Source organism: Pseudomonas sp. CH235 (genome assembly GCF_004368175.1).
In the GTDB taxonomy this organism is placed as follows: Bacteria; Pseudomonadota; Gammaproteobacteria; order Pseudomonadales; family Pseudomonadaceae; genus Aquipseudomonas; species Aquipseudomonas paraglycinae.
The window spans coordinates 173,015-288,357 of record NZ_RRZJ01000001.1; the positions used below are offsets into that span (position 1 = coordinate 173,015).

General features: G+C 59.9%; 76 protein-coding genes, 1 tRNA gene and 1 pseudogene (1 of these 78 cut by a window edge). 59 read left to right on the plus strand and 19 right to left on the minus strand.

The genetic code is table 11. The features are described 5' to 3' along the window. Positions 1-378, plus strand: the 3' portion of a protein-coding gene (locus EIY71_RS00735) for an MFS transporter (protein ID WP_134019899.1). The gene continues 873 nt to the left of window position 1, outside the view; 378 of the gene's 1,251 nt are visible here — the last part of the coding sequence; its start codon lies beyond the left edge, outside the window; the stop codon is at positions 376-378. 58 nt (positions 379-436) lie between these two features. On the opposite strand, the gene EIY71_RS00740 is transcribed toward EIY71_RS00735, so the two are convergent. Beyond that, entirely contained in the window at positions 437-1,351 is a 915-nt protein-coding gene (locus tag EIY71_RS00740) for a LysR family transcriptional regulator (protein ID WP_074690647.1), read from the minus strand. Between the two features lie 270 nt (positions 1,352-1,621). On the opposite strand from EIY71_RS00740, the gene EIY71_RS00745 reads away from it, so the two are divergent. From EIY71_RS00745 to pgm, 4 genes are all read left to right on the plus strand, one after another. Then, positions 1,622-2,644, plus strand: coding sequence for a zinc-dependent alcohol dehydrogenase family protein (locus EIY71_RS00745; RefSeq protein ID WP_102686200.1), 1,023 nt, complete (start codon positions 1,622-1,624; stop codon positions 2,642-2,644). Between the two features lie 547 nt (positions 2,645-3,191). Next, positions 3,192-4,640, plus strand: coding sequence for a hypothetical protein (locus tag EIY71_RS00750; RefSeq protein WP_134019902.1), 1,449 nt, complete (start codon positions 3,192-3,194; stop codon positions 4,638-4,640). A 49-nt stretch (positions 4,641-4,689) separates the two neighbouring features. Then, positions 4,690-6,120, plus strand: coding sequence for a PLP-dependent aminotransferase family protein (locus EIY71_RS00755; protein ID WP_134019905.1), 1,431 nt, complete (start codon positions 4,690-4,692; stop codon positions 6,118-6,120). Between the two features lie 76 nt (positions 6,121-6,196). Continuing rightward, positions 6,197-7,843: a phosphoglucomutase (alpha-D-glucose-1,6-bisphosphate-dependent) gene (pgm, locus tag EIY71_RS00760; protein WP_134019908.1), complete on the plus strand. Its 1,647-nt coding sequence runs from the start codon at positions 6,197-6,199 to the stop codon at positions 7,841-7,843. 61 nt (positions 7,844-7,904) lie between these two features. On the opposite strand, the gene EIY71_RS00765 is transcribed toward pgm, so the two are convergent. After that, positions 7,905-8,600 carry a pirin family protein gene (locus EIY71_RS00765; RefSeq protein WP_085683700.1) on the minus strand — a complete coding sequence of 232 codons (696 nt, stop codon included), beginning with the start codon at positions 8,598-8,600 and terminating at the stop codon, positions 7,905-7,907. 278 nt (positions 8,601-8,878) lie between these two features. On the opposite strand from EIY71_RS00765, the gene EIY71_RS00770 reads away from it, so the two are divergent. After that, entirely contained in the window at positions 8,879-11,353 is a 2,475-nt protein-coding gene (locus EIY71_RS00770) for a UvrD-helicase domain-containing protein (protein WP_134019911.1), read from the plus strand. Between the two features lie 57 nt (positions 11,354-11,410). Here EIY71_RS00770 and EIY71_RS00775 read toward each other — a convergent pair whose 3' ends face one another. Beyond that, a complete protein-coding gene (locus EIY71_RS00775) occupies positions 11,411-11,683 on the minus strand; it encodes a DUF1652 domain-containing protein (protein WP_134019914.1) in 273 nt (90 codons plus the stop codon). Between the two features lie 263 nt (positions 11,684-11,946). Between EIY71_RS00775 and EIY71_RS00780 the strand changes: the two genes are divergently transcribed. From EIY71_RS00780 to EIY71_RS00845, 14 genes are all read left to right on the plus strand, one after another. Further along, positions 11,947-12,762: a helix-turn-helix domain-containing protein gene (locus tag EIY71_RS00780; RefSeq protein ID WP_134019917.1), complete on the plus strand. Its 816-nt coding sequence runs from the start codon at positions 11,947-11,949 to the stop codon at positions 12,760-12,762. 51 nt (positions 12,763-12,813) lie between these two features. Then, positions 12,814-14,220: an FAD-binding oxidoreductase gene (locus tag EIY71_RS00785; protein WP_134019920.1), complete on the plus strand. Its 1,407-nt coding sequence runs from the start codon at positions 12,814-12,816 to the stop codon at positions 14,218-14,220. 29 nt (positions 14,221-14,249) lie between these two features. Then, a complete protein-coding gene (locus EIY71_RS00790) occupies positions 14,250-14,594 on the plus strand; it encodes a cupin domain-containing protein (protein ID WP_134019923.1) in 345 nt (114 codons plus the stop codon). A gap of 56 nt (positions 14,595-14,650) precedes the next feature. Next, positions 14,651-15,736: a polyamine ABC transporter substrate-binding protein gene (locus tag EIY71_RS00795; protein ID WP_007954580.1), complete on the plus strand. Its 1,086-nt coding sequence runs from the start codon at positions 14,651-14,653 to the stop codon at positions 15,734-15,736. A gap of 387 nt (positions 15,737-16,123) precedes the next feature. Next, positions 16,124-17,590 carry a serralysin family metalloprotease gene (locus EIY71_RS00800; protein ID WP_102716848.1) on the plus strand — a complete coding sequence of 489 codons (1,467 nt, stop codon included), beginning with the start codon at positions 16,124-16,126 and terminating at the stop codon, positions 17,588-17,590. A gap of 93 nt (positions 17,591-17,683) precedes the next feature. Beyond that, positions 17,684-18,106: an AprI/Inh family metalloprotease inhibitor gene (locus EIY71_RS00805; protein WP_166673413.1), complete on the plus strand. Its 423-nt coding sequence runs from the start codon at positions 17,684-17,686 to the stop codon at positions 18,104-18,106. Between the two features lie 158 nt (positions 18,107-18,264). Continuing rightward, complete coding sequence (locus EIY71_RS00810) at positions 18,265-20,052, plus strand: type I secretion system permease/ATPase (protein ID WP_134019929.1); 1,788 nt, start codon at positions 18,265-18,267, stop codon at positions 20,050-20,052. Then, positions 20,049-21,398, plus strand: coding sequence for an HlyD family type I secretion periplasmic adaptor subunit (locus tag EIY71_RS00815; RefSeq protein WP_134019932.1), 1,350 nt, complete (start codon positions 20,049-20,051; stop codon positions 21,396-21,398). Before EIY71_RS00810 ends, EIY71_RS00815 begins: the two co-directional genes overlap by 4 nt. 2 nt (positions 21,399-21,400) lie before the next feature. Next, on the plus strand, positions 21,401-22,762 hold the full coding sequence (locus tag EIY71_RS00820; protein WP_134019935.1) for a TolC family outer membrane protein: 1,362 nt from the start codon (positions 21,401-21,403) through the stop codon (positions 22,760-22,762). Positions 22,763-22,859: 97 nt separating this feature from the next. Continuing rightward, positions 22,860-25,811, plus strand: a complete 2,952-nt coding sequence (locus EIY71_RS00825; protein ID WP_134019938.1) for an autotransporter serine protease — start codon at positions 22,860-22,862, stop codon at positions 25,809-25,811. 164 nt (positions 25,812-25,975) lie between these two features. Further along, positions 25,976-29,062 carry an autotransporter serine protease gene (locus EIY71_RS00830; protein WP_134019941.1) on the plus strand — a complete coding sequence of 1,029 codons (3,087 nt, stop codon included), beginning with the start codon at positions 25,976-25,978 and terminating at the stop codon, positions 29,060-29,062. A gap of 57 nt (positions 29,063-29,119) precedes the next feature. After that, positions 29,120-30,808, plus strand: a complete 1,689-nt coding sequence (locus EIY71_RS00835; RefSeq protein ID WP_134019944.1) for a polyurethanase — start codon at positions 29,120-29,122, stop codon at positions 30,806-30,808. 100 nt (positions 30,809-30,908) lie between these two features. Continuing rightward, on the plus strand, positions 30,909-32,762 hold the full coding sequence (locus EIY71_RS00840; RefSeq protein WP_134019947.1) for a polyurethanase: 1,854 nt from the start codon (positions 30,909-30,911) through the stop codon (positions 32,760-32,762). Between the two features lie 231 nt (positions 32,763-32,993). Continuing rightward, positions 32,994-33,368 carry a hypothetical protein gene (locus EIY71_RS00845; RefSeq protein ID WP_085745715.1) on the plus strand — a complete coding sequence of 125 codons (375 nt, stop codon included), beginning with the start codon at positions 32,994-32,996 and terminating at the stop codon, positions 33,366-33,368. Between the two features lie 59 nt (positions 33,369-33,427). On the opposite strand, the gene EIY71_RS00850 is transcribed toward EIY71_RS00845, so the two are convergent. Further along, positions 33,428-33,652, minus strand: coding sequence for a YgdI/YgdR family lipoprotein (locus EIY71_RS00850; protein ID WP_007951417.1), 225 nt, complete (start codon positions 33,650-33,652; stop codon positions 33,428-33,430). A gap of 196 nt (positions 33,653-33,848) precedes the next feature. Between EIY71_RS00850 and EIY71_RS00855 the strand changes: the two genes are divergently transcribed. The 5 genes from EIY71_RS00855 to EIY71_RS00875 all read left to right on the plus strand — a co-directional run bounded on the left by EIY71_RS00855 (position 33,849) and on the right by EIY71_RS00875 (position 41,504). Then, entirely contained in the window at positions 33,849-35,501 is a 1,653-nt protein-coding gene (locus tag EIY71_RS00855; RefSeq protein WP_085745714.1) for a VRR-NUC domain-containing protein, read from the plus strand. Then, positions 35,498-37,783 (plus strand): ATP-dependent DNA helicase, encoded by a 2,286-nt coding sequence (locus EIY71_RS00860; protein ID WP_102686182.1) that lies wholly within the window; start codon positions 35,498-35,500, stop codon positions 37,781-37,783. The genes EIY71_RS00855 and EIY71_RS00860 overlap by 4 nt, the downstream gene beginning before the upstream one ends. 176 nt (positions 37,784-37,959) lie before the next feature. After that, on the plus strand, positions 37,960-38,874 hold the full coding sequence (locus EIY71_RS00865; protein ID WP_102716840.1) for a zeta toxin family protein: 915 nt from the start codon (positions 37,960-37,962) through the stop codon (positions 38,872-38,874). A 100-nt stretch (positions 38,875-38,974) separates the two neighbouring features. Beyond that, positions 38,975-40,894: a PAS domain-containing sensor histidine kinase gene (locus tag EIY71_RS00870; protein ID WP_134019950.1), complete on the plus strand. Its 1,920-nt coding sequence runs from the start codon at positions 38,975-38,977 to the stop codon at positions 40,892-40,894. 73 nt (positions 40,895-40,967) lie between these two features. Further along, a complete protein-coding gene (locus tag EIY71_RS00875) occupies positions 40,968-41,504 on the plus strand; it encodes a hypothetical protein (protein ID WP_102686181.1) in 537 nt (178 codons plus the stop codon). A gap of 13 nt (positions 41,505-41,517) precedes the next feature. Here the strand turns inward: EIY71_RS00875 and EIY71_RS00880 are convergent, their stop codons facing one another. The 4 genes from EIY71_RS00880 to EIY71_RS00895 all read right to left on the minus strand — a co-directional run bounded on the left by EIY71_RS00880 (position 41,518) and on the right by EIY71_RS00895 (position 45,731). Then, positions 41,518-42,879, minus strand: coding sequence for a sodium:proton antiporter (locus EIY71_RS00880; protein ID WP_102686180.1), 1,362 nt, complete (start codon positions 42,877-42,879; stop codon positions 41,518-41,520). A gap of 48 nt (positions 42,880-42,927) precedes the next feature. Beyond that, a complete protein-coding gene (locus EIY71_RS00885; RefSeq protein WP_085610274.1) occupies positions 42,928-43,539 on the minus strand; it encodes a Yip1 family protein in 612 nt (203 codons plus the stop codon). A gap of 90 nt (positions 43,540-43,629) precedes the next feature. Beyond that, on the minus strand, positions 43,630-44,487 hold the full coding sequence (locus tag EIY71_RS00890; RefSeq protein WP_134019953.1) for a glucose 1-dehydrogenase: 858 nt from the start codon (positions 44,485-44,487) through the stop codon (positions 43,630-43,632). Between the two features lie 95 nt (positions 44,488-44,582). Next, positions 44,583-45,731, minus strand: a complete 1,149-nt coding sequence (locus EIY71_RS00895; RefSeq protein ID WP_134019955.1) for a MalY/PatB family protein — start codon at positions 45,729-45,731, stop codon at positions 44,583-44,585. Positions 45,732-45,949: 218 nt separating this feature from the next. On the opposite strand from EIY71_RS00895, the gene fdnG reads away from it, so the two are divergent. Genes fdnG through fdhE form a run of 4 tightly spaced genes read left to right on the plus strand, consistent with a single transcriptional unit; the run spans position 45,950 to position 51,545 of the window. Beyond that, a complete protein-coding gene (gene fdnG, locus EIY71_RS00905) occupies positions 45,950-49,015 on the plus strand; it encodes a formate dehydrogenase-N subunit alpha (RefSeq protein ID WP_166673411.1) in 3,066 nt (1,021 codons plus the stop codon). 14 nt (positions 49,016-49,029) lie between these two features. Further along, entirely contained in the window at positions 49,030-49,965 is a 936-nt protein-coding gene (fdxH, locus tag EIY71_RS00910; protein ID WP_134019962.1) for a formate dehydrogenase subunit beta, read from the plus strand. Beyond that, entirely contained in the window at positions 49,962-50,615 is a 654-nt protein-coding gene (locus EIY71_RS00915; RefSeq protein ID WP_064381623.1) for a formate dehydrogenase subunit gamma, read from the plus strand. The genes fdxH and EIY71_RS00915 overlap by 4 nt, the downstream gene beginning before the upstream one ends. Before the next feature lie 3 nt (positions 50,616-50,618). Continuing rightward, positions 50,619-51,545, plus strand: a complete 927-nt coding sequence (gene fdhE / locus EIY71_RS00920) for a formate dehydrogenase accessory protein FdhE (RefSeq protein ID WP_134019965.1) — start codon at positions 50,619-50,621, stop codon at positions 51,543-51,545. Positions 51,546-51,548: 3 nt separating this feature from the next. On the opposite strand, the gene EIY71_RS00925 is transcribed toward fdhE, so the two are convergent. Further along, a complete protein-coding gene (locus EIY71_RS00925) occupies positions 51,549-52,880 on the minus strand; it encodes an ATP-binding protein (protein WP_134019968.1) in 1,332 nt (443 codons plus the stop codon). Further along, positions 52,877-53,602 carry a response regulator gene (locus EIY71_RS00930; protein WP_102686172.1) on the minus strand — a complete coding sequence of 242 codons (726 nt, stop codon included), beginning with the start codon at positions 53,600-53,602 and terminating at the stop codon, positions 52,877-52,879. Before EIY71_RS00930 ends, EIY71_RS00925 begins: the two co-directional genes overlap by 4 nt. 149 nt (positions 53,603-53,751) lie before the next feature. On the opposite strand from EIY71_RS00930, the gene EIY71_RS00935 reads away from it, so the two are divergent. From EIY71_RS00935 to EIY71_RS00955, 5 genes are all read left to right on the plus strand, one after another. Continuing rightward, positions 53,752-54,063, plus strand: a complete 312-nt coding sequence (locus EIY71_RS00935; protein ID WP_129973772.1) for a hypothetical protein — start codon at positions 53,752-53,754, stop codon at positions 54,061-54,063. Positions 54,064-54,080: 17 nt separating this feature from the next. Beyond that, the gene (locus EIY71_RS00940) at positions 54,081-54,761 is read left to right on the plus strand and encodes a DUF3313 domain-containing protein (RefSeq protein WP_134019971.1); all 681 of its coding nucleotides are present in this window, start codon (positions 54,081-54,083) and stop codon (positions 54,759-54,761) included. Between the two features lie 51 nt (positions 54,762-54,812). After that, complete coding sequence (gene selA / locus EIY71_RS00945) at positions 54,813-56,219, plus strand: L-seryl-tRNA(Sec) selenium transferase (protein WP_134019974.1); 1,407 nt, start codon at positions 54,813-54,815, stop codon at positions 56,217-56,219. Further along, on the plus strand, positions 56,216-58,126 hold the full coding sequence (gene selB, locus EIY71_RS00950; protein ID WP_134020311.1) for a selenocysteine-specific translation elongation factor: 1,911 nt from the start codon (positions 56,216-56,218) through the stop codon (positions 58,124-58,126). Before selA ends, selB begins: the two co-directional genes overlap by 4 nt. Before the next feature lie 6 nt (positions 58,127-58,132). Further along, positions 58,133-58,228, plus strand: a tRNA-Sec gene (locus EIY71_RS00955). A 7-nt stretch (positions 58,229-58,235) separates the two neighbouring features. Here the strand turns inward: EIY71_RS00955 and EIY71_RS00960 are convergent. Both EIY71_RS00960 and EIY71_RS00965 read right to left on the minus strand, forming a co-directional pair. Further along, positions 58,236-59,519 carry an OprD family porin gene (locus EIY71_RS00960; protein ID WP_256661065.1) on the minus strand — a complete coding sequence of 428 codons (1,284 nt, stop codon included), beginning with the start codon at positions 59,517-59,519 and terminating at the stop codon, positions 58,236-58,238. Between the two features lie 99 nt (positions 59,520-59,618). Further along, a complete protein-coding gene (locus EIY71_RS00965; RefSeq protein ID WP_134019980.1) occupies positions 59,619-62,240 on the minus strand; it encodes an EAL domain-containing protein in 2,622 nt (873 codons plus the stop codon). A 177-nt stretch (positions 62,241-62,417) separates the two neighbouring features. Between EIY71_RS00965 and EIY71_RS00970 the strand changes: the two genes are divergently transcribed. After that, on the plus strand, positions 62,418-64,613 hold the full coding sequence (locus EIY71_RS00970; protein WP_134019983.1) for an OsmC domain/YcaO domain-containing protein: 2,196 nt from the start codon (positions 62,418-62,420) through the stop codon (positions 64,611-64,613). Positions 64,614-64,680: 67 nt separating this feature from the next. Here the strand turns inward: EIY71_RS00970 and EIY71_RS00975 are convergent, their stop codons facing one another. The 3 genes from EIY71_RS00975 to EIY71_RS00985 all read right to left on the minus strand — a co-directional run bounded on the left by EIY71_RS00975 (position 64,681) and on the right by EIY71_RS00985 (position 69,874). Then, positions 64,681-65,979 (minus strand): carbohydrate porin, encoded by a 1,299-nt coding sequence (locus EIY71_RS00975; RefSeq protein WP_134019986.1) that lies wholly within the window; start codon positions 65,977-65,979, stop codon positions 64,681-64,683. An 84-nt stretch (positions 65,980-66,063) separates the two neighbouring features. After that, positions 66,064-68,469, minus strand: a complete 2,406-nt coding sequence (locus EIY71_RS00980; RefSeq protein WP_134019989.1) for a glucose/quinate/shikimate family membrane-bound PQQ-dependent dehydrogenase — start codon at positions 68,467-68,469, stop codon at positions 66,064-66,066. Positions 68,470-68,740: 271 nt separating this feature from the next. Beyond that, entirely contained in the window at positions 68,741-69,874 is a 1,134-nt protein-coding gene (locus EIY71_RS00985; protein WP_085745690.1) for an aminotransferase class V-fold PLP-dependent enzyme, read from the minus strand. A 149-nt stretch (positions 69,875-70,023) separates the two neighbouring features. Here EIY71_RS00985 and EIY71_RS00990 point away from each other — a divergent pair, with 149 nt between their 5' ends. Continuing rightward, a complete protein-coding gene (locus EIY71_RS00990) occupies positions 70,024-70,635 on the plus strand; it encodes a dTMP kinase (RefSeq protein WP_134019992.1) in 612 nt (203 codons plus the stop codon). Between the two features lie 199 nt (positions 70,636-70,834). On the opposite strand, the gene EIY71_RS00995 is transcribed toward EIY71_RS00990, so the two are convergent. Next, positions 70,835-71,350 (minus strand): cupin domain-containing protein, encoded by a 516-nt coding sequence (locus EIY71_RS00995; RefSeq protein ID WP_134019995.1) that lies wholly within the window; start codon positions 71,348-71,350, stop codon positions 70,835-70,837. A gap of 446 nt (positions 71,351-71,796) precedes the next feature. On the opposite strand from EIY71_RS00995, the gene EIY71_RS01000 reads away from it, so the two are divergent. From EIY71_RS01000 to EIY71_RS01045, 10 genes are all read left to right on the plus strand, one after another. After that, entirely contained in the window at positions 71,797-72,777 is a 981-nt protein-coding gene (locus EIY71_RS01000; RefSeq protein WP_134019998.1) for a MoxR family ATPase, read from the plus strand. Continuing rightward, a complete protein-coding gene (locus tag EIY71_RS01005) occupies positions 72,774-73,700 on the plus strand; it encodes a DUF58 domain-containing protein (protein ID WP_134020001.1) in 927 nt (308 codons plus the stop codon). The genes EIY71_RS01000 and EIY71_RS01005 overlap by 4 nt, the downstream gene beginning before the upstream one ends. A 5-nt stretch (positions 73,701-73,705) precedes the next feature. After that, complete coding sequence (locus tag EIY71_RS01010) at positions 73,706-74,212, plus strand: DUF4381 domain-containing protein (RefSeq protein WP_134020004.1); 507 nt, start codon at positions 73,706-73,708, stop codon at positions 74,210-74,212. Beyond that, positions 74,199-75,191, plus strand: a complete 993-nt coding sequence (locus EIY71_RS01015) for a VWA domain-containing protein (RefSeq protein ID WP_134020007.1) — start codon at positions 74,199-74,201, stop codon at positions 75,189-75,191. The genes EIY71_RS01010 and EIY71_RS01015 overlap by 14 nt, the downstream gene beginning before the upstream one ends. A 1-nt stretch (position 75,192) precedes the next feature. Beyond that, a complete protein-coding gene (locus EIY71_RS01020) occupies positions 75,193-76,773 on the plus strand; it encodes a VWA domain-containing protein (protein WP_134020010.1) in 1,581 nt (526 codons plus the stop codon). Next, the gene (locus tag EIY71_RS01025) at positions 76,770-78,086 is read left to right on the plus strand and encodes a BatD family protein (protein WP_085745682.1); all 1,317 of its coding nucleotides are present in this window, start codon (positions 76,770-76,772) and stop codon (positions 78,084-78,086) included. The genes EIY71_RS01020 and EIY71_RS01025 overlap by 4 nt, the downstream gene beginning before the upstream one ends. Further along, positions 78,083-79,099: an HAD family phosphatase gene (locus EIY71_RS01030; RefSeq protein WP_085745681.1), complete on the plus strand. Its 1,017-nt coding sequence runs from the start codon at positions 78,083-78,085 to the stop codon at positions 79,097-79,099. The genes EIY71_RS01025 and EIY71_RS01030 overlap by 4 nt, the downstream gene beginning before the upstream one ends. 79 nt (positions 79,100-79,178) lie before the next feature. Then, complete coding sequence (locus EIY71_RS01035) at positions 79,179-81,683, plus strand: fused MFS/spermidine synthase (RefSeq protein WP_134020013.1); 2,505 nt, start codon at positions 79,179-79,181, stop codon at positions 81,681-81,683. A 99-nt stretch (positions 81,684-81,782) separates the two neighbouring features. Then, a complete protein-coding gene (locus EIY71_RS01040; RefSeq protein WP_134020014.1) occupies positions 81,783-84,140 on the plus strand; it encodes a tetratricopeptide repeat protein in 2,358 nt (785 codons plus the stop codon). A gap of 98 nt (positions 84,141-84,238) precedes the next feature. Beyond that, complete coding sequence (locus tag EIY71_RS01045) at positions 84,239-84,868, plus strand: hypothetical protein (protein ID WP_134020018.1); 630 nt, start codon at positions 84,239-84,241, stop codon at positions 84,866-84,868. A gap of 32 nt (positions 84,869-84,900) precedes the next feature. Here the strand turns inward: EIY71_RS01045 and EIY71_RS01050 are convergent, their stop codons facing one another. After that, a complete protein-coding gene (locus EIY71_RS01050) occupies positions 84,901-85,572 on the minus strand; it encodes a DUF3313 domain-containing protein (protein WP_085745677.1) in 672 nt (223 codons plus the stop codon). Between the two features lie 249 nt (positions 85,573-85,821). Between EIY71_RS01050 and EIY71_RS01055 the strand changes: the two genes are divergently transcribed. The 10 genes from EIY71_RS01055 to EIY71_RS01100 all read left to right on the plus strand — a co-directional run bounded on the left by EIY71_RS01055 (position 85,822) and on the right by EIY71_RS01100 (position 107,864). Beyond that, complete coding sequence (locus EIY71_RS01055) at positions 85,822-86,418, plus strand: paraquat-inducible protein A (protein ID WP_085745676.1); 597 nt, start codon at positions 85,822-85,824, stop codon at positions 86,416-86,418. Beyond that, positions 86,415-87,065 carry a paraquat-inducible protein A gene (locus tag EIY71_RS01060; RefSeq protein WP_134020021.1) on the plus strand — a complete coding sequence of 217 codons (651 nt, stop codon included), beginning with the start codon at positions 86,415-86,417 and terminating at the stop codon, positions 87,063-87,065. The genes EIY71_RS01055 and EIY71_RS01060 overlap by 4 nt, the downstream gene beginning before the upstream one ends. After that, positions 87,046-88,701 carry an intermembrane transport protein PqiB gene (locus EIY71_RS01065; RefSeq protein WP_134020024.1) on the plus strand — a complete coding sequence of 552 codons (1,656 nt, stop codon included), beginning with the start codon at positions 87,046-87,048 and terminating at the stop codon, positions 88,699-88,701. The genes EIY71_RS01060 and EIY71_RS01065 overlap by 20 nt, the downstream gene beginning before the upstream one ends. 50 nt (positions 88,702-88,751) lie before the next feature. Further along, positions 88,752-89,273 (plus strand): membrane integrity-associated transporter subunit PqiC, encoded by a 522-nt coding sequence (locus tag EIY71_RS01070; RefSeq protein ID WP_240871787.1) that lies wholly within the window; start codon positions 88,752-88,754, stop codon positions 89,271-89,273. Between the two features lie 117 nt (positions 89,274-89,390). Then, positions 89,391-90,617, plus strand: coding sequence for an OmpP1/FadL family transporter (locus EIY71_RS01075; RefSeq protein WP_240871907.1), 1,227 nt, complete (start codon positions 89,391-89,393; stop codon positions 90,615-90,617). 157 nt (positions 90,618-90,774) lie between these two features. Continuing rightward, positions 90,775-102,081: a VCBS domain-containing protein gene (locus EIY71_RS01080; RefSeq protein ID WP_134020027.1), complete on the plus strand. Its 11,307-nt coding sequence runs from the start codon at positions 90,775-90,777 to the stop codon at positions 102,079-102,081. 51 nt (positions 102,082-102,132) lie between these two features. Beyond that, positions 102,133-103,671, plus strand: a complete 1,539-nt coding sequence (locus tag EIY71_RS01085; RefSeq protein WP_085745671.1) for a TolC family protein — start codon at positions 102,133-102,135, stop codon at positions 103,669-103,671. Next, positions 103,652-104,425 (plus strand): efflux RND transporter periplasmic adaptor subunit, encoded by a 774-nt coding sequence (locus EIY71_RS01090; RefSeq protein ID WP_085745670.1) that lies wholly within the window; start codon positions 103,652-103,654, stop codon positions 104,423-104,425. The genes EIY71_RS01085 and EIY71_RS01090 overlap by 20 nt, the downstream gene beginning before the upstream one ends. Then, a complete protein-coding gene (locus EIY71_RS01095) occupies positions 104,422-105,768 on the plus strand; it encodes an efflux RND transporter periplasmic adaptor subunit (RefSeq protein WP_178083774.1) in 1,347 nt (448 codons plus the stop codon). The genes EIY71_RS01090 and EIY71_RS01095 overlap by 4 nt, the downstream gene beginning before the upstream one ends. Further along, positions 105,768-107,864, plus strand: coding sequence for an HlyD family efflux transporter periplasmic adaptor subunit (locus tag EIY71_RS01100; protein WP_134020030.1), 2,097 nt, complete (start codon positions 105,768-105,770; stop codon positions 107,862-107,864). The genes EIY71_RS01095 and EIY71_RS01100 overlap by 1 nt, the downstream gene beginning before the upstream one ends. Before the next feature lie 9 nt (positions 107,865-107,873). Here EIY71_RS01100 and aspT read toward each other — a convergent pair whose 3' ends face one another. After that, positions 107,874-109,565: an aspartate-alanine antiporter gene (aspT, locus tag EIY71_RS01105; protein WP_085745668.1), complete on the minus strand. Its 1,692-nt coding sequence runs from the start codon at positions 109,563-109,565 to the stop codon at positions 107,874-107,876. A 21-nt stretch (positions 109,566-109,586) separates the two neighbouring features. Then, positions 109,587-111,197 (minus strand): mechanosensitive ion channel family protein, encoded by a 1,611-nt coding sequence (locus EIY71_RS01110; RefSeq protein ID WP_085745667.1) that lies wholly within the window; start codon positions 111,195-111,197, stop codon positions 109,587-109,589. Positions 111,198-111,437: 240 nt separating this feature from the next. Here EIY71_RS01110 and EIY71_RS01115 point away from each other — a divergent pair, with 240 nt between their 5' ends. The 3 genes and pseudogenes from EIY71_RS01115 (at position 111,438) to EIY71_RS01125 (ending at position 115,057) form a co-directional block, all read left to right on the plus strand. Next, the gene (locus EIY71_RS01115) at positions 111,438-112,229 is read left to right on the plus strand and encodes a transporter (protein WP_256578347.1); all 792 of its coding nucleotides are present in this window, start codon (positions 111,438-111,440) and stop codon (positions 112,227-112,229) included. 204 nt (positions 112,230-112,433) lie between these two features. Beyond that, a complete protein-coding gene (locus EIY71_RS01120) occupies positions 112,434-114,008 on the plus strand; it encodes an arylsulfatase (RefSeq protein WP_085745665.1) in 1,575 nt (524 codons plus the stop codon). A 339-nt stretch (positions 114,009-114,347) separates the two neighbouring features. Then, positions 114,348-115,057 (plus strand): annotated as a pseudogene (locus EIY71_RS01125) (transporter). Positions 115,058-115,343 lie beyond the last annotated feature (286 nt).

Sequence of the window (115,343 nt, forward strand, 5' to 3'; positions counted from 1 at the left end):
CTGGTGTTGATGCCCGCGCTGGTCGGCGTCGCAGCACTGGCGTTGGTGCTGTTGCCAGCGTCGGTGCCGGGGCAGGCGGTACTGCTGGCGATCTGGGGCCTGGCCTTTGGTGGTGTGCCGGTGGCGTGGTCGAACTGGGTCGCCAATGCGGTACCTGATCAGGCGGAAAGCGCCGGAGGCATGGTGGTGGCCTCTGTGCAGTCCGCCATAGCAACGGGCGCGGCCGCTGGCGGTGCGATGTTCAACCTCGGAGGAAGTGCAGCCGTGTTCGTAGCGGCTGCCGTGCTGATGCTGCTCGCCGCGTTACTGATTGCGCTGCGGGTCCGCGTCCCTTCTGTAGATGGCGTTCGCCAGGCCAAGCCTGCGTTGCACCTTTGATGCGGTTTGCCAAAACGCTTCAAGTCCGTCCGTAATCAGGAGATATTCCAATAGAAGCCTAGAGACTGTCAGGATCCCCAAAAAACATCTGAATCCGCGACCGCAACCACCGCTCACCCGGATCGTTGTCCTGCGACCCACGCCACGCCATGTGCAGCTCGAAAGTGCGTGTCGGCAACGGTGGATCTTCCGCGCGAAGACCACCAGCCGCCGTCAGCGCTTCCGCCGTGTAATCAGGCACGGTCGCGACGATGTCGGTGCCCGCCAGCAGCGTACCCAGTCCGTTGAACTGCGGCACCGCCAGTACCACATGCCGTTTACGTTCGAGTTTTTCCAGCTCTTCATCGACGAAACCACTGAGGTCGCCGGCGAACGACACCAGCGCATGCGGTCGGGCGCAGTAATCGTCGAGACTCAACGGTCCCGGCACAGTATCGGCGCGCAGCAATTTGGGTGCGCTGCGGCGCAGGACCTTGCGTTTGGCGTTGGCCGGCAGGTCGGTGGTGTAGCTGACGCCGATGGAGATTTCGCCGGAGGCGAGCAGGCCGGGCATCAGGATGTAGTTGACGCGGCGTACTACCAGCACGATCCCGGGTGCCTCGGCGCGCAGGCGCTTGAGCAACATTGGCAGCAACGCGAATTCGACGTCGTCCGACAGGCCGATGCGAAATACTGAAGTGCTGGTGGCGGGGTCGAATTCCGCTGCGCGGCTGACGGCTGTCGAAATCGAGTCCAGGGCCGGGGAGAGCAGGGCGAAGATTTCCACCGCGCGGGCGGAAGGCTCCATGCTGCGCCCGGTGCGCACAAACAAAGGATCGTCGAACAGGCCACGCAGGCGCGAAAGCGCCGCGCTGATCGCCGGCTGGCCGAGAAACAGCTTTTCCGCCGCACGGGTCACGCTGCGCTCATGCATCAGCGTTTCGAACACGATCAACAGGTTGAGGTCGACACGACGCAGGTCATTACGATTCATCTGGAGTCCTGGCAGAGTCATCAAGCTTGACGAGAGCGACCATATGAGAACAATGGCCGGCATGAATCTTACGGGGAAAGGCTGGTAGTCTGCACCGGGTAATTCAGCTTTACTGAGAAGGCGGCAGCAGTTTTTTCATGGATTTTTTCAATGCTGACCATGCTGCGGAATCAATGACAGGCATGTCGACTATTAATAGCCACTGATAGTCTTGGCTGGAAAGCCCAGATAGAGTTCATGGCATTAGAGGTTACTTTGACGAGGTTTGCGATGTCCCGCACGATCCGTTTTCACAAGTTTGGTCCAGCCGAGGTGCTCAAATGCGAAGAGCATGCGGCTGCTCAGCCAGGTCCTGGCGAAGTGCAGGTGCGTGTCGAGGCAATCGGCATCAGCTGGTATGACACGCTCTGGCGCCAGAATCTGGCGTCGTCCCAGGCGCGTCTGCCTTCCGGCCTCGGTCATGAAATGGCCGGCGTGGTCACGGCGATCGGCGACGGCGTCGAAGATCTCGCCGTGGGCGACAAGGTGGCCAGCTTCCCGGCCGAGAGCCCCAACGATTACCCGGTCTACGGCGAACTGATCGTTCTGCCGCGCACCGCGCTGACCCGTTATCCGGACGTGCTCAGCCCGATTGAAGCCAGCGTGCATTACACGCCGCTGTTGATCGCCTATTTCGGTTACGTTGATCTGGCACGGGTCAAACCCGGGCAGTTCGCCCTGGTGACCGACGCCAGCCACTGTGCCGGTCCGTCCTTCGTCCAGTTGGGCAAGGCGCTGGGTGTGCGGGTGATTGCTGCCACCAAAACGGCGGAGGAACGTGAGTATCTGCTGTCGCTCGGTGCCGAGAAAGTGATCGTCACTGAAGAAGAAGACTTGTTGATGCGGATCAACAAGATCACCGACAACCGCGGCGTCGACGTGGTGTTCGACGGTCTCGGCGGGCCACAGATGTCGCTGCTCGGCGATGTACTGGCACCCCGTGGCAGCCTGGTGCTGTACGGCCTGCAGGGCGGCAACCAGACGCCATTCCCGGCCTGCGCGGCGTTCCAGAAGAACATTCAGTTCTTCGTGCATTGCATCGGCAACTTCACCGGCAAACCGGAGCTCGGCATCATTCAGGATCACGTTGCCTTGCAGCGTGCCTTGCGTGATATCAACCAGCTCACTGCCGACCGTGTGCTGGTGCCGCTCAAGACTCGTGTGTTTCCGTTCAACGAGTTTGTCGAAGCTCACCGCTACATGGACGAATGCCCATGCCGCGAGCGGGTTGCCCTGCAAATCGAAACTGCCTGACCCTTCCAATCAGAGTCCGTGGCCGCACGGACTCTTGTGCGTTTAATCCTTCAGATATCGAGAAGCCCCTGGGCCATACACCTGGGGACGTTCAGCAACTGAACTGGTTTTTGCTCTCGATCTGTATCTTCTAATTGCCCTCCAGACCCTGATAATTGAATGACTACTTTCATCTCAAGGAATGAGCTATGTCTGTGCATTCTATTTGTTCTGTGCAGTATCAATCTGCTGTTTATCATTGCATCTCAAACTTTTGTTTAAAGTTTGTAGGCGCGTCATGTAATCCCTTCTTTTTTTCTTGTGCTCATCATGTGCAGGGGCTTGTAAGAAGTTTCCTAGGAAAGCTCGACCTTGCAAGGGGCCCAGCAACGACGGGGCTTTCGGTCACGCCCTTCGTGATTCTAAAATGCCGCGCGCTCAACTGTTTCAAATAACTACAAAAGCTTAAGTGTTAGCATTTCAGCGTCTATTAATTAATGAAGAATGATTGTGCGTCCGCCATTTGCGTCCGTGCGATATAAAACCTTTGATACCGGGTGAAGTACTGATGAGCACGATCCATGATCAGGCAATGAATTATGTCTACCAGCAAGTATTGCAACGACTGCTGAGTTTCTTTTCCCGTGCCGAGCGCACGGCATTGCAGCTGTTGATCCAGCGGCTGGCGGTCGCTGCCGGTGGTATGGATCGCATCGGTGAATTCAAGGTGATGACGATTCAGTCCGGCACACGAGATTGCAGCTACAGCCTGGCCCTGTTGCGTGCTGCCCAGCTGAGCATTGCCGGGCGTGCACCGGCCACGTTCCAGTTACGGGTCGCAACCTTGCGGAGCAATGGCTTACCGGCTTCGGCATTGCACAATCTGCATCGCAGTTTCAGCGCCCTGTTTCTGCATGACGATCCGAGGGTCGAACTGTTGATGGTCGATCATCGCGAGATTCTGCCTTTCAACCATCTGACACCTGTCTGCGATGAAGGTCGTGAAGCCGGCAGAATCGACCTGTTGATGGTCGGGCATCGTCGTGGATGGAATGAGGAGCTGACGTTGTGGGATAACGAGTACTTGACCACCGCCGAGTTCTACGGTCAGGTCGCCCGATGGAACAACGGTGTCGATGCATTGATCAGTAGCGACAGCGCACACCGTCAGGAGCAGTTTCTCGATGGGCTGGACCGCGCAGTGCGCAAGGTCGGCATGGGCGATCTGTCGCGAAAGGGCGGCGGGTTCGATGAACTGTTCAGTCTGCTCGACAATATCGGCGGCGATTGTTATCGCGAACTCTACTCGCAAGACGATCGGGTGCCGTGGCGTCCGCTCGGCGAGTTCGAAGCCTGTCGTCGCACCAGCTATATCGGGATCGACGATATGGTCGTCGGCAAAATGGAGGAGCGCTGGCCCTTGCTCAGCGATTTTCTCGGGTTTCAGGCTGACGAGATGATGTTTGAAGCCCGCCCCGGCGAGTGCGCTGATCCCTTGATCGGCGGCTATTTGAAGGGACTGCAAGCCAGTTACATCGAAGGGAGTACCTACGAGGCCGGCGTATCGGACTATCTGCAGCAATGCCTGGCCACGATGCGCCGCAGGAACACGCCCGAGCAGATTTGCGAACGCTTCGTTGCCACGTTCGACAAAGATCTCGCCGAGCATCGGTCGCTGGCAGCGTCGTCCCTGCAAAAGAATTTCAGTATCAATGAGTCGCAACTGGTTTGTCTGTTGTTCGCTCCCTTCAACAATTCCGGTGCCGGTCTCGAGCGATTCCTGCGCACTTGTCACCCCGGCATGCTGGTCGCCATGCCGGACCTGCACCGCGCCATGCAGGGTTTGCACGCGCCGGAGCAGGTCTTGCAATGGATGACTGATGTCAGCGGTTTGCCCCTGCGACTGATCTGCCGGTTATATGCAATGGGGGCTGTCCGGATGGGCGAACACGTCGCACAAGCTCAGGAGTTGCCCGAGCACGAGGTCACTCTGGGCGACCGCTCGGCGGAAGGTTGAATGGGATTTTGTCGCCCGATCACACGGACACCTCTGCGGACGTACGCTCATGAGTGAGCCGAGAGAATCTGATTTTGCCTACCAGGCGGTCTATCGCTACCTGACGCAACTGATCAGCGAGCCGGGCAACCAAGGGGCGATTCGACTGCCATCGTTAAGGCAGTTGGCCGAGCGGTTGAACGTTTCGATATCGACTATTCAATATGCTTACGCGCTACTGGAGAAAGAAGGCCGGGTCTATTCCGTCGCCAAATCCGGATACTTCGCGCAGCCTGCATCGTCGGTCATGCCGCCCGGACGCGGCGGTGATTTGCTGGAAACGGTGTACGTCAATGCCAGATGCACTGGCATGCAGGTATTGAGCGCCGACGAGCCGGCGTCGATCCAGCCCCTCGATCGTCCGTTGCTGATGCTTGAACGAGAGCTGTTGCGCCAGTATCCCCGGCACCTGCAAACGCCGGCCCAGCCTTGCGGAGAACTGGAATTGCGCACGTTGCTGGCGGCCCGCTACACGTCATCGGCCGCTCATTGCTGGCACGCTGAAGACGTCTACATCGGTGCCGATCTGCGAGGAGTGCTGGAAATCCTGATCGCCGTCCTTGAGCTGCGCCACGCAACCGTGGTGATCGAATCGCCGTGTGACTGGATGATCCTGCGCCTTTTCCAGTCCGCCGAGGTTCAGGTGATCGAGTTGCCGCTACAGCCGGACGGGGCATTCGATCCGCAGAAACTCCAGAGACTGCTTGAAAGCGAGCGGGTGCGATTGATCCTGCTGTCCTCCAGATTGAACATGCCCCACGGTAGTCGTATCCCGCCGGCCAGCCGTGAAGCCATTGCGCATTTGCTGCTGAGTCATGGCACCTGGTTGCTGGAAAATGATTGCCACGGCGACTTGCTGGACGACGCCGAAGGGGAGCCGCTGCGCGAGTTGGTGGATCCCGACCGCTTGTTGGTGTTTTCCATGTTCGAAAAAATCATCGGGGTCGAAGCACCTTACGGTTTTGTCCTGTCGCGGCAATGGCGTGCGGACCTGCAGCGTCACTTCCTGCTGCGTTCGTTCCGCCTGTCACCGATCCGCCAGAAAGCCATTGCCCGGCTCTATGCGAGCGGGCGGGTCGACCAGCATCTGCCAGTGCTCAAGCACTTGCTCAGAGAGCGCCGAACGCAATGGATCGATTTGATACGTGAGCGTCTGGGCGACTTTCTGCAAATCGTGGAACCTGATGGCGGCGCAACAATCTGGCTGCATTCTGCGCGCCCGGTCGTGATGGATGCCGTGTTTCAACGGTTGCTCAAGCAGCACGTGCTGATTGCTCCGGGGGAGTTGTTCAGCCTCAGAGGGTTGCACGCGCAGCACATGCGTTTGAGCGCGATTGGTGGCACGGAACACGAGTTGTTAAGACTTGTCGGACTGCTTGGGGATGCGTTGCGACTGGCTCCGCGGACAGATGCGCGCAAACACTCGGCTTGTACGCAATAGACCCCATCGCACTCCGGACAAACTGCCAGTAAACTCCGGTGTAATTTCCTGAACCACTCTATTTCAGAGGTTTTGCATGACACTCAGTCCTTTTGCGGGCAAACCGGCACCGGCAGAACTGTTGGTCGACATCCCGCGACTGGTTACGGCGTATTACACCGGTCAACCCGACGCCTCGGTTTCCACCCAGCGCGTGGCGTTCGGCACCTCCGGGCACCGGGGCAGTTCCTTTGATTTGAGTTTCAACGAGTGGCACGTTCTGGCCATCAGCCAGGCGATCTGCCTGTATCGCGAAGCCCAAGGCATCACCGGGCCGCTGTTCGTCGGTATCGACACCCATGCGTTGTCGACCCCGGCCGGGGCCAGCGCCCTGGAAGTGCTGGCGGCCAACGGCGTGACCGTAATGATCGCCGAAGGCGATGAATACACGCCCACCCCGGCAGTCTCCCACGCCATTCTTTGCTACAACCGTGGTCGCACCACGGGCCTTGCCGACGGCATCGTCATTACGCCGTCGCACAACCCGCCTCAAAGCGGCGGCTACAAATACAACCCAACCAACGGCGGCCCGGCCGACACCCATATCACCAAGTGGATCGAAGCCAAGGCCAACGAACTGCTGGCCAACAAACTGGCCGGCGTCAAACGCATCAGCTTCGAGCAAGCGCTCAAGGCCGAAACCACCCACCGTCACGACTACGTCAACACCTACGTCGCCGACCTGATCAACGTCATCGACTTCGATGCCATTCGCGGAGCCAAACTGCGCCTGGGCGTCGATCCGTTGGGCGGAGCAGGGGTGCGCTACTGGTCGGCGATTGCCGAGCACTATCGTCTGGACCTGGTTGTGGTGAACAAGGAAGTCGATTCGACATTCCGCTTCATGACCGTCGACTGGGACGGGCAGATCCGCATGGACCCATCGTCCAGCCATGCCATGCAAGGCCTGATCGGTCTGAAGGAACGCTTTGACGTGGCCTTCGCCTGCGATCCGGATCACGACCGCCACGGTATCGTCACACCGTCCGGCGGCCTGCTGGCACCGAATAACTACCTGGCGGTGTCGATCGACTACCTGTTCCAGAACCGTCCGCAATGGCGCGCCGATGCTGCCGTGGGTAAAACCGTGGTCAGCAGCGGTCTGATCGATCGCGTGGCCAAGCGTCTGGGCCGTCGCCTGTACGAAGTACCGGTTGGCTTCAAATGGTTTGCCGATGGTCTGTTCGACGGCTCGCTGGGTTTTGGCGGCGAAGAAAGCGCCGGCGCCTCGTTCCTGCGCAAGGACGGCGGTGTCTGGAGCACTGACAAGGACGGTCTGATTCCAGCCCTGTTGGCCGCTGAAATGACTGCCCGTACCGGACGCGACCCAAGCCAGGCCTACCGTGCGCTGACCGATGAACTGGGCGAGCCGTTCTCGGTGCGTGTCGACGCCAAGGCCAATCCGGAACAGAAAGCGCTGCTGAGCAAACTGTCGCCGGAGCAGGTCACCTCGACCGAGCTGGCGGGCGAGAAGATCCAGAGCATTCTGAGCAAGGCTCCAGGCAACGATCAGGCCATTGGCGGCCTGAAAGTGATGACTGAAAACGGCTGGTTCGCTGCGCGCCCGTCGGGCACTGAAGACATCTACAAGATCTACGCTGAAAGCTTCATCGGCGACGGCCACCTCAAGCAACTGGTGGCTGAAGCACAAACCCTGGTAGACGGTGCAATCAGCACCCAATAAATCCAGACAACGGAAAAGGGCGACCCTGAGGTCGCCCTTTTTTGTGCCCGCGATTCGCCGATCAGGCCAGATCCACCAGCACGATCTCGCTGTCTTCCAGCGCCGTGACGGTCAACACCTGTTCATCAGCCACCGCCACACCGTCTCGAGCTTGTGCGCGCAAGCCGTTGACTTCAATGACGCCCGTGGCCGGAACCAGATAGGCACGACGCCCGGCATCGAGACGGTATTCAGCCGTTTCCCCGGCCTTGATATTGGCCGCCACCAAGCGCGCGTCGGCGCGGATGCGCAGGCTCTGATCGTCACCGTCCTTGCCGCTGGCGAGGGTCACGAAACCTTCGCGGTCGCCTTTCGGGAACGGTTTGGCGCCCCAGGACGGCGGTGCGCCGGTTTCGGTCGGCAGAATCCAGATCTGGAAGATCTTGGTGTCCGTGGCTTCCAGGTTGTATTCGCTGTGGGCGATTCCGGTGCCGGCGCTCATGACCTGCACGTCGCCAGCCTCGGTGCGGCCCTTGTTGCCCAGGTTGTCCTGGTGGCTGATCGCACCTTCACGCACGTACGTGATGATTTCCATGTCGCGGTGCGGGTGAGTAGGGAAGCCCGTGCCGGCGGCAATGATGTCGTCGTTCCACACGCGCAGGTTGCCCCAGCTCATACGTTGCGGATCGTAGTACTCGGCGAACGAAAAATGGTGATGGGCATCCAACCAGCCGTGATGGGCGCCGCCCAGCGAGCTGAAGGGTCTGAGTTCAAGCATGATCGTCTCCTCAAAAGGTTCGTCATGGGGCGCGATGCCTGAGCCACGAAGCGAGACCGGTGATTGATGGCAGCCATCATCTATCAGTCAACCATCGAGAAAAAGCGTAAAAACTGCGGCATTCCAATCGAATCGGTTGATATGAAAAAGGCTCGAAACCGTCTCATCCCACCTTCAATTCATCGCCTAAACCAATGACCTGTAAGCATTTCGCTAGAACAAAAAAGCAAATGCAGACACCATAGCCCTCAACAGCCTCACATCCGGAGTCCGTCAGCGTGGCGCAACACACCCCCGATCTTCCTCCCGAACTTCGTCCCTTGGCCGAGATGCCCTGGTTCAAACGCCTGGCGGCGCGTTTTCTTGGCCACGGTCTGACGCAACTGCGCGCCCAGCACCGGGCTTCGTGGTTGCACGGCCAGGCCGACGGCTTTCGCAGCGGGCATACCGCCGGCGTGGATTACGGGTACAAGGAAGGCAAGGCTGACGGGCTGGAGGAGGGTCGCCAGGTCTTGTTGATCCGCGACAGTCGCAATACCGAGCATCGCCCGCCGGGTATCGACAATCACTTGTTCGACGACTGGCGTCTGCCGCTCAGCGCAGAACTGAAGAAGCGCATGAAAGCCGATGTCGCGCGCCTGCTGCCAGCCCACGCCCAGCCAAGCGTGGCGCAATGGAAAATGATTTTCAGCGATACCCCGTCAACCTCGGTGATTGCCGGCGCCGGAGCCGGCAAGTCCACCACGCTGGTGCTGCGGATCGTGCTGCTGACTCACTACCTGGGCTTCGAGCTCGATTCGATGACCGTGGTGACCTTCACCCGCGAGTCGCGCAAGGACTTCATCAACAAACTGATCGAACTGTTCGCATTGTGGGGCCGGGCACTCAGTCAGAAAGACGCGCGGGATCTGGTGCGTACGTTTCACTCGCGCATTTTGCCGATGGTTCGCAGTCTGCCGGGGTTCGAGCGCTTGCAGGCATTCGAAAACCTCAGCCAGCGCGCGCCGGGTGCGGATGAAGACGTCGACAGCAATCCGTTCGATCTGCGCATCAACGACGCACAGCGCCAGCAGCTCAACGCCTGCTACCACCGGCTCTACAAGGAAGACCCGCGCTTTGCGCAACTGATCCAGCCATTGTCCCGGCACGCCTTGCAGCTCAAGGAGCTGGAACGCGATCACCCGGACGTGCAAAAGCGCGTGGCAGTGACAGAGCTGGCGGCCCGGCGCGATGAAGAGCTGTGCGACATGATCGAGGACATGTGGCTCCGCGCCGGCGCCTGGCCGATCAAGGGTATCGAACCAAGCCGCGAGACTTTCGAAATCAACGGTGCTTCGTTCCATTGCCACGGCTACATTCCAAGCCTGGACGCCTGGGTCGTTCTGGGTTTCGACCCTCGGGAAAACCCGCAGGTCTGCCGTCCGAATGCCAAGCTGACGGTACGCGCGGAGTGGGCAGTCAAACGCACCCTGTTTCAAGCTTTCTGTCGTAAACCATTGATCTGGCTTGATAGTTACGAGTCATCAAAGCGTTTATTGGCCACGCTGGCAGGCGATGTCAGCGCCGGCCCCGGCTTCGATTACAAGGTCAAGGGCGAGCTCGCTTCCGCGCCGTTGCTCGACTGTTTTGTCGCCGCCGCAGGCTTCATCGAGAACCTGGGCCTGGATGTGCCGGACGCCGTTGGCCGTATGAGTTTCGCCAAGGACGATCCGGACCGGTTTTTCTTCGAAGCCTTGAGCCTGTTCTGGCGAGCGCTGGAAGATCACCTTCTGGATCAGAAACCGCCGGTCATGACCTACAACCGCATGTTCGCGCTGTTCAGCGAGCATTCGCCGGAGAACTTCAAACTGCTCAGCGATGAGTTACTGCGGCCGATGTCGCACCTGATGATCGATGAGTTTCAGGACGTTTCACCGCAAATCGTCTCGTGGATTCGCGCCAGCCTCTCGGAAATCCGCAGTCGCGGGCCGGCCATGCACGTCGGACGAGGTGCACAGCGATCCTCGCTGCTTTGCGTAGGCGATGACTGGCAATCGATCTACGGCTGGCGCGGCAGTTCGCCGAGTTACTTCATGGAATTCAACAAGGAATTCCCGTCGCCGAGTACGACGAGGGTGATGCTTAGCGAAAACTATCGCAGCCATCAGCACATTATCGACGCGGCGGAGCACATCGTTCGTGCGGCACCGGCGATTCCCGGCAAGAAGGCCAAGGCCAGCGGCGAAGAGAAGCTGTTGCATCCGGTCAACGTGCTGGAGCGCGACGATCAGGCACTCGGCCAGCGCCTTGCAGAACACTATCGAAAGGGCGATTCAATCCTGATGCTCTATCGAAAAAGCAGCGATAAGTTGTTGATAGACCAGCATATTCAGTCTGTAGTTAATGTGGATTCGAGCTTGCCATACGAGTCCCGACGCCTGAAACAACTGACCTATCACAGCGCCAAAGGTCTCCAGGCCGACGCGGTCTTCCTGCTGGGCGATTGCCAGCACCTGACCAGTTCGCCGTACAAGAATCAGGTGTATCGCATGGCCGGACTGGGCAAGGCTGGTGACAGCGAGCCGTACGACAGCGCGCAAAAAGACGAAATCCTGCGCCTGGCCTACGTCGGCATTACTCGTGCGGTCAGCCATTGCTACTGGTACGTCGAGCCGCAAGACACGCAGGCAGTCAACATGCCTCGGGCTTCGGACCGGGTCGCCAAAGGCAAACCGTTCTTCGTCGATCATCGTCCGGAAAAGAAAACGGCCTGAAACCAACGTCCATGAAAAAGCCCGCACAAAGCGGGCTTTTTATTTTAAATCAGCTAGTTATGCGTAACTCTTGAGAGATTCCGGAGGAATGAAAGCCTCCAGTTCGTCCTCGACGGCCTCGATTATTCGCTCCACATCCGCTGCATTCATGATCGTGGCACAGGGAATGCCGGCGATCGCGATCAGGGTTTCGCCGCTGGCCCGATCGAACAGGCGCGCGACCAGACTGCCCGGCGCATCCATGGTCGCCTCGAAACCCATGGGATGAAAATGCCAGCGCATCAGCTGGCAGGCATTGGGAAACGTGACTTTGCTTGACCCTTTGTTCATGTGTTGCCCGCCTTCTTCATCGAGCGCTTCCGTTTGCTCATGTTAGGTGGGAAGAGCCTTCATTGGCTCAACCGGTGACTGCCTTTAAAAGTAGCATCTGAATGTGAAATTCCTGTGAGAATTTTCAGTTCATTTAGCGATTGCGAGGATTCTTTTGATGTAAGTCACGATCCACCCAATCGTCGCCAAAGTGCCATTACGGTCGGGTTGTTGATGCAACGCCAGAAGTTGGGCAAGCTCGGTTCTTTTTCCAAGAGTCCCTTATGCACGCCGATGATGACGGCCCGGAACAGACCGGGGCCACGGCCGAAACGGTCATGCGCTATCACCTGTGCTGGAAACACCGGGACCTGGATGGCGTGATGGCGCTGTACCACCCGGACATCCAGTACAACGATTTTTTCCAGAATCGCGTGCTCGGCCTCGAAGAACTGCGCGAGTACGTGCGGGTCAGCATGCCGCGCGAATCCGACGAAGCGCTGGAGCATTGCGACCGCATCCGCATCGACGGCAACACCGCCTTCATTCAATACGAAGTGACGCTGCGCGGCGGCAACGGGCTGGTGTCGTTTCGCTCCAGCGAAGCGATCACGGTCAAGGAGGGGCAGATCTGGCGGGTCAACGAATATGCTTCGCTGGTGCGCGAACAGGCCGATAGCCCGACGACAAGCAGCCAGCGTCCGGCGGTGAGTCGACTGGGCCTGTCGCCGCGTCAGTTGAGCTTCATGGCCGATGACCTGCAGCAGTATTTCCAGCGTCAGCAACCGTATCTCGACCCCGAGCTCGACCTGCAGCGGGTGGCGAAGGAGTGCGGGTACAGCCGCAATCAGATTTCCTATTTGCTGAATCAGGTGTTGGGGCAAAGCTTCTACCGCTACGTCAATCAGGCGCGTCTGCAACATCTATTGCAGTCGCTGGACAACGCCACGCCGCCGTTGCGCATCGATGAACTGGCCTTCGCTGCCGGTTTCAATTCGCTGTCGGCTTTCTATAGCTGCTTTCGCCAGCACACCGGCCAGTCGCCCAAGGCCTACGCGAAGCAAATTTCTTTGCGGACACGCGCGCAAGACAATCCCTGAGTTCTGCCTCTAGGATCGACGCCATCGAAACCTGGATTGGCGGAGTCTTGCATGCCGGCGTGGCGCACTATCAGTTTGTGGATGGATCAACTCGACGAGCCGCTGACCGCGCGCCCGTCGCTTGCGCAGGATCTGGACGTCGACGTGGCGATCATCGGTGCCGGTTACACCGGGCTTTGGACGGCGTACTACCTGAAACAACAGGCGCCAAACCTGAACATCGTCATCATCGAAGCGCAAACCGCCGGGTTTGGCGCGTCCGGTCGCAATGGCGGCTGGTTGATGGGCAATCTGCTGGGTGAGGATCGCCTGCTGGCGGGCCTCTCGTCACAACAACGCCGCGCTTCGTTCGATCTGTTGCACAGCATCCCTGATGAAGTAGAAGTCGTCCTCGAACGCGAAGGCATCGATTGCGATTACCGCAAGGGCGGGGTGCTGTACTGCGCCGCGCGTTATCCCGAGCAGGAAACCAGTCTTCGCGACTACCTGAAAAAGCTCCACGCTCAGGGCCTGACCGACGACGATTACCGCTGGCTCAGCCCCGAACAATTGGCGCAGCAGATCCGCATCGCCAAACCTTACGGCGGCATCTTCGCGCCACATGTGGCGACCATTCACCCGGCGAAACTGGTGCGCGGCCTGGCGCGAACCGTTGAAAGCATGGGGGTGAAGATCTACGAAAACAGCCCGGTAACCCATTGGCAGGCCGGCAGCCTGCGTACTGACAAGGCCAGCGTGCGCAGTCGCTGGATCGTCCCGGCCATCGAAGGTTATTCCGTCACGCTGCCACCGCTGGGCCGTTATCAATTACCGGTGCAGAGCCTGATCGTCGCCACCGAGCCGTTGTCCGCCGCGACCTGGGATGCAATCGGCCTCAGCCGGGGGCAGGCGTTCAGCGAATTCAGTCGTCAGGTCACTTACGGCCAGCGTAGTGCCGATAACCGGCTGATTTTCGGCGCCCGTGGCGGTTATCAGTTCGCCGGCAAGTTGCGCCACAACTTCGACCTGACCCGTGATGAAGTCGACCTGCGTCGCTATCTGTTCGGCGAGCTGTTCCCGCAACTGAAAAACGTCCAGATCACCCACGCCTGGGGCGGCAACCTCGGCATGTCCCGGCATTTCAAGCCGCACATGCTCTGTGATCGGGCCAACGGCATCGCGCTGTCCGGCGGCTATGGCGGGGAGGGTGTCGGCGCTTCCAATCTGGGTGGGCGCACGCTTGCGGATCTGATTCTCGAGCGCGACACCGAGCTGACGCATCAGCCGTGGGTGCTGCCCGACGGCGGGATCCACGCGCTGCGGGCATGGGAGCCGGAACCGTGCCGCTGGCTCGGCTACAACGCGATCATCAAAAGCTTCGTCCACGAAGACCAGACCCTGGCCAACCCGGCGACTGCGCCCTGGCGGCGCAAGCTTGCCAGCCAGGTGGCCGGGTTCATGGAAGGTTTCATGCACTAATCGTTGTTTACTAGCAGACAGGTAACGCCATGAGCATCACCCAATTCAAGAACACCGCCACGTTGCAGCTGGAAGAATCCAACCCGGTGGCCGTGCCGCTCGGCACGCCGGTGGCGATTGCCTCGACCACCAGCGTCGAGCGCGACGACGGCGTCGAGACCGGCGTCTGGGAATGCACCCCCGGTCGCTGGCGCCGTCAGATCACCGCTCAGGAGTTCTGCCATTTCATTTCCGGTCGCTGCACGTTCACCCCGGACGACGGCGGCGAACCCCTGCACATACAAGGTGGCGACGCACTGATGTTGCCGGCCAACACGCTCGGGATCTGGGACATCGAAGAAACCGTGCGCAAGACCTATGTCCTGATTTTCTGACGTTTTGATCCTTTTGATTGCCTGCCAACAACAATAGCCAATACAGGAATCGATCCATGATCCGAAAGACCCTCGCACTCGCACCCTTGATGCTCGCCGTCTCCCTCGCTCAGGCGGCGGATACGGTCAAGGTTTACAACTGGTCCGACTACATAGCACCGGACACCGCCAAGAACTTCGAAAAGGCCAGCGGCATTGGCGTCACCTATGACGTCTACGACAGCAACGAAACTCTCGACGGCAAGTTGATGACCGGTAAATCCGGTTACGACGTGGTGTTTCCGTCCAACCACTTCATGGCGCGGCAAATCGAAGGCGGGGCGCTGAAGAAGCTCGACAAGAGCCAGTTGCCGAACTGGAAGAACCTCAACCCGGTATTGCTCAAGGCCTTGCAGACCAACGATCCGGGTAACGAACACGGCTTTCCATACCTGTGGGGCAGCACCGGCATCGGCTATAACATCGCCAAGGTCAAAGCCGTGCTGGGTGACAACGCGCCGGTCGATTCCTGGGATCTGATCTTCAAACCCGAATACATGGAAAAACTGCAGAAATGCGGCGTGGCGATCCTCGACAACGGCCCGGAACTGCTGCCGGCGGCGCTCAACTACCTGGGTCTGCCGCATCACAGCAAGAATCCCGAGGACTACAAGAAAGCTGAAGCGCTGCTGATGAAAGTGCGGCCTTATGTCAGCTATTTCCATTCCTCGAAGTACACCAGCGATCTGGCCAATGGCGATATTTGCGTGGCGGTCGGTTTCTCCGGCGACATCCTGCAGGCGGAAAACCGCGCCAAGGAAGCGAAGAACGGCATCGAAATCGGCTACGAGATTCCCAAGGAAGGCGCCGCCATCTGGTTCGACATGGTCGCCATGCCCGCCGACGCACCGGACGAGAAGGCCGGCTACGCGTTCATGAACTACCTGCTGCAGCCCGACGTAATGGCCGGCATCAGCAACTACGTGCACTACGCCAATGGCAACGAACAGGCCGACAGCCTGATCGACCCGGCGATCAAGAACGACACCAAGGTTTATCCGAGCCCGGAGATGATGGGCAAGCTGTTCGCACTGGAAGCGATGCCGCTGAATATCGACCGGATTCGCACGCGGGTGTGGAACAAGATTCGTACTGGCAGCTGAAGAAAACAGGCGAGGGCGGTACAGCCCTCGCCTGAGTATGTTCTGTTGGATCAACTTGATATCAAACCACTGGCATTGCACTGATAAAGTGCAGCAAAGTGAGACGTTGCTAACAAAAAACAACTTACCGATATTTAATATTTAAATAAGAAATCGTCAGACAATTAGGCAAACTCACCACACTTACAAACTTCTTTCGGCAGCACGCGCTTTGTTTACGGGAGTTTCCCGTAACAATTCAATTTGATCTCAAAAAAACGCTAGACGTTAGATTTCAAATTGTGTCAGGTTTCTTACGCCTTCATTGGGCGAGTGATAGGACAATCTCGCCAGAGGTTGTCGCTATCGGACAAAAACTGTTCCATTGCTAAACAAGGAAGTGTGTTTATGTCGAAAGTAAAAGCTAACGCTATTGATACCGCCGAACAGGCTTTCCAGCTGGGCGCGGCGCCGGAACCACTGGCGGCAACCAGCACGGCGTATAACCAGATCAATAGCTTCAGCCATCAGTACGATCGTGGCGGCAACCTCACGGTCAATGGCAAACCCTCTTTTTCCGTCGACCAGGCCGCAACCCAGTTGCTGCGCGACGGCGCTGCCTACCAGGACAAGGATGGCAGCGGCAAGATCGAACTCACCTACACGTTCCTGACTTCGGCATCGTCCAGCACGATGAACAAGCACGGGATCACCGGGTTCAGTCAGTTCAGTGCTCAACAGAAAGCCCAGGCCGTGCTCGCCATGCAATCCTGGGCCGATGTGGCCAACGTCACCTTCACCGAGAAAGCCTCGGGCGGTGATGGCCACATGACCTTCGGTAACTACAGCGGTGGCCAGGATGGCGCTGCAGCGTTCGCTTATCTGCCAGGCACTGGCGCCGGTTACGACGGCACGTCGTGGTACCTGATCAACAGTGGCTACACGCAAAACAAAAATCCGGATCTGAACAACTACGGTCGTCAGACCCTGACCCACGAAATCGGCCACACCCTTGGCCTGGCGCACCCGGGCGACTACAACGCCGGCAACGGCAACCCGACCTACAATGACGCGACCTACGGGCAAGACACCCGCGGCTACAGCGTCATGAGCTACTGGAGCGAAAGCAACACCAGCCAGAACTTCAGCAAGGGCGGCGTGGAAGCTTATTCCTCCGGCCCGCTGATGGATGACATCGCAGCGATCCAGAAGCTCTACGGCGCCAACCTGACCACCCGTACCGGTGACACCACCTACGGCTTCAACTCCAACGCCGGTCGCGATTTCCTCAGCGCCTCGTCGTCGGCCGACAAGCTGGTGTTCTCGGTGTGGGATGCGGGCGGCAAGGACACCTTCGACTTCTCGGGTTTCACCCAGAACCAGAAGATCAACCTCAATGAAGCCTCGTTCTCCGACGTTGGCGGCCTGGTGGGCAACGTGTCCATCGCCAAGGGCGTCACCATCGAGAACGCGATCGGCGGTTCGGGCAACGACCTGCTGATCGGCAACAGCGCGGCCAACGAGCTCAAGGGTGGTGCCGGCAACGACATCATCTGGGGCGCCGGCGGTGCGGACAAGCTGTGGGGCGGCGCAGGTTCGGACACCTTTGTGTTCGCGGCCAGCTCTGACTCCAAACCGGGTGCGATCGATCAGATCCTCGATTTCGTCAGCGGTCTCGACAAAATCGACCTGACCGGTATCACCAAGGGCGCAGGCCTGCACTTCGTCAGCGCCTTCACCGGCGCGGCGGGTGATGCGGTTCTGACGTCCTCGGGCGGCAACAGCCTGTTGTCGGTGGACTTCTCCGGGCACGGCGTGGCTGATTTCCAGGTCAGCACCGTTGGCCAGGCGGCCACCAGCGACATCGTGGCGTGATGTAACAAGGGAAAGCGGCGCTTGATGCGCCGCTTTCTTCGCTTGCTTCGTCTCGCGACGTGCGCAAGGCTACACGCCGGAGTGAAATTTCCTATGATTCGAAACCCTTTTTCCCGCATGGCAGTCACCTGTTTCATGCCGATGCTGATGATGATTTCTGGAGAAACAACCATGGCAAGCAGCCTCAGACTCGAAGATCCATCGGTATTCGCCGGGCACTGGCGGGCGACGCTGACCGCCGCCCATGACGCTCCCGAAGCGCAGGCACTGCAAGACAAACCTTCCAACACCTGCCAGATCGACCTTGAGCCGAACCAGACACTGGGCCACGGCGCCGACTGTCTGAGCGCCTGGCTACAGGTAAACGCCATCGGCTGGTTTCCCGATCCGGACGGTCTTTCGATCACCGGCAAGGAGGGCTCCAGAATTCTTTTTTTCGGCCGACAACATGACGGACTTTATTCCAGTACTTTGAAGTCGGGTCTGATCGTGACGCTCAAGCGTGTCGAGCAATAACGCAGCGAATATAAAGAAGTACCCGACTGTTATAAGACTTCGAAAAAGTTGTTGTGAAAATGTAAGCGGGTACTTGCAAGTCATCTCTCGCAGGTAAGCGAAATAACAATTGAGCGCTCGTCACTTTTGGGCGGGTTCAATCATTTCAGGAAGAATCAATGAAGATGGCGAAGGCCCCAGCCACTGCTCCCTTATTCAAGGCCTTGGGTGACTATAAAAGCATTCTGATCAGCGTCGGATGTTTTACCGCATTGATAAACGTGCTGATGCTGGTGCCCTCCATATATATGCTCCAGGTCTATGACCGGGTGCTGTCTTCGCAGAACGAAACCACCCTGGCGATGCTGTCGCTGATGGTCGTCGGTTTCTTCGCCTTCATCGGTCTGCTGGAAGTGGTGCGCAGCTTTATCGTGATCCGCATCGGCAGCCAGCTCGAGCGCCGTTTCAATCTGCGGGTCTATCAGGCGGCGTTCGAACGCAATCTGTTCAAGGGCGAGGGCAATGCCGGGCAGTCTCTCGGCGACCTGACCCACATTCGCCAGTTCGTCACCGGGCCTGCGCTGTTCGCATTCTTTGATGCGCCGTGGTTCCCGGTCTACCTGTTCGTGATTTACCTGTTCAACGTCTGGCTCGGCGTGCTGGCCACGGCGGGTGCACTGCTACTGATCGCGCTGGCGTGCCTGAACGAATACATGACCAAAAAGCCGCTGGGCGAAGCTGCCGGCTACTCGCAGAAATCCAGCCAGTTGGCCACCAGCCACCTGCACAACGCCGAAACCATTCAAGCCATGGGCATGCTCGGTGCCTTGCGCAAGCGTTGGTTCCAGGTGCATTCGCGCTTTCTTGGCCTGCAGAATCAGGCCAGCGACACTGGCGCAGTCATCAGCTCGCTGAGCAAAACCTTGCGTCTGTGCCTGCAATCGCTGGTGCTGGGCCTTGGCGCACTGTTGGTGATCAAGGGTGATATGACCGCCGGGATGATGATCGCCGGCTCGATCCTGATGGGTCGGGTACTGAGCCCGATCGACCAGTTGATCGCCGTGTGGAAGCAGTGGAGCGGGGCGAAACTGGCTTACCGTCGCCTCGATGCGTTGCTGCAGGCCTTCCCGCCGAGCGATGACGCCATGGCGCTGCCGGCGCCGAAAGGCCAGATCACCTTCGAACAAGTCAGCGCCGGTCCTCCGGGCCAGCGTGCCGCGACCCTGCACATGGTCAACTTCAACCTGGCGGCCGGTGAAGTGCTCGGCGTGCTCGGTGCTTCCGGCTCCGGCAAGTCGACCCTGGCGCGGGTGCTGGTCGGCGTATGGCCGGCGCTTGGCGGCACGGTACGTCTGGACGGCGCCGACATTCACCGCTGGAACCGCGATCAGCTCGGCCCTTACATCGGCTATCTGCCGCAGGACATTGAACTGTTCAGCGGCAGCATCGCCGAGAACATCGCCCGCTTCAGTGAAGCCGATCCGCAAAAGGTTGTGGCCGCCGCGCAACAGGCCGGCGTGCACGAACTGATCCTGCGTATGCCGCAAGGCTACGACACCCAACTGGGCGAGGATGGCAGCGGTCTGTCCGGCGGCCAGAAACAGCGCGTAGCCCTGGCCCGTGCGCTGTACGGCAACCCGAGCCTGGTGGTGCTGGACGAGCCGAATTCCAACCTCGACACCGTCGGCGAAGCCGCGTTGTCCAGCGCGATCGTGCAGCTCAAGGCCCAAGGCACCACCGTAGTGCTGGTGACGCACCGTTCTTCGGTGCTGGCCCAGGCCGACAAGCTGCTGGTGCTCAACGACGGTCGCCTGCAAGCCTTCGGCCCGAGCCACGATGTGCTCAAGGCGCTGTCTGGCAATCAGCCCGGCAACCAGCCACAACAAAATGAAAAACCTGCGCAAGCACCGGCCGGGCTCAGCATGAGCCGACAGTATCAGCCGACGACAAGGAATTCGGGTGTATGAGCAGCGCGAGCATGAACACGCAAAACGAAGCGACGATGGAACACGCGTACATCACCGAACGCCCGGAGCGCGATGCAAAATTCTTCGCCCGCATGGGCTGGATTCTGGCGCTGGTCGGTGCTGGCAGTTTCTTCACCTGGGCGGCATTGGCGCCGCTGGATCAAGGCATTCCGGTGCAAGGCACCGTGGTGGTGTCGGGCAAGCGCAAGGCCGTACAGTCGATGAGCAGCGGTGTGGTCAGCCGGATTCTGGTGCGCGAGGGCGAAATTGTTAAGCAGGGCCAGCCGCTGTTCCGCCTCGACCAGACCCAGGTCGCCGCCGACGTGCAGTCGTTGCAGGCGCAATACCGCATGGCCTGGGCCAGTCTGGCGCGCTGGCAGGCCGAGCGTGACAACCTCAAGCAAGTGACGTTTCCGGCCGAGCTGAGCGATAACGCCGATCCGCGCCTGGCACTGGTGCTGGAAGGCCAGCGGCAATTGTTCAGCAGCCGCCGCGAAGCGTTCTCCCGCGAGCAAGCCGCCCTGCGCGCCAGCATCGAAGGCGCCACCGCGCAACTGGCCGGCATGCGCCGCGCCCGTACTGACCTCAACGCGCAGGCTGACTCGCTGCAACAACAGTTGAGCAACCTGCAACCGCTGGCTGACAACGGCTACATCCCGCGCAACCGCTTGATGGAATACCAGCGCCAGTTGTCGCAGGTCCAGCAACAACTGGCCGAAAACACCGGCGAAAGTGGCCGGGTCGAGCAGGGCATTCTTGAGTCCCGCCTGAAGCTGCAACAGCACGGTGAGGAATACCAGAAGGAAGTCCGCACCCAACTGGCCGACGCGCAACTGAAAAGCGTCACGCTGTCGGAGCAACTGACTTCCGCCGGTTTCGACCTGCAACACAGCGAAATCCTCGCCACCGCCGACGGCGTGGCAGTCAACCTCAGCGTACACACCGAAGGCGCCGTGGTGCGTCAGGGCGAAACCCTGCTGGAAATCGTCCCGCAAGGCACGCGCCTGGAGGTCGAAGGTCACCTGCCGATCAACCTGATCGACAAGGTCGGCACGCACCTGCCGGTCGACATCCTGTTCACCGCGTTCAATCAGAGCAAGACGCCACGGGTCCCCGGCGAAGTCAGCCTGATTTCCGCTGACCAGATGGTCGACGAGAAAACCGGTGTGCCGTACTACGTGTTGCGCAGCAGCGTCAGCGATCAGGCCATGGAAAAACTCAACGGTCTGGTAATCAAGCCCGGCATGCCGGCGGAAATGTTCGTGCGCACTGGCGAACGTTCACTCCTCAACTACCTGTTCAAGCCGCTGCTCGACCGCGCCGGTTCCGCGTTGACCGAAGAATAAGGATGTTCGGCTGTATGAATAAGCTTTCCATGCTGGCGGCAGCGTTCGCGCTGCTCGCGGGCAACAGTGCAATGGCGGCCATGGGGCCGTTCGAGATCTACGAACAGGCGTTGCGCAATGACCCGGTGTTCCTCGGCGCGATCAAGGAACGCGACGCAGGCCTTGAAAACCGCGCCATCGGCCGCGCCGGCCTGTTGCCGAAACTGGGTTACAACTACAACAAGGGCCGCAACTCGTCGAAAGCTACGTCCCTCGACGAACGCGCGCGCAATCGCACCGATGACCGCAACTACAGCAGCTACGGCTCGAGCCTGACCCTGCAACAACCGTTGCTCGACTACGAAGCCTACGCGGCGTATCGCAAAGGCGTGGCCCAATCGCTGTTTGCCGACGAGAACTTTCGCGGCAAGAGCCAGGAACTGCTGGTTCGCGTACTGGATAACTACACCAAGGCCTTGTTTGCCCAGGATCAGATCGACATCGCGCATGCCAAGAAGAAGGCGTACGAGCAGCAGTTCCAGCAGAACGAGCACATGTTCAAGCAGGGCGAGGGCACTCGCACCGACATCCTCGAAGCCGAGTCGCGTTACGAACTGGCGACCGCCGAGGAAATCGAGGCCCGCGACGAGCAGGACGCCGCGCTACGGGAGCTGGGCGCATTGGTAGGCATGCCGGCGATGGACATCAGTGATCTGGCACCGCTGGATCAGAACTTCCAGACATTCGCCTTGATGCCGGCCAATTACGACACCTGGCACGAGCTGGCGGTCAGCAACAACCCGAACCTCGCGTCCCAGCGTCAGGCGGTGGAAGTGGCGCGGTACGAAGTCGAGCGCAATCGCGCCGGGCACCTGCCGAAAGTCAGCGCTTACGCCACGATGCGCCAAAACGAATCAGAAAGCGGCAACACCTACAACCAGCGTTACGAAACCAACACCATCGGTTTCGAAGTCAGCGTGCCGTTGTATGCCGGCGGCGGCGTGTCGGCCTCGACCCGCCAGGCCAGCCGCACCATGGAACAGGCCGAATACGAACTGGACGGCAAGACCCGTGAGACGCTGATCGAATTGCGTCGCCAGTTCAGTGCGTGCCTGTCCGGGGTCAACAAGCTGCGCGCCTATCAAAAGGCCCTGGCCTCGGCCGAAGCGCTGGTGGTGTCGACCAAGCAAAGCATTCTCGGTGGCGAGCGGACTAACCTCGACGCACTGAACGCCGAACAACAACTATTTACCACCCGCCGTGATTTGGCCCAGGCACGCTATGACTACCTCATGGCCTGGACCAAATTGCATTACTACGCGGGCACCTTGAGCGAACAGGATCTGGCACGGGTGGATGAGGCGTTTGGGGTGGCCCGACGTTGATGTGCATGGCTTCAGACCGGCCCTCACCCTTGGGGTGAGGGGAAGGGGCGATACCGCAGAATCAACCTGCATAAAACAATAAAAGTGAGTGGTGAACATGGACGTACGCATCAAGCCGATTTCGGTCGGCACCCTGCTGCTTGTGATTTCTGCAACCCAGGCTCAGGCCCAGTACCTCGAAGCCGGCAAACCCGGCGATCCCGCCAGTTGGCGCAGCGCCGAATTCCTGCGTGACTGGGGCCTGGGCCGAATGCAGGCCGATCAGGCCTACGCCGCCGGCATCACCGGCAAGGGCGTGAAGATCGGCGCGCTGGACTCCGGTTTCGACGCCGCCCATCCCGAGTTCGCCAGCGAGCGTTATCACCCGGTACTGGCCAGCGGCAGCTACATCGACGGCACGCTGTTCAATGTCAACGGCACCCTCAACCCGAACAACGACTCTCACGGCACCCACGTGGTCGGCACCATGGGCGCATCCCGTGACGGCACTGGCATGCATGGCGTCGCGTACAACGCGCAGATCTACGTCGGCAACACCAACAAGAACGACAGTTTTCTGTTCGGCCCCAACCCCGATCCGCGCTACTTCAAAGCGGTGTACGACGCCCTGGCCAATGCCGGTGTGCGGGCGATCAACAACAGTTGGGGCAGCCAGCCGCCGGACGTCAGTTACCGAACCCTCGCGGACTTGCACGCCGCTTACGCACAGCACTGGAACAAAGGCACCTGGCTCGACGCAGCGGCGGACGTCTCGCGTCGTGGCGTGATCAACGTGTTCAGCGCCGGCAACAGTGGCTACCCGAATGCCAGCGTGCGCTCGGCGCTGCCGTACTTTCAGCCGGATCTGGAAGGCCACTGGCTGGCAGTCTCCGGGCTCGATCAAAGCAATCAGCAGAAGTACAACCAGTGCGGCATCGCCAAATACTGGTGCATCACCACGCCGGGGGCGAAGATCGACAGCACCATTCCCGACGGCGGTTATGCGATCAAGTCCGGCACCTCGATGGCCGCGCCGCACGCCACCGGCGCGCTGGCGCTGGTGATGGAGCGCTATCCGTACATGAATAATCAGCAGGCGCTCGAAGTGCTGCTGACCACCGCCACCCAACTCGACGGTTCGGTGACCGACGCACCGACCGAGCGAGTCGGTTGGGGCGTGGCCAACCTGTACCGGGCGATGCGCGGGCCGGGGCAATTGCTTGGTGCTTTCGACGCGAATCTGGCGGCTGGGCAAAGCGATGTCTGGAGCAATGACATCAGCGACAAAGCGCTGATCCAGCGCCAGAACGAAGACCTCGCCGAACACAGCGCCTGGCAGCAAACCCTGCAAAGCAAAGGCTGGCAGAACGGCGTGCCGGCCGGCGCCAGCCAACAGGATCAGACCGATTACGCCGTGGGCATGGCTCGCGATGCAGCAGCTTCCGCTCGGGTTTATCAAGGCAGCCTGATCAAGTCCGGCGACGGCCGATTGATTCTGACCGGTGAAAACACTTATCGCGGGCCGACCACGGTCAATGGCGGTCTGCTGACGGTGAACGGTTCGCTGACTTCGGCCGTGACCGTCAACGACGGCGGCACCCTCGGCGGCTCCGGGCGGATCGGCGCGTTGACCGCCAACAGCGGCGGCCGGGTAGCACCGGGCAATTCGATCGGTACGTTGAACGTCGCCGGTGACGTGACCTTCGCGCCAGGCTCTACCTACGCGGTGGAACTGTCTCCCACCAGCAGCGACCGCATCGTCGCCGGCGGCACTGCATCCATCAACGGCGCTACTGTAAGCCTGTCGCTGGAAAACAGCCCGACGCTGCTCAGCACCACCGAGGCCAGAAGCCTGCTCGGTCGGCAGTACGAGATTCTGCAAGCTGCGGGTGGCATTCAGGGTCGGTTCGGTGCGGTGCTGCCGGATTATCTGTTCATCGGTGGTAGCCTGGCCTACAGCGACAACGGCATCGGCTTGAATGTCGAGCGCAACGCAACATCGTTCGCCAGCGTCGGCCAGACACCGAATCAACGTGCTGTGGCTGCCGCCGTGGAAGGCATGGGCGCGGGCAGTTCGGTTTACGAAAGCCTGTTGTTGTCGGCCACCGCCGGTGACGCGCAACAAGCCTTTCAACAGTTGAGTGGCGAAATCTATCCGGCCCTCGGGTCGGTGCTGATCAACGACAGCCGGCAACTGCGCGACGCCATTGGCGAACGCCTACATGACTCGAATGCCGCGCAAAACAACGGCTGGATCAAGGCCCTCGGCGCCTGGGGCACAACCGATTCGCGGCACGACACCGCTGGATACAGCACGTCGATTGGCGGCCTGCTGGCCGGTGTCGACGGAGCGCTGGACGAGCAGACCCGCATCGGTCTGGTCACCGGTTACAGCGACAGCTCGCTGAGCATGGGCTCGGGCACGCATTCCTCAGCCAAAGTCGACAGCTATCACCTCGGCGCCTACGCCGGTCACGACATCGGCGCCTGGCGCCTGAGCACCGGCGCGGCCTACAGCTGGCATCGCGCCGATGTGAAACGCGACTTGCAGTACGGCAACGTCAGCGCCAGGCAAAAAGCCAAGGTCGATGCCGCCACCACTCAGGTATTCGGCGAAGCGGCTTATCGACTGGACCTGCAACCGCTGGCCCTGGAGCCGTTCGCCAATCTGGCCTACGTACACCTCGACACTGATGGTTTCACCGAGAAGGGCGACGCCGCCGCGCTGAAAAGCGGTGACGACCAGCGCGACGCGGTGTTGAGCACCCTCGGCGTGCGGGCGATCAAGACCTTCGACCTGCCGTCCGCGCAGAAGCTGCAAGTGAGCGGACACCTGGGCTGGCAGCACAGCCTGACCGACATCGACTCCGAACAGCATTTGCGTTTTGCCAGCGGCAGCGCGCCGTACACGGTCGAAAGCTCGCCACTGGTGCGCGACGCCGCACTGGTCGGCGTGCAGGCCAGCCTGGCACTGACCCGCGACGTGCGGGTGAACCTCGATTACACCGGACAACTGGCCAGCCGCGAGAAGCAGCATGGCGTGGGCCTGAGCCTGAACTGGCAGTTCTAGACACACGGATGATCGTTCCCACGCTCTGCGTGGGAATGCCTCTAGGGACGCTCCGCGTCCAGTGACGCGGAGCGTCACGGGCTGCGTTCCCACGCGGGAGCGTGGGAACGATCACGGGGCTGAACACACGGATTTTTCGCAACATCACTAAGGAAGGTCGCTGGATGAAAAACAACAACACCCCCGCGCAATCGGGTGGATGCTTTCGCCTGAAAACTCTCAACGTCGCCTTGCTCTGCGCGCTGGCCACCTGGGGTAGCGCACACGCGGCGCCCTACGTGGAAAGCGGCCGGGCAGGGGATCCGGGCAGTTGGCGCAGTGCCGAGTTCAAGGCCGACTGGGGCCTGGGCGCCATCGGCGCGGATTACGCCTACGCCGCCGGTTACACCGGTAAAGGCGTGAAACTGGGAATTTTCGACCAACCGGTCTACGCCGCGCACCCGGAGTTTTCCGGCAGCAACAAGGTCATCACCCTGGTGACCTCGGGGATCCGCGAATACACCGACCCGTACATCCCGGTCAAAGCGGGGGACGCGTTCCGCTATGACGGTTCGCCCTCGGTCGGTTCCGACGGCAAACTCGGCGCCCACGGCACCCACGTTGGCGGTATCGCTGCCGGCAGCCGTGACGGCGGGCCGATGCACGGCGTGGCGTTCGGCGCGCAGATCATCAGCGCCGACAACGGCGACCCGGGCCCGGAAGACGGCATCGTGCGCGGCAACGACGGCGCGGTGTACAAGGCCGGCTGGGATGCGCTGATCGCCAGCGGCGCGCGGATCATCAACAACAGCTGGGGCATCGGCATCACCGACCGTTTCGACCTCGGCGGCCGTGACCCGGCGTACCCGCACTTCACCGTCAACGACGCGCAACTGCAGTTCAACGAGATCCGCACACTGCTGGGCACCAAACCCGGCGGCGCCTACGACGGTGCAATCGCCGCCGCACGCAGCGGGATCGTGACGATCTTCGCGGCGGGCAACGACTACAACCTGAACAACCCGGACGCCATCGCCGGCCTCGGTTACTTCGTGCCGGACATCGCGCCGAACTGGATCACCGTCGCCGCATTGCAAAGGAACCCGGATCAGGCCAGCGCCAATCCGTACATCATGAGTACGTTCTCTTCGCGCTGCGGCTACACCGCCAGTTTCTGCGTCTCGGCACCGGGCACGCAGATCTACAGCTCGATCATCGAAGGCACCAACGCCGACAACCTGACCACCGGCTATAAGAACTACAACGGCACCTCGATGGCCGCGCCCCACGTGGCCGGCTCCATGGCGGTGCTGATGGAGCGCTTCCCGTACATGTCCGGCGATCAGGTCGCCAGCGTGTTGCGCACCACGGCCACCGACCTCGGCGCACCGGGCATCGACGCCCTGTATGGCTGGGGCATGATCAACCTGCGCAAGGGCATCGACGGCCCGGCGATGTTCGTCACCGAGCAGGACATCCCCGAAGAATTCCGCATCCAGGGCGCCTACGGTTCCGGCCAGTTCGTGGCCGATCTGCCAGGCATCGGCGCGATTATCGATGCGGGCAAACCCACCGAACGCGTATGCAACGACATCACCTGCGGGCTCGACACCTGGCGCAACAACATCTCCGGCCATGGTGGTCTGACCAAACAAGGCATCGGCACTCTGGTGCTGACCGGCAACAACACCTACAGCGGCCCGACCCTGGTCAATCAGGGCCGGCTGGCAATCAATGGCTCGCTGCAATCGGCGGTGACGGTCAATGACGGCGGCATCCTCGGTGGTAACGGCCGGATCGCCGCGCTGACCGCCAACAGCGGCGGCACCGTGGCGCCGGGCAATTCCATCGGCACCTTCAACGTGGCGGGTGACGTGACCTTCGCACCGGGTTCGACCTATGCGGTGGAAGTGTCGCCGACCAGCAGCGACCGGATCGTCGCCGGTGGCACCGCCATAATTGAGGGCGCCACCGTCAGTCTGTCCCTGGAAAACAGCCCGACGCTGTTGACCACCGAAGACGTGAAATCGCTGCTCGGCAGTCAGTTCAACATCCTGCAGGCAGCAGGCGGGATTCAGGGGCGCTTTGGTCAGGTGCTGCCTAACTATGCGTTCCTCGGCGGCACCCTCGATTACTCATCAGGTGGCGTGCAACTGGAGGTTGGACGTAACGGCGCCTCGTTCGCCAGTGTCGGCCTGACCCCGAACCAGCGCGCAGTCGGTGCTGCCGCCGAACGCCTCGGCGCCGGCAATGCGTTGTTCGAAACCCTGTTGCTGTCGCCATCGGCGGCCGCTGCGCAGGATGCCTTCCAGCAGCTGTCCGGCGAGATTCACCCGGCCATCGGCACGCTGCTGATCAACGACAGTCGCTACCTGCGCGATGCCGTGGGCGAGCGTTTGCGTGAGCGCGATCTGTTCGATGCCGGCGCGCCGACCGATGACCGCAGCAACGCCTGGCTCAAAGTGCTGGGCGCCTGGGGCAAGAGCGATGGCGGGTCGAAATACGCCGATTCCACCAGTTCCATCGGCGGCCTGCTGGCCGGTGTCGACGGTTTGATCGCTGAAGATACTCGTCTCGGTTTCGTTACTGGTTATAGCGACAGCTCGTTGAGCATGGGCGAGGGTACGCATTCGTCCGCCTCGGTCGATAGCTATCACCTGGGCGCGTACCTGGGGCATCAGATTGATGCACTGCGTCTGACCGCCGGTGCGGCTTACAGCTGGCATCGCATCGACGTCAAACGCGACCTGCAGTTCGGTGGCGTCAGCGGCAAACAGAAAACCAAGCGCGATGCGACCACCGCGCAATTGTTCACCGAAGCGGCCTACGACCTGGGTCTGCAACCGATGAATCTGGAGCCGTTCGCCAATCTGGCCTACGTGCACCTCAACAGCGACAGCTTCACCGAGAAGGGTGATGCCGCCGCACTGAAGGGTGGTGAAGACAACCGCGATGTGGTGTTGTCGACCCTCGGTGTGCGGGCCAAGCGCACGTTTGCCCTGTCGGAGAAACACCAGCTGGAACTGGGCGCAAGCCTGGGCTGGCAGCACAATCTGAGCAGCGTGGATTCCGACAGTCACTTGGCCTTCGTCAATGGCAACAGTGCGTTCACCGTGCAAAGTGTGTCGATGGATCAAGATGCAGCGGTAGTCAGCGTGCGCGCCGGGCTGGCGCTCAATCGCGATGTCCGGGTCAACCTGGACTATAACGGGCTGATCGGCTCCAACGAAAAGGACCACGGTGTGGGCCTGACGCTGGACTGGCAGTTCTAAGGGGTAGCGGCAGTTCTTTCGAGAACTGCCGTTTTTGAAAGGAAGAGAGAGCACAACATGGGATTGTTCGATTACAAAAACGCCGACGGCAAAGCGCTGTACAGCGACGCCATCGCCCTGACGCTGTATGCCTACACGCCGACCGGGCAGGCCTTGCCCGGCACTGGCTGGAAGCCGATCGGCGCCACGGCGCTGGGCTATCAGGGCAAAGTCGGGGCGCAGGGGACGTTCTTCGGTGAGAAGGATGGTTTCACCAGCGCCGAAGCCGAAGTGCTCGGCAAGTACGACGCCGCGGGCAAGCTGATCGGCATCGGCGTGGCCTTCCGGGGCACCGGCGGGCTGGGTTACAGCGACACCTTCGGCGACATGAAAAACAACCTGCTGGCTGCCATTGGCCCGTCGGACTACGCCACTCAGTACGCGAAAAACGCCTTCGACAACCAGCTCAAATCGGTGGCCGCGTTCGCTGTCGCCCACGGCATTGCGGCCAAGGACGTACTTGTCAGCGGCCACAGCCTCGGCGGTCTCGGGGTCAACAGCGTGGCGGAGTTGAGCGCGAGCAATTGGGGCGGATTCTTCAAGGACGCCAACTACATTTCGTTCGCCTCGCCGACCCAGAGCAGCACCGGCACCAACGTGCTGAACATCGGTTACGAGAACGACCCGGTGTTCCGCGTGCTCGACGGCACCACGTTCAGTACCGCGTCGATGGGCAAGCACGACAAGCCGCACGATTCGACCACCGACAACATCGTCAACTTCAACGACAACTACGCGTCCACCGCGCAGAACCTGGTGCCGTTCAGCATCGCCAATCCGCTGAACTGGTCGGCCCACAGCTCGCTGGGGTATGCCGACGGCCTGAATCGGGTGATCGCGTCGAAGTTCTACGGCCTGACTCACAAGGACTCGACGATCATCGTCTCCAACCTTGAGCAAGCGTCGCGGGGCAAGACCTGGGTCGAGGATCTGGGCCGCAGCGGCGAGCCGCACACCGGCAGCACCTTCATCATCGGCACCGACAGCGGTGACTGGCTCAAGGGCGGGGCGGGCAACGACTTCCTCGAAGGTCTGGGCGGCGATGACCGTTTCCGTGACGACGGCGGTTTCAACATCCTGCTCGGTGGCCAGGGCCACAACACTTTCGAGCTGCAAAAGCCGTTGCAGAACTTCAGCTTCGCCAACGACGGCGACGGCACCCTGTACGTGCGTGACGCCTACGGCGGCATCAGCATGACCCGTGACATCGGCGCGCTGGTAAGCAAAGAGTCGGGTTCGTGGTGGGGCAGCAAGGAAATCACCTGGACCGTCACCGCCAAAGGCCTGGCCAACGGTGCCGAACTGACCCAGTACAACCATTCGCTCAGCGGCGGCGCCATGGGCGACACCCTCAAAGCCGCCGCCGACGGCGACTGGCTGTTCGGCCTGGGCGGCAACGATCACCTGCAAAGCGACAAGGCCCACGTGACCTTCGTCGGCGGAGCCGGCAACGACGTGATGAGCGCGGTGGGTGGCAACAACACCTTCCTGTTCAGCGGCGCCTTCGGCTTCGACGCGATCAATGGCTACCAGGGCAGCGACAAACTGGTGTTCATGGGCGTCGAAGGCGCGGGGCAGGGCTACGACTACAAGCAACACGCGTCGCAGTCCGGAAGCGATACCGTGCTGAAGATTGGCGACTTTGCCGTGACGCTGGTCGGGGTCGGTGTGGCTAACCTGTCGGATTCGAGTTTCGTCTTCGCCTGACAAACGAACGTTGTACTGAAATGCTCCGGGGCGCCTCGGGAGGGGCGTTCTGGTTGTGAGCTATCTCTGAACAATTCCAACAAAAAGAGAGGCAACAGCAATGGGTGTGTATGACTACAAGAACTTCGGTACGGCGGAATCCAAGGCGCTGTTCAGCGACGCCATGGCTATTACGCTGTATTCCTACCACAACCTCGATAACGGCTTTGCCGTCGGTTATCAGCACAACGGCTTCGGCCTCGGCTTGCCGGCCACGCTGGTGACCGCGCTGATCGGCGGCACGGATTCCCAAGGCGTGATCCCCGGCATTCCGTGGAACCCCGATTCGGAAAAAGCCGCACTCGACGCGGTGAAAAAAGCCGGCTGGACCCCGATCACCGCCTCGCAACTGGGTTACGAAGGCAAGACCGATGCGCGCGGCACCTTCTTCGGCGAAAAAGCCGGCTACACCAGCGCTCAGGTGGAAATCCTCGGCAAATACGACGCTCAGGGCCATCTGACGGAAATCGGCATCGCCTTTCGCGGCACCAGCGGCCCACGGGAAATCCTCATCGGCGATTCCATCGGTGACGTGATCAACGACTTGCTCGCTGCATTCGGGCCCAAGGATTACGCCAAGAACTATGTCGGCGAAGCCTTCGGCAACCTGATGAACGATGTGGTGGCGTTCGCCAAGGCCAACGGCCTGACCGGCAAGGACGTGCTGGTCAGCGGCCACAGCCTCGGCGGGCTGGCGGTCAACAGCATGGCGGACCTGAGCACCAGCAAATGGGGCGGGTTCTTCCAGGACTCCAACTACATCGCCTACGCCTCGCCGACCCAGAGCAGCAACGACAAGGTGCTCAACGTCGGCTACGAAAACGATCCGGTGTTCCGCGCGCTCGACGGCTCGACCTTCACCGGCGCCTCGCTCGGCGTGCACGACGCGCCCAAGGAGTCGGCGACCGACAACATCGTCAGCTTCAACGACCACTACGCTTCGGCGGCGTGGAACGTGCTGCCGTTCTCGATCGTCAACATTCCGACCTGGATCTCGCACCTGCCGACCGCTTATGGCGATGGCATGAACCGGGTGATCGAATCGAAGTTCTACGACCTGACCAGCAAGGACTCGACGATCATCGTCGCCAACCTGTCGGATCCGGCGCGGGCCAACACCTGGGTGCAGGACCTGAACCGCAACGCCGAAACCCACAAGGGCAGCACCTTCATCATCGGCAGCGACGCCAACGACCTGATCCAGGGCGGCAGCGGCAACGATTATCTGGAAGGCCGCGCCGGCAACGACACGTTCCGCGACGGCGGGGGCTACAACATCCTGCTCGGCGGCTCGGGCAACAACACCCTGGAGTTGCAGAAGTCGGTCAATACCTTCGACTTCGCCAACGACGGCGCCGGCAACCTGTACATCCGCGATGCCAACGGCGGGATCAGCATCACCCGCGACATCGGCAGCATCGTCACCAAGGAGCCGGGTTTCCTCTGGGGCCTGTTCAAGGACGACGTCACCCACAGCGTCACGGCGACCGGTCTGAAGGTCGGCAACAACGTCACCCAGTACGAATCAAGCGTGAAGGGCACCGGCGCCGCCGACACCCTCAAGGCCAAGGCCAGCGGTGACTGGCTGTTCGGCCTGGACGGCAACGACCATCTGATCGGCGGGACGGGCAACGACGTGTTCGTCGGCGGCGCCGGCAATGATCTGATGGAGTCGGGCGGCGGGGCGGATACCTTCCTGTTCAGCGGCGCGTTCGGCCAGGACCGCGTGGTGGGTTACACCGCCAACGACAAACTGGTGTTCCTCGGCGTGCAGGGCGTGTTGCCGGGCGACGACTTCCGCGCCCATGCCACGGCGGTGGGGCAGGATACGGTGCTGAAGTTCGGCGCGGATTCGGTAACGCTGGTCGGGGTTGCGTTGAACAGCCTGAGTGGCGACGGGATCGTGATCGCCTGATATCTGGGGCGCCTGCAACGGCGCCATCGCGAGCGGGCTCACTCCCACATTGACCGAGTACGGGCCTTTGTGGGAGCGAGCCTGCTCGCGATTGAACGATAACGCGGTATTGAAAGTGACTCACGAGCCATTCCCTGACTCCAATCCCTGCACCAACAGGAAATGCGGCCTAAAGCCATGACGGCAACGTTCGTCATGTAAGGGTCGCCAACGAGTACAGGAGATTCACACGTGAAAGGTTTCAAGAGGTTTATCGGTATCGCGGGACTGGCGCTGCTGTCGGCCAATGCCTGGGCCGATCTGCCTCACAGCTCGATTCTGAGCCGCTATGGCGTCACCACCGATCAACTGCCAAAACCTGCCGACAGTGATGACGTCAAACCCGTCGAAGAGAAAAGCCGCTTTCATATCCAGCCCGAACAACCGTTCGTGACCGTTCGCATCGGCGAAGACCATGAGCCGGAAATGACCGGCAACCTGAGCATCGACCGCATGGCGCAGCAGGAACGTCAGCGCTGCCAGCGCTTGCAGGAAGAAATGGTCCGGCGCGGCGAGCGCGCGTTGAACTGCGACGGTTCCCTCCCGGGCATGGCATTACCCCGCTGATCAATGCAAAAAAGGCTGCGCTCCACCAGGAACGCAGCCTTTTTTTGATGGGGGAACCGTCAGTCTTCCTTGCGCACCGTGGCCACTTCGTCGGCACGCACGCGGATCTTGGCGCCGGAAATATCCTTGAACTCGTAGAAACCGTCCTCGTTTTTGGTATCGGGCATGTCCTCGGTCAGGTACTGGGTGCCGTTCTGCAGGGTGACCACCGTCGGGGTCGAGCAACCGGCCAGCGTCAGCAGGGCCGCAACAGCCAACGGGATCCCGAGAGTCTTGATTTTCATAAGCAGCATTCCTGTTCATTTCGACCATTGTCGGCCTCTAACGCGGTTGGTGCCATTACGCCGGAGAAAGTTCGATGGCCACCTGAAAAAATTCCGCAATGAAGGTGCCACTGATCTTTTTCCGTTTGCGCCCGCCGGGGCAGGCTGGTATCTGTACGCATAACCAGTACTCGCTTGCCATGGCCCCGAAATCACCGTGACTGCCAATCCCCTCGAAGATCCGTTCTATTACCTCAACAACTTCCGCCAGGTGCTTGATTGGCTTGAGCTTCGTTACGCCGATGTCATGAGCGAAGCGGAGCACGGCTTCATCCGCGACTTCAAGGCACTGCCGCGCGGATCCCAGGGGTTGCTGGTGCGGATGGTGATGCGCAAGGGCGTGCATTTTCGCGCCGGCAAGCTGAATTATCCGGAAATCGGCGACATCGCCGAGGCGGCGCAACCACTGCTGGAGCAGGGCTGGCTCGATGAACAGGCGCCGCTGTCGATGGCGGATCTGTTCGAGGTGCTGCTCAAGGCCGAGATCCTGCAAGCCTTTGGCCCGGCCATCGATCAGCCCCGGGGCAAGAAAGTCGACTGGCTGCCGCTGCTGCACGAACAATTCCCCGAGCCCCGCATTTTCCGGCAATGGTGCCCAACGCTGGCGGATCGGCTGTTCAGCCTGACGCTGATGGACCTGTGCGACCGTTTTCGCCTGATGTTCTTCGGCAACCTCTATCAGGACTGGTCGGAGTTCGTGCTCGCCGACCTCGGCATCTTCACCTACGAAAAAGTTGAGTTCAGCGCCGATTCCCGGGGTTTGCGCAGCCGTGCCGACGTCGATGCCTGCCTGTTTCTGCACGACTGCCAGCTGTATTTCGAAGCCGGCGAGCCGCTGGAGCCGATCGTCGAACAGGTCGCGGCGCTGCATTTCGACAACCCGTGGCTGCAACGCCGGCGCGGCAAGCTGTTGTTCCAGATCGGCCAATACTGCGAGCGCCTCGGCGAATTCGCCCTGGCCCTGAAGATCTATCGCGACTGCGCCTATCCCGGCGCACGATTGCGGATGATCCGCGTGCTGGAGCGCAGCGCCGAGTATGCGTTGGCTCTGGAACTGGCGGTCATTGCCGAGCAGGCGCCGGAAACCGCCACCGAACAGCAGGGCTTGCAACGGATATTGCCGCGCCTGCGGCGCAAGCTCGGCGGACCGCCGATCAAACGCACGGCACCCGGCCTGGTGGAGCGGCTGGATCTGCACCTGCCGCGTCTCGATCCGGCGTTGTCGGTGGAGTATCACGTTCAGGCGCACCTGCATGAAGAAACGGGCCCGGTGCATTACGTGGAAAACAGCCTGATCAATTCATTGTTCGGCCTGCTGTGCTGGCCGGCGATCTTCGCGCCGCTGCCGGGCGCGTTCTTTCACCCGTTCCAGCGCGGGCCGGTGGATCTGCTCAACGAGGACTTCCAGTTCCGTCGCGCCGAGCTGTTTCAGGCCTGTCTGGCCGAACTCGACGATGGCCGCTATGCCGACACCATCCGCGCGCGGTTCGCCGCCAAATGGGGCGTGCAGTCGCCGTTCGTGTTCTGGGGTGCGCTCAATGAAGATTTGTTGGAACAGGCGCTGGCCTGTCTGCCGGCCGAACACCTCAAGCACTGGTTCAGCCGTCTGCTGCTGGACATCAAGGCCAATCGTGCCGGCATGCCCGACCTGATCCAGTTCTGGCCGCAGCACAAGACCTACCGGATGATCGAAGTCAAAGGCCCGGGCGATCGCTTGCAGGACAACCAATTGCGCTGGCTGGAGTTCTGCAACACGCACCGGATGCCGGTCGCCGTGTGTTACGTGCAATGGGCGGAGCAGGGCGCTTGAGCTACAGCATCGCGGTGCGGGCGTTATGCGAATTCACCGCGAAAACCGGTGACCTCGACCTGCGCTTCACCCCGTCACCGACCGCGCTGGAGGGGATTGCCGGGCATCGCACCGTGGCGTCCCGGCGCAACGACGCCTACCAGAGCGAAGTGGCGCTGGAGGGCGCATTCGGGCCATTGAAGGTCAAGGGCCGGGCGGACGGCTACGACCCGACGCAGAACTGCCTGGAAGAAGTCAAAACCTACCGCGGCGATTTGAGCAAGCAACCGGCCAATCACCGTTCGCTGCATTGGGCCCAGGCGAAAATCTACGGCTGGTTGATGTGCTGTCGATTGCAACTTGAGCAGATCAATCTGGCGCTGGTGTACTTCGACATCGTCACGGAAAAGGAAACCTGTCTGGTCGAAGCGTTCAGCGCCGATGCGCTGCGGCAGTTCTTCGAACAACAATGCGGTCTGTTCCTGGCGTGGGCCGAACAGGAAATGGCCCACCGCGACGCGCGCAACCGGGCGGCGCAGCAGCTGGGTTTCCCCCATGCCGCGTTTCGCCCCGGCCAGCGTCACCTCGCCGAATCGGTGTTCAAGGCCGTCAGCACCGGCCGCTGCCTGATGGCCCAGGCCCCGACCGGGATCGGCAAGACCCTCGGCACCCTGTTTCCGATGCTCAAGGCGTTGGCGCCGCAGCAACTGGACAAGGTGTACTTCCTCACCGCCAAGACACCCGGCCGCAAACTGGCGCTGGACGCGGCGCAAGTGCTGTTCGATCACAGCGAAACCTTGCCGCTGCGGGTGTTGGAAATGGTCGCCCGGGACAAGGCCTGCGAACACCCGGACAAGGCTTGCCACGGCGAATCCTGCCCGTTGGCCCAGGGCTTTTACGACCGCTTGCCCGCTGCCCGCGAAGCCGCCAGCCAACTACGTCTGCTGGATCAGGCCGCGCTGCGAGACGTCGCGGCGCAGCACGCGGTGTGCCCGTATTATCTGAGCCAGGAAATGGCCCGCTGGGCCGACGTGGTGGTGGCGGACTACAACTATTACTTCGATTTCAGCGCGCTGCTGTTCGGTCTGGCCCAGTTCAATCAATGGAACGTTGCGGTGCTGGTGGACGAGTCGCATAACCTGGTCGAGCGCGGGCGGCAGATGTACAGCTCCACTCTCGATCAGGCGACGCTGGGCAGCGTGCGCAAAACCGCCCCCGAGGCCTTGAAAAAATCGTTGCAGCGGGTCAACCGCGAATGGAACGCCCTGCACAATGACCAGTTGGCGCCGTATCAGGCCTACGACAGGGCGCCGGAAAAACTGTTGCAGGCGCTCTCATCCTGCACGGCGAGCATCGGCGACTACCTCAACGATCACCCGCAAGGGCTCGACAGCGCCTTGCAGAATTTCTATTTCGAAATGCTGCAATTCGGCCGGGTAGCAGAATTGTTCGACGCGCATTACCTGTTCGACATCAGCAAGCGCGACCTCGAGCGCAAACGCCCGCTATCGCAACTGTGTCTGCGCAACGTGGTGCCGGCGGCGTTCATCGGCCCGCGCCTGACGGCGGCGCGCAGCAGCGTGCTGTTTTCCGCAACCCTCAGCCCGCGCCACTATTACGCGGATTTGCTTGGCACCCCTGTCGACACGGTCTGGATCGATGTCGAGTCACCGTTCAGCGCCGAACAATTGCAGGTGCAGATCGTCAGCCGGATTTCCACGCGTTTCACGCACCGGCAAGCGTCGCTGGAACCGATTGTCGAGCTGATCGCCCGCCAGTTCAGCGAACGCCCGGGCAACTATCTGGCGTTCTTCAGCAGTTTCGATTACCTGCAACAGGTCGCGCAGCTGCTGGCCGAGCGGCACCCGCACATCACCCGCTGGCAGCAATCCCGGGGCATGACCGAAGGCGCGCGGCAGGACTTTCTCGATCAATTCACCGCCCACAGCCAGGGCGTCGGTTTTGCCGTGCTCGGCGGCGCGTTCGGTGAAGGCATCGATCTGCCCGGCGCACGGCTGATCGGTGCATTCATCGCCACCCTCGGGCTGGCCCAGCTCAACCCGGTCAATGAACAGATGAAGCGGCGCATGGCCGCGATCTTCGGCGCCGGTTACGACTACACCTACCTGTTCCCCGGCGTGCAGAAAGTGGTGCAGGCCGCCGGACGGGTGATCCGCACCCAGCAGGATCGCGGCGTGGTGATGCTGATCGATGACCGCTTTGCCGAAAGCCGGATCCGCCAATTGCTGCCGCGCTGGTGGTCGCTGGAGGGGAGTGAATGCGCAGGAAACCTGTCGGGTTGACGTACGTTTCCGGGAATTTGAACAGGGTGATTTCCATCGTTAACTGTAGGATTAATTCCCATACAAAACAGTGACATACGTTGTAAATATCTTGTCTTTGATGAAGTCCGAAAACCGGTCTTTAGTCAAAGGACCGGCCACCGGTATCCCTCAAGACGAGATAAGGAAATCACTGCATGTCTGTCGCCGCTGCCTACCACTACACCTACACGCCAGAGCAGGTCACTGCCGCTTTCGACACCCTCAGCCCAACGCTGTTTTCCGCAGTAACAGCCGAGACCACACCCCGGATGCTGGTCACTGCCGGCGTGCAAAGTTCGGGCAAAACCTACCTGCTGGAAAAAAGCCTGCTGCCTTCCGGTCGCTATCAAAACCATGTTCGCCTCTACCTTCCCCAGTATCGGGAGAGGCATCCGCAATATGAGGAAATGATCAAAATCGGCGTATTGCATGCCTACGAACACACAGAGACGTTCGTCCGCGATCTGTGCCAGAAGATTTTCGAAAGAGCCTTCAGGGAAAAACTCAACATCATTCTGGAGTGTGCATTCGACACCATCGAATTTGCCGCCTTGCCTGAGTACGCCGCCAATGCCGGCTATCAGCTGGAAGTGCACGTGGTCGCCTGCAACTACCCCTTTGCCTTTATTTCCGGGGTTCGACGCGGGCTCAAAAGCCTCGAAAAGGGCGAGCTTGAGCGTTTCGTGAAACCGTCGGCGCTGAAATCCAGCCTGGGTAATGCTCATGCGGTGCTGTACACACTGGAGGCGGTGGCCAGAAAAATCAGCGGCTCGCAGATTTTCCTGTACGAGCGCGGGCTGGGTGCCTTGCAGGATCGGATCCTGCGCGCGCACAGCACATACACCCTGGACACCCAGCACAAGCTTTCCATTACCTCGACATCCACGCCTTACAGTTACGAGGCCTATGAGCGCATTTTCAGCAAATCGGTCAATGGCGAAAACGAGCGTAATGAAATGGTCAGGGAGTGCCACCTGGCCTTGTCCAAGGCAACGCAATACGCGACGCAGGTACCGGATTTCCTCTTCAATGCGCTTTACGCAAGGATCATCAGATATGTCCAGCGATGAGCTGCTGCCCCTTGCCTGGCCCGGTATGCTTTTGCGGCTTTCCAAACCGCCGGTTTGACGCATACTCCAGTCATTGAAAACCTGCTTTGAGCCAAGCCTGATGAGCGAGAACAAGAAGTCCGCTGCAATCGAAGACATGCGCTTTCGTTTGCTGATCGATGCGGTCGTCGATTATGCGATCTACATGATCGACCCCGAGGGGATCATTACCAGCTGGAACTCCGGCGCAAAGCGCTTCAAGGGATATGAAGAGGCGGAGATCCTCGGCGAACACTTTTCCCGGTTCTACACCGATGAAGACCGTGCTAACGGTTTGCCGCAGCGGGCGCTGGACACGGCGATCCGCGAGGGCCGGTTCGAGGGTGAAGGCTGGCGGGTACGCAAGGACGGCACGCACTTCTGGTGCCACGTGGTGATCGATCCGATTTTCAGCCCGGGCGGGCAACTGCTCGGGTTTGCCAAGATCACCCGCGACCTGACCGACCGCAAAATGGCCGAAGAAACCCTCAAGCAGAGCGAACAGCAGTTTCGCCTGCTGGTGCAGGGCGTCACCGACTATGCGATCTACATGCTCAGCCCCGAAGGCCGGGTGACCAACTGGAATCCCGGCGCGCAGCGGATCAAGGGTTACAAGCCGGATGAGGTCATCGGCAAGCATTTCTCGATGTTCTACACCCCGGAAGACCGTGACGCCGGTGAACCCCAGCGCGCCCTGGAAACTGCGGTGCGCGAGGGCCGTTTCGAGAACAAGAGCTGGCGCCTGCGCAAGGACGGCACGCGGTTTCTGGCCCATGTGGTGGTCGATGCGATTCGCGGCGACACCGGCACTTTGCTCGGTTTTGCCAAGATTACCCGCGACGTCACCGAGGCTACCCAGGCGCAACAGGCCCTGGAAAAAACCCGTGAAGCGCTGTTCCAGGCGCAGAAAGTGCAGGCTATCGGCCAACTCAGCGGCGGTATCGCCCACGACTTCAACAATCTGCTGACGGTGATCCTCGGCAACCTGGAAATCGTGCGCAAACGCCTGGGCGATGACCCGAAAGTCAGCCGTCTGCTGGAGAACGCCACCCAGGGCGCCTTGCGCGGCGTGTCGCTGACCCAGCGCATGCTGGCTTTTGCCCGGCGTCAGGAGCTCAAGACCGAACCGATCGAAATCCCGAAACTGGTGCAGGGCATCACCGGGCTGTTGCGCAGTTCACTGGGGCCGGGGATCCGCATCGAAACGCAGTTTCCCGAAGACCTGCAAGCGGTGCTGGCCGACAGCAACCAACTCGAACTGGCGGTGCTCAATCTGGCGACCAATGCCCGTGATGCCATGCCCGAAGGAGGCAACGTCACGATCAGTGCCGAGCCCGAAGTGGTGCTCGAACAGAACGACACAAGCCTGGCAGCTGGGCGCTACGTGTGCCTGAGGGTCACCGATACCGGTGAAGGCATGGACGCCGCCACCCTGGCGTCGGCGAGCGATCCGTTTTTCACCACCAAGGGCTTGGGCAAGGGCACCGGTCTGGGATTGTCGATGGTCCAGGGTTTCATCGAACAACTGGGTGGCCGCTTCATTCTGAAAAGTACAAAGGGGCAGGGCACCACCGCTGAACTGTGGTTGCCGGTAGCCATCGACGGTGTTGTCGCCAAACCGCTTGGCCCGATGGTGTCCACCGATACAGTGCCGCGCCTCAGCGTGCTGGTGGTGGACGACGACAGTCTGGTGCGCACCAGCACGGTCCTGCTGCTGGAAGACCTCGGCCATCGGGTGATCAGCGCAACTTCCGGTGCCCAGGCGCTGGAGCTGTTCGATCAGGGCGAGGTCATCGATCTGATGATCACCGACATGGCCATGCCACAGATGAGCGGCGCGCAACTGGCTCATGCGGTGCGCCTGCTCAAACCGGACCTGCCGATCATCCTCGCCACCGGTTATGCCGAGCGCCTCGAAGGTTTTGCAGCGGGCTTGCCGCGACTGTCGAAACCGTTCAATCAGCTGAATCTGGTGGAGATCATTGCCCAGTCGATAAAGTGAACCGGAGGCACAATCGGGCTGAACTTGTCCGAGACGTGGCGCCTCCAAACGCTTTGTTTCGGAGCGTTCCATCGTGCCACGCATATTGACCCAACCGACCGCCGAAGAGACCCTCAACGAACATAACGCCAAAATGTTCGGTTCACCCAAGGAACGGCTGGATTTCTACCGACGGGAAATCCAGTACGAAACCAGCATCCTGGCCAACCGCACCGATGCCTACCTGGCCGCGCAATCGTTTCTGGTGATTGCCTTCGCGTCCTGCATGGCCAACCTCAACCCCGAGTGGGGCAAGTTGTTCACCCTGGTGGTGCCACCGTTCCTGGCCTTGCTCGGCCTGCTCAGTTCGCTCAATGCCTGGCCGGGGATTCGTGCCGCCTACGACATCATCGATCATTGGCATTTCAAGCAGAGTGAATTGCTGCGCAGCGAACCCCTGATGGGTCTGGCTTATGACGAATCGCCGCTGTTCAGCGAAATGGAGTCGAGCCACAAGGGGTATCGCAAGTCACTGCTGTTTTCCATTCGTACGCCGTGGATCTTTGCCACATTCTGGATGTTGCTCGGCACTTATGCCTTCTACATTCAGGTGACCAACCCGGGAGGCTGAAACACCACCGCGTTCAACGGCCATCTCGTTTAGGATTGACCGGTTTTTTACGCCGCTCGTAGCGGGCAAGAATCGGCTGGGTGCTGATGCCGTGCAGCAGAATGCTCAGCGCCACCACCGACAGGGTCAGGTCGGTACACAGCGTGCCCACGCTGTCGCCCAGCCCATGGTTCAGCGCATAGAAGAGGTAGAACAGACTGCCGATGCCACGAATGCCGAACCAGCCGATCAATAACCGTTGGCGCCCAGCCAATAACGATCCCCACGGCATCAAAGCCACGCAGGCAGGGCGAATGAAACAGAACAGCACGCCGCCGACCAGCAGCGCCCGCCAGTCCCAGTGACTGACCAGCACCACGCCCAGCAGGGTAACCAGAAACACTTCCATCGCCCGCTCGACCAGACCGCCGAAGGCGAGCATGTCGCCCATCATGATGCCGGCGGCCACCTGGCTGTCTTCCAGCCGCTCGGTATCGCCGTGCACCGCCTGCTGCGGCTCGACATTCTGATGACCGACAACCGGTTGCACCATGTGTTCGGCGGGTGGTTGATGGGCGCCGGTGGATTTGACTTCCTCCTGTCGCAAGCCGAGGCCGGCGGCGAATACCGACAGAAAACCGTAGCCACCGATGGATTCAGCCACCACGTAGGCCAGCGCAATCAACGCCAGGGCCAGATAGTCATTCGGGCTCAGAGTGCTGTCATCGTTGCGGATGCGCAGCGAGAGGGTCAGACGACCGATGCCACGGCCCATCCAGTAGCCACAAAGCAACCCGGCCGGAACCGCCCACACAAGGCTGCGCAGTACCCAGTCGGGCCACTCGGCGGCAAACCCTTCACCGTTCAGCAGCAACAGCCCGAGGATCACGAAGGGGAATGCAACGCCGTCGTTGAGCCCGGCCTCGCCGGACAGGCCGAAGCGCACGCTGTCGACGTCCCGCGCATCGTTGACCTGTACCAGCGCTGCGAGCACCGGGTCGGTCGGAGCCAGAATCGCGCCGATCAACAGCGAAGGGCCCCAATTCAGATCCAGGCCAAAATGCAGCAACAGACAGACGCCGATGATCGTCAGCACCATCACCGGACCCGCCAGACCGAATGCAATCCGCCAACGTCTGTCGCGCAATGGCAAACGCAACTTCAAACCGCAGACGAACAGGGAAAACAGCACCGCGACTTCAGTCAGGTGCTCCATCCACAAAGAGGCTTCGTCCAGCGGCAGTTTCAGCAGATCGAGCCCTGCCGGCCCGATGCCCACACCCAGCAGCAGGCAAACAGCCGAGGTCGTCACCGGCATCCAGCGCAGGTACGACGATGTCAGCGCCAGGGTCAGCAGCACGGCACCGAGCACCGCCACCCAGATGATGAAGCTCATGACGCGCGGCCCGTAAGGTCAGTTCGATGCCGCCCCGACATAACCGGCCTAACCCGCAGTCGTGCGCAGGTATTCCGGCGTCAGCACGTTAAACCACAGCAGAATCATCGACACCAACAACGTCACCAGCACCAGCAGCGCGACACCCCAGACGCTGGCCGAATACAGCAAACCCTGTTCCTTGCGCTCGTGCATGAAAGTCGGCAGGCCAACGAACAGCAGAAACGTCGAATAGATCGACGCCGCGCCAAGTACCAGCACCGCCAGCCAGCGGCTGGGATACAGGCCGGCGAGCCCGGCGATGAAAAACGGGGTGACGGTGTATGCCGCGAAACCGATGCACTGGTTGAGCGTCGGCCGCGCATCGAAGGTGCGCGACATCCAGCGAATGAATCCGCCAATGATCGCCACGCCGACCACGATGGTGATATAGAGCAGGACACTCAGCTGCAACGCGCTGGCACTGCTGAGCCTGACGGTTTCACCCACCGCCAGGCTCCAGCCGACATAGGTGGTGCCGATGAACAGACACACCGCCGGGACGAGGGCGAGCAACAGCAGGTGAGCAAGGTAATGACGCGGGTGGGCCTCTTCTTCGCGGCGGATGTCAGTCCAGGCAAAGTTCGGCTGGGTGAAGAGTTTGATAATGGGCGCAGACATGACGACCTCCTGATCTCTTGCAACCCGAACGGGCCATGAAGGTATGGAGAGGTCGCCTTGTCCAGCGGTTCACTTTTTCTGGCAAGTGGTTCAGAGCATCGGTTTGCCGCCGCTCACGCCATAGCGCTGGCCCGTGATGTAGCTGGCTTCATCAGACGCCAGCAGCACATAGATCGGCGCGACCTCCACCGGCTGGCCGGGGCGGCCGAGTGGCGTTTGCCCGCCAAAGTTCTGCACTTCCTCATCCGGCATGGTCGAGACGATCAGCGGCGTCCAGATCGGCCCCGGTGCCACGCAATTCACGCGGATTTCCCTCGGGCCGAGCATTTGCGCCAGACCACCGGTGAAATTGGCGATGGCGCCTTTGGTGGTGGCGTAGGCGAGCAGGGTGGGCTTGGGCATGTCCGAGTTGATCGAACTGGTGTTGATGATGGAGGAGCCAGGTCCCATGTGTTTGATGGCAGCCTGGCACAGACGGAAGATCGCGGTGATGTTGACGTCGAAGGTCATCACCCATTCGTCGTCGGGAATCTCCTCGAAGGTTTCGTGGGTCATCTGGAAAGCCGCGTTGTTGACCAGCACGTCGATGCGGCCGAAGCGCTCGACGGTTTGATCCACCAACGCCTGGCACTGGGCTTTCTGCGCAATGTCACCGGGCAGCAACAGGCACTGGCGACCGGCCTGTTCGACCCAGCGCGCGGTTTCCTTGGCATCTTCATGTTCATTCAAATAGGCGACCGCCACATCGGCACCTTCGCGGGCGAAGGCAATGGCCACCGCACGGCCGATGCCACTGTCGGCACCGGTGATCAGGGCGATCTTGCCGGCCAACCGGCCGGAGCCGGTGTAGCTTTGCTCGCCGCAATCGGGGTAGGGCTCCATCTTGCGCTGGGAGCCGGGAACCGGCTGCGCCTGTTTCGGGAACGGGGGTTTTGGATAGTCGGTCATCGTCAATCTCCGGGTCTCAGGACAGGTAGGCCGGTTGACCCGGCCCGTCTGCGGTGAGTTCGATCGGATTGACGCTCGGGTTTGCCCTGACTTGATTACCGGGACTCGAGGGCTCGCTCCATCCGCGCAATGCCTTCTTCGAGCATCGAACGCGGGCAACCGAAGTTCAGGCGCACGAACTGCTGGCTTTGATCGCCAAAATCCAGACCCGGGCTGAGGCCGACCCGTGCGTGTTCCAGGAAGAATTTCTGCGGGTCGTCCAGATCCAGCGCCGAGCAATCGAGCCAGGCCAGATACGTGCCTTGCGGCACATTGAGGGTCACGCCGGGCAAACGGCTGCGCACGGCGTCCACCAGCCAGTCACGGTTGGCTTGCAGATACTGCTTCAGCGCCTCTAGCCACGGACCGGCTTCGCTGTAGGCCACGCGGGTGGCTTCCATGCCCAGCGGGTTGACGCTGTCGACCATGCCGCAACGGGCGTGGTTGACGCGTTCACGCAGGGCGGCGTCCTGGATGATCATGAACGAAGTCTTGAGACCGGCGATGTTGTAGGCCTTGCTCGCCGACATCAAAGTGATGGTGCGGCGGGATATTTCCGGGCTCAGGGACGCAGTCGGAATGTGGACGCGACCGTCGTAGCACAGCTCGGCGTGGATCTCGTCGGAGATGATCCAGGCGTCCTGCGCCACGCAGATGTCCGCTACCGCTTGCAGTTCTTCACGGCCGAAGACTTTGCCGATCGGGTTGTGAGGGTTGCTCAGCAGCAGGGCGCCGCCACCGGTCAGGGATTCACGCAGTGCGTCCAGCGGGGTGGCGTAGCTGCCGTCGGCCTGGGCGTTGAATTCCAGCTCGACCTTGTTCAGGCCCCAATGGCCAGGTGCATGGCGCAGCGGCGGGTAATTCGGAGTTTGCACCACGACGTTCTGCTGCGGTTGCACCAGCGCCTTGAGCGCCATGTTGAAACCCGACTCCACGCCCGGCAGGAAGATCAGCTCTTGCGGTTGGACCCGCCAGGCGAACTTGTTCCAGAGGTCGGCGACGACGGCCTCGCGCAGATTGTCCTGGGCCACGCTGTAGCCCACCAATGGGTGCAGCAGGCGTTGTTGCAGCGCCTCGATGACCACCGGCGGCGCGGCGAAATCCATGTCAGCGACCCACATCGGCAACACGTCGGCCGGATAGCGGCTCCACTTGGTGCTGCCGGTGTCGTGGCGGTCGAATACCTGATCAAAATCGAAAGTCATGCGCGGTCTCTGAGGCGGAGATGGGTCGTGCCGGCGATGATAAACCCCCATCCCCTGTGGGCGCGAACTTGTGACCGATGAATGGCCGACGGTCGGTTTTCACACAAGCGGCGGGAGCTTTGTCTACAGTGAAAAAGTCGGCACTCGTCTGCCGCAACCGTGATTGTCCAGAACAAACCCGGCACCAGTACCGGGTTCCACCTGATCAGGAGTGCACGATGGATCTCAGCCGTCGTCAGTTCTTCAAGGTCGCCGGTATCGGCCTTGCAGGCTCTAGCCTGGGCGCGTTGGGCATGGCCCCGACGCAGGCCTTCGCCGAGCAGGTGCGCCACTTCAAGCTTGCCCACACCCATGAAACCCGCAACACCTGCCCGTATTGCTCGGTCGGTTGCGGCTTGATCATGTACAGCCAGGGCGATGCCGCGAAGAACGTTGCGCAAAACATCATCCATATCGAGGGCGACGCCGACCACCCGGTCAACCGCGGCACCCTCTGCCCGAAAGGCGCCGGCCTGCTGGACTTCATTCACAGCCCCGGCCGCTTGCAGTACCCGCAGGTGCGCAAACCCGGCAGCAGCGAATGGACCCGGATCACCTGGGACGAAGCCCTCGACCGCGTCGCCGACCTGATGAAGGCCGACCGCGACGCCAATTTCGTCGAACAGAACGCCCAGGGCCAGACGGTCAATCGCTGGCTGACCACCGGTTTCCTCGCAGCGTCGGCAGCGTCCAACGAAGCGGGCTACATCACCCACAAGGTGGTTCGCAGTCTCGGCATGCTGGGGTTCGATAACCAGGCGCGTGTCTGACACGGCCCGACGGTGGCAAGTCTTGCCCCGACGTACGGCCGTGGAGCCATGACCAACACCTGGACCGATATCGCCAACGCGAATCTGATCCTGGTGATGGGTGGCAACGCAGCAGAAGCCCATCCTTGCGGCTTCAAATGGGTGACCGAAGCCAAGGCGCACAACGCCGCGCGGCTGATTGTGGTCGATCCGAGGTTTACCCGGACCGCGTCCGTAGCCGATTACTACGCGCCAATCCGCACCGGCAGCGACATCGCGTTCATGGGCGGGCTGATCAATTACCTGTTGACCGAGGACAAGATCCAGCACGAATACGTGCGCAACTACACCGACGTGTCGTTTATCGTCAAAGCCGGTTTCGGCTTCGAGGACGGACTGTTCACCGGTTACGACGCGGCCAAACGCAGTTACACCGACAAATCCACCTGGGGTTACGAACTGGGCGAGGACGGCTTCGTCAAAGTCGACCCGAGCCTGCAGGACCCGCGCTGCGTCTATCAACTGATGAAGCAGCATTACAGCCGCTACAACATCGACCTGGCGAGCCAGATCTGCGGCATGCCGGTCGATGCGATGAAAAAGATCTGGGAGGAAATCGCTACTTGCTCGGCACCGGGCAAGACCATGACCATTCTCTACGCGCTGGGCTGGACCCAGCACTCGATCGGCTCGCAGATAATACGCAGCGCAGCGATGGTGCAACTGTTGCTGGGCAACGTCGGCATGCCGGGCGGCGGGGTCAACGCCTTGCGCGGGCACTCGAACATTCAGGGCCTGACAGACCTTGGCCTGCTGTCCAACGCGCTGCCGGGTTACCTGACCCTGCCGACCGACGCCGAGCAGGATTACGCGGCCTACATCCATAAACGCACCCAGGTTCCGTTGCGGCCGGGGCAATTGTCCTACTGGCAGAACTACAGCAAGTTCCACGTCAGCCTGATGAAAGCCTGGTACGGCGCCAATGCCACTGCCGAAAACCAGTGGGCCTACAGCTACTTGCCGAAGCTCGACATCCCCAACTACGACATCCTCAAGGTGTTCGACCTGATGGGGCAGGGCAAGGTCAACGGCTACATGTGCCAGGGCTTCAACCCGATCGCCGCGTTGCCGGACAAGAACCGGGTGATGGCGGCACTGGCCAAACTGAAATGGCTGGTGGTAATGGACCCGCTGGCCACCGAAACCTCGCAGTTCTGGGAAAACGTCGGGCCGTACAACGATGTGAAGAGCGCCGACATCCAGACCGAAGTCATTCGCCTGCCGACCACCTGTTTTGCCGAAGAGGACGGTTCGCTGGTCAACAGCAGCCGCTGGCTGCAATGGCACTGGAAAGGCGCCGATGGCCCCGGCGAGGCGCGCACCGACGTGCACATCATGAGTGCGTTGTTCCTGCGCCTGCGTGAGCGTTATCAGGCCGAGGGCGGCAAATTCGCCGATCCGCTGTTGAAGCTGTCGTGGCCGTACAAGATTGCCGAAGAGCCCTCACCGGAAGAGATCGCCAAAGAGATCAACGGCTACGCCACCACCGATTTCACCGACGCCACCGGCGCGGCGATCAAGGGCAATGCGCAACTGGCCGGGTTCGCCCAGCTCAAGGATGACGGCAGCACCGCGTCCGGCTGCTGGATCTTCTGCGGCAGCTGGACCGAAGCCGGCAACCAGATGGCCCGTCGCGACAACAACGACCCTTACGGCATGCACCAGCATCAGGGCTGGGCGTGGGCCTGGCCGGCCAACCGGCGGATTCTGTACAACCGCGCTTCGGCGGACGTCGCCGGCAAGCCGTGGGATCCGAAAAAACGCCTGGTCTGGTGGAACGGCAAGGCCTGGGGCGGCACCGATGTGCCGGACTACAAGGCCGACGTGCCGCCGGAAGCCGGGATGAACCCGTTCATCATGAACCCCGAAGGTGTGGCGCGGTTCTTCGCCGTCGACAAGATGAACGAAGGGCCATTCCCCGAGCACTACGAGCCGTTCGAAACGCCGATCGGCATCAACCCGCTGCACCCGGACAACAAGAAAGCCACCAGCAACCCGGCGGCGCGGATCTTCGATTCGGTGTGGGACAGCCTAGGCGTAGCCAAGGATTACCCGTATGCAGCGACCAGCTACCGGCTGACCGAGCATTTCCACTTCTGGAGCAAGCACTGCAAGTTGAACGCGATTGCCCAACCCGAGCAGTTCGTGGAAATCGGCGAAGTGCTGGCCAAGGAGAAGGGCATCGCTGCCGGCGACCGGGTGCGGGTCAGCTGCAAGCGTGGGTTTATTGAAGCGGTGGCGGTGGTGACCAAAAGGATCCGCCCGCTGCAGGTCAACAATCAGGTGGTGCACCAGATCGGCATTCCGCTGCACTGGGGCTTCACCGGCCTGACGCGCCACGGTTACCTGACCAACACCCTGGTGCCGTTCCTCGGCGATGGCAATACACAGACCCCGGAATCCAAGTCATTCCTGGTCAACGTGGAGAAGCTCTGATGGAGAATCTTTAGATGGCCAGCCAAGACATCATTGCCCGCTCGGCCACCACCACGCCGGCGCCTTCGATACGCGGTCAGGAACAGGTGGCCAAGCTGATCGACACCACCAAATGCATCGGCTGCAAGGCCTGCCAGGTCGCGTGCTCGGAATGGAACGAGCTGCGCGACGAGGTCGGCCACAACCACGGCACCTACGACAATCCGCAGGATCTGAGCGCCGATTCATGGACGCTGATGCGCTTCACCGAGCACGAAACCGACGCCGGCAACCTCGAATGGCTGATCCGCAAGGACGGCTGCATGCACTGTGCCGAACCCGGTTGCCTGGCGGCGTGCCCCAGCCCCGGCGCGATCATCAAGCACGCCAACGGCATCGTCGATTTCGATCAGGACCACTGCATCGGCTGTGGTTATTGCATCACCGGGTGCCCGTTCAACATCCCGCGCATTTCGCAGAAAGATCACAAGGCCTACAAATGCACGCTGTGTTCGGACCGGGTGGCGGTGGGGCTGGAACCGGCCTGCGTAAAAACCTGCCCGACCGGGGCCATCGTGTTCGGCACCAAGGACGACATGAAAACCCACGCCGCCGAACGCATCGTCGACCTGAAAAACCGTGGTTTCGACAACGCCGGCCTGTATGACCCGGCAGGCGTTGGCGGTACCCACGTCATGTACGTGCTGCACCACGCCGACACCCCGAAAATCTACGCCGGCCTGCCGGACAACCCCGAGATCAGCCCGCTGGTGGGCTTGTGGAAAGGCATCAGCAAACCGCTGGGCCTGCTGGCCATGGGCGCGGCGGTGCTGGCCGGGTTCTTCCATTACGTGCGGATCGGCCCGAACCGGGTCGAGGAAGATGAACATCCCGAACCGCCCGACACCTCGGTGCACGTCGTCGACCCGGCGGTGCACACCTTCGACCCACGCGGGGAGGGCCGGCCATGAGCAACAAGACGATCCTGCGCTACACCGCCAACCAGCGCACCAATCACTGGCTGGTGGCGATTCTGTTCTTCATGGCCGGGCTGTCGGGGCTGGCGCTGTTTCATCCGTCGATGTTCTGGCTGACCCACCTGTTTGGCGGCGGGCCGTGGACGCGGATCCTGCACCCGTTCATGGGCGTGCTGATGTTCGTGTTCTTCCTTGGCCTGGTGTTTCGTTTCTGGCGCTCGAACTTCTTCATCGACAACGACTGGAAGTGGCTGCGACGCATCGACCGGGTGCTGGTCAACGACGAGGAAACCGTGCCGGCGGTGGGCAAGTACAACGCCGGGCAAAAGCTGCTGTTCTGGACTTTACTGCTGTGCATGCTCGGATTGCTGTTCACGGGGCTGGTGATCTGGCGCGCGTATTTCAGTCATTACTTCGGCATCACCACGATCCGCTGGGCGATGTTGCTGCACGCTCTGGCGGGGTTTGTGCTGATCCTGAGCATCATCGTTCACATCTATGCCGGAATCTGGATCAAGGGCTCGGTGGACGCGATGATGCACGGCTGGGTCAGCCGCGCCTGGGCCAGGAAACACCATGCACTCTGGTATCGCGAGGTGGAAAGCCAAGATCCGCCAGAGCGACCGGTCACAAAAAAGGGCTGACAGTTGCCAACGATCCTTGAACCCGGAGAAATCGAAGCGGCGGCCAGTTCACCGCCGTTTCTGCACCTGCCGCCGCACAACCTGTTCATGCTGCGGGCCCAGCGTCTGGAACGCTTGGCCGAAGAGCATCCGCTGGCCGATTACCTGCGCTTGATCGCCGGTTTGTGCCATGTCCAGCAGCAGATCCTCGATGATCCGCCCTCGACCGCGCCGCTTGATGAACAGCGGCTGGAAGTCTGTCGGCAACACGGCATGCCACCGTTCGCCGCCGACACTTTGATTCGCGAGGACACCTGGCAGCTGTATCTCGAAGCCTTGCTCCAGCGCTATGTCGCCCCCGAGCAACCGGCAGTGGTCGAAGCCGTGACCACGCTGCGCATCGCCAGCCCCGGTCAGCTACGGGCGTGGGCCGTGGCGCTGGTCAGCGGCCAGTATTCGCTGGCGCCGGCGGCGCTGGTGCCGTTTCTCGGGGCGGCGCTGCAAGCGGCGTGGAGTCACTGGCTGCTCAGTGCAGCGAATCTGCAACTGACGCCTGGCGACAGCCTCAGCCAGTGCCCGGCCTGCGGTTCGCCGGCCATGGCGGGGGTGATCCGCCATCGCGGCAAGCACAACGGCCTGCGTTATCTGGTGTGTTCGCTGTGCGCCTGCGAATGGCATGTGGTGCGGGTCAAGTGCGTGTATTGCGAGCAGAGCAAAGGGCTTGAATACCTCAGCCTCGAGGATGACCGCCACGCCGCCAATCAGGCGCCGTTGCGCGCCGAAGTCTGTCCGGGCTGCAACAGCTACCTGAAGTTGCTGTATCTGGAGAACGACGGGGAGGGCGAGGCGCTGTCGGCGGATCTGGGCAGTCTGTTGCTCGACATGCGCCTGGCTCAGGACGGTTATCAGCGGCTGGCGCCAAATCTGCTGCTAGCGCCGGGTGACGAATAGGCCTCAGCGATGCGGCAGTTCAACCCGTGCGCGTAACCCTCCGCTGCGGCGGTTACGCAAACTGAGTTCGCCACCTTGTTCACGAATGATCCCCCGTGCCGCCGAGAGACCCAGCCCGACGCCGCCGGTGTCGCGGTTGCGCGAGGTCTCGAGACGGAAGAACGGATCGAACACCCGCTCCAGCGCGTCCTCGGGAATCCCCGGCCCCTCGTCAATGACCTCGATGCGAATCGATGCGTCATCGCAACTCAGCGCCACACTCGGGCGCTGTCCGTATTTCACGGCGTTATCCAGCAGATTGACGATGACCCGTTTGATGCCCAGCGGCCGGCCGTCATACACCACATGCGCCGGAACGGTGAAACCGATGTCGATGTGCTGATCGCGGTAGTCATCGATGATGGTTTGCAGCAACTCCGACAGATCGAACGCGGTGGATTGCTCCAGATGGGTGTCTTCCCGGAAGAACGCAAGGGCGGCGTTGATCATCGATTGCATTTCCTCGATGTCACGGATCAGTTTGCCCTGATGATCGAGGTCTTCCATGAATTCGCTGCGCAGGCGCATTCGGGTCAGTGGGGCGCGCAAATCGTGGGAGATGGCGGCGAGCATGTGCGTGCGTTCGCCGATGAAATGCTGGATCTGCGCCTGCATCGTATTGAAGGCGACGATGGCCTGACGGATTTCATGGGGGCCTTCGAGGTGGATCGGCGGCGCTTTCAGGTCCCCGCCGAAACGCCGCGCGGCATGGGCAAAGCGCTGCAACGGCTGGGCCAGTTGGCGTGTGGCGAGCCAGGCGACCAGCAGGGTGGCGACCAGCCCCAGGGCAACGATCACGGCAATCCGCACGTTCAGACTCAAGCCCCAACTGCGCTCCGGCGGCGTGAAAGACAGCCAGCTGTCATCGGCCAGCCGCACCAGCGCCATGTAATGCGCGCGAGGGCTGCCGGCGGGCCAGTCATCGGGGTTGAACACATCGATCTGTCGGTTATCGCCAAGCAATTGCCGCAGCGCCGGCACTTTTCCGGCCTCAACCTGTTCGCCGTCCCCCGGCAGACCGAAGTCGACCCGACGGGGTTTCCACAGCACTTCAAGCATCGGGCTGCTGGCGGCACTGGCCAGTTGCGGGCGCAAGGTCGCCGGCGCAGCTTCGATCACTCGGGTGGTGGCGGCAATCTGCTCCAGCAGCCCGGTGCGCTCGATCGGTGGCCGGGCCCAGATCCCCGCGACCTGAACGAACAGCGCATTGAGCAGCAGCGAAGCGAGCATGGCCGCGACGATTGTCAGGGCAATCCGCCGGCTGAGGGTGTCGCGCCGCAGCATCCGGCCGATCATGAGCGGCTGACCTTGGCGGTGAACATGTAGCCGCCGTTGCGCACGGTGCGGATCAGGTCCGGGCGCTTGCTGTCCGGTTCGATCTTGCGCCGCAGCCGGCTGATCTGCACGTCGATGCTGCGGTCATAGGCGTCGTGGCCCTGGCCGTGGGTCAGGTCGATCAGTTGTTCGCGGGTCAGGATGCGTTGCGGATGTTCGAGCAACACCAGCAACAGGTCGAATTCGCCGGCGGACATCGGAATCATCACGCCTTCGGGCGAGCGCAATTCGCGGCAGGTGATGTCCAGATGCCAACCGGCGAAGGCCATGACCGGGCGTGAAGGCTCGGCGCCGGACGGCGTGTTCTCACCGACCCGGCGTTGCAGCGCGCGCACCCGGGCCAGCAACTCCTGCGGGGCGAAGGGCTTGGTCAGGTAGTCGTCGGCGCCCAATTCCAGGCCGACGATCCGGTCGCTCAGCTCGGCCATGGCCGTGAGCATGATGATCGGGATGCCCATCTGCGCCCGGACTTTCTGGCACAGGCTCAGGCCACCCTCACCGGGGAGCATCAGGTCGAGGATGATCGTGTCCGGCCGTGCCTGCGCAATGGCCGCCCACATGGCCTCGCCATGGGCGGCGACATCGACCTGATAGCCGTGCTGAACGAAGAACTTCTTCAGCAAGGACAGAATTTCCCCGTCGTCATCGACGATCAGCAATCTGCTCACGTTTGCGCAATCCATGAACCCAAAAGAAGCGCATCTAAAACCATTTCGATGCGCCGGTCATATATTTCAATCCTGCAACATTCCTTCAGCGCGGACATCAGCCGGACATCGTCGGGCAAACATCCGCAGGCACTCTGCAGGCCTTCCAACCAAGGGGGCTCAACATGAAGGACATGAACAGCGGCTACATCACCCGGGACCATGGCGCCGTGCGCCCGTTGATCCTGACCCAGCGCACCACCGCACCGGGTCCCGACACGCCGATCCTGTTCCAAGAGACGTGCCTGGGGCTGACGAACGATCAGAGCCAGTTGATCCTGCGCCGCTATTTCGAACGGTTCAGCCCGACCGAGGCCCATTGGGTCGAATACCTGCACACGATTCCTACCGCCGAATTCATCCAATGGATCATGACCCACGGCCAGTTGCGCATCGAGTGCTCCGACAACACCCCGCACAGCCACGTCCACGCTTGAACAAGGAAACACCATCGATGAATAGCCATCGCTCACTGGCCGTGCTGTTTGCCGCCACCCTCAGCCTGTCGGCGTGCAGCAGCAAAAAGCTTCCGGCCGAGCCGCAGGCCGGGTTTCTGCGGGATTACAGCGTGCTCAAGGAAGGGCAGACCGCTTCGGGGCACAAGATTCTGAGCTGGGTCAGCCCGACACTGATGAGGGGGCGTTACACCCAGGTTTACCTGGCGCCGAGCCAGTTCTATCCCCGGCCCCAGCCGTCGCAGCGCATTCCCCAAAGTACCTTGTCGGGCGTGACCCACTACTACGACGCAGCCCTCAGGCTCGAGCTGGGCAAGGTGCTGCCGCTGGTTTCTAAACCCGGCCCTAACACACTGATCGTCAAACCGGCCATCACCCAGGTCGCCGCCAGTACCCAGGGTCTGCGCTTTTATGAATGGCTGCCGGTGACACTGGTCGCGGCCGGGGTGAGCAGCGCTACCGGCATTCGTGACCGGGACAGTGAGATCGCCACCGAAGTGTCCTTCGAGGACGGTTCGACCGGGGAGGTTGTGGCCGAGGTGGTGCGCAAGGGCAAGGGCGTGCCGCTGGAAAACGACAAACAGATCATGACGCCCGATAACGTGAAAGCCGTGCTCGATGGCTGGGCGACGGACTTGAGTCAAACCTATGTGCCGGTTCAGCGGGCCGCGCTGCGCTAGAAGCAGGGTGGTCTAACATCATCAGGCGTATTTCGATTTCGGGAGTGCCTGATGTCCGTAAGTGTTGCCCTGCGGTTACCGTCGATTGACAGCCTGTTGCGCCACCCCGCGTGCCAGCCATTGGCCGAGCGTTACGGGCGTGAGGCCCTGTTGACGGGGTTTCGCCAGTTGCTGGATGACTTGCGCGAAGCGGTGGTGGCGGGGCGACTGACCGCCGTTGAAATCAGCCCAGAAGCCCTCGCCGGAAGAGTTGCCGAACGTCTGGCATTGAAGCAGCGCAGCCAGGTGCGCCGGGTGTTCAACCTGACCGGCACCGTGCTGCACACCAACCTCGGCCGGGCTTTGTTGCCCGAAGAAGCCATCGACGCCGTGCAGCTCGCGGCGCGCTATCCCCTGAATCTGGAGTTCGATCTGGCCAGTGGCAAGCGCGGTGACCGCGACGATCTGATCGAAGGCCTGATCCGCGAGCTGACCGGCGCCGAAGCCGTAACCGTGGTCAACAACAATGCCGCCGCTGTGCTGCTGACGCTCAACAGCCTCGGCGCGCGCAAGGAAGGCATCATTTCCCGGGGCGAGCTGATCGAGATCGGCGGCGCGTTCCGCATCCCCGACATCATGAGCCGCGCCGGCGTGCGCCTGCACGAGGTCGGCACCACCAATCGCACCCATGCCCGCGACTACGAGGCGGCAATCGGCCCACGTAGCGGCCTGATCATGCGCGTGCACGCGAGCAACTACAGCATAGAAGGCTTCACCGCCCGGGTGCCGACCTCCGAACTGGCGGCGTTGGCCCATCGGCATGACCTGCCGCTGCTGGAAGATCTTGGCAGCGGCAGCCTGTTGGACCTGACCCGCTGGGGTTTGCCGGCGGAACCGACGGTGCGTCAGGCGCTGCTCGATGGCGCCGACATCGTCACCTTCAGCGGCGACAAACTGCTGGGCGGGCCGCAGGCCGGGGTCATTGTCGGGCGCAAGGACTTGATCGCGAAGATCAAGAAGAACCCGCTGAAACGCGCGTTGCGGGTCGACAAACTGACGCTGGCCGCACTCGAAGCGGTGCTCGGGCTCTATCGCGACCCGGATCGTCTGGCCGAGCGTTTGCCGAGCCTGCGCCTGTTGACCCGACCGCAAGCCGAGATTCTGGCCCAGGCCGAACGCCTGCGACCGACCTTGTCCGAACTGTTGGGCGAGGGCTGGATCGTCACGGCGGAGCCCGCGCTGGGCATGATCGGCAGCGGCAGCCAACCGGTGGCGCGCCTGCCAAGCGCAGCGCTGTGCCTGCGCCCGCAAGTATCGAAACGCCTGCGCGGCCGTTGCCTGCTGAATCTGGAAGCCGCGCTGCGCGCCTTGCCGATCCCGGTGCTCGGGCGGATCGATGACGACGCGTTGTGGCTGGATCTGCGGCAACTCGACGATGAACCGGCGTGGCAGGCGCAACTCGGGCAGTTGCAAACGTGATCGTCGGCACGGCAGGGCACATCGACCACGGCAAGACGTCACTGCTGCAAGCGCTGACCGGGCAAACCGGCGACCGCCGCCCGCAGGAACGCGAGCGCGGGATGACCATCGACCTCGGTTATGTGTACGCAGAACTGGCGCCCGGCGCCGGGCTGACCGGTTTCATCGACGTGCCGGGCCACGAGAAATTCACCCACAACATGCTCGCAGGCGCGCAGGGCATCGATCTGGTATTGCTGGTGGTGGCGGCGGATGACGGCGTGATGCCGCAGACCCGCGAGCATCTGGCGATTGTCGAGCTGCTGGGCATTCCACGGGCGCTGGTGGCGATCACCAAGTGTGATCGGGTCGAGGCGGGCAGGGTGGAAGAGGTTCGCCGACAGGTTGAAAGCCTGCTGGCACCCGGGCCCTATGCCGAAGCACCGTTGCTGACGGTTTCCAGCGTGACGGGCGAGGGCGTCGATGCGCTGCGCCAGACATTGCTGCAGATAGAAGGCGAGGAGCGCAGTCGCGAAGGCGGTTTTCGCCTGGCCATCGACCGGGCGTTCAGTGTCGCCGGCGCCGGGATCGTGGTGACGGGGACGGCGCTTTCGGGCTCGGTCGTCGTGGGTGACAAACTCAGCCTCGGCCCGGCGGGCAAAACCGTGCGGGTCAGGGGCCTGCACGCGCAGAATCACGCCGCCGAACAAGCCTTCGCCGGCCAGCGCGTGGCCCTGAACATCAGCGCGGATCGTCTGGAACTCGGGCAGATCCATCGCGGCCAATGGTTGCTCGCCGAATGGCTGCACGCGCCGACCCAGCGGCTGGATATCGAATTCCGGTTGTTGCCGGGCGAGCGGGTTTTCGAGCATTTCCAGCCGGTGCACCTGCATCTGGGCACTCAGGACGTGATCGCGCGGGTCGCCTTGCTGGAGGGTTCAAGCCTGGCGCCCGGCGAGCGCATGTTTGCGCAACTGCTGACGAACGCTCCGGTGCATGGCGTCCACGGCGATCCGCTGATCCTGCGTGATGCCAGCGCCCAGCGAACGCTCGGCGGCGGGCGTGTGCTCGATCCCTTCGCCCCGGCCCGTCAGCGCCGCAGTCCGGAACGGCTGGCGCAACTGCGTGTGCTGGCGATCAGCTCCGAGCTGGAACAGGCGTTGCCGACGCTACTGGAATACAGCGCAAGCGGCCTCGATCCGCAGCGTCTGGAACGTCAGTTCAATCGTCCGCGTGACGGCTGGACGCTGCCGGACAACGTCCGCCTGATCGAAACCCGACAAGGCCCGGTGCTGTTCAATGCGCAGCGCTGGGGCATGCTCAAGTTCACCTTGCTGGAACAACTGGCGCGCTTTCATGAGCTGGAGCCCGATCAGATGGGCCCGGATCGTGACCGTCTGCGGCGTTTCAGCGGTTTGAGCCTCGAACGCGCGACCTTTATCAGCCTGCTGGAAGAACTGCTCGGCGCCGGCTCCCTGGTCGCCAGCGGCCCGTGGCTGCATTTGCCCGACCATCAGGTGCGCCTGAGCGCCGACGACGAAACCCTGTGGCAGGCGCTGCAGCCATTGTTCGAACAGGCCGGCTTCGATCCGCCGTGGGTTCGTGACGTGGCGAAAGTCGTCGGTCAGGAAGATGCGATCGTGCGTTTGCTGCTGCGCAAACTGGCGCGCCTTGGCGTGATGCATCAAGTGGTGCGCGACCTGTTTGTCACCGACATCACGCTGCGGCAAATGGCGGCGGTGCTGCTGCGCCTGGCCGAAGAAAATCCGCAGATCGAAGTCACGGCCTTCCGCGATGCGCTAGGCTTGGGACGCAAGCGCAGTATTCAGATCCTCGAATACTTCGATCGGCTGGGCCTGACCCGGCGCGTCGGCGAAGGCCGGCAAATCCGCTCCGACAGTGCGCTGGCCAACCCCGGCGCGGACTGAGTTCATGGAAGGCAATCGCGCCCGGTGGCGCGGCCGGGCTTCAAACCCGGTTGGGGACGGCATCCGTTCCCGGGCAGGTTCGACTCCGGCTGCCTTCCGCCAATTTCCCTCAAAAGCCCAACGGGTACTGGATCACCACGTAGATCCGGTCGATGTCATCGCCCGCTTGGGCGCTGTTGGCCCGGTGCGAAACGTGGGACAGCTGCACCGACAGATCCTTGGCCGCGCCGGACTGGACGATGTAGCGCAGATCGATGTCGCGTTCCCAGTGTTTGCCGCCGTCCCCTTGCTGCGGCTGATATTGCCCGCTGTCCGCGTCGAACGGGTTGTAGGCGCCGCCCTTGGGTGCGTGGGTGCCGTCGATGTGGCTGCCGGAAACATAGCGGGTCATGAAGTTCAGCCCGGGAATGCCGAAGGCGCCGAGATCCAGGTCGTAACGTGCTTGCCAGGAACGTTCGTTGGCGCCGTTGAAGTCGGCGTATTTGATCGAGTTGGCCAGGTAGATCGAGTCGCCGCCGACGAAATCGAACGGCGTGTCACCATTGATGCGTTGCCAGCCGAGCATGACCGCGTGGGCGCCGAAGGTGTATTTGCCCGAGAGGCTGAACGCGGTGTTGTCGATTTCTCCCGCCAGTGCCTGTCCGGTGTCGCGGGTGTGGTAGACGTTGGCGTCGAGCAGCACACCGGACCGTTTGAAATGCAGGTTGGCGTAGTACTGGCGCCAGGTGTCGCTCAGGTCGGACGCATACAGCGCGCCGCCCACCGGGCTGTCGCTGAACAGGTCGGTGCCGACAAAACTGATGCTTTCGCCCCGGGTGCTGGCGCCATAGCCCTGAAAATCGCCTCTGCCGGAAGAGCTGTCCTGATTCTTGAACGCCGTGAAACGCCCGGCGACAAGACGCGCGTTATCGATCTCGCGGCTGTCGAGCAGAAACCCCGTGGCGTATTCCGGTTGCAGGCGTTTGTCCGAAGTGTCGAATACCGGCGTTTCCACGGTCATTTCACCGAAGGCGAGGGTGGTTTTCGAGGCCTTGAGCTTCAGCGCACCACCCGCGCTGGAGTATTCGCTTTCGCTACGGCCATCACTGTCCACCGGCAACAGTCCCGTGCCGGAATGCCCTTTGCCGCCATCGAGTTTCAAACCATAAAAGGCATGAGCATCGAGGCCAACGCCGATGGTTCCATCCGTGAAACCGGATGCGAAAGTGCCGATAAACCCTTGAGCCCATTCCTGTTTGTAGTTTTTCCCGGACGGAGAGGGCGAGCGATAGTCGTTGCTCAGGTAGAAGTTGCGGCTGAGCACTTCGGTTTTGGCGTCGTCGAGAAATCCGCTGGCAAATGCCGAGTCGGTCATTGCGCAATACAACAGTGCCAGGGCGAAACGCGGTTGCATGAAACCTTTCATGTGTCAGTGACCGGCCGTGATGGAAGTCGCCGGATACTGAAGCAAACAGTCGCGCCGCGATTGAGCGGATGTGCTGAGTCAGCGTCCTCAGGTCACCCGGCCTTTTCGCTGTCTGGAAGGATCGACAACAGCGACTCTTGATGTTTGCAGAAGACTGGCGAAGGCCGCCTTGTCGATCGGGCGACTCATGTAATAACCCTGAACTTCGTTGCATTGATCCTTGCCCAGGATGTCCAGTTGTTCCTCGGTTTCGACGCCTTCGGCGGTCACGGTCAGCCCCATCGCTTTACCCAGTCCGATGATGGCCTGTACCACCGCCCGATCATTGGCGCCGGTGCTAATGGACGCGATGAAGCGTTTGTCGATCTTGATGCCATCGAACGGGTAGGCCCGCAGATAGCCAAGGGAGGAATAACCGGTGCCGAAGTCATCCATGTTCAGGCGCACCCCCAGTTCCTTGAGCGCGGTCATGGTGGTCAGCGCGCCGTCCGTGTCGTTGAGCATTACGTTCTCGGTGATTTCCAGCTCCAGCCGGCTGGCCGGGAAGCGAGTGCCGACCAGCACTTCGCGTACATCTTCGACCACATCGCTGATCGCAAACTGCGCAGGTGACAGGTTGACCGACAGGAGAATGTCCGCCGGCCAGGTCAGTGCCGTTTCACAAGCCTCACGCAGGACCCAGCGACCGAGGGGAACAATCAGGTCGGTCTGTTCGGCCAGCGGAATGAATAAATCCGGCCCGAGCAAGCCTTTGGCAGGATGCTGCCAGCGCACCAGTGCCTCGACCGAGACGATCTGCTTGCCATCGACTTTGTATCGGGGTTGATAGTGCAGCACGAACTCATTGTTCGTCAGGGCCCTTCGAAGGTCGTCCTCCATCTGCCGACGGGTCTGGATCTGATCGCTCATGTGCGCTTCGAAATAGCACCAGGTGTTCTTGCCTTCGGATTTGGCCTGGTACAGCGCAATGTCCGCGCAACGGATCAGCTCGCTGGCGATGTACCCGTGACGCCGGCTCAGGGCGATTCCGATGCTGGCGCCGATGTGCAACGGCTGCTGTTCGAAGAGGATGGGCTGATGCAGGCTGCCGATCAGGCGTGTGCAGAACCTGTCGATCTCCTGATGCGTGTCCATGCCGCAGAGCACAACGACGAACTCGTCACCGCCCAGACGGGCGACGATATCGTGGTCACGCGTGCATTCGCGCAGTCGGCCGGCAACCTCCTGCAAAACAGCATCGCCGGCGGGGTGGCCGAGCGAATCGTTGATCGGCTTGAAATTGTCCAGGTCAATCATCAACAGCGACACAGGCGGAGCGTGTTCCTTGAGCAGCAGAGCGTCGTCCAGATAGCGCGACAGTTTGTTGCGGTTGGGCAGTCCCGTCAGCGCGTCATGCAAGGACAGGTGCTGGATCTGCGCATGGGCGGCGACTTCATCGGTGATGTCGCTGGCCGTGCCGCGATAGCCGACGACTGCCGCTCTTTCCACGATGGGCCGGGCCGAGAGGCGGCAGTGGCGCTGTTGTTCCTTGCGGTCACGGTAGGTGCAGCGCAGGTCGCTGGCGTTGTTCTCCTCATCGAGTTTTTTCAGCCACAGATCCAGCGGCGTGGTGTCGCAGACAAGCAAGTGCCCGATGTGTTTCCCGATCCATTGGGCCTGCGGATAGCCGGTGACCGCACTGAACCGGGTCGACAGATAGGTGATGGACAACGCTTCATCCACTTCCCAGATCCAGTCGGACGCGGCTTCGGCCACCGCCCGGAAGCGCTCTTCGCTGGCTTCCAGTGCGCGGTTGGACGCCAGCAGTGCCTGATTCGAGGCCTGCATCGCTTCAAAACTGTTGTCGACATAGCGCGAGGAACGCAATGCATGGCGAAAGAACCAGGCCGTCAGCGCCATCAACACAATCAAGGCGGAGCCGAGGGTGGGCAACAATGACCACAGCAGATGCAGGCCCGGTCGCTCCAGATCCGCAACGAGGCTGTATCCGGTGCTGTCCAGCGGGACGCGGGGCTGGCCCTGGTCGATGCTGTCGTCCGGTGCCAGCGACAGATTGTTCAGCCCATACCCGCTGCCGATCTTGCGCAACTTGGTGGGTGTCAGTTTGTCGACGAATACCAGTACCGAAGTCTTTTGGGGATCGCCCACTGGGCGCTCATCGTTGGGAAGGATCGCCGCCGCGGTGACCAGCGCCGGCCAGCCTTCGAACAATGAATAACTACTGACGGGCTTGGTCAGGTCGGGCTGACTTTGCACTTGCTCCACCAGACTGTTCGCCGGAAGCTGCAGGAACTGGGGCAGTTGCGCATCGAGCAATTGCCCGCGAACCACGGCGTATTTGGTGCGTTCCCGATCCAGCACGAACAGACCGTCATAGCCGTCGCTGGTAAACAGGGTCTTGCCCATGTTCTGCTCGGTATACGCCCAGTTCGTGTCGACCGTGCCGCTCAAACGTTCATACGCTGTCGTCCAGTAGGCGTAACTGGTGATGTAGTTCTTCGATGCCGTGATGCGGTTTTCCAGCGCTCGGCCGGAATAGAACCGCACGTCATTGACGTCATCCTCATCCAGTTGAGTGGCAATGCCGAGCAACGCAGCGGTCGCCGCCATCACTCCGGCAATGAACAGCGCACCCACCGCGACGGCCAGACGCCGGGTGACAGAGCCCTGCAGGGTGGGTAACGACGTCGCACGGCTGGAAATGTCCATTTGCTCGTCCTTGATCCGGTACTTCTTCAATCTAGAACATCTTCAGCTTCGAGATGTTCAGAAGTTCGTCAAAGGTGTCTGACCGCTCAGGCCCCGCTAAGCAAAAGCACAAGACTTCACGCTCAAAAGCCGGATAATGGCGGCCAATTTGTTTAGCCCGCTATTCTGGTAACCCGCATGGAAATCAAGGTCAATTTTCTCGACAACCTCCGACTCGAAGCCAAGTTCGATGACTTCACGGTGGTGGCCGACCAACCGATCCGTTACAAGGGCGATGGCTCTGCACCGGGTCCGTTCGACTATTTCCTGGCGTCGTCGGCCTTGTGCGCGGCTTACTTCGTAAAGTTGTACTGCAGCACCCGCAATATCCCGACCGAAAACATTCGTCTGTCGCAGAACAACATTGTCGATCCGGAAAACCGCTACAACCAGATCTTCAAGATCCAGGTCGAGCTGCCGGCGGACATTTCCGAGAAGGATCGCCAGGGCATCCTGCGCTCGATCGACCGTTGCACGGTGAAGAAGGTGGTACAGGCCGGGCCGGAGTTCGTGATCGAGGAAGTCGAGAACCTCGACGCCGATGCCCAGGCCTTGCTGATGCCGGCGTCCACGTCCGGCGCGGGCACCTGCATTGCCGGCAAGGACCTGCCGCTGGAACAGACCATCGCCAACATGTCGGGGATTCTTGCCGACCTGGGCATGAAGATTGAAATCGCTTCGTGGCGCAACATCGTGCCCAACGTCTGGTCGCTGCACATCCGCGATGCGCAGTCGCCGATGTGCTTCACCAACGGCAAGGGCGCGACCAAAGAGGGCGCGCTGGCCTCGGCGCTGGGCGAGTTCATCGAGCGGCTGAACTGCAACTTCTTCTACAACGATCAGTTCTGGGGCGAAGAGATCGCCAATGCCGAGTTCGTGCATTACCCGGACGAGCGCTGGTTCAAGCCCGGCGCCAAAGATGAGTTGCCTGCAGAAATCCTCGACGAATACTGCCTGGGCATCTACAACCGTGACGGCGAACTGCGCGGCTCGCACCTGTACGACACCAACTCCGGCAACACCCAGCGCGGCATCTGCTCGCTGCCGTTCGTGCGTCAGTCGGACAACGAGGTGGTGTACTTCCCGTCCAACCTGATCGAAAACCTGTTTCTCAGCAACGGCATGAGCGCCGGCAACACCCTGGCTGAAGCCCAGGTGCAGTGCCTGTCGGAAATCTTCGAGCGGGCGGTCAAACGCGAAATCCTCGAAGGCGAAATGGCCCTGCCGGATGTGCCGCAAGAGGTGCTGGCGAAGTACCCGGGCATTCTCGCCGGGATCAAGGCGCTGGAAGAGCAGGGTTTCCCGGTGCTGGTCAAGGACGCGTCGCTGGGCGGTGAATTCCCGGTCATGTGCGTGACACTGATGAACCCGCGCACCGGCGGCGTGTTCGCCTCGTTCGGCGCGCACCCGAGCTTCGAAGTGGCGCTGGAACGCAGCCTCACCGAGTTGCTACAGGGCCGCAGCTTTGAAGGCCTCAACGATCTGCCGCAGCCGACCTTCTCGGGCCAGGCCGTGACCGAACCGAACAACTTCGTCGAGCACTTCATCGATTCCAGTGGTGTGGTGTCGTGGCGTTTCTTCAGCGCCAAGGCCGACTTCGAATTCGTCGAGTGGGATTTCTCCGGCAACGGCGAAAACTCCAACGCCGAAGAGGCCGCGACGCTGTTCGGCATCCTCGAAGACATGGGCAAGGAAGTCTACATGGCGGTCTACGAGCACATCGGCGCCAAGGCTTGCCGCATTCTGGTACCGGACTATTCGGAGATCTATCCGGTAGAAGACCTGATCTGGGACAACACCAACAAAGCGCTGCAATTCCGTGCCGACATCCTCAACCTGCACAACCTCAGCAAAGTCGGTCTGCGCAACCTCGCCAAAGGCCTGGAACACAGTGAGCTGGACGATTACACCGACATCACCACGCTAATCGGTATCGAGTTCGACGACAACACGCCATGGGGCAAGTTGACCATTCTCGAACTGCGCCTGCTGATCTATCTCGCCTTGCAGAAGTACGAGCAGGCCAAGGATCTGGTCGAAGCCTTCCTGCAATACAACGACAACACCGTCGAGCGCGGCTTGTTCTATCAAGCGGTCAACGTGGTGCTGGAGATGGAGCTGGACGAAGATCTGGAGCTGGAAGACTACGAAGCCAACTTCCGCCGCATGTTCGGCGACGAGCGCATGGATGCGGCGATCGGCTCGGTCAACGGCAGCGTGCGCTTCTACGGCCTGACGCCGACCAGCATGAAGCTGGAAGGGCTGGATCGCCATCTGCGCCTGATCGAGAGCTACAAGAAACTGCACGCAGCGCGGGCCAGCTTCACGGGTTGATTCGGTTGGCGGCACGCACAAAAAAAGCACCTTCGGGTGCTTTTTTTGTGGTCGACAAACTTTGGCGTCAGAGCGCAGCTTTCACCTGCAATCCAAACACCAATGCATTGTCGATGTCCTTCCCGGAAAACGCGCCCGGCTCGATGATGTACTGCATATTCGGGCGCAGCGTCAGCCATGGAGTGGCTTGGTAGCCGTAGCCGAGTTCGATCAATTGCTCGGCGCTGTCCAGGTTTGGAAACGCTGCGCCATTGTCCAGCGCCGCGTCTTGCTGCACATCACGGCTGCGCGGGTTCGGCACTGCGCGGCCGTAGCCAAGCGCTACGGTGTCACGCGGACGGCCCTCAAAAGGCTTGTACAGAACGAGGCCGGTGCCGTACCACTTGCTGAACGGCGAAGCTGCTTCGCTGGCCGCCGAATATTGGCCGAAGGCGTGCAGGCTGCGACCTTCAGAGGCGTCCGAGGCCCAGACGGCCTGGTCGATCAGGACGTAATGGCCGCCGCGTCCGGACACTTCCTTGTCACTGCCGATGCGTTTAACGTCGGAGCTGTCGTAGTAATAACCGACCTTGTACTCGCCGGGCAGTTTGCCTGCCTGCTTGTAGACCAGCTCGATCGGCACCACCGTGCCGGTGGTGTGTTTCGGGCCCAGGTGCCAGGCGCGGCTGGAATTGCCGTTGCTTTCCGGGTCGACATTGAACGCGGCCACGCGCAGTTGCCAGGCAGGGGAGAGGTCGTATTTCACCCGTACACCGAGGTGGGCGTTGGGGTAGTTAGTCCAGCCGCTGCCACCGGACATGTTCAGCGGATGACCGCAGAAACCGGCGTTCATGAAGTTGCAGAGAATGCCGCTGTCCAGCCCGCCGAGGTCGTTGCCCATGGCCATGTAGCCAAGTTTGACGTTCAGCGCCGGGGTAAACATGCTGCGCTCGTAGCTCAGCTCGGTCAGGCGCGTGTAGAGGCCGCCGTAGTTTTCCTGGATGGGCAGACGGTTGCCGACCAGATCTTCGGAGGCACTGTTGCCGCGACGGTCGTTGATGCTCAGCTGGATCTTGCCGGCGTTGTCGACGCCGTACAGTTTGCTCAGGTCGAACTGCGCGCCGAGCTTGATGTTCTGCGAATAGCGCGCCGAGCGATGCAGGCCGCCGTCGGCGTTGTAGGCGGTTTCGCCGGTGTAATCGCCGGTGAACTTGATGCCGTCTTTATCGAGCTGGTGGCGCAGGCCGCCCCAGTCGCCGGTCAGGGTGCTGCGGGTGAACACGTTCGAATCGGTATCGGCGAGGGCGGGCAGGGCAGCGCCGCAGGTGAGACCGAACAGCATGCCGGTGAATACGCCGGCGTGAGAAAAGCGAACAGCCAATGACATTGCTGAAATCCAGAGCGAAGGACATGAAACGACGCGGCACCCGAAGGTGCCGCGCACAAGTGAAGTGAAGGAGGGCGCTGCGGTTTACGGCAGGGCGTACGCCATCACGTAGTCGCCACGGTCGGTCGACTGGCGAGCGCCACCGGCGGTGATAACCACATATTGCTTGCCGGTTTTCGGCGACACATAGGTCATCGGGCCACCTTGGCTGCCGACCGGCAGACGCGCTTTCCAGATTTCTTCACCGTTGGCGCTGTTGAAGGCGCGCAGATAGAAGTCCTGGGTGCCGGCGATGAAGATCAGGCCGCCCTGGGTCGACAGCGTGCCGCCGAGGGTTGGCAGACCGATCTTGATCGGCAGGTGCATGCGGATGCCCAGGGGGCCTGTGTCTTCAACGGTGCCGACCGGAACTTGCCAGGCGACTTTCTGGGTTTTCATGTCGATGGCGGTCAGCGTACCGAACGGTGGGGCCTGGCACGGAATGCCGGCAACCGACAGGAAGCGGTTCTTGTTCACTGCGTAAGGCGTGCCTTTCAGCGGAACGGCGCCCATACCGGTGTTCAACGCTTCACCACCGGAGGTTGCCTGGCCTTTATTCTGCGACGGGATCATCTGAATCCACAGGCCCAGACGCATGTCGTTGACGAAGATGAAACCGTGCACCGGGTCAGTGGAAATGCTGCCCCAGTTCATGCCGCCCAGCGAACCCGGGAAACTCAGGGATTTGTCAGTGCCCGGCGCGGTGTACAAGCCGTCGTAACGCATCGACTTGAAATCGATCCGGCACAGCAACTGGTCGTACGGCGTGGCGCCCCACATGTCCGATTCGGTCAGGTGCTGGGCACCGATTTGCGGCATACCGACCGATTTAGGCTGGGTAGGCGAGTACGGCTCGTTGGGGATATTGGCTGCCTTGACCGGCACTTCTTTTACTTCGGTCAACGGTTTTCCGGTGGCGCGGTCGAGTACGTAAATCTGCCCGGCCTTGGTGCCGATCACCACCGCCGGAACGGTTTTACCGTCCTTGGTGAAGTCGATCAGGCTTGGCTGCATCGGCAGGTCGAAGTCCCAGAGGTCGTTGTGTACGGTCTGGTAGACCCACTTTTCATCGCCGCTGTTGGCGTCCAGCGCCAGGATCGAAGCGCCGTAGGTGTGGTCCAGTTTGCTGCGCTCGACACCATAGATGTCGGTGGACGAACTGCCCATCGGCAGGAAGATCGTGTTGGTCGCCGGGTCATAGGACATCGGCGCCCAGCTGTTCGGCGTGCTGCGCACGTAGGTGCTGCCGTCTGCCGGTGCGTTTTTATCCTGCGGGTTGCCCGGGTCGAATGCCCAGCGCATGGCGCCGGTCATCACGTCGAAACCACGGATCACGCCGCCCGGCATGTCGGTCTGCACGTTGTCGGCAACGCGACCGCCAACCACCACGGTGGTGCCGGCCATCAGCGGCGCGGAGGACAGTTGATAGTAGCTGTCCGGGACATCACCCAGACCGGCCTTCAGATCGACCTGGCCGTTGGTGCCGAAACCCTGACAGAACTCGCCGGTGTCGGCATCGACAGCAATCAGGCGGGCGTCGATGGTGTTGGTCAGCAGACGGCGCGTGCAGTTGGCTGCGGGCGCGACCGGGGTTTCGCTCACTGGCGAGCTGGCCGGTTTGGCGACGGCGGCGCTGGCGTCGAAATACGCCATGCCACGACAACGCTGCCAGACTTTGGATTGAGCATTGATCGCGTTTTTCCAGAGTTCTTTACCGGTATCGGCATCGAGTGCGATCAGGTTGTTGTGCGGGGTGCAGATGAAGACTTTGTTGCCGATCTGCAGCGGAGTCAGCTGGTCTTCGGCGCCGTTGCCGTCGCTCTCGGCGATGTCGCCGGTGTGGTAGGTCCACGCGACTTTCAACTTGTCGACGTTGCTGCGGTTGATTTGGTCCAGCGCGGCGAAGCGGCTGCCACCTTCAGTATTACCGTAGTGTGCCCAGTCTTTCTGCGCTTTTTCCGGCTCGACCGGCGTCAGGCCCGGGCCGGTGCCAGTAGGGGCAACGGTCGGGTGCGCGACGAACATGTTGCCGGCGGCCACGGCCAGTCCAACCGCCAGAACAGCGGCAACACCGTAGGCACCACGACCCGCAACGCCGCCGTTGGCGCGCTTGAGCAGCGGATAGACCAGCGCAACTACCAGACCCACGGCGCTGAACATGAACAGACGCGAGAACACCGGCCAGAACACCAACCCTGCGTCGATGACTGCCCAGATCGCCGTCCCCAGCAGGAACGCTGCGAACAGCCAGGCGCCGGAAGGCTTGCGGCGTGCGATCAGCAGACCGGAAATGGCCATCGCCAGACCACCCACCAGGAAGTACCAGGAGCCTCCCAGGCTGACCAATTTCACACCGCCAGCGGCCAGTGCCAGGCCGAGCAGGGCGATGATCACGCCCAGCCCGACCAGAATGAATGTTGATATGCCCGAGAGGCGTTGACTCTGCTTCACGTTGAATGTCCCGTTGAAATGAGGAGGGCATTATATAGTTAGGTAACTACCTAGTTAAATCACTAATTCAGAATGAAAGGGGTTTTGGCGCTCAATGGTGCGACGGATCGACGCTGGCCTTGTCTTCGCGGCACCTCAGGTGCTATTGAAACGGTAGAAAAGTCCTCTATTTGCCAGCAGATATGGAATTTATGACAGGTTGATCACGGCCTGGTGGTTCCCGCCAGACAGGATCTGCGGGAACAGTATTGGCTGCGGCCGAGATGAAAGCTTAGCTAACCATCAGCTCATCCAGTGCCCGCTCGAGGGTGCTGACCGTCCGCTCGATGTTGTGCAGCTTTTCGAGTCCGAACAGACCGATACGAAAGGTCTGGAAGTCGGCCGGTTCATCGCATTGCAGCGGCACCCCAGCGGCGATCTGCAGGCCGTGGCTGGCAAATTTCTTACCGTTTTTGATATCGGCATCATCGGTGTAGCTCACCACGACGCCTGGCGCCTGAAAGCCGGCTGCGGCCACGCTTTTAAAGCCTTTGCCGGCCAACATGGCGCGCACCCGGTCACCCAGAACCTGCTGGTCGTCGCGGACCTTGTCGAAACCGTAGACCTGCGTCTCTTTCATTACGTCGTTGAACCGCGCGAGGGAATCGCTGGGCATGGTCGCGTGGTAGGCATGTCCGCCCTGTTCGTAGGCCTGCATGATCTGCAGCCACTTTTTCAGGTCGCAGGCGAAGCTGCTGCTTTGCGTTTGCTCGATGCGTTCGAGGGCCAGAGCACTGAACATCACCAGAGCGCAGCAAGGGGAGGCGCTCCAGCCTTTTTGCGGTGCGCTGATCAGCAGGTCGACGGCGCATTTGTGCATATCAACCCAAAGCGTGCCGGAAGCGATGCAGTCCAGCACGAACAGCCCACCCACCGCATGCACGGCGTCGCCGACGGCCCGCAGGTACTCGTCGGGCAGGATAATCCCTGATGAGGTTTCAACGTGGGGGGCGAAGACAATCTGCGGCCTCGAAGCCGCAATGGCTGCCAGCACTTCGTCCAGAGGTGGCGGGGCGTAGGCAGCCTGGCGACCCGTTTCGACCGGTCGGGCTTTCAGCACCGTCGTGGCTGCCGGGATGTTGCCGGTGTCAAGGATCTGGCTCCAGCGATAACTGAACCAGCCGTTGCGTATCACCAGACATTGCTGGCCGGTGGCAAACTGTCGCGCCACCGCTTCCATGCCGAATGTGCCGCTGCCCGGAACCACCGCAACGGCCTCGGCGTTGTAGACCTGTTTCAGGGTCTGGGAAATGTTCTTCATCACGGCCTGAAAGGACTGCGACATGTGGTTCAGCGAGCGGTCGGTGTAGACCACGGAGTACTCGATAAGCCCTTCGGGATCGATTCCGGGGTATAGCTTTGACATGGGGTGGCTCCTTATGTGATTCCCTGGCAGTCAAAAGGTCTGGCGAACATCATTGGGAAGCAAGTCTAGGCAAAGGGCAGGGATGAGCTGATTCAATTTCAGTAAATGAGGATAGAGTGCTCATCAATGCCTCAATCGTTGTGTGAAAAATGAATCGTCCGCTGTTTATTTCTCTGGATGGGCCAAAAGGAACCGGCAAGACCACATTATTGGAAGCGGTTACGGCAGTACTGAGGGCCGACAACAAGAAAGTCATCCGGCTTTGCGAGAGAAAAAGCGATCCGTACCGGGGTGCCACGATGGCCCTCGTTAACGAACTTGCCAGAAATCCCTCCCGGGATCTGGAGTGGGCTGTGTGTCAGCGCTTTGCTGATAGCCGCAGTTGGATCTCCCGGCAAGTGCTGACTAAGCAGCCGCTGGGCAGCATTGTCTTGATCGATCGCTGGTATCCGTCTGACGCCGCGTTTCGCCATACCGTCCCGTTTGCAGAGATTCTCCAGTTGAATATCGAGCAAAACGTGCAGGTACCTGACCTGCATGTCGGCGTCGTCACCACGCCGGATGTTTCATGGGCCAGGGCAACGGCACGATCCAGAGGACTGGGCGGTACTGTGATTCAAAAGCACGCAGAGCATGTCGCGTGTACGGAGATGTTCGAGCAAGCAGCTGCCGATCATGGTTGGGTTTTGTGCCGTAATGAAGGAACGGTCGAGGATGCGACGATGCAGGTGGTTTCTGAGATCTATGAATTGTTCAACTGATTGCCGAGGTGGATCAGATGGTTTTAGGCGGGAGTTCATAAAGTTCCGCCCAGACACATCATTTAACATAATATACATTACACGTAACAAAGTATTACGAAGTCAGCCCGGTTGCGCACACCATTTCAATCTCCAGCATCGCTCTCAAAGGACCTGATCCTTGGTGCCTGCAGATCTCTCCATTTGAAACGTGCTGCGCTCAATCCTCGTCACGCGTCAGCTTTTCAATCAGCACTCGATGCTGCGGATACTGCGCTGTGAGCTTCCGCCGATTTCCCATTTCCATATCCGCGAAATCAAACCCTGGTGAAACCGCTTCGCTGATCAAACCAAATCCGTTCGAACCATTCAGCAATCTGGAGGCTTTCCAGATTCCGCCCGGTACGTGCAATTGAAGTCGTTGGCCGGCCAGAACATCGTTGCCCATCACCAACGTCTGCAGTGAACCGTCGGCATGAATCAGGCTGTACTCGATGGCGTCGCCCAGATGGAAATAATGCAGGATGTCTGACTGGTTGCAATGAAACTGGCCAACCGGTGATTCTTCGGTCAACAGGTAGTAAATCGACGTCATCCGATAACGCGGCCCACCGGCGGTTTCGAGCATGTCCCGATGATCGGCCTGGTAGGTTCTGCGAAAGAAACCACCTTCGACGTGAGGCTCAAGGTCCAGTGACGCAATCAGGTTCGATGCAGTAATCGGGCGTGGATTCATGACCTGCTCCATCGTTTCAATACGATCTGTAATAACTCGACTAAATGACCGTTTAGTTGAGTTATAGAAGAGGCCCAAAGTCCCCTGCTCGAAACCACATTTTATCTGAATCATCTGCTTTTAAATAAAGATTACGCACCTGAACCTCCGGTGCCAAACTTAGCCTTGTACCACCACCGTGCTCTCATAGTGGAATTCTTAGCTCGACCACTCTACGTATTTTCTTTCTATCACAGGTCGGATCCTGTGCGTTGACGGCGTAGATAACGATGCCCCGCTCGCCAGCGTATCCGCCAACTTGCCGAAGCTCCTCACTACGATCGGGTCGGATCATCGCCTCAACTTTTTCCCGATACACAAGCGCTGATCAAATTCCTGGCCTATCTTTGTCTGCGACGATTCGTTTATGCGCAAGCCTTGAGCCTCCATTTCATAAGGGATTTCGAATGAGTGCACTGACCGACCTCAACGCTTTGCAGGCCAATATCTCTGAGTCAGTGCTCGGGCAGGATCAGGTGATCCGTCAGATTTTGCTGGGGTTGCTGGCTAACGGGCATTTGCTGCTAGAAAGTCTTCCAGGGTTGGCCAAGACGCGCACGGTGAAGGCGCTATCCAAGCATCTTGATGCAAAGATGAGCCGCATTCAGTTCACGCCGGATCTGTTGCCATCAGATATCACTGGTGCAGAGGTACTGCATCAGGTCGAGGGTCGCAATGAAATCCGTTTCCAACCGGGCCCGCTGTTTGGCAACCTGATTCTTGCAGACGAGATCAATCGCGCACCGGCCAAAGTTCAGGCCGCGTTGCTTGAAGCGATGGAGGAACGACAGATCACCGTAGCCGGCAACAGTCATCCTTTGCCAGAGTTATTTATCGTAGTCGCGACCCAAAACCCCATTGAGCAGGAAGGCACCTACCCGCTGCCGGAAGCGCAAATGGATCGTTTTCTGATGAAAGTCTTGCTCGATTATCCCAGCGCTGAAAATGAAAGTCAGGTGCTGCGCCTGCTACGCGACGAAGAATTCACCAAAGGTTCGAACACAGCGTCCAAGAACAACTTCGAGCTCGCCCAGGATGTGATCTTCGCAGCGCGTAAGGAAGTCAGCGCCATACATGTTTCGCCCGCCATTGACCGTTATCTAATCGACCTGATCAATGCCACCCGCTATCCGGCTGACTATGACGAAGATCTGGGCCGCTGGATCAGTATTGGCGCCAGTCCGCGTGGTGGCATCGGCCTTGATCGCTGCGCCCGCGCCGATGCGTGGTTGCAAGGCCAGGACTTCGTCTCGCCGGATAACGTGCGCGCTGTAGTGCATCCGGTGCTACGTCATCGTATACAGCTTAGCTATGACGCAGTGGCCGATGGAGTGACGGCTGACCAAGTGCTGGATCGGATACTGGACAAGGTAGCAATTCCGGCATGACCAGTGATGGGTTTGTCTATGTATCTCTCGCCCAATTGATGGCGTTGGAGTTTCCGGCTCGAGGGCTCAGCTTTGCTGCGCGTCAACCTCAGGGCAGCATTCTCGCCGGTAATCATGCTTCGCGCTTGCGTGGCAGAGGCCTGAACTTTGACGAATTGCGCCGTTACCAGCCCGGCGACGATTTGCGGCATTTGGACTGGCGGGCTTCATTGCGTACCGGCAAGCCTGTGGTGCGCACTTTCACTGAAGAACGCGACCGCCCTGCTCTGATTCTGGTCGATCAACGCATGTCGATGTTCTTCGGCTCTCAGCGCAGCTTCAAGTCCGTCGTCGCTGCCGAACTTGGGGTGCTGGCTGCGTGGATTGTATTCAACGCTGGCGACCGAGTGGGTGGTCTGGTGTTCAACGACTCCCGTATCGACAGCATTTCACCCTTGCGCAGCCGCAAGCGAGTGGAGGCATTATGCAGTCGTATCGCTGCGCAGAATCAGGAGCTTGATGCGTCCAGTCCCGATGCCGAAGATGCCGATCAACTCGACAAGGTTCTGCAGCGTTGCCTGGCGTTGGCCGGCCATGACCACTTGATATGCATCGTCAGCGACTTCGCAGGTGCGGGTGAGCGTACGTTGCAACTGATGCGGCAACTGGCGGGACACAATGATGTGATTGCCATGCAAGTCTATGACCCGATTGCGATAAATCTGCCAACCGACGGCAGGTTGTTGGTGACACAAGGCGAATTACAGGTGGAGTTGGCGGTGGGCCGCCGTCAGGTGCATCAACCACTGGGTGACTATCTCGGCGGACGGCTCAAGGATGTTGCCACCCTGCTCCGCCGCAGCCAGGTACCGTTAATGATGTTCAGTACTGCCGAAGAGTCGCTCACTCAATTGCGGGCAGAGCTGGGAAAACAACCGGGGTGACGACGATGAGCGTGAACGTTCCGAGTATCGCGCAACTCAAGGAGTTGGCGCTGCCCCTGCCCGTCAGCTATTCACCGCAAACCTGGGGTTGGTGGTTTCTATTGGCGATTCTGCTTCTGGCTGCCGCAATCATTGGCACCAGGCGCTTGATTCAATGGCGTAGTGATCGCTACCGGCGCGAGGCGCTGGCACAGCTGGCGCAGCTGCGCACTAATAGCGACGAGTTGCATGCGCTCCGGGAACTGCCTGAACTGCTCAAACGTGTAGCACTGTCTATGCAGGGACCAAGATCTCTCACCTCTAGAGCCGATGCTGCAGCGTTGGAGGGTTCTGAGTGGCAGACTTTCCTTCAAACACATATCGATCAACAGCTCCCCGACGAGTTCGCGCAGCAGCTCGCGACGCTGGCCTATGCCCCTGACGCTACCCTGCTCGCCCTCCCCGCCCCCTGCCGCGATGCAATGTTTGATACCTGCAAACTCTGGGTGGAGCGACATCATGTGGCAGTTTGAGTATCCGTGGTTGCTGTTTCTTTTACCGTTGCCTTGGGTTACTTACCGTTATCTGCCCGCCTACCGTGAAGCTCGAAGTGCTTTGCGCGTGCCCTTTTTCAGCGCAATGAGCCGCGCGGTGGGTGAGACGCCGTCGTCTGCTGGCAGTCGCGGCAATCGCTGGCAATTGCTGTTGAATCTGGTGGTATGGGCGCTGCTGCTGGTCGCCGCCGCTCGCCCTGTGTTCATTGAAAAGCCTATCGAGCGACAACAACCCGTGCGGGATCTGCTGCTGGCCATCGACATTTCGCAGTCAATGGAGACCGAAGACTTCACTGACGCCAATGGACAAAAGACCAATCGCCTGGCTGCGGTCAAAGCCGTCGTGCAGGGCTTTATCGACAAACGCAAGGAGGATCGCATCGGTTTGATCGTATTTGGCAGCGGCGCATACCCTCAGGCGCCATTGACACTCGATCACGCTAGCCTGTCACTGTTGCTGAACGACACTGGCATTGGCATGGCGGGGCCCAATACCGCGATTGGCGATGCCATTGGTCTTGGCCTCAAAATGCTGGAAAAAGCTCAGGAACAGGAAAAAATCCTGATACTGCTCACCGACGGTAACGACACCAGTAGTGCAATTACGCCGGATCACGCCGCGGAAATGGCCGGTGCCAAGGGCGTAGTGATTCATACAATCGGCATTGGCGATCCCGGTGCTACGGGCGAAGCCAAAGTCAATCTGAGCGAGCTGGAGCGTATTGCCAAAACCACAGGCGGCCAATTCTTTCGGGCCGAAGATCGCACCGCGCTTGATCAGGTGTACAGCACACTCGACCGCCTCACCCCACACCAGGTCAAAACTTTTAGCCACCAATCCCAGCGTGAGTTGTTCTTCTGGCCGATGGGGGCGGCGCTCGTATTGTTGGCTCTGTATCACATATCCGCGTTGCTCGGGCCCCGTATGGTCAACTCGAGCCGGCGTCAGGAGGTGTGAGATGGACATAAACCTCAGCGACTTCCATTTCCTGCGTCCGCCATGGCTTCTGTTGGCTGCGTTCGGAGCTCTGCTGCCGTGGATCTGGCGCCAAAGTCGCGATCTTCAGCGCAGCCTGCGTGGAAAGATTGCAGAGCATTTGCTGCCACATCTGTTACTCACTCCACAGGACCGTCAACGACTGCGGCCGGTACATTTACTGTGCGCCCTGCTGGTGCTTGGCGCAGTGGCTGCTGCCGGACCGACCTGGGAACAGGATCGCCCGGACTTTCTGGAAAATCGTGCACCGTTGATCATCGCCCTCGATCTGTCTCCGTCGATGGACGCCAATGATATTCAGCCTACGCGGCTGGAAGCGGTCAAACATAAACTTCATGACTTGATTCAGCGAAGAGCCGGCGCCCGCACCGGACTGATCGCCTACGCAGGAACCGCACATCTGGTCTTGCCTGCGACGAACGACCCAGAACTGTTGGACACGTTCATCCAGGCGCTAGATACGGGACTGATCGAAAAGCAAGGCAAGGACGTTGCGGCGGTGATCGAACAAGCGAAACGCTTGCTGGACGCTGAGAAAACCCCTGGCACCCTGTTATTGATCACCGACGGTGCCGACACCACCCAGTCAGAGAACCTCGGCAAACAGTTGCAGGGCGGCTCGCTTCAGGTTCTTGTGCTGGCAGCCGGAAATGAAAACGGTAGTGTGATTCTCGACAGCAACGGCCAGCCTCGTACCGCAGCTGACGGGCGCCCTGTAATCGGCAGTTTTGATCCGGCCGCGCTCAAGGATTTGGCTGCTGCCCTGGACGCACCGCTGGGCAGTCTGACACTTACCAATGATGATCTGGACTGGATCGAAGGACACGCTCAACAACACTTTCGTAGTGCCAGTGAAGAACAGCGAGTATTGCACTGGAAGGATGCCGGTTATTGGTTGTGCTGGCCGCTTCTACTGCTGGCGTTGTTCAGTGTTCGCAAGGGGTGGAGTGTCAACTGGATGCCGGCGCTATTGCTGACAATCGGGCTCGGATGGCCGAGCGCACCGGCGCAGGCAAACGCGCTGACAGATGCTTTTCTCACCCGGGATCAGCAAGGGCGGTGGGCGTTCGAACATGAGCATTTCCCCCAGGCAGCAGCGCTGTTTACCGACCCGTTGTGGAAAGGTATCGCAGCCTACAAAGCGGCCGATTACGACTTGGCGCTGACATCATTCGCCCGCCTCGATACGCCGCAAGCCTATTTTTATCTGGGCAACATTTATGTGCGCCGATTCAAGTTCGATGAGGCGATTGCCGCTTACTCTCAGGCATTGAAACTGCAACCGCAGTTTCCAGAAGCCAGCGCTAACCTCGCTTTGGCGCTGGCTTTGCAGAAAGATACCGAAAGCGCCGAGCAAAATGCCCCCGATACCAAACCGGACCAGGTCAAATTCGACAAGGCACCGGGAAAAGGCCAAAGCAAGACGATTGAAACCGAACAGGCAACCTCGGATGCTCTGTGGTTACAAAACCTGACAACCTCCCCTGCGAAGTTTCTCAAGCAGAAATTCCGCTTGCAGGACCAAGCAGGAGCCACGCCATGAGACTCACCGCCTCACTCGCGTTGACCTCCTTTTTGCTGTGCAGCGTAAGCGCCCTCGCTGCCGAGCCCCAACTCAAGGTCCGGACCCATTTGCAGCCTGCCGATGGTGCAATGGTCGGTGAGATGTTGGAGTTACAACTCGACATCCTGACAGACACCTGGTTTACCAGCGCTCCCACCCTGCCTGAGCTGGTACTTGATGGCGCGCGGGTATTACCTCCCGATGGCCAGGCCGAGCACCTCAATCAGACGCTCGATGGCCAGTCGTTCAGCGGCATGCGTTATCGCTATCTGATCACACCGAATGTCGCCCGCGAATTCACAATCCCGGCGCTGACCGTACGCGCCACACCGGGGCAAGCGACAGAGGAACAGAGCGCCTCCAGTCAAATAGTACAGTTCAGCGCGGCCCAACCGCCGGGCTTCGAGCCGGATGAAATACCTCTGGTTGCAACGGGACTGCGATTGAGCCAACGCATAATCAATTCAGCCTCGCCCTTGAAAGTCGGCGACAGCATTACTCGGCAGTTGACTCTACAAGCCGACAATGCCCTTGCCATGACGCTGCCGGTGCCACCGTTGGGCACAGTTGACGGCCTGAGCCGTTATCTGAAAACACCCCAGATACGCAATCTGGACGATGGGCGGGGCTTTTTGCTTGGTGGTGAACGGATCGACAGCGCCAGTTACCGTATCGATAGCGCCGGCACTCACATGTTGCCCGCTATCAAAGTGAAATGGTGGGACTCCGGCACCCATCAGGTCCGTACCGCTCAAGTTCCTGCGGTGACGTTTGAGGCCACCGCAAACAATGCCTACAAGCCTGTGTTTTCGATCGCAGAAGACCTGCGGCAACTCGGGCAAGACAGTCGCTTGCATCTTTCCACCCGGTGGTTGAGCTGGCTGGTACTTGTGAGCTTGCTGATCGCCGGCGTCTGGTTCGCCCGGCCATTGCTGACTCGTGGCTACCGCGCCTTGCGAACCCGTCAGCAAGCGCGCCATCAGGCACGATTGCAATCCGCCGACTACGCCTGGCGGCAAATCAGACCGCAGGTCGAAGGCCGGCCTCCTCAACTGACCGCTATATATCTGTGGCTGCGCCGAGGTCGACTCGGCGTGAAGCTCGCGGCACTCGACCCACATATGCAAACGCTGTTAAGCGCCGTTTATGGCGAAAAAACCAATAAAGACCAAGCGTTGCGTGAACTTCCTCAATCCTTGGCTAAGCTGCACAGTCAGGCCAAAGAGAAACAAGGCTTGCCGAAACCAGCCTTGAGACCGCTCAACCCCGTTCATGACAAGGATTACTCATGAGTCTCCCGAATCTGCATCTCCGTCGTTTCGGTCTGATCCTGCTGTTGCTCATTGCGCTGCCAAATCTGGTTCAAGCCGGTGAGCCACTGCCTTCGTGGAATGACGGCCCATCAAAAAAGAGCATCATCGAATTTGTCCAGTCGGTAACCGACCAGACGAGCAAGGATTTCGTCAAACCAGCCGAGCGTATTGCTGTATTCGATAATGACGGCACTTTGTGGAGCGAGCAGCCGGCGTATTTCGAAGTGTTATTCGCATTCGACGAGGTCAAACGCACGGCGGCGCAGCACCCTGAATGGAAAACCACTCAGCCTTTCAAGGCTGTGCTTGAAAACGACCATAAAGCGCTGGCTGCGACCGGCATGGATGGGTTGCTGAAAATCGTCGGTGCGACGCACAGTGGCATGACTACAGAAGAATTCAATGACTATGCCCAGACTTGGCTGACGCAGGCCCGACATCCAAAGACCGGTAAACCCTATACCGAGATGATCTTCCAGCCGATGCTCGAGATGCTTGATTATCTGCGCAGCGAAGGTTTCAAGACCTACATCGTCTCTGGTGGGGACACAGGCTTCATGCGCGCCTTCGCCGAAAAGGTTTACGGCATCCCGCCCGAGCAGGTCATCGGCACAACGTTCGACACGTCGTACCAGTTCAAGGACGGTAAGGCATCCATCCTGCGCAACCCGAAGTTGGCGCATAACGACGACGGGCCGGGCAAACCCGTGAGCATCGACAATATTATCGGCCGACGCCCGATTCTGGCATTTGGCAACTCAGACGGTGACCTGCAGATGCTCCAATGGACTGCTGCCGGCGCTGGCAAACGCTTCATGGGTCTGGTACATCACACCGATGCCAAACGCGAATGGGCGTATGACCGTCAGTCGCAGATTGGTCGTCTGGACAAGGCACTTGATGAAGCCAGGCAGCGGGGCTGGACGGTTGTCGATATGGCGACAGAATGGAAGCGTATCTATCCCGCCGATGCGGGCCAACCTGCTCAGTGACAAGCGCTTTGTCCTCCAGGCCCCCGGTAAAGCCCGAGTAACGTTAAGCACTTTCGAATCGGAATAAGGCTGTCGTGCAATGTCTTCACGAGTTACTAGCGAAATCCCGGATATGTCTGTTGCTGGCCCCTCTCGTATAGCCCTGATCGTCCCCGCGCTTTTGCTGTGCATATCCGGTGCGGCGGCATTGATCTATCAAGTGCTCTGGATCAAGCAGTTGTCATTGGTGGTTGGTGTTGAGGTCTATGCCATCACCACGGGCATCAGCGCATTTTTCGCGGGTCTGGCGTTCGGTGGCTGGCTGTTCGGCCGCTGGGCAGATCGCCTGCATCAACCTGTCGTGCTCTACGCCATTCTGGAAGTGCTGGTTGCCGCACTAGGTGTCGGCGCAACGTTCGCACTTAGCCTTTCTGCCCCGGTGTTTGCCTGGCTGCAGCAGTATGTCGGCGTGCTGGCATGGATACTCCCCTTCGCTCTGGTGGGCGTCCCTGCTTTGCTGATGGGAGGTACGCTCCCCGTGCTGGTGCGATCCCTGGCATCAGCCCCGGGCAAGGCCGGCGGCCAACTGTACGCAGCCAATACCCTCGGCGCGATTGCCGGTACTCTGCTTGCCGCGTTTGTACTGGTTGCCACCTTCGGTGTCAGGGGCAGCGCGCTATTCGCCGCCATGTTCAATCTGCTGGCTGCCGCCGGCGCGCTCTGGTGGCAGCATCAGCAGCCGGTAACGAAGGCTGCTGCGGTCAAGCACCTTTCCGAGCAATCCCCCGATCGCACAGCCTTGTGGCTCTACGCAGTAGCCGGCGGTGTGGCCCTGGGCTATGAAGTGGTGTGGTCGCAGTCGATCGTGCAATTCATGAGTACTCGTACCTACGCATTTGCCGTGGTGTTGGCGACGTACCTTGCCGGGCTGTTTCTTGGAAGCGCCCTGCTCTCCCGCCGCGTTGATCGGATCCGCGATCCATGGGGCGTGTTTGGTTTGCTTATCGTCGCCGCCGGGCTGATTGCGCTGCTGGAAATCGCTTTGCTCGGACGTTGGTTAGTGATGGCGCAGAGTCAGGCCGAAATTTGGCTGCTGGCATTGGGCGCCAGTGAACTGGCGGGGATGAGTGCCCGTTTTGCAGTTGCCGCAATGAGCATTGTGTTTCTCCCGACCCTGCTGCTCGGGGCGGCGTTTCCTTTGGCGTTACGCCTCAGCGTTGGTCATGACCGAGTTGGCCGAGACGTCGGTGCGGTGGTCGCCTTCAACACCCTTGGCGGGATCATCGGGGTGCTGCTCTGCGGATTTGTGCTGATTCCCTTGCTTGGCCTGGTGCGTACTTTGGGCCTGCTTGCGGTCATCGCGGCGGGCATCGGTTATCTGGCGGTACGCAAAGCACACGGAGTGAAAAAAGGACGGCGCCAGGCTGTGGTTGCGCTCGGCCTGGTATCGGTAGCATTCGCACTGTTAACGCCAGTCGATAAGCTGGCGAGCCTGTTACCCGGCGCTCGCAATGGAACGCTGGCATTCTACGAAGAGGGTCGCGGCGGTACGGTTGCGGTGGTCACCCAAGGTAAAGGGCAAAACGCATTCCGGCGCCTTTATATCCAGGGGGTTTCAAACACCGGCGACGCGATGCCGTCACTGCGCTACATGCGCATTCAGGCGTTGCTGCCGTTGCTCATCCACAATGGCGAGCCCCGCTCGGCTTTGGTGATCGGTTTCGGTACCGGAATCACCGCAGGTGCATTGCTCAAATATCCAGGGCTGGAGCATCGAGTAGTAGCGGAATTGCTGCCCTCCGTGATCAAGGCCGCCCCATTATTCAAAGGAAATTTCAACGCGGCCAGTGATCCCGGTGTCGACGTGCGCCTGCGCGATGGCCGTCAGGAGCTCCTGCGCAGTCCGCAAAACTACGACTTGATTACGCTCGAACCTCCACCACCCTCCGCCGCCGGCGTAGTGAATTTGTATTCCCGGGACTTCTATCAATTGGCCGCCAGCCGTTTGCAGAAACACGGCCTGGTCGCTCAATGGTTGCCTTTGCCAACACAAAATATTGAAGAGTCGCGCTCACTGGTGCGCAGTTTTCTCGACGTATTTCCTTATGCGAATATCTGGACCAGCGAATTTCATGAAATGTTGTTGGTAGGTTCGATGGAGCCGATCGAACTGGACGTGACAAAAATCAGCCAGCGTTTTCAGCAAGATTCGGTGCGTGGCACATTGCAAGACGTCGGTATTGGCTCACCCGCAGCGTTGCTGTCAACCTGGGTCACCGACCGGGCCGGACTTGAGCGTTTCGCCGCCGATGCACCTGCTGTAACGGACGATCAGCCGCACATTGAATACGCACCATGGGTGCGCGCCAAAGAGATCACCCGGGTACTTCCAGCATTGTTGGACCTGTACGTTTCGCCTCCTCTGGTAAATGGTGACGAAGGCATTAACCAGCGTATGGAAGCCCATCGCCAACGCCTGATGCAGTTTTACCGAGCCAGCCTGCATGCCTATGACGGTGACCGAGACGCCTGGGCACGCGACATCCGAGAAGTCATGAGTGGTGACGGAGGTAATCCGTATTTTCGCTGGTTCGTCGGCCAATGATTACCTATTGAACATTGACACTCGCCTGCCAGCAGGCTAAAGCTGCATCAGCTCGAATACTTGCCTGAAGGCACATGGACCTGGACTACGGAAGTCGCAATGCCCAAGCATAAAAACAGAGCCGCACCGAATCAGCCTGACACCACACAAACCTCAATTTCTCGCTACCTGTTTCCCGTCACTATCGGCCTGCTGCTGGCAGCCGTCGCGGGAATCGGCTGGTTTCTACTCAGCCCGGCACCCGCGTCGAGCAAGTATGTGGAGGTCAGCCCCCCCGTGGTGCAACCCGCCAAGTCTGTACCGGTGGTCGCAGCCAAACTGGCGACGATGGTCGATGAACAACAATGCCAGGGCTGTCACAGCGAACAGGTCAAGGATTGGCAAGGCTCACACCATCAATTGGCCATGCAACCGGCCACCGCCGAAACCATGCTGGGTGACTTTAACAACGTCACCTTCAAAGCCGAAAACGAGACCACCCGTTTCGTGCGCAAGGGCGACGAATTCTGGGTCAATGCACCGGGGCTCGATGGCAAGAACGCCGATTTCAAAGTCGCTTACACCTTCGGCATCGCGCCGCTCCAGCAATACCTGATCGAGGTCGGCGAAGGTCGCCTGCAGGCACTGGGTGTCGCCTGGGATACCGAGAAGCATCGCTGGTTTCATCTCTACGCAGGCCAAGGTGTGAATTTCAAGAATCCACTGCACTGGAGCAAGCCGAGCCAGAACGCCAACTTCATGTGCGTTGAGTGCCATACCACCGGTTTCAAGCGCAACTTCGATGCCGCCAGCAACACTTTCGCCAGTCACTGGAACAGTCTTGGCGTCAGTTGTCAGGCGTGCCATGGTCCGGCGTCGAACCACCTTGAGTGGACAGCGAAGCAAACAGATCTGATCCATGCTGGTTTCGACGTCAACCTTAAGGACAAGAACGCCACCGTCGAAATCGAGACATGCGCCCGCTGCCACGCTCGCCGCGCGCCCTTGGGTGATGGCTACACCGTAGGAAAGCGTTTGATGGACGATTACCTGCCAAGCGCCCTCACCCGCGAGCTGTACTCACTGGACGGCAAAATCAAGGATGAAGTGTTCGAACATGGCTCGTTCCTGCAAAGCAAAATGTTCGACAAAGGCGTGCGCTGCAGCAATTGTCATAACCCGCATAGCAGCGAGTTGAAAGCACCGGGTAACGGAGTGTGCTTGCAATGCCATAACACCGCTGGGAAAACCGCCGTCGAAGGTGTCGATGGTAAAGGCCTCCAGGCAAAAAACTACGACTCGGTTGAACACACCCGCCACGCCATGGGCCAGCCTGGTTCACAGTGCGTCGATTGCCACATGCCCGGCAAGTTCTATATGGGTAACGATTTCCGGCATGACCACAGCTTCAGTATTCCCAACCCGGAACGCGCGGCAAAACTCGGCACTCAGGACGCCTGTTTGACTTGTCACCAAGGCCAGGCCGGGGACAAGATCACCGCGCAATTCAAACTGTGGAACAGCTCGACTGCCCCGCAGGCGCCGCGTTACGACGAAAGCCTGCGACTGATTCGCAATGGCCAACCCGGTGCAGCGCAGGCGTTATACGAGCAGTTGCAGCGCAGCAATCTACCGGCTATTCAGCGTGCGACGTTGTTGGCGGAGCTGGCGCTGTATCCGAGTGATCAAGCGTTGAAGCTGGCAACGCAGGACCTGAAAAATCCGGAGCCGCAAGTCCGTGAAGCCGCAGTACGCGCAGTCAGCGCGTTTCTCCCGCCGCCGGAGCGGACCTCTCTTTTGACGCCGCTACTGGGTGATTCGGTCAAAGCTGTGCGCATCGTGGCGGCACGGGATCTGTTGAGTGTCGCTCGCAACGGACTTGGCCCGGCACAGGCCAACTGGGACGCCGCAATTGCCGAGTACGAAGCCGTGCAAAAGAGTCTGGCGGAGCGCGCGGAAGCCAACCTCAACCTGGCGATGCTCTATCAAGCCAATGGTCGTTCCAGCGAAGTAGAGGGGCTACTGCGCACGGCAATCAAGCGCGATCCGGACTTCTACCCCGCTTTGGTCACGCTTGTGCAATGGCTGGAAGGCAACAGCCGCAGTCAGGAAGCCCAAGCCCTGCTTGATGAAAGCCTCAAACAACACCCTGACGCCGCGTTGCTGCACCATACTCGCGGACTGTCCTTGATCCGCGCGGGAAAAACCGCCGAGGCCATGCCATCCCTCAGCAAGGCTGCGCAACTGGAGCCGCAGAATGCACAGTACGGTTACGTTCTGGCAGTTGCTCTGCACGAGAATGGCAAAGTGGATGAAGCCTGTGCGCAACTGGAGCGTTTGCTCAAGGTGCAACCTGCCAATCGCAACGCGCGGCTATCGCTGATCGAGTGGTATCTCAACAGCGGGCAGGAACCCAAGGCACAGGTAGTCTTGCAGTCCTGGAAGAAAATGAATATTGCGGATCCGGCATTGAAATGAGTGCGGTTACGACTTGTAGCCTAAGGTGAAGGGGGCTGGCCGGTTCCAGGCCAGTCAATCACAGTTGCGCGCTACAGCCATTCATGAAGGAGCGGGCTATGTTCAAGTTCTTCAAGACTACAGTGCTCGGTGGCCTGATCTTTATCCTGCCGCTGGTTCTCATTTTCGTGCTGATCGAAAAAGCCATTCACCTTCTGCGAGGCCCGGTGCAAAAGCTTTTGCCAATGTTCTCCGGCTATGACATCGCCGGTGTCACGCTACTAAGCCTGGCTACCTTGGCGGGTTTGATTCTGCTGTGTTTTTTGGCTGGCCTGCTGGCGAAGACGACAGCCGCGTCGCGTGCTATCGACGCGATTGAAAACAAGGTCCTTGGCAATTTGCCCGGGTATCAACTGTTCAAGGACGCCGCGAGTCGAATGGCCGGGCTGGAAAATGACGACGGCTCAAAGGTCGGGTTAATCGCGGAAGGTGAAGGGTGGCGCGTCTGTCTGGTGCTCGAAAGTGTCGGCGAGCTCCTGACGATCTACATGCCTGATGGTGGTCCCGCTGGCGGTACTGCGGGTGAAGTGCGCTTGATTCCCGCATCACATGTGATCATTACCGAGCTGACATGGCTGACGCTGCTCACCAATTTGCGACGTGGAGGTCGTGGCCTCCTGGAAGCTATACAACCCTGGTTGCCAAATCCTGAGTGCCAGCCCACCTGCCCTGCCCCTCATCATGGTTGACAGGACAGAAGGGTTAGCAAGTCAGTCCGACGTTACTTGTTTTTCAACTTCAGGTACGACTGGTGAAGGTCCGCCGCCCACTCGTCCAATACCTTGCGCGCATCTGTCGCTTTCATGATTTGGCTGTCGTTCTCCAGCGGCTGGCCAGTGCCTTTGCGCACAACCTGAGCAATCACCGCGTTATTGCCGCCATCCAGAAATACGGCTTCAGTGGCGATCGTAGTTTCCTGGTCACGAATACCAGTCGCAGTGCTCACTGCAGCGGCGACCAGCGCGATTGGAATCACTTCGTATGGCTTGAGCCCTTCAGTCTTGCTGCTGACAGCCGTGATAGCCGCTCGCACAACGATGGTGCCCGGGCCTGGGCCATTGGCCAAAGGCAGGGACTTGCCCAGCTCACGCTTGAGTGCAGAGTCGTAGTAGGACGTGATGCCGTTGAGTGTGCTTTGCGGAATCTTGTCGGTAGGTTGTGGTTTGGGGTAAAGCTGGCTCGGCTCTACGTAAACGCTCGAGTATTTGTTCAGATCGAGCTTGGGATCAACCCAGCGCATCACGGCTGCACCCGAGGGGGATTTTTCCTCTTTCAAACGGCTGTAATCCTTGAGGAAACCCGAGTACTCATCAGGCTGAGTCAGCTTGCTTGAACATCCGGTCATGGCTAGCGTAGCCAGACATACCGACCCCATCAAAAGCGTTGCTCTCATTCTTGAATCTCCCTGGTGTGCGAAATTTCGCGAAGCCCATTCGATCAATGCATGGCTGCAAACGTCCTGGCTTTTGATGAGCCAATAGACGAGCCGTTTATGTATAGCTCAACTTTTTGCCCTGATCGCCAATCGAAGTAGATCTCGTGCTTTTCATCAGATACTGAAATAAAAAAAGTTGCTGAACCTTAAAGCACTTCTATTCTCATTGAAGTTTTTCCAGTCTCTAAAGTCCGCCGAGCGTACCCGATGGGAAATGACAAGGGATGGATCATTTGCGAGCACTGCGACGGTGTTTACGAGCGCAGCGTGCTCATCAAGAATCAGAAGACTTGGTGCGTGCGCTGCGGCGGCGTGCTCCAGCGCTATAACGGACTGACGATTGAGCAGCGTTTGGCGCTCACTCTCACAGCGCTGGTGGTGTGGATTTTCGCTAATTTTTATCCGGTGATGAGCATCAGCCTCAAAGGTCTGAAAAACAGTGCGACGCTATGGGATTCTGTCGTGGCGTTGAGCCTTGGACCGATCACTTTCATAGCACTCGTAGCCGCAGTAGCCATGATCATTGCGCCGATTATCCAGTTGCTGCTGCTGGTTTGGGTGCTGGGCTTTGCGCTGAAATCTCGTCGTTCCCCCGGTTTCCGCTTCTGCATGCGATGGCTGGAAACCCTTAGACCCTGGAGCATGCTTGAAGTCTGCCTTCTTGGGGCCATGGTCGCGGTGATCAAACTTGCCGGGCTGCTGGACGTGTTGCCGGGTATTGGCCTGTTTGCTCTCGCCGTGTTGAGCCTGATGATGATCCGCATTGCCGGGCGCGATATCCGCGAACTGTGGGACATCCTATGAACATGCCGCCCAATGCCAATGACCTTAACTTGTGTCTTTGCCACAGTTGCGGCCAGGCGTGCGACATGACGGGCGAACCCCATGAGTGCGAACGCTGCGGGTCTACCCTGCATCGCCGCAAGCCCGATTCGCTGACGAGGACCTGGGCCTATATGTTCACGGCGCTGGCGTTCTATGTTCCGGCCAATCTGCTGCCGGTCATGAATACCAAAATGGTCGGCAACGGCGCTGACAGCACTATCATGAGCGGCGTGCTGGAGTTCTGGGAGGCCGGAGCCTGGGATATCGCGCTGATCATCTTCATTGCAAGTATCGCCGTGCCCGGTATCAAGTTTGTCGCGATCACGCTGCTGCTGGTCACGGTTCAGCGCGACAGCCAATGGGCGCTCAAGGAACGCTCCCGTCTGTACCGGTTCGTTGAGGTCATCGGGTATTGGTCGATGCTCGACGTCATCGTCGTGGCACTGGTCGCGTCATTGGTGAAGTTCGACGCACTGGCCGACATCGAACCACGTGCCGGCATTCTGTTTTTTGGCTTGGTGGTGGTCTTCACCATGCTCTCGGCGATGAGTTTCGACCCGCGCCTTATCTGGGACCAACACAATCGGCAAGACAGGGAGTTCATGGATGAAGTCATCCACCAATGACAAGCCGCATACCCCGGGACAGGCCCCGCTCAAGACGCGTCGATTCGGCGTCTCGCTGGTCTGGATAGTACCCATCATTGCAGTGCTGGTAGGCATTTCACTGGTGGTTCACAGCATTCTTCAGGAAGGGCCGACCATCACGCTGACGTTTAAAACAGGTGATGGACTCACCGCCAACAAAACCGAAGTCAAGTACCGCAATGTGGTGATCGGACACGTCTCGGATGTCAGTCTGAGCGACGATCAGAAAAGCGTGAACGCCACGATCAAACTGGCCAAACAGGCAGAAGGCTTCACTCGCGAAGACTCCAAATACTGGGTAGTGCGACCCCGTATCGGCGCGGGTGGCGTGTCCGGCATCGACACCCTGCTTTCCGGCGACTACATCGGCGCCGATATCGGTCAGTCAAACACGCGGGCAAAAACGTTCAAGGGGCTGGAAAATCCGCCTCCGATTACCTACGGCGAACCGGGCAAACGCTTTACCCTGCACACCGAAGATCTCGGCTCCCTGGACATCGGCTCCCCGGTCTACTACCGCAAGATACCGGTGGGCCAAGTCGTGGCTTATGCGCTGGACCCCGATGGTAAAGGCGTCAGTATTGAAGTGTTCATTCATACGCCGAACGACGCCTATGTCACCGAGAATACTCGTTTCTGGAACGCCAGCGGTATCGACGTAAATGTAGGTGCCAACGGTTTCGCTTTGAAAACCGAATCACTGTCGACCTTACTGGTGGGTGGCATTGCTTTTCGGGCGCCCGAGTTCAGTCCGAACGACACGGCCGCAGGCGAGGACAAGAACTTCGAACTGTTCGCGAATCAAGAAGCCGCCCTCGCCCCTCCCAATGGCAAGGCACAATACCTCAGTTTGCGTTTCGATCAGGCGATGCGCGGGCTCAAGGTTGACGCGCCGGTCGAGTTTCTCGGTGTCGAGATTGGCAAGGTTGTCTCGGTCAATCTTGATTTTGATGAGGCCAAACGCAGCTTTCCGGTCAATGTAGGCATCGTGATTTATCCGCAACGGCTGGGCCAGGCACACGCAAAACTGCTGAAGGTGCTGAAACACGACCCGGAGGACATAGCGGGGACTGCACGGATATTCAGCACCTTTGTCGGCAACGGTTTGCGAGCGCAAGCACGTAGCGGCAACCTGCTCACTGGTCAGTTATATATTGCGCTGGATTTCTTTCCAAAGGCGCCGAAGGTGGCGTTCGACATCAACGCACGGCCGATTGCGATCCCCACCGTGCCTGGCAGCCTGGAACTGCTGCAAGAGCAATTGCAGGCCATGGTCGACAAGATCAACAAGCTGCCGGTCGAGCGAATTGCCAGCAATCTTGATGGCAACCTGACCGAACTGCGCAAAGGGCTTACACAGTTCAATGCCAAAACGTTGCCGAGGGTACAGAGCACGCTTGCCGACATGAGCAAAACCTTGCAGTCGGCCAATGCGACGCTGGCTGAAGACTCGCCGCAGCGGGAAAAACTGACTGAAACACTTAATGAACTCGGACGCATGTCGCGCTCTCTGCGTGAACTCTCGGATTACTTGGGACGCAACCCCGAATCGCTGATTCGCGGACGCCCCGCCAATGCCGCGCCACTGGACCTGAAAGGGCCGCCACGTAACTAAGCGCAGGAGCGAAACCGATGAAGTCAGGACGTATTTCAGCATTGGCCAGCATGCTGTTGCTGCTGGCAGCATGCCGCAGCGATCCAATCTCGTTCCACACCTTGACCCCGGCGCAACCGGCGGGCCCCTCCTACAGCGTCGTTGGCGAAATTCAGATCGAAAGCATGACGGTGCCGCCGCAAGTCGACAGGCCGCAGATCGTGATTCGCCAAGGCGACAGCGGGCTGGCAATCCTCGAAACCCAATGGTGGGCCGCCAGTCTTTCCGAAGAGCTACGCAGTGCACTGAGTGATCAGCTCAACAACGTCCGCGTTAATGGAAAAGTGCTACTACGCGTGGAGGTGCAACGCTTCGATTCGGTTCCTGGCCAATACGCTCTCATGGACGCTAATTGGCGCTTGCGGAGTGCCGACGGGGCATTTTCGCTGAATTGTCGCAGCGTCCTGCAAACCGCATCCGGTGTCAGCATTGATGATCTGGTAGCAGCCCAGCAAAACAACGTCAAACGACTGGCAGCGTTGGTGGGCCGAACTGCCAGCAAACCCGGTAACGGTTGCCCTGCCGCCCAGTAAGGAGAGACCCTCATGTCCGTCACGATTTTGCGCCGCTCTGGATCGGAACTCACCATTAGAAACGCCCTGCGCGAAGGCCTGTCACTTCTCGGTGCTACAAGTTTGTTGCTCAGCAGCATGTCCGCCCAGGCGGGCGGTATCATGATTTATGAAGCAGGCCACGAGGGCACGGGCCTTGCGAACGCCGGGGCGGCAGTGCTGGCCACAGACCCGAGTGTGCTGATGAACAACCCGGCCGGCATCAGTCAGTTGGCTGGCACCCAGGTCAACTTCAATGCCCAAGTGATCCTGGGTGACGTGAGTTTTTCCCGTGACGGAGACAATACCTTTAGTGGCAACGAGGGCGGCAATGCACTGAAGTATCTTCCGGGCAGTAGTTTTTTCGTCAGCCATCAACTTGATGATCGTTCGACTATCGGCTTCGGGATGTATGGCAATTTCGGTCTGGCACTGGACTATGACGACGACTGGGCAGGACGATATTTCACTCAAGAGTCTGCAATTATCGGCGTTTCATTCCAGCCGACCTACGCCTATAAAATTTCTGATGATTTGTCGATCGGCTTTGGACCACGCTTCATGCTGGGCTACTTCCGCACTGAAGTAGCGGTCAATAACAACGTGCTGGGCCTGGGCAACGCTGACGATGGGCAGTTACGTTACAAAGACACCGACTGGGGCACGGGCGCGAATATCGGTTTGCTTTACAAACTAAACGAAAGGACCAAGCTCGGGATTGCATGGACCAGCAAGGTCAAACTGGAATTTGAAGACCGGCCCGAGTTGAAAAACATCACCAATCCTCTGCTTCGAGTCGCGCTGAACCGTATTGACGTCGATCAACTGAATATCGACATGAATGTTCCTCAGACAGTCACCACCAGTATTTCATACCAGCTCGATCCTCAGTGGACATTGCTGGGTAGCCTCGGCTGGCAAGACTGGAGTGATTTCGGCAAGTTGGGTGTCGAGGTTGACACCGATGCCGCATCGACCGCGCGCACTGCCGATCGGCAATACAAGGACACTTGGCATGTTTCCGTCGGCGCGCAAAACCAGATCAACCCCAAGCTGCGCTGGAATATCGGCGTCGCCTATGACTCTTCCGCCGTCGACGACAAGGATCGCACTGTCGATAACCCCATGAATGAGACATGGCGTCTGGCAACCGGATTCAACTACACGCTGCAAGAAAACCTGGACGTGCACATGAGCTACACCCTGATCTACCTGGGGGATATGGACGTGCAACAGACCAAATCACGCTCCGGAGGCACGGTATCCGGCGAGTATAAGAACGCAGCGCTGCATGTATTGGGTGGTGGTTTGGTCTGGCGGTTTTAAACCACTCGGTAAGAGTGGCTGTGCCGTGTGTCCCAAAAAGGCACAGATGACCGCAGATGACTTGGTAAAAGACGCCAGCTACTCCTACGCTTGATGTGTCCGTCGCACTGCGTCGGCATTCAATGGAATGATTCAGCACGTAGTACGAGGGCCGATCATGAATGGTTCACGGGGTGTATTTTACGGCGCACACCTGCGTCCGCAGCGTCAGTCGTTGGCTTTGGAGCCAAGGATCCTGTTCGATGGTGCTGCAGCCTCAGCGACGGTCGAGCAGCATCACACTGATCCTGCCGCCCAGCCGGCTGCGGTAGAGGCTCAAGTCCCTCACGCAACGCCCACTGAAGGCCGGGCCGATACCGAGCAAGCACCGTCTGCAGCGCGCAGTTTGTTGGTGATCGACAGCCGCATTGAAAATAGGGATCAACTGGTCGCGCAGTTGCCGGACAATGTCACAGCGATTGTGGTGAATGTCGGCGAAGACGGTCTGGCGGCGATCTCTGCGGCATTGGCACAACTGGGCAAGGTCGATTCGATCCAGATCATGTCCCATGGCGGCGCCGGACAATTCACCTTGGGTAACCGCACCGTCACCTCAGACAACATCGACTCGCTGGGCAAGACCCTCGAACAGTGGCGTAACAATCTGACCCAAGGTGCGGACATTCAGCTCTATGGTTGCGATGTGGGCGCCGGTGCGGCCGGGCAAACCCTGGTCAGCGAGCTGGCGCGCTGGACTGGCGCCGATGTCGGCGCCTCCAGCAACGACACCGGCAGCAGCAAGTCCGGCGGTGACTGGACCCTGGAAACCCGGGTTGGTGACCTCGATAAGAGCATTGCTATCAGCAGCCTCGCCATGGCCCATTTCGACGGCTTGCTGGCCGATGCGGCACCGACCGCCACGGTGTCCACGGGTGGCAGCGATGTGCTGCTCGGTGACCGCTTCACTTTTACCGTGAACTTCAGCAACACCTCGACCCAGGTGGGTTACGCGCCATTCATCAATCTGGCGATACCGGTCACCGGCAAGGATGGCGACGACGGCATCAATTTCATTTCAGCCACCTACCTGGGGCAAAACCTGATCAGTCACGTGGTGACGTTCGACGCCAACGGCAACGCTACGCATCCCTTGGCGAAAGACGCCAATGGCAACCTCCTGATCATCAACGCTGCCACCTACGGCATGCGCGCCGGCGACAAACTGGTGGTGATCGAGTTGCCCTTCGCCAGCGTCACCAACCAGCAGCCGGTGATCGGTGTGCAGGTTACCGCCAGCTTGAGCAATCTTGCCGACACGGCGTTTTCCAACGGTTCGCCTGACCTGACCATTCGCGCCAGTGGCGGCTTCGAATTCGGTAATGACGCGCTGGACAACCCGACCAATGATCCGAGCCTGATCCAGGCCGGCACCGCTGCCTTCGTCGTGCACCCGACGGTGATCACCGTCAGCGAAACCATCAATACTCCAGAAGGTGAAACTGCCACCGGCCCCAACTATGTGCGGACGCTAACCCTGTCGGCGACGCCCGCGCCCGGCCAGACGCTGACCAACGTCGTCGTTACTCAGCCCCTGCCAGACAATATTCAGGTCAACTCGATTACCCCCGGCGCTGGAGGCCGGCTGACCTCGATCACACTGCACGACGGCACTGTGGTGACCAATGCGGCGCAAATCGCTGTGCTGATTGCGGCCAACGACGTTTATATCAATTCGTTCACCGTCGAGTACGCCAGCCTTTCTGGCAAGACCGACACCGTGGTTGCGTTCTACGTCCCTGAAGTCGACGCCAACGGCCAGCCCGTGATCAACCCGGTGACCGGTGACGCCGTGACCGTAACGCTTGGCCCGCCGACCGCTTCCGGGCAATGGGTGCCACTGGATCCGCGCGACCTCACCGCGCCGAACACCACCATTGATTTCAGCGGCACCGGCCAAGGCACGCAATTCATCGCCAAATCGATCACGCTGCTGAAAACCGCGACGATGCAGACCGACATCGGCCACAGCGGCATCAGCCCCGGCGACACCCTGCAATACACCCTGAACCTGGCAATTTCCGACTACTTTGCCTTCGGCAAGGACTTTTTCAATGAGGGCCAACTGGTCATCCGCGACCAGCTCAGCGATGGTCAGATCTTCAGCGGCACGCCGACCCTGACGGTGACCATCAACGGCGTCGCGCAGACCATTACTCTGGTCGCCAGCGTGGTGAACAACGCCGATGGCAGCACGTCAATGGTGTTCGACATTGCCCAGTCGCTGCGTAATGCATTCAACAACATTCGCGGCTGGCTCAACGGTGACCTGGCCTTTGACGACACGTTGCAGGGCGCCGTGGTTGCGGTGTTGAGCTATTCCGCCGTCGTCGGCCAGACCTACAAGCCGCCTTCAGGCAACCCGCATCCGGACATCAACGAAGGTGACGAACTGGGCAACACCGCTACCGTGGACGGCACGCTATTGGTCGATCGTTTCAACCTGACGGGCGAGAGTGAAACCGACGGCTCCGCCACCACCAGCGTCATTCCCACCAGCAATGTCGATATCAGTCTGGTCGAGGTCAATAACGGCGCACCGCCGGGCAACGGAGAACTGCGCCCCGGCGATGAAGTGACCTTCGAGCTGAGTTACGACCTGGTCACCGGCGATTACGAGCAGTTTAAACTCACCGCGTACCTGCCGCTGCCGTTATTCAACGTCAGCGCGATTACCTGGGGCTCGGGCAGTGATGTCGGCCAATGGGAGCTGGGCGCAGGCAATACCAATGCCGGTGGCGTGGTCAGCGTCACCAGCGCCGACGGCAATTCGGTGGTGTTCGATTTCGGCAGCTTTGCCACCAACACCACCACCGGCAGCCGCATCGTTATTCGCTTCACGGTCAGGGTCGGGGACCAGCCGTTTGCCGACCAGCGTTCGCTTGACGTCCTCGCGCAATCGAGCCAGCAGACCACCCTCACCGACCGCACGCTGATTTCCTCTGACGTCGTTGCGATCGTGTCGGTCGCCGAACCGGTGCTCAATATCAAGCACGGCGTGGTGTCCGGCTCCAACGGCACGGTGACCGGTACTTCCGGTAGCTGGAATCCACCAGGGACCGCGGGCAAACCGTTCAACGGCAGTGTCACCGACCTCTCGGCAGTCGACGGCAACATCAGCAATATCGACGGCGCCGACCGTTTGCGTCTGGTCACGGCCATTGAGAACAGCGGTGGTGGCGGCGCGTTTGACGTCAGCACCAGCATCACCCTGCCCTCTGGCTTGAGCTTCGTCGGTGGCAGTCTGGCGGCGGCCAACCTGCAGATTTATCGCGGCGACGGCACCTTGTTGGTGCTCGGTACCGACTACAGCGTCAGCGGCAATCAGATCACCTTCCTTGACGCCGGCGGCCAAGCCAGTCTGTTGGCAGGGCGCAGCGGTACGGCAGCCGATACCAGCGGTGCCAACGTTGTGATAATCAGTTATGACGTAGTGGTCAGTGCGACGATCGAGGCCAGCCGTAGCCTGCAATCCACCGCCACTCTGAGCAATTACGCCAGCGTCAACGGCGGCAGCGATTTCACCCCCACCGACCTCACAGACCTGGCCAGCCAGCAGATTGCCGCGCCGGTCATTAGCAAGGTCTTTGCCGACGGTACACTGGACAATGGCGACTCCAGCGCCAGTCACACCAACGGCAGCGATCTGGTGGTCGGCGAAAGCATGCGCTACGACATCGTGATCACCTTGCCCGAAGGGACCACACAAAACCTGCGCATCGAAGACCTGATGCCGCCGGGGATGCGTCTGGACACCAGTTTCAACGGTGGCCTCGGCTATCAGATCATCACCACCCGCGCCGGCAGTGGCGCTCTCGGCGCGGATTTCGCTGGAAGCGTACTGGTCAGCGGTTTCGCCGGGATTGGCGGCGCACTGGGGGGCGACGGTGTGGATGGGCGTTGGACCTTCAGCGTCTCGAGCGTGTCAGCGGACAACCAGACCGGTAACAACACCTTCGTGATTCGTCTGCAACTGGTGGCCAGCAACGTCATTGCCAACCAGGCCAACGTCTCACTGCAGAACAACGCACAACTGATTTTCAGTGACCCGGATGGTGACACGCCAAACGGTACCGTCGCGCTGGACCGCAACGTTGCCCTGAGCGGCGGTCAGCCCACCGTGACCCTGCGCGAACCGATACTGCAGATCAATCAGGTCATCACCTCGACTTCGGGTCTGGGCGGTTATGACCAGGGCGATACGGTGACTTTCAATATCACCCTTAGCAACGGCAACGGCAGCACCGACTTCAGTGCGTTCGACATCACTTTCCTCGACACCCTGCCGACCCAACTCAGCAACGTCACGCTGGTCGGCGTGCTGTATCAGAACGGTGCGACCAACAACGGCGGTGTTGCCTTCGAAATCGTCGGCGGCCAGTTGCGCACCGCCAGCGGCGCCAATATCGATATTGCCAAGGGCGGCAGCATCGTTTTGCAGCTTAGCGGCATCGTCAACGCCAGCGCTGCGGCCCTGTCGAATATTGCCAACGTGGCGAGCGTGCAATGGACCAGCCTCGACGGTGGCAATAGTGGCGAACGAACCGGCGTCGACGGCGCGCTCAATGGCGGCACCCTCAATGATTACCGCAACCTGTCGACTCTGCTGATTCCCGTGGCGCAGGCCATTCAGATCTCCCGTGTCGGCGGTTTGCCAGACACCGCCGCGCCCTCGCCTACCACCGCTGCCATCGAACAGGTGACCGTCGGCGAAGTGATTCGCTACCGCGTGGTGGTGCTGGTGCCAGAAGGCAACAACCCCAACTATCAAGTGCAGATCACCCTGGCCAACGGCTTGCAGTTCATCTCGCCGGACGCGCTGGTCAATGCCTTGCGCATCGCGTTCATCTCCAACGGAGGGCTGATCAGTGATGCCAACCTGATCGTCGGTGGCACGCTGAACATCGACGGCAACGAAAACAGCCCCGAAGCCCTGCCGATCACCGCCGACCTGTCAGGTCTGGCGCCGCAAGGCATTTTCGACTCGAGCCGGCTGTCCGTCGTCACCAACCCCGATGGCACCCAGGTAGTGACTTTCAATCTCGGTAACGTGGTCAACGGAAATGGAAACGACGATGATCTGGAAGGCATCTCGATCGAATTCAACGTGCGCGTAACCAACATCGCCGCCAACATTGCCGGCGCGCAACTGGCGGTGACTGCAAGGGAAATCGTCAACGGTGCCGGGCGTGCGGTCAGTGACACGGTGTTCGAACGTGTGGTCGAGCCGAACTTCAGCGGCCTCGACAAGCAGATCGTCGCGTTCAACCCCAATCCCGCCGGCAGTACCGGCAACGCCACCGTGCAACTGAGCTTTATCCAGAATGGCGGTCTGCCGGCGTTCGATGCGCGCGTCAGCGACGGCTTTGCCGGCGGCAGCAATTACACCTTGCTCAGCGTCAGCATCAACGGCGTCAGTTACGGCCCGGGCAACCTGCCGGCGGGGATCAGCTTCAGCACCAGCGGCGGTTTGAGCGTCAACTTCGATCAATTGGATGTCGGCGCGCAGATTCAGGTGCGCTATTCGGTCGATCTGCCGAACTCGAGCATTGTCGCCAGCAGCAATGCGACATTGACCTGGAGCAGCCTGCCTGAAGACTTCACCAGTTGGGGCGGCAACAGCGTCGGGGTCGATGGCACCACCACCGGTGAACGCGATGGCAGCGCCGTCGGCCCGAACCAGTACATTTTGCGCGACACCGCCGGTCTCGGCGTGATCACCGGCACCCTGTGGAACGACACTACCAGTCCAACTGCCAGCGCTACGCCAGACGGCCCCGGTCTGGCCGGGCAAACCGTGACCCTGACCTGGGCCGGGGCCGACGGACGCCTCGACACCAGCGCCGACAACCTGCAATTCAGCACCACGACCGATGCCAACGGTCAGTACCACTTCGGCGTCTTGCCGCTGGGCGTGTTTCGTATTGACGTGCCGGCGGGGCTGGTCAGTTATCCGCAACCGGTGGGTGATCTGCGCGTACGGGTTGACAGTGATGCCGGCACCCTTGGCCAGATCACTATCACGTTGGGCGACGCCGATACGCAAAGCGCCAATGCCGGTTACGTCGAACAGAACGACGCCCCGGTCAACACCCTCCCCGGCACACAAAATGGCCAGGAAGATGTGGTGCTGGCTATCGGCGGTATCAGCGTCGCTGATCCTGATGCCAACCGTGATCCGAACGTCAACGACCGCGCCATCAGCGTTATTCTCACGGTCACTCACGGGACACTGTTCCTCGGCGCGACCGTGCCGGGTGTCACGGTCAGCGGGTCTAATACCGCGAGCATGACCCTGACCGGCAACCTCGCCGACATCAACACCGCGCTCGCTAGCCTGCGTTATCTGGGCAATACCGACTTCAATGGCACCGACACCCTGACCGTGCTGACCAACGATCGTGGCAACTACGGCGATGCCGACGGCGACGGTCTCCCGGGTACGGCCGGAGATGCGCTGACGGACACTGACAGCCTGCAAATCATCCTCGACGCGGTGAATGACAACCCAGTGGGTGTCAACGACAGCGCCACGGCGTTGGAGGCTGGCGGCACCAACAACGCCTCCGCCGGTATCGACCCACGCGGCAATGTGCTGAGCAACGACACCGACGTTGACATCGCCACCAACGCCGATCAACTGCATGTGGTGTCGGTCGGCCCTGGCGCCGGCATTCAGACGCCAGTACTCGGCGTCACCGTGATCAATGGCCTGTACGGTCAGTTGGTGATTGGCAGCAACGGCTCTTATCAATATGTCGTCGATAACAACAACGCAACCGTGCAGGCCTTGCGCGTGTCGGGCCAGACCTTGCAGGACAACTTCAATTACGTCCTCGCGGACCTTGCCGGGGCGACTTCGACAGCAACACTGACCGTCACCCTTCAAGGTGCCAACGACACGCCGCAGGGTATTGACGATGACGAAGTGGCCATCGAGGCCGGTGGGGTCAACAACGGCACGCCGGGCAGCGATGCCACCGGTAATGTGTTGAGTAATGATCAGGACGTCGACAGCGCGGCCAACGGGGAAACCCGCACCGTGACCGGTATCCGAGCGGTCGCCGAAGCCGGCGCCGGCAATTTCACTGCCGTCAGCGGCGCAACGGCCATTGCCGGGCTCTACGGCACCTTGACCATAAATCCCGATGGCACCTACAGCTATGTGGTCAACAACAGCAATGCAACAGTTCAGCGGCTCAGCGCCGGTCAACAATTGGTCGAGTTCTTCAGCTATCGCCTGACCGATACCGGCGGTCTGGATGATGTCGCGCAATTGCGCATCGTCATCCAGGGCGCCAACGACAACCCGGTGGCCAGCGATGATGCGGCGTCAGCACAAGCCGCGTCGACTAATGGCAACGCCTCGGAAAGCAATCCGAGCGGCAACGTGATTCAGTTCCCCAGCCGCCCCGGGCCAATCACCCAACCCGGTGGCAATGGTGTCGATCAGGACGTCGACACCAATGACCAGCCGAGCAGCCAATTGCAGGTCAATGGTGTAATCAACAAAAGCGAAGCCAGTTACAACCCGGCCGTCGACGTGCTCAGTGGCGTGGCCACCGGTACCACCTCAGCCAACGGCACCGTGGTGGTCGGCCTCTACGGCACCTTGCGCATCGGCGCAGATGGCTCGTTTTTCTATGACGTCGATAGCACCAATTCGGCGGTCCAGGCCTTGGCGCCGGGGCAGACTTTGACCGAGTTTTTCACTTACCGCGTGACCGACACCACCGGCCTGACCGACACCGCGCAACTGGTGATTACCGTGCACGGCGTCAACGATCCACCGGTGGCGCAAAACGTCGTCGCTATCGCCACTGAAGCCGGCGGGATCAACAACCTGACGCCGGGCGTCAATCCTTCGGGCGACGTCACGGCCAATGACACCGATCCCGATGGCGACCCTTTGACAGTCACGCTGATCAAGTCCGGAGCGAGCGGCGATCCGGGAACACCGATCGCGGTAAATGTCGGCGGTACGGTGATTGCCGGACTGTATGGCACGCTGACGATTTTCCCCGACGGCAGTTATGTCTATGAGGTCGACAACAGCAACCCTGACGTTCAGGCCCTGCGCCGCAGCGTGGATCTGCTTTCCGAGCGTTTCACCTACACCGTCAGCGATGGCGTCGGCGCCACTCCAGAAACCGACACCGCGGAAATCATCGTGCTGATTCGCGGGCAGAACGACAACCCACGGGCCAACGACGACTCAGGCGTGGCCATTGAGGCCGGTGGTTTGAACAACAGCCAGCCCGGTCAGGATCCTGCTGGTAACGTGCTGGATAACGACAGCGACGTCGACGGCGGCGAAGTACCCGGCGACCTGCCCAATTACGATTATGGTGAAACCCGCGCTGTGTCCTCGGTGCGCACCGGTACAGAGTCCGGCACCGGAACTGCCGGCACTTTGGGCACTGAGCTGCGCGGTACATACGGCTGGCTGACACTGAATGCCGACGGCAGCTACAGCTATCGCCTCGACAACAGCATGGCCGCCGTGCAGGCCTTGCGCGCCGGCGATACGTTGCTCGATGCGTTCAGCTACGAGGTGATCGACGCCGCCGGCGCAAGCGATCGCGCGACGCTGAACATCACGATTCAGGGGCGCAATGACACCCCGATCGCCCAGAACGACAGCAACACTGCTGTTGAGGCCGGAGGCTTGAACAACACTACGCCGGGTACTGATCCGACCGGCAATGTGTTGAGCAATGACAGCGATGTCGACGGCAACGGCGAAGTGCTTAGTGTCATCGGCGTCAGTCAGGGCTCGTCGGTGGGCCTGATCGGTAGCGGTTTCAATGGCACCTATGGCGTTCTAACCCTGAATGCCGATGGCAGTTACAGCTACGTGGTCGACAACCTCAATCCGCAGGTCCAGGCACTGCGCAGCAATGCCGACACCCTCACGGAAACCTTTACCTATCGGATCCGCGACCTGGCCGGCGCCACCAGCAGCGCGACGCTGACCATCACCGTGCGCGGGGCCAACGACAATCCGATCGCCAGTGACGACAGCGCGGTGGCGGTCGAGGCCGGTGGAACGTTCAACGGCACGCCCGGGGTCAATCCAAGCGGAAATGTGCTGAACAACGACAACGATGTCGATGCCAACGACGCCAAACTGGTCACCGGTATCCGCACGGGCAACGAAGCGGCGGGTGGCGCCTTTATCAACGTCGTCGGCGCGCAAACCTTCAACGGTTTGTACGGCACCCTCACCCTCAATACCGACGGCACTTACAACTACGTGGTCAATAACAACCTCGCGGCAGTGCAGGCGCTGAAGCTCGGCGATTCGCTGGTGGAAACCTTCACCTACCGCCTGCGCGACATCGCCGGGGCCACCGACACCGCGCAACTGAGCATCCGAATCGACGGTGCCTGGGATGCGCCGGTCGCGGCCAACGATACCGTCCTGGCCGTGGCAGATAACGGCAAGGGCAACGGCGTCAACCCTAGCGGCAACGTGCTGCCCAATGACACCGACGTTGACCAGGGGGACAGCAAGACGGTCACCGGCATTCGTTTCGGCACGGAAGACGCTGGCGGCAGTCTGACCGGGGTCACGGCCGGTACCGACAACAGCAACGGCACACTGATCAATGGCCTTTACGGGCAATTGATCATCGGCGCCGATGGCAGCTTCACCTACAACCTCGACTCGAGCAATCCCGCGGTTCAGGCCCTCGGCCCGCTGCAATTTCTCAACGAGCGCTTCACCTATCAGGTCAGCGACCGTGGCGGGCAAAACGATCTGGCGGAAATCCACATCATCATTCGTGGACGCAACCTGGCGCCGGTGGCCAATGGCGACACGGCCACCGCCATCGAAGCCGGTGGCACCAACAACGATCAACCCGGACTCAACCCCGGCGGCAATGTGCTGGACAACGATACCGACGCGGAGAGTGATCCGCTGTCGGTGATCGGCATTCACACAGGCACCGTCAGCGACATCGGTACAGTGGGCAGCGTCGGCACGTCGTTGCGCGGCTTGTATGGCGACCTGCTGATCAACGCCGACGGCAGCTACACTTACACTGTCGACAACAATCTGGCCGCCGTCCAGGCCTTGCGCCAGAGCGGCCAGACCCTGAATGAAGTATTCACCTACACCATCGTCGACCGCTGGGGCGCCACCAGCACCGCCGAATTGCGCATCACTGTCGACGGTCGCAACGACACCCCGGTCGCCACTGATGACAGCGCCACGGCGGTTGAAGCCGGGGGTGTCAACAACGGCACGCCGGGCAGCAACGCCAATGGCAACGTGCTGGACAACGACAACGACGTCGACAGCGTCGTCAATGGCGAAAGCAAACAGGTGCAAAGCGTCAGCAATCAGGCCGGTCAGTCAGCAGGTGCCGGGCAAATGCTGATCGGCCTCTATGGGCAACTGACACTGAATGCCGATGGCACCTACACCTACGTTATCGACAACAATAATCCCGTGGTGCAGGCGTTGCGCACGGCAGGTGAAACCCTCAGCGAAACCTTCACCTATCGCATGGTCGACACTGCCGGCGCGACTTCGGATGCGCGGCTGACCGTGGTTATTCAAGGCGCCAATGACGCACCGCTGGCGCAGAACGACAGCGGTTTTGCCAGCGACCAGTCTCCTGCCCCGCAAACCACCGGTAACGTGTTGCCCAATGACCGCGACGTTGACGGCAACGACATCCTGGTGGTGGTCGGGATCCGCACCGGCGCCGAGGCGGGTTCAGGGACTGCGGGTGTGATCGGCCAGCCGATCATTGGCCTCTACGGCACGCTGGTATTGAACGCCGACGGCAGCTACACCTACACCATCGATCAGAACAACCCGGCGGTGCTGGCCGCCGCCGGTCTCGGGCAGATCCTGCGGGACGTGTTCACCTACACCATCAATGACCGTAACGGCGCCAGCGATCAGGCTGAACTGACGATCACCCTCGACATCGCTACGCCGTTCATTCCGGCGCCGGGTGGCAACAACTTCGAGCGCGACCCGAACACCCTCAACCGCAACTTCCTCATCCCCGATCCACAACCGGCGGTTTTCGTCACGCCAGTGGTTGAGCGTGAGGCGCAAATCTCCGAGCTGTCAGCCTGGGGCGTCGATGGCAGCAACCTGCGTCTGGCAGCGGTCGGTGAGTTCACCAGTGAGTCGGTGGGCAATGGGCTGGGGCTGGTGCCGGGGCAATTCGTCCAGCAAGCGGTGCGTACCAGTCGCCTGGAAAGCGAACTGGATCTTCTGTGGATTCAGGGGCGTCAAGGCCGTACCGGGTTGAGTGCCGATGGGCTGTTGAGCGATCCGTCGTTGTTCACCTTGAACCCGGCGGATATGACGCACAGTGCGGCACACGCTGAAAATCAACAGGAAAAACCACGGGCCAAGGGCTTCAGCGCGCAATTGCGTGATGCAGCGCAGCGGCGCTAGCCGCAATAACGCCGCTGAACTGAAAAATTCCAAGAATGCAAAGGAATGAACATGCGTATACATGCGACCCGGCTTCTCATTACCGCCATCGCTTCTGCACTGTTGCTCAGTGCTTGCTCTTCAACGGAGCCCAAACCCTCCACCGATGAAGAAAACCGCCAGCGCATCATCGCTGACCAGTCACGCATGTATTCAGGCCAAGAGCCGGTAACCACGCCGATCACCTTTTACGAAGCGGCGGCGCGGGCGCTGAAATACAACCTGGACTACCGCCTCAAACTCATGGAAAGCGCATTGGCTTCAGACCTGCGCGATGTCTCCAGCCATGAAATGCTCCCGCGGCTGGTCGCCTCGGCCGGGTATGCCGGACGTGATAACGATTCCGGTGGCACCTCGATCGGCATCGAAGACCGCCAGGTCAGCTTGCGCCCATCGACTTCGGAAGAACGTTATCGTGAAGTCTATGGCCTGGGTTTGAGTTGGAGCCTTCTGGATTTCGGTGTTGCCTATTACCGCACACAACAGAAATCCGATCAGATCCTGATGGCTGAAGAACGCCGGCGCAAAGTCGCGCAGAACGTTCTGCAGGACGTACGCAACGCCTATTGGCGCGCACTCGGCGCCCAGCGTTTGATGCCGGAAGTCGACAAACTTCTGATGCGCACCCATACCGCCCTGACCTCGGCCCGCGAAGCCGAAACCCGTGGTTTGCTGCCGCGCCAGGAAATCCTCGCCTATCAACGCGCCCTTCTCGACTCGATCTATCTGCTGACCGTGCGCCGCCAGGATCTGGAATTCGCCCAGGCCGAGCTGTCGGCGCTGATGTCGCTGCCCCCTGGCTCGAAAATGATCCTCGCCGACATGCCCGATCCACCGCTGCCAGAAGTTCGCCAGAGCATGGCGCGGCTGGAACAGTTGTCGCTGGAAAACCGCCCGGAAATCATGGAAGAGTGGTATCGCAAACGCGTTAACCAAAAGGATCTGGAAATTGCCAAGGCGCAGCTGTGGCCCAACGTCAGCGTCGATTTTGGCTACAAGTACGACTCCAACAAGTACCTTTACAACAACGACTGGATGAGTACCGGTCTCCAAGTGTCGATGAACCTCATTCGGCTGCTGCAATTGCCGTCGTTGAACGCCGCAGAAAAATCTCAGAACGAAACCGACGACACCCGCCGAGTGGCGCTGTCGATGGCAATTCTCACGCAGGTGCGCGTCGGCACCTTGCGCTATCAACTGGCTCGTCAGGAAGTCGAGTTTGCCGAAGACAGCCTGCGCGTCGATCGCAGCCTGCTCGACTACGCACAAGCGGCGAAAACCGGCGCTTTGGGCTCGGAACTGGAAGTAATCCGCTCTGAAGGCCGTTATCTGCTCTCGCGTTATCAGCGTGAAGCGGCGTTCTCCAGTGCTCAAGCTGCATGGGGGCGGATGTACAACTCGGTTGGCCTCGACGTATTGCCCAAGGAAATCTCGCAACACGACATCAAGACACTGGCCCGGGAAATCCAACGCACCTTGAATGAACAAGAACAACAACGTCTGCTCGCTGCCACTTCGCAAGGATCGCCGAATGCGCAAAATCGCCCTTGAGGCCCGTTTTGGGGCCCTGTTGTTGGCCAGTCTCATCCTGTCCGTCCACGCTCAAGACAATGCGCAAGCCCCGGCGCTGGAAAGTGCCAGTGCGATTCGTGTACTGCTTGCCGCCGAACTGGAAACCACCCTGTCCAGCCAAATGGCCGGCACATTGGGCGAATTGAAAGCCGGTTTCGGTGAACCGGTCGCCAAGGCCGAATTGCTCGCACGCTTCAATTGCAACGAGGCCGAAGCGCGCGCGAAAGTTGCAGCGGCAGAACTGGCCATGGCCAAACAAAACCTTCAGGCCAAACAGCAATTGCGCCAGCTCAACGCGGTGGGCGATATCGAAGTTTCGATGGCCAACACCGAAGTGCAGAAGGCCGATGGCGCGCGGGCCATGGGCGCGGCTCAAAGCAGTTACTGCCAAGTGCTTGCGCCGTTTTCCGGACGTGTGGCCAAGGTTTACGTGAAACCGTATCAAACCGTCACGGCGGGCACGCCGCTGTTCGATCTGGTGAGCGATGGTGCCCTGAAAGTGCGCCTGAACGTGCCGTCCAATCTGCTCAAAGACCTCAAACCCGGCTTGCCGCTGCAAGTCAGCATCCACGAAACCGGCAAGACCTACCCGGCCCATGTCAGCGGTATCAACTCTCGGGTCGATGCGGTGGCGCAAACCGTCGAACTGGAAGCTCGGCTCGACAACAAGTACCCCGACCTGATGGCTGGCATGAGCGGCACCGCGCATTTCGACCAAGACGCACGCCCATGACGATGAATGAGCCGCTGCCGCACCCTCACCTGCTGCTCGAACTCGACGCGCTGCGAGACAAAGCCATGGCCGCCGACTCGCTGAACAACCTGGCGTTCAGCATGGCCAACGATCTCTACCCGCTGCTGCAGTTTCATCAGGCCCTGGTATTCGCCCAGCGCGAATCCTCACTGGAATTGCTCAATGTCTCGGGCTTGTCACGGCCCAGTGAGGATTCGCCGTATCTGGTCTGGCTGCGCCGCGCCAGTCGCTGGGTCGCGGCGCGGGTGCCAGACGCCGAGCCGGTATGGATCGCTCAGGACAGCGCCAATCCACCAGCAGACATTGCCGAAGGCTGGAACGAATGGTGGCCGTCAGGGCTGTGGTGCGTGCCGGTGCAGGATCGTGACAATCAACGATTGGGCCTGTTGATCATCTTGCTGGAGCAGGAACCGCCGGCCGTGTTGTGGCAACACCTCAAAGGGTTGGTGGCGACGTGGGCGTATTGCTGGTCGGCGCTGACCCGGCGCAAGCGTTTCAGTCGCTGGCGGCCGAATCGCAAGCAACTGCTGCTGGTAGCGATTGTGCTCGCTGCACTGCTGTTGTTGCCGGTGCGGCAAACGGCATTGGCACCGACGGAAATCGTCTCGCGGCAGGCGCAGATCATCAGCTCGCCGATTGATGGCGTGATCGAAAAGATTCAGGTGCGTCCGAATCAACCCGTCGATGCCGGGACAGCGCTGTTCTCGCTGGATGAAACCACCCTTCGCAGCCGCGCCGAAGTGCTCGGCAAGGAAGTCGCGGTCGCCGATGCAGAGTTGCAGGCGGCCAGCCAACGGGCGTTCGACAACCCGCAAAGCAAGAGTGAGCTAACGTTGTTGACCGGTCGCGCTCAGCAACGGCGGGCGGAACTGGCGGCGGTGCAGGCGCAACTGAAACGTACGCAAGTGCTGTCTCCTCGCGGCGGTGTCGCCGTGTTCAGCGACCCCAACGACTGGCTGGGCAAACCGGTGGTGACTGGCGAACGCATCATGCAAGTGGCCGACCCGACGCAACCGGCAATGCTCCTTCAATTGGCCGTCGCCGATGCGATCGCTTTGGAACCGGGCGCCGAGGTCACCTTGTTCCTCACCGCGTACCCGCTGACGCCGCTCAAGGGGCAGATCCTCGAAACCAGTTATCAGGCGCGGCCCAGCGACGAAGGTGTGGTCGCTTATCGCCTGCTCGCCAGCATCGACGGCGCACCGGAACATGCGCGACTCGGCCTGCACGGCACGGCGAAAATCTACGGCGGGCGGGTGATGCTCGGTTATTACCTGCTGCGCCGACCGCTGGCGACGCTACGTGCCTGGAGTGGCTGGTAATGCTCGATCCGGCCGATCTGCCCGTGCCGCCCCTGCGCGAAGACTTGCGCCTGAGCGAAGCGGCCCATGGCAGCAATGGCGAACCGGCGTGGGTGATTCAGGACACGGTGATCAACCGCTTCTACCGGATTGGCTGGCTGGAATTCGAATGCCTGCTGCGCTGGGGCCAGTCGCCACGCAAAATCAGCGAGCAGATCGCTGAGGACACTGCGCTGAAACCGGATGTCGAACAGGTGCTCGACTTCCGCCAGTTTCTCGAACAACACCAGTTGTTGCGCGCCGGCCCTGCCGCGCTGGAGCGGCTGAAGAGTAAAAGCGGAGAAGGCGGTTGGCTGACGTGGCGCTGGTGGTTGCACCACTACCTGTTTTTCCGCATCCCGCTGCTGCGCCCGCAACGACCGTTGCAATACCTGGCGCGGATGCTGGGTTGGCTGTTTCATCCACTGACCGGGATTACGGTGCTGAGCCTGAGCCTGCTCGGGATCATCTTGGTGTTGCAGCAGTGGGACGTGTTCACCAGTGCCGTGGTCGAGTCGTTTTCCACCGAAGGCTTGTTCAGTTTTGCCCTGGCGCTGATCGTCGCGAAAACCCTGCATGAACTCGGCCATGCCCTGGTCGCCACGCGCCTGGGGCTGCGCGTCGGACACATGGGCATAGCGTTTGTGGTGATGTGGCCGATGCTCTACACCGACACCGGCGAGAGCTGGAAACTCAGTCGCTCGCGGCAACGCCTGGCGATTGCTTCGGCGGGGATTATTACCGAACTGTCGCTGGCCGGGTTGTCGACCCTGGGTTGGGCGTTGTGCGATCCCGGCGCGTTGCGCAATGCCCTGCTGTATCTGGCGACCACCAGCTGGCTGCTGTCACTGGCGCTGAATGCCAGTCCGTTCATGCGTTTCGACGGTTACTTCATCCTCTCCGACCTGCTGGATTTTCCCAACCTGCACGAACGCGCCTCAGCGCTTGCGCGGGTGACGCTGCGGCGCAATCTGCTGGGTTTGCAGGAAGATTGGCCAGAGACATTTCCGACCGGTCAGCGACGTTTGCTGGTGACCTTCGCGATCATTACCTGGCTGTATCGGCTGATGCTGTTTCTGGGGATAGCGCTGGCGGTCTATCTTTTTTTCTTCAAGATTTTGGGGATTTTCCTGTTCATGGTCGAACTGTCGTGGTTTATCGCGATGCCGGTAATGCGCGAGCTGGGTCATTGGTGGAAAAACCGCACGGTGATTCCGAACCGCCGCAAAGTGGCGTTTTATACCGTGCTGCTGACGATTCTGGTCGTTCTGGCGATCCCCTGGCGTACGCAGATCGATGCGGTCGGCGTGGCCCGTGCCGAACACCAGTTGCGTGTGTATGCGCCCTATCCGGCACGCCTGCAATCGATTCACCCGGACGCCCCGGTCAAGGCCGGGGAAACCCTGATCACCCTTGATGAGCCGGACATCGCCTCGCGTCTGCAAACCAGCGAAGCGAGCGCTCGTAGCTACGAGGCTCGGCTGTCTGGGCTGATCGCCGACCCCGGTGGTCTTGCTGAAGACGCCGTGACCCGCCAGCGCCTCAACGTGCAATTCGAAGAGGCCCGCGCCGCCCGCTCGGAAATCTCCCGGCTGAACTTGCAGGCACCGTTTGCCGGCGTGTGGCTGGACGTCAATCCAGACTGGAAGCCGGGGCAATGGATCGGTAGGCAGGAGCCGCTGGGCATGCTGATCGATCCGCGCAGTTGGCAGGTCGACGCGTATGTTGCACAGGATCAGGTACACCGCATATCCACCGGTGATCACGTGCGCTTTTACCCGGACGGCCAGACCACGCCGCGATTCGGTCGTGTCATGCAGATCGGCAGCACCCGTGCCAGTCAGTTGGCGCACCGAATGCTGTCTTCACGCTTCGGCGGCCCGGTGCCGACGACCAATGCCGAACACTCGCTGATTCCCAGCAGTGCGCTGTTTCAGGTGTTGATTCAACTGGACGAGCCAGTGCCGAATCTGCGCGAGACACGGGGGCATTTGAAGATCGAGGGCAAACGGCGCAGTTTGCTGGGCGACGGTGCGACCCATGTGCTGGCGGTGTTGCTGCGCGAAAGTGGTTTCTGACTTGTTCTGTTAGCCGACGGCGACAAACACGATAATCGGCCCGCACACCGCCAATAGCACATTGGAAATCGCGTAGCACACCGTGAAGCCAATCACCGGCGTGTTGCTGCCGGACTGCTCGATGATCTTGTTCATCGACGCCGCTTCGGTCTGTGCCCCGGCCAGCGCGCCAAACAGAATCATTGGGTGCAGGCGCAGCACGTAACGGCCGAAATACAGCGCCACCAGCGGCGGTAAAATCGTCACCACCGCGCCGGACAACAATAACGCCAAGCCTTGCTCTTTCATCGCAGCAAACGCCGCCGGCCCGGCGAGCAAACCCACCACTGCGCCGAACGCAGTCAGACCGAACTCGGAAAAAGCCCATTGCGCCGCTGGCGGCAGTGCACCGATTTCCGGGTGGCGCGAGTTATACCAGCCAATCACCAGAGCAGCGACCAGCACACCGCCACCAATGCCCAGCTCCACCGGGATCATGCCGATGTGGGTCGACAACAATCCCAACAGCGAGCCGAGTACCATTCCCAGAGTGTGCATAGCGATGTCGCTTTTGTAATTGTTCTTTCGGATGCGCCCGAGACGTTTGGCCAACGCTTCGACACTCGAGGTGCGACCGGTCAACGTAAGCACGTCACCCCGGCGTAGTACCGTGTTGGGCAGCAACGGCAGTTCGTACCCCTGTCGCGTGATAGTATTGAGGAAACACCCTAGTCGCCCATCAATGCCCAACCGGGCTCTGGCTTGATGAATGGTTGTGTCGGCGAATTCAGCCGAGGTCAGTACGATGTCCACTTCGCGGGTCGGAAAAGACAAGGATTCAGGGTGATCGATCTCCGGACCAACCCAATGGCTGAGCGTGCCGACCGCGTCGCGCAAGGCATACACGCCAAGGACATCGCCGGCCATGAGGACGAAATTTTCATCGCGCTCGATGATCTGTCCTGCCCGCACCACGCGCTCGACGGTCAATGAGTCATGCAACTTCTCAAAATCAACGATGCGCTGGCCATCCGCTTGGCCATTGCTCGCCACCTGGTGAGCCCGAACGACGATGCGGGTGTAGGGCACGGTGATCGCCTCCTCTTCCTTGGCGATGCCCAGTTCCAGCTCCAGTTCGCGCGCCGATTCGCGCAGGTTCACCCCGAGTAGCTTGGGCGCAATGCTGCCGACAAACACGATCAAACCAATAGTGCCGAACAGGTAAGTAATGGCGTAGGCAATGGCCATGTGACTGTTGAGTTGCGCCTTGGCAGCGGCATCAATCGTCAATTGGTTGATTGCGCTAGTCGCTGTGCCCATGATCGCCGTGTCGGTCAGCGCGCCAGCACCAAGTCCTGCAGTAAACCCGGCGTCGAAATCGAACACCGCATACATCAGCAGAATTGCACCCAGGGCGGTGGCACACAGCACCACCGATAGCAGTACCAGTTTCATCGTGCCGCGATTAAGGCTGCCGAAAAACTCCGGACCACTCTTGAAGCCGACGGCGTAGATGAACATCACGAAAAACACCGATTTCAGCCCCGCCGGCACTTCCAGACCAATTTGCCCAATCAACAGACCCATCAGCAACGCACCAGCCACGGAACCGAGGTGAAAACTGCCGATGTGAATCCGGCCGACAAACACGCCCAGGGCAATCGCGAGGAACACGGCGATCTCCGGATCAGTGCGTAGCGCGTGCAGAATGAAATCGAGCATGTCGCGGACTCCTTGCAACGGTCACTGATTCTTCGGTGGTTGCGCCGGTGCGGTGTACCACTGGTCCTTCGGCACCCACTTCTCTTGTTGCGGATCGCCCAGATAGTGCGGCGACATGATCTGCACGCTGTACTCGTTGAACACATCCTGAATATTTGCGTGCAGCATACTGAGCAGCTCGGCACGCGGACGCGGCTGGCTGGGAATCGCCTGAGCGACGAGCCGGTACTCTGGATAAAAATCGGACAAGGCCGTCTGGAAAACTTGTGGGGGGGGATTTTCAACTACACCGGGCGTGCGTCTCGCAGCCTCCAGCAACATGCCTTCCACCTGGCGCCAAGGTGTGTCGTACCCGATGGTTACCACGGTATCTACCACATACCCTGGACCCTGGACGGTACGTGAGTAGTTTTTTGTTACAGCACCGGTGATCATCGAATTCGGTAAGGTGAGTACTTCTCCAAGACCAGTGCGAATACTGGTAGTAAACATGCCAAGCTCGGTCACCGTACCTTCATATTCGCCAATCCTCACGAACTCGCCGGGTCGCAGGGTGCGCGTATAGGTCAGGATCAGTCCAGCTGCCGCCTGACCGACTACGCTAGTCGCGCCCAAAGAAATCATCAGACCGATCAGCACGGACAGTCCTTTAAACGCGTCGGTACCGGCCCCGGGTAAATACGGATAGGCCATTGCCAATGCGAATAGCCAAATCGCCAGTGAGGTGAGTCGCTGGGTCGGGTGCAGGGTCTCGTGGTTCAGCCAGCTGAATGTTCCTGGTGTCGCCATGCGTCTGAGCACACGCCGACTGAAAACAGTTGCTCCTCGAGCCATGAAAAAGATTGCCAAGGCAATCACAAGTCCAGGAACCGCGTCGATGATGGCCTGAAGCAAATAGCTCGCGACCTCAACCAGGTAACTGTTGAGGCTTTCGCCCCAAGGGCGGGTGTAGGGAAAGCGTGACAGGACAAAACCCAGCCACTCGTAAGTCAGCAGCAGGATCACCAGCCAGCGCACGAGCCAAAACAGTCGATTGACCAGCGAATACAGGTAATTGGCATCAACTAACTGAATGCGACCTACCCGCAGCGCTTGTGTATGGCGATGCATCAACTCGGGTAATTTGCGCAGCAATTTCTTGCGCAGCCAGGCAATTCCCCAGAGCAACACGAAGTAAATGCCTGTAGCAATCGCTACTGCGCCAAGCGACCGCACCATAAGTTTCAGACTACGGGCTTCGCCAGTTTCCGCGACAACCTGACGCAATTTCTCGGCAGCGGCCTCTGCTGCCAATTGCACCGAGGGGTACTGGAGATTGTCGACGTCTTTGGGTGAAACGATGAACGCGCGCTTGGTCCCCAGCAATATCAGGTAACTGTCCTGAATAGAGTCAATGCTGACTGCAAGATCGTCGGCTTCTTCCAATGCTTCGCTGATCACTGCTTTTGCGCGCTTGACTCGAGACGTTGGTGCCTCCCCAAGCAATGTAGCGCGAAAGACCATGATACTGCGGTTCGCAACCTTGAGTTCAACAGCCTGCTCAGCCGACGCGCCATTCTCATCAGCCCAAACGAGCGCAGACCAGACGACGCTGAAAACGATCATCATCAGCACAGAAAACCGGTTCTGCATGCGTCTGTTCCTTAGGCATCAGGCATGAGTTCGTGAACTACAAAACGCAGCGTAGTTCAGCGATGAACGGTTGTCAGATATGAACACCCAGCTTTTTTCGCACATTTGGTGCCCACAAATATGCGGTCATGACGACGAATCGGAATTCGCCCACTACGCTGGCTGGGGTAAACGCGTTGATGCAAATTTGCCGGTTGGTTACATACAAGGAAGATCATCATGTCCAGGCCGAGTCTACTGATGTTGCCGCTGACCTTGGCGTTACTGCACAGCGGTTTGATCTTTGCAGAAGATTCCGCCGAACTTGCCAAACAAGCACTCAACCCCGTCGCCGCAATGTACAGCCTGCCCGTGCAATACAACTGGGATCAAAAGATAGGTCCCACCGGCAAAGGAATGCAAAGCGTCACCAACATTCAACCGGTGCTACCGTTTACCCTGAACGAAAACTGGAACCTGATTTCCCGAACCATCCTGCCAGTGATCGACCAACATGGTCTTGCTGCAGGTGGCGCAGCCGACAAGTCCGGCGTGGGTGACATTACCCAGAGCTTTTTCTTTTCCCCAAAAAAATCCACCGACAGCGGCTGGATACTCGGCGCGGGCCCTGCTCTGCTGATTCCAACCGGTAGTGATGAACTGCTGAGCAGCAAGCAATGGGCGGCCGGGCCTACGATCGTAGCGCTCAAGCAAGCCAATGGCTGGACGCATGGAGTCCTCGCCAACCACCTATGGGGGCTAGAAGGTAGCCCGCCAGATGACAAGGACAAGGTCAATCAAACTTTCCTGCAACCGTTCCTTTCCTACACCACGAGCCAATTCACGACGTATGGCATTAATGGCGAGTCCACCTATAACTGGCGGCAAAAAGAATGGTCGGTTCCGATCAATCTTACGGTTACTCAATTGTTGAAAATCGGTGGCCACCCGCTGACAGTCCAGGCCGGGCCACGTTACTGGGTCGATAGTTCCGAAGACGGTCCTGAGGGGTGGGGATTTCGCGCGGCAATCACCTTTTTATTTCCGCGTTGACTATTGTTTTGTGCCGCTTATCCCAAAAGCGAGGCTCAAGATCGGGCAAATATCCAGTGCTGGACTATCGTCCTTATGGTTGTCGAATTGTGCTGTTCATTTCTGGACCCAGCTGAACTTACGCACCGCATTCGCAGCATAAACAGGACCGCATCTGACATAAAAGTCGCATTTGTGCGACCCACCGGCCAAGGAGCCAGTCTTATGACTAGCGTACGCAAGTGGTTACCCAAATTCGCCATCGTGGCGACCTCGCTCATTACGTTGTCTACAGCCGTTTCAGCCGCCGATAAACCTAACATCCTCGTAATTTTTGGCGATGACGTTGGGCAGACCAACATCAGTGCTTATTCCCATGGAGTCGTGGGCTATAAGACGCCAAACATCGACCGGATTGCCAAAGAAGGCATGATGTTCACTGACTACTATGCGGAGAACAGTTGCACCGCCGGGCGTTCGACATTCATCACCGGTCAATCACCACTGCGTACCGGACTTTCCAAAGTTGGTATGCCGGGTGTTCCAGTCGGGCTGCAAGCAAGGGACGTCACGATCGCTCAAGCGCTGAAAGCAAAGGGTTATGCGACTGGACAATTTGGCAAGAACCATTTGGGCGACAAGGACGAATACCTTCCCACCAACCATGGCTTCGATGAGTTCTTCGGCAACCTCTACCACCTCAATGCCGAAGAAGAGCCCGAGCGCGAACTGTGGCCAAAAGACGATGCGGCCTTCGTCAAGGCTGCCTCTCCTCGTGGCGTAATCCACAGCTTTGCCGACGGCAAGATCGAAGATACCGGGCCGTTGAACAAAAAGCGTATGGAAACCATCGATGACGAGACCACTCAGGCCGCCATCAACTTCATGGACAAACAAGCGAAGGCCGATAAACCGTTTTTCGTCTGGATGAACACCACGCGTATGCACGCATTCACCCATGTGCGTGAGTCGATGAGGGGCCAAAGTGGCATGCCGGGCAATGAGTACGCTGACGGCATGCTGGAACACGATGGTGATGTAGGCAAGCTGCTTAAAGCAGTTGATGATCTGAAAATTGCCGACAACACGATCGTGGTCTACACCACTGACAACGGCCCGAACCAATGGTCTTGGCCGGACGCTGCAACGACTCCGTTCCGTAACGAGAAAAACTCTAACTGGGAGGGTGCATACCGCGTGCCGGCGATTGTGCGCTGGCCTGGAAAAATCAAGGCCGACACGGTTTCTACTCAGATGATGTCCGGCTTGGACTGGTTTCCGACATTGCTTGCCGCAACGGGCGATACCGATATCAAGGAACGCCTGCTGAAGGGGGCTGACGTCGGTGGAAAGAACTTCAAGGTTCATCTGGACGGCTACAACCAGCTTGATTTTCTGACCGGTAAAACTGACAAGAGCGCACGGAACGACTTCTACTACTTCAGTGATGATGGTGATTTGGTAGCCATGCGTTACGACAACTGGAAGTTCGTCTTCTGTGAACAACGTGCACCGGGTGGATTCAAAGTGTGGAGCGAACCTTTCACCTGCCTGCGCGTACCTAAAATTTTCAATCTGCGCATGGACCCTTACGAGCGCGCCGACGTTGTCTCCGATCAGTACTACGACTGGGTAGCGAAGAACGATTTCCTGATCTTTCAGGGCATCAGTAAAGCCGCAGCTTTCCTGCAGACCTTCGTAGATTATCCGCCAAGCCAACGCCCTGCCAGTTTCAGTATCGATCAGGTCAGGGCTGACGTAGACAAGAAAATCGAGGAGAAAATGAAACAGCAAAAATAATAAAAGCTGCCTTCCAAGCGTCCGCCTGATGGCGGACGTTTTGGTTTCTGGACCGAGTAGCTCAACTGATCATGGATTGAAGGAAGAAAAGCAGTGGAAAGAAAGACTTTAGTTGCCAGCTTTTTGTTATTCACGCCTGCGTTTGGAATGAGTTCCGTACTACTTGCGGCCGAGGGTGGCGTCGGGCGTCCGATTACGGGCCAACAGGTATTTTCCAACGCGGGGGTAGTGCCACCGGAACCTGGCTGGATCATGTCATTGACCAGCATCTGGTACGACGGTGATCTCAAGGGCAATAAGGGCGTGCCAATAGTCGGCAGAATTGGTGGGGATCTGGATATGAAAGTGTCCTATACCATCGCCAATTTCACCCATGTATGGGATACCGGCAAAGGTCGATGGAACTATGCATCGGCTATTGGCGTGCCGATGCAATATACCGATGTAACCGTGGACATTACCCAGCCTCGGGGTCGCGTGCTGGGGGCAGAAGACACGGGAACACAGTTTGCCGATATTCTCGTGACACCCATCGCTGCCGGCTATCACTTCGACGCGCAAAACCACATCTCCTTTTCCCTTCCTGTTTACCTCCCGACGGGTGCCTATAACGATAATCGCTTGGCCAATCCTGGCCAGAATAATTACACGTTTATGCCCACCTTAGCCTTCACCCACCTCGACGGCTCGGGCGGCGAAATTACGCTGTCCTCCGGATTGGAGTTTTACACCGAAAACGATGCGACCGACTATCGCAATGGCAACATTTTCACCTTAGATGCACTCTGGACGCGGGGTTCGGCAAAGGCTGGAGCGCAGGCATCGTCGGAGGGTATGTGCAGCAAGTTACCGACGACAAAGGCCAGACTGCTGAGTTATTCGGAGGCTATCGCGGTCGCGCCGTGGGAGCCGGCCCGGTGATCGGTTGGGCCGGTAAATTCAATGATGCCAGAGTGAATGTCAGTGCACGCTGGGTACCGGAGTTCGATACCAAAAATAGGCCGGAGGGCAACGGTTTCGCGGTCAATTTGACGCTGGCTTTCTTTTAAGCAAAGTTATTCTCGGCAACCGATTACGTGAAGAACGAGTCAGATTGAAAATGACTCAGTAACATTTATGTTTATCGACGGTCTGGATGTCAATGCCATTCCAAGTAAGAACCCGTCAATCCTGTAATTAAAGTCTATTACTACGTCCTCATCGGCCGAACTGGGGCGGTATTTTATAAGTCACCATGGGACGGCTAGCAAATTATAGCTTCTCTACTACTTCACACGTTGTAAAATCTAGCGCGCGTCGGCTGCCTGGAGCCGACTTGACAGTTAAAGGGGATCG

What these genes read in the sequence shown, in the direction of transcription:
- EIY71_RS01075 (WP_240871907.1), top strand. Translation starts at nt 89,391, where the DNA reads ATGTCCGCCCAGGCGGGCGGTATCATGATTTATGAAGCAGGCCACGAG.
- EIY71_RS00850 (WP_007951417.1), bottom strand. Translation starts at nt 33,652, where the DNA reads ATGAAAATCAAGACTCTCGGGATCCCGTTGGCTGTTGCGGCCCTGCTG.
- EIY71_RS01100 (WP_134020030.1), top strand. Translation starts at nt 105,768, where the DNA reads ATGCTCGATCCGGCCGATCTGCCCGTGCCGCCCCTGCGCGAAGACTTG.
- EIY71_RS01040 (WP_134020014.1), top strand. Translation starts at nt 81,783, where the DNA reads ATGCCCAAGCATAAAAACAGAGCCGCACCGAATCAGCCTGACACCACA.
- EIY71_RS00810 (WP_134019929.1), top strand. Translation starts at nt 18,265, where the DNA reads ATGAAGATGGCGAAGGCCCCAGCCACTGCTCCCTTATTCAAGGCCTTG.
- EIY71_RS00935 (WP_129973772.1), top strand. Translation starts at nt 53,752, where the DNA reads ATGAAGGACATGAACAGCGGCTACATCACCCGGGACCATGGCGCCGTG.
- EIY71_RS01115 (WP_256578347.1), top strand. Translation starts at nt 111,438, where the DNA reads ATGTTGCCGCTGACCTTGGCGTTACTGCACAGCGGTTTGATCTTTGCA.
- pgm (WP_134019908.1), top strand. Translation starts at nt 6,197, where the DNA reads ATGACACTCAGTCCTTTTGCGGGCAAACCGGCACCGGCAGAACTGTTG.
- EIY71_RS00785 (WP_134019920.1), top strand. Translation starts at nt 12,814, where the DNA reads ATGCCGGCGTGGCGCACTATCAGTTTGTGGATGGATCAACTCGACGAG.
- EIY71_RS01065 (WP_134020024.1), top strand. Translation starts at nt 87,046, where the DNA reads ATGAAGTCATCCACCAATGACAAGCCGCATACCCCGGGACAGGCCCCG.
- EIY71_RS00995 (WP_134019995.1), bottom strand. Translation starts at nt 71,350, where the DNA reads ATGAATCCACGCCCGATTACTGCATCGAACCTGATTGCGTCACTGGAC.
- EIY71_RS00990 (WP_134019992.1), top strand. Translation starts at nt 70,024, where the DNA reads ATGAATCGTCCGCTGTTTATTTCTCTGGATGGGCCAAAAGGAACCGGC.
- EIY71_RS01050 (WP_085745677.1), bottom strand. Translation starts at nt 85,572, where the DNA reads ATGAGAGCAACGCTTTTGATGGGGTCGGTATGTCTGGCTACGCTAGCC.
- EIY71_RS00740 (WP_074690647.1), bottom strand. Translation starts at nt 1,351, where the DNA reads ATGAATCGTAATGACCTGCGTCGTGTCGACCTCAACCTGTTGATCGTG.
- EIY71_RS00820 (WP_134019935.1), top strand. Translation starts at nt 21,401, where the DNA reads ATGTTCGGCTGTATGAATAAGCTTTCCATGCTGGCGGCAGCGTTCGCG.
- EIY71_RS00985 (WP_085745690.1), bottom strand. Translation starts at nt 69,874, where the DNA reads ATGTCAAAGCTATACCCCGGAATCGATCCCGAAGGGCTTATCGAGTAC.
- EIY71_RS01020 (WP_134020010.1), top strand. Translation starts at nt 75,193, where the DNA reads ATGGACATAAACCTCAGCGACTTCCATTTCCTGCGTCCGCCATGGCTT.
- EIY71_RS00790 (WP_134019923.1), top strand. Translation starts at nt 14,250, where the DNA reads ATGAGCATCACCCAATTCAAGAACACCGCCACGTTGCAGCTGGAAGAA.
- aspT (WP_085745668.1), bottom strand. Translation starts at nt 109,565, where the DNA reads ATGCTCGATTTCATTCTGCACGCGCTACGCACTGATCCGGAGATCGCC.
- EIY71_RS01025 (WP_085745682.1), top strand. Translation starts at nt 76,770, where the DNA reads ATGAGACTCACCGCCTCACTCGCGTTGACCTCCTTTTTGCTGTGCAGC.
- EIY71_RS00795 (WP_007954580.1), top strand. Translation starts at nt 14,651, where the DNA reads ATGATCCGAAAGACCCTCGCACTCGCACCCTTGATGCTCGCCGTCTCC.
- EIY71_RS01015 (WP_134020007.1), top strand. Translation starts at nt 74,199, where the DNA reads ATGTGGCAGTTTGAGTATCCGTGGTTGCTGTTTCTTTTACCGTTGCCT.
- EIY71_RS01045 (WP_134020018.1), top strand. Translation starts at nt 84,239, where the DNA reads ATGTTCAAGTTCTTCAAGACTACAGTGCTCGGTGGCCTGATCTTTATC.
- EIY71_RS00800 (WP_102716848.1), top strand. Translation starts at nt 16,124, where the DNA reads ATGTCGAAAGTAAAAGCTAACGCTATTGATACCGCCGAACAGGCTTTC.
- EIY71_RS00975 (WP_134019986.1), bottom strand. Translation starts at nt 65,979, where the DNA reads ATGTCATTGGCTGTTCGCTTTTCTCACGCCGGCGTATTCACCGGCATG.
- EIY71_RS00885 (WP_085610274.1), bottom strand. Translation starts at nt 43,539, where the DNA reads ATGTCTGCGCCCATTATCAAACTCTTCACCCAGCCGAACTTTGCCTGG.
- EIY71_RS00925 (WP_134019968.1), bottom strand. Translation starts at nt 52,880, where the DNA reads ATGATCGGCCGGATGCTGCGGCGCGACACCCTCAGCCGGCGGATTGCC.
- EIY71_RS01085 (WP_085745671.1), top strand. Translation starts at nt 102,133, where the DNA reads ATGCGTATACATGCGACCCGGCTTCTCATTACCGCCATCGCTTCTGCA.
- EIY71_RS01030 (WP_085745681.1), top strand. Translation starts at nt 78,083, where the DNA reads ATGAGTCTCCCGAATCTGCATCTCCGTCGTTTCGGTCTGATCCTGCTG.
- EIY71_RS00745 (WP_102686200.1), top strand. Translation starts at nt 1,622, where the DNA reads ATGTCCCGCACGATCCGTTTTCACAAGTTTGGTCCAGCCGAGGTGCTC.
- EIY71_RS00865 (WP_102716840.1), top strand. Translation starts at nt 37,960, where the DNA reads ATGTCTGTCGCCGCTGCCTACCACTACACCTACACGCCAGAGCAGGTC.
- EIY71_RS00880 (WP_102686180.1), bottom strand. Translation starts at nt 42,879, where the DNA reads ATGAGCTTCATCATCTGGGTGGCGGTGCTCGGTGCCGTGCTGCTGACC.
- EIY71_RS00895 (WP_134019955.1), bottom strand. Translation starts at nt 45,731, where the DNA reads ATGACTTTCGATTTTGATCAGGTATTCGACCGCCACGACACCGGCAGC.
- EIY71_RS01055 (WP_085745676.1), top strand. Translation starts at nt 85,822, where the DNA reads ATGGGAAATGACAAGGGATGGATCATTTGCGAGCACTGCGACGGTGTT.
- EIY71_RS01010 (WP_134020004.1), top strand. Translation starts at nt 73,706, where the DNA reads ATGAGCGTGAACGTTCCGAGTATCGCGCAACTCAAGGAGTTGGCGCTG.
- EIY71_RS00965 (WP_134019980.1), bottom strand. Translation starts at nt 62,240, where the DNA reads ATGGACATTTCCAGCCGTGCGACGTCGTTACCCACCCTGCAGGGCTCT.
- EIY71_RS01110 (WP_085745667.1), bottom strand. Translation starts at nt 111,197, where the DNA reads ATGCAGAACCGGTTTTCTGTGCTGATGATGATCGTTTTCAGCGTCGTC.
- EIY71_RS01095 (WP_178083774.1), top strand. Translation starts at nt 104,422, where the DNA reads ATGACGATGAATGAGCCGCTGCCGCACCCTCACCTGCTGCTCGAACTC.
- EIY71_RS00830 (WP_134019941.1), top strand. Translation starts at nt 25,976, where the DNA reads ATGAAAAACAACAACACCCCCGCGCAATCGGGTGGATGCTTTCGCCTG.
- EIY71_RS01080 (WP_134020027.1), top strand. Translation starts at nt 90,775, where the DNA reads ATGAATGGTTCACGGGGTGTATTTTACGGCGCACACCTGCGTCCGCAG.
- EIY71_RS00780 (WP_134019917.1), top strand. Translation starts at nt 11,947, where the DNA reads ATGCACGCCGATGATGACGGCCCGGAACAGACCGGGGCCACGGCCGAA.
- EIY71_RS00805 (WP_166673413.1), top strand. Translation starts at nt 17,684, where the DNA reads ATGATTCGAAACCCTTTTTCCCGCATGGCAGTCACCTGTTTCATGCCG.
- EIY71_RS01060 (WP_134020021.1), top strand. Translation starts at nt 86,415, where the DNA reads ATGAACATGCCGCCCAATGCCAATGACCTTAACTTGTGTCTTTGCCAC.
- fdxH (WP_134019962.1), top strand. Translation starts at nt 49,030, where the DNA reads ATGGCCAGCCAAGACATCATTGCCCGCTCGGCCACCACCACGCCGGCG.
- EIY71_RS01005 (WP_134020001.1), top strand. Translation starts at nt 72,774, where the DNA reads ATGACCAGTGATGGGTTTGTCTATGTATCTCTCGCCCAATTGATGGCG.
- EIY71_RS00970 (WP_134019983.1), top strand. Translation starts at nt 62,418, where the DNA reads ATGGAAATCAAGGTCAATTTTCTCGACAACCTCCGACTCGAAGCCAAG.
- EIY71_RS01070 (WP_240871787.1), top strand. Translation starts at nt 88,752, where the DNA reads ATGCTGTTGCTGCTGGCAGCATGCCGCAGCGATCCAATCTCGTTCCAC.
- EIY71_RS00870 (WP_134019950.1), top strand. Translation starts at nt 38,975, where the DNA reads ATGAGCGAGAACAAGAAGTCCGCTGCAATCGAAGACATGCGCTTTCGT.
- EIY71_RS00840 (WP_134019947.1), top strand. Translation starts at nt 30,909, where the DNA reads ATGGGTGTGTATGACTACAAGAACTTCGGTACGGCGGAATCCAAGGCG.
- EIY71_RS00890 (WP_134019953.1), bottom strand. Translation starts at nt 44,487, where the DNA reads ATGACCGACTATCCAAAACCCCCGTTCCCGAAACAGGCGCAGCCGGTT.
- EIY71_RS00835 (WP_134019944.1), top strand. Translation starts at nt 29,120, where the DNA reads ATGGGATTGTTCGATTACAAAAACGCCGACGGCAAAGCGCTGTACAGC.
- EIY71_RS00765 (WP_085683700.1), bottom strand. Translation starts at nt 8,600, where the DNA reads ATGCTTGAACTCAGACCCTTCAGCTCGCTGGGCGGCGCCCATCACGGC.
- EIY71_RS00825 (WP_134019938.1), top strand. Translation starts at nt 22,860, where the DNA reads ATGGACGTACGCATCAAGCCGATTTCGGTCGGCACCCTGCTGCTTGTG.
- selA (WP_134019974.1), top strand. Translation starts at nt 54,813, where the DNA reads ATGTCCGTAAGTGTTGCCCTGCGGTTACCGTCGATTGACAGCCTGTTG.
- EIY71_RS00930 (WP_102686172.1), bottom strand. Translation starts at nt 53,602, where the DNA reads ATGGATTGCGCAAACGTGAGCAGATTGCTGATCGTCGATGACGACGGG.
- EIY71_RS00815 (WP_134019932.1), top strand. Translation starts at nt 20,049, where the DNA reads ATGAGCAGCGCGAGCATGAACACGCAAAACGAAGCGACGATGGAACAC.
- EIY71_RS00755 (WP_134019905.1), top strand. Translation starts at nt 4,690, where the DNA reads ATGAGTGAGCCGAGAGAATCTGATTTTGCCTACCAGGCGGTCTATCGC.
- EIY71_RS01090 (WP_085745670.1), top strand. Translation starts at nt 103,652, where the DNA reads ATGCGCAAAATCGCCCTTGAGGCCCGTTTTGGGGCCCTGTTGTTGGCC.
- EIY71_RS01035 (WP_134020013.1), top strand. Translation starts at nt 79,179, where the DNA reads ATGTCTTCACGAGTTACTAGCGAAATCCCGGATATGTCTGTTGCTGGC.
- EIY71_RS00915 (WP_064381623.1), top strand. Translation starts at nt 49,962, where the DNA reads ATGAGCAACAAGACGATCCTGCGCTACACCGCCAACCAGCGCACCAAT.
- EIY71_RS01000 (WP_134019998.1), top strand. Translation starts at nt 71,797, where the DNA reads ATGAGTGCACTGACCGACCTCAACGCTTTGCAGGCCAATATCTCTGAG.
- EIY71_RS00750 (WP_134019902.1), top strand. Translation starts at nt 3,192, where the DNA reads ATGAGCACGATCCATGATCAGGCAATGAATTATGTCTACCAGCAAGTA.
- EIY71_RS01120 (WP_085745665.1), top strand. Translation starts at nt 112,434, where the DNA reads ATGACTAGCGTACGCAAGTGGTTACCCAAATTCGCCATCGTGGCGACC.
- EIY71_RS00775 (WP_134019914.1), bottom strand. Translation starts at nt 11,683, where the DNA reads ATGAACAAAGGGTCAAGCAAAGTCACGTTTCCCAATGCCTGCCAGCTG.
- EIY71_RS00940 (WP_134019971.1), top strand. Translation starts at nt 54,081, where the DNA reads ATGAATAGCCATCGCTCACTGGCCGTGCTGTTTGCCGCCACCCTCAGC.
- EIY71_RS00960 (WP_256661065.1), bottom strand. Translation starts at nt 59,519, where the DNA reads ATGCAACCGCGTTTCGCCCTGGCACTGTTGTATTGCGCAATGACCGAC.